General features: G+C 39.1%; 87 protein-coding genes, 6 tRNA genes and 2 pseudogenes (1 of these 95 running past the window's edge). 57 read left to right on the top strand and 38 right to left on the bottom strand.

Annotated elements, in window-relative coordinates; all coding sequences use genetic code 11:
• Positions 1-281: 281 nt before the first annotated feature.
• The gene (locus K333_RS0104170) at positions 282-707 is read right to left on the bottom strand and encodes a hypothetical protein (protein WP_024989404.1); all 426 of its coding nucleotides are present in this window, start codon (positions 705-707) and stop codon (positions 282-284) included.
• A 150-nt stretch (positions 708-857) separates the two neighbouring features.
• Here K333_RS0104170 and K333_RS0104165 point away from each other — a divergent pair, with 150 nt between their 5' ends.
• From K333_RS0104165 to K333_RS0104155, 3 genes are all read left to right on the top strand, one after another.
• Positions 858-2510, top strand: a complete 1653-nt coding sequence (locus K333_RS0104165) for a glycogen/starch synthase (RefSeq protein ID WP_024989403.1) — start codon at positions 858-860, stop codon at positions 2508-2510.
• A 27-nt stretch (positions 2511-2537) separates the two neighbouring features.
• Positions 2538-5099: an alpha-glucan family phosphorylase gene (glgP, locus tag K333_RS0104160; protein ID WP_024989402.1), complete on the top strand. Its 2562-nt coding sequence runs from the start codon at positions 2538-2540 to the stop codon at positions 5097-5099.
• 172 nt (positions 5100-5271) lie between these two features.
• A complete protein-coding gene (locus K333_RS0104155) occupies positions 5272-6465 on the top strand; it encodes a hypothetical protein (RefSeq protein ID WP_024989401.1) in 1194 nt (397 codons plus the stop codon).
• A 186-nt stretch (positions 6466-6651) separates the two neighbouring features.
• Here the strand turns inward: K333_RS0104155 and K333_RS0104150 are convergent, their stop codons facing one another.
• Both K333_RS0104150 and K333_RS0104145 read right to left on the bottom strand, forming a co-directional pair.
• Positions 6652-7590 (bottom strand): ribose-phosphate pyrophosphokinase, encoded by a 939-nt coding sequence (locus K333_RS0104150; RefSeq protein WP_024989400.1) that lies wholly within the window; start codon positions 7588-7590, stop codon positions 6652-6654.
• Positions 7591-7629: 39 nt separating this feature from the next.
• The gene (locus tag K333_RS0104145; RefSeq protein WP_024989399.1) at positions 7630-8238 is read right to left on the bottom strand and encodes a thiamine phosphate synthase; all 609 of its coding nucleotides are present in this window, start codon (positions 8236-8238) and stop codon (positions 7630-7632) included.
• A gap of 107 nt (positions 8239-8345) precedes the next feature.
• Between K333_RS0104145 and nspC the strand changes: the two genes are divergently transcribed.
• The 9 genes from nspC to K333_RS0104100 all read left to right on the top strand — a co-directional run bounded on the left by nspC (position 8346) and on the right by K333_RS0104100 (position 13208).
• The gene (gene nspC / locus K333_RS0104140; RefSeq protein WP_027452368.1) at positions 8346-9533 is read left to right on the top strand and encodes a carboxynorspermidine decarboxylase; all 1188 of its coding nucleotides are present in this window, start codon (positions 8346-8348) and stop codon (positions 9531-9533) included.
• Positions 9534-9842: 309 nt separating this feature from the next.
• A tRNA-Gly gene (locus K333_RS0104135) sits at positions 9843-9915 on the top strand.
• A 37-nt stretch (positions 9916-9952) separates the two neighbouring features.
• Positions 9953-10034 (top strand) — tRNA-Leu (locus tag K333_RS0104130).
• Between the two features lie 26 nt (positions 10035-10060).
• A tRNA-Leu gene (locus K333_RS0104125) sits at positions 10061-10144 on the top strand.
• Between the two features lie 32 nt (positions 10145-10176).
• Positions 10177-10249, top strand: a tRNA-Gly gene (locus tag K333_RS0104120).
• Positions 10250-10280: 31 nt separating this feature from the next.
• Positions 10281-10820, top strand: a complete 540-nt coding sequence (locus K333_RS0104115) for a hypothetical protein (RefSeq protein ID WP_024989398.1) — start codon at positions 10281-10283, stop codon at positions 10818-10820.
• Positions 10821-10839: 19 nt separating this feature from the next.
• Complete coding sequence (locus tag K333_RS0104110; RefSeq protein ID WP_024989397.1) at positions 10840-11259, top strand: single-stranded DNA-binding protein; 420 nt, start codon at positions 10840-10842, stop codon at positions 11257-11259.
• A gap of 13 nt (positions 11260-11272) precedes the next feature.
• The gene (gene gldE / locus K333_RS0104105; RefSeq protein ID WP_024989396.1) at positions 11273-12607 is read left to right on the top strand and encodes a gliding motility-associated protein GldE; all 1335 of its coding nucleotides are present in this window, start codon (positions 11273-11275) and stop codon (positions 12605-12607) included.
• 4 nt (positions 12608-12611) lie between these two features.
• The gene (locus K333_RS0104100; RefSeq protein WP_024989395.1) at positions 12612-13208 is read left to right on the top strand and encodes a 4'-phosphopantetheinyl transferase family protein; all 597 of its coding nucleotides are present in this window, start codon (positions 12612-12614) and stop codon (positions 13206-13208) included.
• On the opposite strand, the gene hisB is transcribed toward K333_RS0104100, so the two are convergent.
• Genes hisB through K333_RS0104085 form a run of 3 tightly spaced genes read right to left on the bottom strand, consistent with a single transcriptional unit; the run spans position 13205 to position 15672 of the window.
• Complete coding sequence (gene hisB / locus K333_RS0104095) at positions 13205-14281, bottom strand: bifunctional histidinol-phosphatase/imidazoleglycerol-phosphate dehydratase HisB (protein WP_027452366.1); 1077 nt, start codon at positions 14279-14281, stop codon at positions 13205-13207. The genes K333_RS0104100 and hisB overlap by 4 nt on opposite strands.
• Positions 14268-14927 (bottom strand): hypothetical protein, encoded by a 660-nt coding sequence (locus K333_RS0104090; RefSeq protein ID WP_024989394.1) that lies wholly within the window; start codon positions 14925-14927, stop codon positions 14268-14270. The genes hisB and K333_RS0104090 overlap by 14 nt, the downstream gene beginning before the upstream one ends.
• Positions 14917-15672, bottom strand: coding sequence for an RNA methyltransferase (locus K333_RS0104085; RefSeq protein ID WP_024989393.1), 756 nt, complete (start codon positions 15670-15672; stop codon positions 14917-14919). The genes K333_RS0104090 and K333_RS0104085 overlap by 11 nt, the downstream gene beginning before the upstream one ends.
• Positions 15673-15703: 31 nt before the next feature.
• On the opposite strand from K333_RS0104085, the gene tamL reads away from it, so the two are divergent.
• Positions 15704-17953 (top strand): translocation and assembly module lipoprotein TamL, encoded by a 2250-nt coding sequence (gene tamL, locus K333_RS0104080; protein ID WP_024989392.1) that lies wholly within the window; start codon positions 15704-15706, stop codon positions 17951-17953.
• Here tamL and K333_RS0104075 read toward each other — a convergent pair.
• Complete coding sequence (locus tag K333_RS0104075) at positions 17919-18362, bottom strand: hypothetical protein (RefSeq protein WP_024989391.1); 444 nt, start codon at positions 18360-18362, stop codon at positions 17919-17921. The two genes, tamL and K333_RS0104075, sit on opposite strands and share 35 nt — an antisense overlap.
• A gap of 89 nt (positions 18363-18451) precedes the next feature.
• Between K333_RS0104075 and K333_RS0104070 the strand changes: the two genes are divergently transcribed.
• From K333_RS0104070 to K333_RS0104040, 6 genes are all read left to right on the top strand, one after another.
• Positions 18452-19255 carry an MBL fold metallo-hydrolase gene (locus tag K333_RS0104070; protein ID WP_024989390.1) on the top strand — a complete coding sequence of 268 codons (804 nt, stop codon included), beginning with the start codon at positions 18452-18454 and terminating at the stop codon, positions 19253-19255.
• Positions 19256-19272: 17 nt separating this feature from the next.
• A complete protein-coding gene (locus tag K333_RS0104065) occupies positions 19273-19926 on the top strand; it encodes a lipocalin-like domain-containing protein (protein WP_024989389.1) in 654 nt (217 codons plus the stop codon).
• Positions 19927-20038: 112 nt separating this feature from the next.
• Positions 20039-20590 carry a 30S ribosomal protein S16 gene (locus K333_RS0104060; protein ID WP_024989388.1) on the top strand — a complete coding sequence of 184 codons (552 nt, stop codon included), beginning with the start codon at positions 20039-20041 and terminating at the stop codon, positions 20588-20590.
• A gap of 235 nt (positions 20591-20825) precedes the next feature.
• The gene (mtaB, locus tag K333_RS0104050) at positions 20826-22184 is read left to right on the top strand and encodes a tRNA (N(6)-L-threonylcarbamoyladenosine(37)-C(2))-methylthiotransferase MtaB (protein WP_024989387.1); all 1359 of its coding nucleotides are present in this window, start codon (positions 20826-20828) and stop codon (positions 22182-22184) included.
• A gap of 2 nt (positions 22185-22186) precedes the next feature.
• Entirely contained in the window at positions 22187-23209 is a 1023-nt protein-coding gene (locus K333_RS0104045) for a glycosyltransferase family 2 protein (RefSeq protein WP_024989386.1), read from the top strand.
• Positions 23210-23248: 39 nt separating this feature from the next.
• Complete coding sequence (locus tag K333_RS0104040; protein ID WP_024989385.1) at positions 23249-24148, top strand: TIGR01212 family radical SAM protein; 900 nt, start codon at positions 23249-23251, stop codon at positions 24146-24148.
• A gap of 33 nt (positions 24149-24181) precedes the next feature.
• Here the strand turns inward: K333_RS0104040 and nudC are convergent, their stop codons facing one another.
• The gene (nudC, locus tag K333_RS11895) at positions 24182-25039 is read right to left on the bottom strand and encodes an NAD(+) diphosphatase (protein ID WP_051230865.1); all 858 of its coding nucleotides are present in this window, start codon (positions 25037-25039) and stop codon (positions 24182-24184) included.
• 2 nt (positions 25040-25041) lie between these two features.
• On the bottom strand, positions 25042-26760 hold the full coding sequence (locus K333_RS0104030; RefSeq protein WP_024989383.1) for a bifunctional metallophosphatase/5'-nucleotidase: 1719 nt from the start codon (positions 26758-26760) through the stop codon (positions 25042-25044).
• Positions 26761-26892: 132 nt separating this feature from the next.
• Between K333_RS0104030 and K333_RS0104025 the strand changes: the two genes are divergently transcribed.
• A complete protein-coding gene (locus tag K333_RS0104025; protein ID WP_024989382.1) occupies positions 26893-27573 on the top strand; it encodes a DnaJ domain-containing protein in 681 nt (226 codons plus the stop codon).
• A gap of 58 nt (positions 27574-27631) precedes the next feature.
• On the opposite strand, the gene K333_RS0104020 is transcribed toward K333_RS0104025, so the two are convergent.
• Genes K333_RS0104020 through K333_RS0104000 form a run of 5 tightly spaced genes read right to left on the bottom strand, consistent with a single transcriptional unit; the run spans position 27632 to position 32505 of the window.
• Complete coding sequence (locus tag K333_RS0104020; protein WP_024989381.1) at positions 27632-28696, bottom strand: zinc ribbon domain-containing protein; 1065 nt, start codon at positions 28694-28696, stop codon at positions 27632-27634.
• Between the two features lie 35 nt (positions 28697-28731).
• Positions 28732-29418, bottom strand: coding sequence for a glycoside hydrolase family 25 protein (locus K333_RS0104015; RefSeq protein ID WP_024989380.1), 687 nt, complete (start codon positions 29416-29418; stop codon positions 28732-28734).
• A 17-nt stretch (positions 29419-29435) separates the two neighbouring features.
• Positions 29436-30134 carry a hypothetical protein gene (locus K333_RS0104010; RefSeq protein WP_024989379.1) on the bottom strand — a complete coding sequence of 233 codons (699 nt, stop codon included), beginning with the start codon at positions 30132-30134 and terminating at the stop codon, positions 29436-29438.
• A 9-nt stretch (positions 30135-30143) separates the two neighbouring features.
• The gene (locus K333_RS0104005; protein ID WP_024989378.1) at positions 30144-31436 is read right to left on the bottom strand and encodes a Na+/H+ antiporter NhaC family protein; all 1293 of its coding nucleotides are present in this window, start codon (positions 31434-31436) and stop codon (positions 30144-30146) included.
• A gap of 4 nt (positions 31437-31440) precedes the next feature.
• On the bottom strand, positions 31441-32505 hold the full coding sequence (locus K333_RS0104000) for a LacI family DNA-binding transcriptional regulator (protein ID WP_027452363.1): 1065 nt from the start codon (positions 32503-32505) through the stop codon (positions 31441-31443).
• Positions 32506-32790: 285 nt separating this feature from the next.
• On the opposite strand from K333_RS0104000, the gene K333_RS0103995 reads away from it, so the two are divergent.
• The 7 genes from K333_RS0103995 to K333_RS0103965 all read left to right on the top strand — a co-directional run bounded on the left by K333_RS0103995 (position 32791) and on the right by K333_RS0103965 (position 42330).
• Positions 32791-33813, top strand: coding sequence for a sugar kinase (locus tag K333_RS0103995; RefSeq protein ID WP_024989377.1), 1023 nt, complete (start codon positions 32791-32793; stop codon positions 33811-33813).
• A 21-nt stretch (positions 33814-33834) separates the two neighbouring features.
• Positions 33835-34506 carry a bifunctional 4-hydroxy-2-oxoglutarate aldolase/2-dehydro-3-deoxy-phosphogluconate aldolase gene (locus K333_RS0103990; RefSeq protein ID WP_024989376.1) on the top strand — a complete coding sequence of 224 codons (672 nt, stop codon included), beginning with the start codon at positions 33835-33837 and terminating at the stop codon, positions 34504-34506.
• Positions 34507-34543: 37 nt separating this feature from the next.
• The gene (locus tag K333_RS0103985; RefSeq protein ID WP_238314290.1) at positions 34544-37972 is read left to right on the top strand and encodes a sensor histidine kinase; all 3429 of its coding nucleotides are present in this window, start codon (positions 34544-34546) and stop codon (positions 37970-37972) included.
• On the top strand, positions 37954-38679 hold the full coding sequence (locus K333_RS0103980; RefSeq protein ID WP_024989374.1) for a DUF5932 domain-containing protein: 726 nt from the start codon (positions 37954-37956) through the stop codon (positions 38677-38679). Before K333_RS0103985 ends, K333_RS0103980 begins: the two co-directional genes overlap by 19 nt.
• Entirely contained in the window at positions 38676-39284 is a 609-nt protein-coding gene (locus K333_RS0103975) for an AbgT family transporter (protein ID WP_024989373.1), read from the top strand. Before K333_RS0103980 ends, K333_RS0103975 begins: the two co-directional genes overlap by 4 nt.
• A 120-nt stretch (positions 39285-39404) precedes the next feature.
• Positions 39405-40784, top strand: coding sequence for a DUF6057 family protein (locus K333_RS0103970; protein ID WP_024989372.1), 1380 nt, complete (start codon positions 39405-39407; stop codon positions 40782-40784).
• A 58-nt stretch (positions 40785-40842) separates the two neighbouring features.
• Positions 40843-42330, top strand: a complete 1488-nt coding sequence (locus K333_RS0103965; protein ID WP_024989371.1) for a TolB family protein — start codon at positions 40843-40845, stop codon at positions 42328-42330.
• 33 nt (positions 42331-42363) lie between these two features.
• On the opposite strand, the gene K333_RS0103960 is transcribed toward K333_RS0103965, so the two are convergent.
• The 7 genes from K333_RS0103960 to K333_RS0103930 form a co-directional block, all read right to left on the bottom strand.
• The gene (locus tag K333_RS0103960) at positions 42364-43104 is read right to left on the bottom strand and encodes a precorrin-2 C(20)-methyltransferase (protein WP_024989370.1); all 741 of its coding nucleotides are present in this window, start codon (positions 43102-43104) and stop codon (positions 42364-42366) included.
• A gap of 46 nt (positions 43105-43150) precedes the next feature.
• Positions 43151-43594: a hypothetical protein gene (locus tag K333_RS0103955; RefSeq protein WP_024989369.1), complete on the bottom strand. Its 444-nt coding sequence runs from the start codon at positions 43592-43594 to the stop codon at positions 43151-43153.
• Positions 43595-43677: 83 nt separating this feature from the next.
• Positions 43678-44043, bottom strand: a complete 366-nt coding sequence (locus K333_RS0103950) for a MarR family transcriptional regulator (RefSeq protein ID WP_024989368.1) — start codon at positions 44041-44043, stop codon at positions 43678-43680.
• Positions 44040-44522 (bottom strand): thioredoxin, encoded by a 483-nt coding sequence (gene trxA / locus K333_RS0103945; protein ID WP_024989367.1) that lies wholly within the window; start codon positions 44520-44522, stop codon positions 44040-44042. Before trxA ends, K333_RS0103950 begins: the two co-directional genes overlap by 4 nt.
• 7 nt (positions 44523-44529) lie before the next feature.
• The gene (locus K333_RS0103940; protein WP_024989366.1) at positions 44530-44922 is read right to left on the bottom strand and encodes a C-GCAxxG-C-C family protein; all 393 of its coding nucleotides are present in this window, start codon (positions 44920-44922) and stop codon (positions 44530-44532) included.
• A gap of 4 nt (positions 44923-44926) precedes the next feature.
• Positions 44927-45496: a 4Fe-4S binding protein gene (locus tag K333_RS0103935; RefSeq protein WP_024989365.1), complete on the bottom strand. Its 570-nt coding sequence runs from the start codon at positions 45494-45496 to the stop codon at positions 44927-44929.
• Positions 45493-45696 carry a DUF362 domain-containing protein gene (locus tag K333_RS0103930; RefSeq protein ID WP_024989364.1) on the bottom strand — a complete coding sequence of 68 codons (204 nt, stop codon included), beginning with the start codon at positions 45694-45696 and terminating at the stop codon, positions 45493-45495. Before K333_RS0103930 ends, K333_RS0103935 begins: the two co-directional genes overlap by 4 nt.
• Before the next feature lie 200 nt (positions 45697-45896).
• On the opposite strand from K333_RS0103930, the gene K333_RS11890 reads away from it, so the two are divergent.
• Entirely contained in the window at positions 45897-46580 is a 684-nt protein-coding gene (locus K333_RS11890) for a DUF134 domain-containing protein (RefSeq protein WP_081657198.1), read from the top strand.
• A gap of 823 nt (positions 46581-47403) precedes the next feature.
• Here K333_RS11890 and rpsA read toward each other — a convergent pair.
• Entirely contained in the window at positions 47404-49176 is a 1773-nt protein-coding gene (rpsA, locus tag K333_RS0103920) for a 30S ribosomal protein S1 (RefSeq protein ID WP_024989363.1), read from the bottom strand.
• A gap of 219 nt (positions 49177-49395) precedes the next feature.
• Between rpsA and K333_RS0103915 the strand changes: the two genes are divergently transcribed.
• From K333_RS0103915 to K333_RS0103885, 7 genes are all read left to right on the top strand, one after another.
• Positions 49396-50826, top strand: a complete 1431-nt coding sequence (locus K333_RS0103915; RefSeq protein WP_024989362.1) for a right-handed parallel beta-helix repeat-containing protein — start codon at positions 49396-49398, stop codon at positions 50824-50826.
• Positions 50827-50829: 3 nt separating this feature from the next.
• Positions 50830-51309, top strand: coding sequence for a cytidine deaminase (gene cdd, locus K333_RS0103910; protein ID WP_024989361.1), 480 nt, complete (start codon positions 50830-50832; stop codon positions 51307-51309).
• Positions 51310-51480: 171 nt separating this feature from the next.
• On the top strand, positions 51481-51789 hold the full coding sequence (locus tag K333_RS0103905; protein ID WP_024989360.1) for a T9SS type A sorting domain-containing protein: 309 nt from the start codon (positions 51481-51483) through the stop codon (positions 51787-51789).
• 92 nt (positions 51790-51881) lie between these two features.
• A complete protein-coding gene (locus tag K333_RS0103900) occupies positions 51882-53336 on the top strand; it encodes a L,D-transpeptidase scaffold domain-containing protein (RefSeq protein WP_024989359.1) in 1455 nt (484 codons plus the stop codon).
• Positions 53333-53869 carry an RNA polymerase sigma factor gene (locus K333_RS0103895; protein WP_024989358.1) on the top strand — a complete coding sequence of 179 codons (537 nt, stop codon included), beginning with the start codon at positions 53333-53335 and terminating at the stop codon, positions 53867-53869. The genes K333_RS0103900 and K333_RS0103895 overlap by 4 nt, the downstream gene beginning before the upstream one ends.
• 43 nt (positions 53870-53912) lie before the next feature.
• Positions 53913-54290 (top strand): hypothetical protein, encoded by a 378-nt coding sequence (locus tag K333_RS0103890; RefSeq protein ID WP_154652981.1) that lies wholly within the window; start codon positions 53913-53915, stop codon positions 54288-54290.
• 1 nt (position 54291) lies between these two features.
• The gene (locus tag K333_RS0103885; protein WP_036885958.1) at positions 54292-54726 is read left to right on the top strand and encodes a hypothetical protein; all 435 of its coding nucleotides are present in this window, start codon (positions 54292-54294) and stop codon (positions 54724-54726) included.
• Positions 54727-54899: 173 nt separating this feature from the next.
• Here the strand turns inward: K333_RS0103885 and K333_RS0103880 are convergent, their stop codons facing one another.
• Positions 54900-59045, bottom strand: coding sequence for a translocation/assembly module TamB domain-containing protein (locus K333_RS0103880; protein WP_238314287.1), 4146 nt, complete (start codon positions 59043-59045; stop codon positions 54900-54902).
• 348 nt (positions 59046-59393) lie between these two features.
• On the opposite strand from K333_RS0103880, the gene K333_RS0103875 reads away from it, so the two are divergent.
• The 6 genes from K333_RS0103875 to nqrF are packed head-to-tail and all read left to right on the top strand — an operon-like array spanning position 59394 to position 65108.
• The gene (locus K333_RS0103875) at positions 59394-60749 is read left to right on the top strand and encodes a Na(+)-translocating NADH-quinone reductase subunit A (protein WP_024989354.1); all 1356 of its coding nucleotides are present in this window, start codon (positions 59394-59396) and stop codon (positions 60747-60749) included.
• A gap of 30 nt (positions 60750-60779) precedes the next feature.
• Complete coding sequence (locus K333_RS0103870; RefSeq protein ID WP_024989353.1) at positions 60780-61937, top strand: NADH:ubiquinone reductase (Na(+)-transporting) subunit B; 1158 nt, start codon at positions 60780-60782, stop codon at positions 61935-61937.
• Positions 61938-61950: 13 nt separating this feature from the next.
• The gene (locus K333_RS0103865) at positions 61951-62559 is read left to right on the top strand and encodes an FMN-binding protein (RefSeq protein ID WP_024989352.1); all 609 of its coding nucleotides are present in this window, start codon (positions 61951-61953) and stop codon (positions 62557-62559) included.
• 6 nt (positions 62560-62565) lie between these two features.
• The gene (locus tag K333_RS0103860; protein WP_027452355.1) at positions 62566-63192 is read left to right on the top strand and encodes an NADH:ubiquinone reductase (Na(+)-transporting) subunit D; all 627 of its coding nucleotides are present in this window, start codon (positions 62566-62568) and stop codon (positions 63190-63192) included.
• Between the two features lie 2 nt (positions 63193-63194).
• Positions 63195-63821, top strand: a complete 627-nt coding sequence (nqrE, locus tag K333_RS0103855; RefSeq protein WP_024989351.1) for an NADH:ubiquinone reductase (Na(+)-transporting) subunit E — start codon at positions 63195-63197, stop codon at positions 63819-63821.
• 15 nt (positions 63822-63836) lie between these two features.
• A complete protein-coding gene (gene nqrF, locus K333_RS0103850) occupies positions 63837-65108 on the top strand; it encodes an NADH:ubiquinone reductase (Na(+)-transporting) subunit F (protein WP_024989350.1) in 1272 nt (423 codons plus the stop codon).
• Between the two features lie 105 nt (positions 65109-65213).
• Here nqrF and cas2 read toward each other — a convergent pair whose 3' ends face one another.
• Positions 65214-65510, bottom strand: a complete 297-nt coding sequence (cas2, locus tag K333_RS0103845) for a CRISPR-associated endonuclease Cas2 (RefSeq protein ID WP_024989349.1) — start codon at positions 65508-65510, stop codon at positions 65214-65216.
• Between the two features lie 253 nt (positions 65511-65763).
• Between cas2 and K333_RS12880 the strand changes: the two are divergent.
• A pseudogene (locus tag K333_RS12880) lies at positions 65764-66669 on the top strand (IS982 family transposase).
• An 11-nt stretch (positions 66670-66680) separates the two neighbouring features.
• Here K333_RS12880 and K333_RS11880 read toward each other — a convergent pair.
• The 10 genes and pseudogenes from K333_RS11880 to K333_RS13085 all read right to left on the bottom strand — a co-directional run bounded on the left by K333_RS11880 (position 66681) and on the right by K333_RS13085 (position 74966).
• Positions 66681-67220 (bottom strand): restriction endonuclease, encoded by a 540-nt coding sequence (locus tag K333_RS11880; RefSeq protein ID WP_244870407.1) that lies wholly within the window; start codon positions 67218-67220, stop codon positions 66681-66683.
• A 51-nt stretch (positions 67221-67271) separates the two neighbouring features.
• Positions 67272-67493, bottom strand: a pseudogene (locus K333_RS13660) (winged helix-turn-helix domain-containing protein); the annotation flags it as partial.
• 135 nt (positions 67494-67628) lie between these two features.
• Complete coding sequence (locus K333_RS12655) at positions 67629-67841, bottom strand: SLOG family protein (protein ID WP_051230861.1); 213 nt, start codon at positions 67839-67841, stop codon at positions 67629-67631.
• Positions 67819-68445, bottom strand: a complete 627-nt coding sequence (locus K333_RS0103820; protein ID WP_024989347.1) for a DUF6088 family protein — start codon at positions 68443-68445, stop codon at positions 67819-67821. The genes K333_RS12655 and K333_RS0103820 overlap by 23 nt, the downstream gene beginning before the upstream one ends.
• 3 nt (positions 68446-68448) lie before the next feature.
• The gene (locus tag K333_RS0103815; protein ID WP_036889055.1) at positions 68449-70359 is read right to left on the bottom strand and encodes a Z1 domain-containing protein; all 1911 of its coding nucleotides are present in this window, start codon (positions 70357-70359) and stop codon (positions 68449-68451) included.
• A gap of 3 nt (positions 70360-70362) precedes the next feature.
• Positions 70363-71400 carry a restriction endonuclease PLD domain-containing protein gene (locus K333_RS0103810; RefSeq protein WP_024989346.1) on the bottom strand — a complete coding sequence of 346 codons (1038 nt, stop codon included), beginning with the start codon at positions 71398-71400 and terminating at the stop codon, positions 70363-70365.
• 7 nt (positions 71401-71407) lie between these two features.
• Positions 71408-72499, bottom strand: a complete 1092-nt coding sequence (locus K333_RS0103805; RefSeq protein ID WP_024989345.1) for a DNA cytosine methyltransferase — start codon at positions 72497-72499, stop codon at positions 71408-71410.
• A 236-nt stretch (positions 72500-72735) separates the two neighbouring features.
• Positions 72736-72999 (bottom strand): hypothetical protein, encoded by a 264-nt coding sequence (locus tag K333_RS0103800; protein ID WP_027452351.1) that lies wholly within the window; start codon positions 72997-72999, stop codon positions 72736-72738.
• A gap of 67 nt (positions 73000-73066) precedes the next feature.
• The gene (locus K333_RS0103795) at positions 73067-74806 is read right to left on the bottom strand and encodes a recombinase family protein (protein ID WP_081657196.1); all 1740 of its coding nucleotides are present in this window, start codon (positions 74804-74806) and stop codon (positions 73067-73069) included.
• Between the two features lies 1 nt (position 74807).
• Positions 74808-74966, bottom strand: a complete 159-nt coding sequence (locus K333_RS13085) for a CRISPR-associated endonuclease Cas1 (protein ID WP_154652980.1) — start codon at positions 74964-74966, stop codon at positions 74808-74810.
• 555 nt (positions 74967-75521) lie between these two features.
• Here K333_RS13085 and K333_RS0103785 point away from each other — a divergent pair.
• Entirely contained in the window at positions 75522-76001 is a 480-nt protein-coding gene (locus K333_RS0103785) for a hypothetical protein (protein ID WP_081657195.1), read from the top strand.
• Positions 76002-76164: 163 nt separating this feature from the next.
• On the opposite strand, the gene K333_RS0103780 is transcribed toward K333_RS0103785, so the two are convergent.
• From K333_RS0103780 to K333_RS0103770, 3 genes are all read right to left on the bottom strand, one after another.
• Positions 76165-76235 (bottom strand) — tRNA-Gly (locus K333_RS0103780).
• A 5-nt stretch (positions 76236-76240) separates the two neighbouring features.
• A tRNA-Thr gene (locus tag K333_RS0103775) sits at positions 76241-76313 on the bottom strand.
• An 88-nt stretch (positions 76314-76401) separates the two neighbouring features.
• Positions 76402-78936, bottom strand: coding sequence for an ATP-dependent Clp protease ATP-binding subunit (locus K333_RS0103770; RefSeq protein ID WP_024989343.1), 2535 nt, complete (start codon positions 78934-78936; stop codon positions 76402-76404).
• A gap of 272 nt (positions 78937-79208) precedes the next feature.
• On the opposite strand from K333_RS0103770, the gene gyrA reads away from it, so the two are divergent.
• From gyrA to K333_RS0103755, 3 genes are all read left to right on the top strand, one after another.
• On the top strand, positions 79209-81848 hold the full coding sequence (gene gyrA / locus K333_RS0103765; RefSeq protein WP_024989342.1) for a DNA gyrase subunit A: 2640 nt from the start codon (positions 79209-79211) through the stop codon (positions 81846-81848).
• Between the two features lie 102 nt (positions 81849-81950).
• Positions 81951-83168 (top strand): hypothetical protein, encoded by a 1218-nt coding sequence (locus K333_RS0103760; RefSeq protein ID WP_051230859.1) that lies wholly within the window; start codon positions 81951-81953, stop codon positions 83166-83168.
• Between the two features lie 88 nt (positions 83169-83256).
• Positions 83257-83574 carry a YbjQ family protein gene (locus K333_RS0103755; protein WP_024989340.1) on the top strand — a complete coding sequence of 106 codons (318 nt, stop codon included), beginning with the start codon at positions 83257-83259 and terminating at the stop codon, positions 83572-83574.
• A gap of 283 nt (positions 83575-83857) precedes the next feature.
• Here K333_RS0103755 and K333_RS0103750 read toward each other — a convergent pair whose 3' ends face one another.
• Positions 83858-84817 carry a glycosyltransferase gene (locus K333_RS0103750; RefSeq protein ID WP_024989339.1) on the bottom strand — a complete coding sequence of 320 codons (960 nt, stop codon included), beginning with the start codon at positions 84815-84817 and terminating at the stop codon, positions 83858-83860.
• A gap of 62 nt (positions 84818-84879) precedes the next feature.
• Between K333_RS0103750 and K333_RS0103745 the strand changes: the two genes are divergently transcribed.
• The 11 genes from K333_RS0103745 to atpA all read left to right on the top strand — a co-directional run.
• The gene (locus tag K333_RS0103745; RefSeq protein ID WP_024989338.1) at positions 84880-86361 is read left to right on the top strand and encodes an oligosaccharide flippase family protein; all 1482 of its coding nucleotides are present in this window, start codon (positions 84880-84882) and stop codon (positions 86359-86361) included.
• A gap of 87 nt (positions 86362-86448) precedes the next feature.
• Positions 86449-87828, top strand: coding sequence for an SLC13 family permease (locus tag K333_RS0103740; protein WP_024989337.1), 1380 nt, complete (start codon positions 86449-86451; stop codon positions 87826-87828).
• Positions 87829-87870: 42 nt separating this feature from the next.
• The gene (gene pfkA, locus K333_RS0103735) at positions 87871-88848 is read left to right on the top strand and encodes a 6-phosphofructokinase (RefSeq protein WP_024989336.1); all 978 of its coding nucleotides are present in this window, start codon (positions 87871-87873) and stop codon (positions 88846-88848) included.
• Between the two features lie 133 nt (positions 88849-88981).
• Positions 88982-90508 carry a F0F1 ATP synthase subunit beta gene (atpD, locus tag K333_RS0103730; protein ID WP_024989335.1) on the top strand — a complete coding sequence of 509 codons (1527 nt, stop codon included), beginning with the start codon at positions 88982-88984 and terminating at the stop codon, positions 90506-90508.
• Between the two features lie 5 nt (positions 90509-90513).
• Positions 90514-90753, top strand: a complete 240-nt coding sequence (atpC, locus tag K333_RS0103725; RefSeq protein WP_024989334.1) for an ATP synthase F1 subunit epsilon — start codon at positions 90514-90516, stop codon at positions 90751-90753.
• Between the two features lie 17 nt (positions 90754-90770).
• Entirely contained in the window at positions 90771-91181 is a 411-nt protein-coding gene (locus tag K333_RS0103720) for a hypothetical protein (protein ID WP_024989333.1), read from the top strand.
• A gap of 13 nt (positions 91182-91194) precedes the next feature.
• The gene (atpB, locus tag K333_RS0103715; protein ID WP_027452347.1) at positions 91195-92241 is read left to right on the top strand and encodes a F0F1 ATP synthase subunit A; all 1047 of its coding nucleotides are present in this window, start codon (positions 91195-91197) and stop codon (positions 92239-92241) included.
• Between the two features lie 45 nt (positions 92242-92286).
• Positions 92287-92526, top strand: coding sequence for an ATP synthase F0 subunit C (gene atpE, locus K333_RS0103710; RefSeq protein ID WP_024989332.1), 240 nt, complete (start codon positions 92287-92289; stop codon positions 92524-92526).
• A 12-nt stretch (positions 92527-92538) separates the two neighbouring features.
• On the top strand, positions 92539-93057 hold the full coding sequence (gene atpF, locus K333_RS0103705) for a F0F1 ATP synthase subunit B (protein ID WP_024989331.1): 519 nt from the start codon (positions 92539-92541) through the stop codon (positions 93055-93057).
• A gap of 6 nt (positions 93058-93063) precedes the next feature.
• Positions 93064-93600, top strand: a complete 537-nt coding sequence (locus K333_RS0103700) for a F0F1 ATP synthase subunit delta (protein WP_024989330.1) — start codon at positions 93064-93066, stop codon at positions 93598-93600.
• 7 nt (positions 93601-93607) lie between these two features.
• Positions 93608-93910, top strand: the 5' end (the start) of a protein-coding gene (gene atpA, locus K333_RS0103695) for a F0F1 ATP synthase subunit alpha (protein ID WP_027452346.1). It continues 1284 nt past the right edge of the window; only the first 303 of its 1587 coding nucleotides appear in the window; the start codon lies at positions 93608-93610; its stop codon lies beyond the right edge, outside the window.

Here is a 93910-nt window from a genome sequence, read left to right as displayed (position 1 = left end):
CGGGAGAGTAGGTAACCGCCTCCTTTTAAATCAAGCCTCGATTACGAAAGTATTCGGGGCTTTTTTCGTTTCATATAACTCGGGATATTGCTGGGCTATAGAGGAGAAAAGTCATGCTCAGGCTTCTTCATGATAAAAGCCTGCCAGTTTTTCTTTCTGACAGGCCTATATATGTAGCTCATATTTTGAGAATTTCCGTGCACCGGGTCGGATGCTTCCAAATTCGCGAATTATGGAACTCTATTCGCTGGGATTGGGAATGCTTATATTCTATTAAAGAATTATCTTGTCTTTTTGAATACCAAAGTCTTAGGCATTTTTATCCATTTACGATTTCTTGCAATTTTTATGGTACTTCCTTTTTCTTGAGTTAAAGTGTATGTACCATCTGGATTACATGTCAAAGTTGCCTCTAGATCTTCACTTCCATAATCGTTGATGATTTCTATTTGAGCATTCCTTTTATTAACTATTTTTGCTGATGTAAATAACCATTTCCTACCATCGTGTATATCACCAAAGAAGCCTGCTATCTTGCCGAATATTTCTTGATGTGGTACTAGAATGTCATTTTTATAGAAGTTCATATCTATATAAACTTCATATTCATTGTTGTACAAATGTCCTTTGAAAGTTGTACTATCTGCTTGTGCAAAGCCTTTTAGAGCCATAAATAACAGGCCCATTATAATTATGTTTTTTCTCATATTTCTTTGTATTATGTTTTTTGTGCAAATATAAACTATTTGCATCAAGAAATATTCTGTTTTTTGAAAAATGTTGTCTTCAAAGTTGCATTTTTAGTAATTTTATGTTACCTTTGCGCTGGTTACATGTTTGATTAGGGAGGGAGAACTATGTATTTTCCAGACTATATATTTGAAACAAGTTGGGAGGTTTGCAATAAAGTAGGAGGTATTTATACAGTACTTTCTACCAAAGCAAAAACTCTACACGATAAATTGAAAGATCATATTATCTTTCTAGGGCCTAATTGTTGGGAGAATGAGACTTGTCCATATTTTATAGAAGATAGTAGTCTCTTTTCTGATTGGGTTACGAAGACACGTGAACAAGGATTAGAGTTAAAGGTAGGAAGATGGGATATTCCAGGAAGACCTTTAGCTTTTATTGTTGGTTACAAGTCCTTTTTTAATAAAAAGAATGAAATATACGGTCGTCTATGGGAGGATTTCCAAGTAGATAGTTTACATGCTTATGGTGATTATGATGATAGTGCAATGTTTGCTTATGCTACAGCCAAGGTTGTAGAGAGTTTTTATGATTTCTATCATCTTAATGGTAAAAAAGTAATATTTCATGCCAATGAGTGGCAAACAGGTTTTGCTGCTCTATTCTTACAAAAAATGGTTCCATCTATTGCGTCCATATTTACAACTCATGCAACTTGTATTGGACGAAGTATTGCTGGAAACAATAAGCCTTTATATGATTATCTATTCGCCTATAATGGAGATCAAATGGCGCGGGAGTTGAATATGGAGAGTAAGCATTCTATTGAAAAACAAACAGCATTTCATGTAGATTGCTTTACCACGGTTAGTGATATTACAGCCAACGAATGTAAGGAATTATTGGATAAATCTGTAGACTATGTCTTACCAAATGGTTTTGAAAATAATTTTGTTCCTAAGGGCGATTCTTTTACAAAGCATAGAGAAAGTGCTCGTAAACGTTGTTTTGCGATTGCGAATGCTTTGATAGGACAAGAGTTTTCTGATGAGAACACCTTGATTATATCAACAAGTGGACGTTATGAATTTCGTAATAAAGGAGTTGATGTTTTTATCGAATCTATGAATCGTTTGAAACGTTCTAAAGATTTGGGTAAGAAGATACTTGCTTTTATAGAAGTTCCAGGTTGGGTAGGTTCACCTCGTCAGGATTTAATAGATAGATTAAATTCAAATAAAAAAATCACAACTCCACTTGAGGTTCCTGAAATTACTCATTGGTTGAATAATATGAGTCAAGACAATGTTCTTGGCATGTTGAAATATCTAGATTTCCATAATGCCACAGATGATGTTGTAAAACTCATATTTTTACCATGCTATCTTACAGGTGATGATGGTATTGTGAATATGACATATTATGACGTGGTGTTGGGTAATGACTTATGTATTTATCCTTCATACTATGAGCCTTGGGGATATACACCCTTAGAAGCGATAGCCTTTAAGGTACCTTGTATTACTACAGATTTAGCAGGTTTTGGCTTATGGGCTAATTCTGTGAAAGGAGGTTATAGTGAGATAGAGGATGGAGTGAAAGTTATCCATCGTACAGATTATAATTATTCAGAGGTAGCAGATGTTATCAAAGATACAGTTATAAAATATTCCAATATGAATGCTGATGAAATTAATCAGTGTCGTAGTAATGCTGAAACTTTATCAGAGAAAGCATTATGGGAGAATTTTATCAAGCACTATGAGAAAGCCTATGACTATGCTTTGCGTGCTTCAGAGAAGAGAAACGAAAATTGATTAGAATATATATAAACTATTTGAATTATGAAAATTAAAGCTGATTATGCCAATGCTCCTCTTTGGAAGGAGTTGACCGTTAAATCACGTCTTCCAGAGCAGTTGAAGTGCCTTGACGAACTAGCTCATAATATGTGGTGGGCTTGGAATTACGAAGCTCGTAACATGTTTAAAAGTCTTGACGAGAAACTTTATGAAGAAGTGGGACACAATCCAGTTCTGCTTCTAGAGCGTCTCAGTTACGATCGTAAGGAGGAAATTGTGAAGGATAAGGCAATGATGAAGACTGTTAATGAAGTCTATAAGTTGTTTCGTCAATATATGGATGAAAAACCTAATGCAGAGCGTCCTTCTGTTGCATATTTCTCTATGGAATATGGATTAAACCAAGTATTGAAGATATATTCAGGAGGTTTAGGAATGTTAGCAGGAGACTATTTGAAGGAGGCTTCAGATAGTAATGTAGACATGTGTGCAGTAGGTTTCTTGTATCGTTATGGCTATTTCACTCAATCTTTGAGTATGGATGGTCAGCAGATAGCAAATTACGAAGCACAGAATTTTAATTCATTGCCTATAGAACGAGTTGTAGATGAGAAAGGAAATCCTGTTGTCGTAGATGTACCATATATAAATTATCAAGTTCACGCCTATGTATGGCAGGTAAATGTCGGTCGAATTAAGTTGTATTTGTTGGATACAGACAACGAGATGAACTCAGAATTCGATAAGCCTATTACTCATGCTCTCTATGGTGGTGATTGGGAAAACCGCTTAAAGCAAGAAATCCTGTTAGGTATTGGTGGTATACTTGCCTTAAAGAAACTTGGAATCAAAAAAGACATTTATCATTGTAATGAGGGACATGCAGCATTGTGTAATTTGCAGCGTCTTTGTGACTATGTAGATGGTGGACTTACATTTAATCAAGCATTAGAATTGGTTCGTGCTTCTTCTCTTTACACTGTCCACACCCCAGTTCCTGCTGGTCATGATTATTTTGATGAAGCACTCTTTGGAAAATATATGGGTGGTTATCCAGCCAAACTAGGCATCTCATGGGACGAGTTTATTGGTATGGGTCGTCAGAATCCTGATGATCATGGAGAAAGGTTCTGTATGTCAACCTTTGCATGTAACACTTGCCAAGAAGTAAATGGTGTAAGTAAATTGCATGGTTGGGTTTCTCAGAAAATGTTTGCTCCTATATGGAATGGATATTTCCCAGAGGAGAATCATGTAGGTTATGTTACCAATGGAGTACATTTCCCAACATGGACAGCAACAGAGTGGCGTAAGCTTTATGATAAGTATTTCGACAAGAACTTTATGCACGATCAAAGTAATGAAAAGATCTGGCATGCGATATACAACGTTTCTGACGATGAGATTTGGAATACCCGCTTGACACTTAAGAAGAAATTGGTAGACTATATTCGTGAGAAGTTTACACAGACATGGTTGCGTAATCAAGGAGATCCAGCTCGCGTAATGACTTTGTTAGAGCGTATCAATCCTAATGCATTGATGATAGGATTCTGTCGCCGTTTTGCCACTTATAAGCGTGCCCATCTTCTATTTACAGATCTAGACCGTCTCAATAAGATCGTTAATAATCCAGAGCGTCCAGTTCTGTTCTTCTTCTCTGGTAAAGCTCATCCTGCAGATGGTGCCGGACAAGGACTGATAAAGAGAATTTATGAGATCAGTCAGCGTCCAGAGTTCCTTGGAAAGATTATCTTCCTGGAAGATTATGATATGCAGTTGGCACGTCGTCTAGTATCAGGTGTAGATATTTGGATGAACACCCCAACCCGTCCTCTTGAGGCATCTGGTACATCAGGTGAGAAAGCCGAGATGAACGGAGTTGTTAACCTGTCAGTTCTTGATGGATGGTGGGTAGAAGGTTATCGTGAAGGTGCTGGATGGGCATTACCACAGAAGCGTACCTACGAGAATCAAGGTTACCAAGATGCACTTGATGCCGCTACTATCTATAATTTATTGGAGAATGACATCATTCCAATGTATTATAACAAGGGTGATAAATCATATAGCCCTGATTGGATAAAGGTAGTGAAGAATTCTATTGCAACTATTGCTCCACATTATACGATGAAGCGTCTGTTGGATGATTATTACGATAAGTTCTATATCAAGGAAGCTAAGCGTTTCAAAGAACTTTCTGCAAATGACAATCGTTTGGCTAAGGATATCGCTCTTTGGAAAGAGACCGTTGCAGAGCGATGGGATTCTATCCACGTAGTAGATAAGGATACACAAGTACTAGAAACAGGTGGAGAGACTGGAGTAAAATACACAGTCAAGTATGTTATTGATGAGCAAGGTCTTGATGATGCAGTCGGCTTGGAATTGGTAACGTTGAAACCTGCAAGCGATCCTTCTGATCATGAAATCTATAGTGTCCATCAGTTTAAGGTTATAGGTCATGAAGGTAACAATTATACCTTTGAAACAGAAGTAGAACCAGATAAGGCAGGATCATTCCGTACATGTGTCCGTATGTATCCTAAGAACAAGAATCTTCCACATCGTCAGGATTTCTGCTACGTGAAGTGGTTAGACTAAAAATAGTATGAGACATATTTGGTAAAACAAATATGTCTCATATAAGTCAGCATATATGTAAATGCTCTTATATCAACGAATTGCGCATTAACCGGTAGAAAAGTGATGTTGCTGATGTATAATTTCAACGCTACCCGAAGCGAGTACAAGTACAAGGGCACGGGCGCTGTTAATGCAGAAAAGAACAGACTATAAAACCACTATCAAGATGAATAGGAAAACTATCATCATCACACTGCTCGCTCTCGTCGCTATTATGGGCTGGGCACAGACAATAAATTCATATCTGTCCTTTATCCAAAAGCAGTCGGTGAGACCATTCGATTATATTACTCAGAAGATAAAGGATTATAATGTGGTAGCATTGGGCGAGGACCATTGGATAAAAGATCACATGCTATTCTTGGCTGATTACCTCAACCATGCTGCAAACGATACAACGTTTCACATTGACGCGCTGGCTTGGGAAAGCGGTAATAGCATTGACCAGAAAGAGGCCGACACGCTAATGATGTCGAAAACCTTTCGTGAGGACTTGGCACTGCAGATTCTCCGTGATGCACCTGACACATACGGCTGGCCGTACAAGGAAGCAATGGAGGACATCAAGGCCTTGTGGCATTACAACAGAGCGCAAGGCAAGTTCTCCCGTCTGCTCTTACTTGACCCACCTTATATGTTGCAATTTTTGGATGGTGACAAATACGAATACACGCTGAGCCGCGACCAGTCAACAGCCAACAAAATTGCGGGATACGTTGGCCAGAACAAGAAGGTACTTTACTATGCAGGATCTTCACATACACAGCGTCAGTTCCATTGTGCCTATAATGCGAAGTCTGGAATGTATCATGTACAGGCAACGGCTGGGAAGATTCTTTCTGTTCTCTATCCTAACAGGTTTTTCTCTATTAAACTCTGGGGTGGGCTGATGGGCAGTAATGGCTATATTCCTGTAACTGATGAATTCCGTTGGGAACGTTGTAGCGATGGGTTGGCAGATGATGCATTCCGTTTGAATGGCGACCATCCTGTTGCTTTCGACATCGTTGGCAGTCCATTTGCAAGCATTAAAGTCTCGGACTTCTTCCATTTCATCTATACAGAGCAGATGTTGAGTAAGACGAACGGGAGTCCTTATTATGAAGCAGAAACAATGGGCGACCGCATCGACGGCATTGTATTCTTTCGTCCTGTCAGTGAGTTCTCCACTCCTCACATGGAGCCAAAACTTTTCGATGATAGTTTTGTTAAGCGTATCAGCAAACGTACTAAAGGCGAGGTGAAAACACGCAACGATGTCTATCAATATATCAAGAAAGGACATCCGACATTGGCAGAAGAGGTCGAAAAGTATATTAAATAGGAACAAAGAATAATGAACAAGAAAACTATCATTACCGTAGAGTTCGCCTTATTCACTAAGGAAATGCAGGGATGCTAATGATGACGAGAAAAGGAGCTATTCATGATAGATTAGGAATATTAAATTCAGATAAAAAAAAGACCGACATTAATGATGCCGGTCTTTTTTTTGTTATATATGAATTTATTATACGATATATTGAGAAGAGATACTCTCATTGTTGACAACGCGTTTGATAGTTTCAGCGAACATATCAGCAACGCTCAATTGTTTAACCTTAGAACAACGTTGTGTATAAGGAATAGAATCTGTGAAAACAATCTCCTCAAGGTCAGACTCCTGAACACGTTCAGAAGCAGGACCACTCATAACGCAGTGAGAAGCACATGCACGGACGCTTAAAGCACCAGCTTCTTTCATGATATTGGCAGCTTTTGTGATAGTACCAGCTGTGTCAACCATATCATCGATGATAACGACATTCTTACCTTTTACATCACCAATAATCTGCATACTAGCTACAACATTTGCACGAGCACGAGTCTTATTGCATAATACCAATGGGCAACCCAGATATTTTGCATAAGTGTTAGCACGCTTACTACCGCCGACATCAGGAGATGCAATTACTAGATCTTTGAGGTGAAGAGACTGAAGATAAGGTAAGATTACACCAGATGCATAAAGATGATCTACAGGAACATTGAAGAATCCCTGAATCTGATCAGCATGTAAATCCATAGTAATCACGCGGTCGATACCAGCTACACTTAGAAGATCGGCAACAAGTTTTGCACCAATACTAACTCTTGGCTTATCCTTACGATCCTGTCGTGCCCAACCGAAGTAAGGGATTACAGCGATGATGTTTCGTGCAGAAGCACGTTTTGCAGCATCAATCATAAGTAAGAGCTCCATGAGGTTGTCTGAATTAGGGAATGTACTCTGTACCAAGAAGACATCGCGTCCGCGAATAGATTCTTCATATGATACAGCGAATTCGCCATCAGAGAATTTAGTTACTACCAAATTACCTAATGGGCATCCTAAACTTGCGCAGATTTTTTCTGCAAGGTATCTCGTGTTAGTTCCTGAGAATACCAAAAAAGAGTTGTTATCACTCATTTTACTTAGCGTTTATATTTAATATAATAGTATATCCTTTTATCCTACTGCTTTTCTCAATTTTTCGAAGTGAGCTATCAACTCTTTGAAATCTGATTCATGATGAATGTCAAATCTGTTCCATAGGTCACCACAGATTACAACACCTCCGAACCCTAAATCTTTAGCTAATTTGATGTTATCAATGCTCATACCACCAAGCGCATAAACCTTCTTGTCGATAAGTCCGTTTTTAGCGGCTTCTTCAAGTTGGTTCATATTAAAGTTCGACTTCTCATCCTTGAATTCTATACAATCGAAAATGTTTTTAAGAAATATATAGTTGGATTTTTTCTTTAAATCCTTTATTTGTTCTATCTGAGTACAGGTTCGGCTGATTTTCCCCTTATAAGAATCCGGTATGGAATCAGAAGGGTTATCAATATGTATACCGGCTAAATTATATTCCTGTCTTAAATAAAAATGATCGTGAACTGTAATTTTTCGATAGTAGTCTTCAGGTAATAAAGATAACAAGCGCTCACAATACATCGGTGTCGATCCCGGTTTGTATAAGTGCAAGTTATCCATACCCTCATCAAAGAGAGATGTCAGTATTTTGTCTTCTTCCACAAAGAATGTGGATTTAGTCATTATTACTAATTTCATCTGTCTATTTGTCTTTCCTTTTGCAAAAGTATGAAATTTATCTGGAATTTACAATGTTATCCGAAATAAAAAGCTAACTTTGTGGCAAAAATTAGTTTTAATCAAGTATGAGCGTAAATTTGGATACTTTTGATGGCATCAAGCAGCCAATATATATATTAGAGGAATCAAAACTTAGAGATAATCTACAATTAATAAGAAGTGTAGCTCTTCGTTCAGACGTTGAGATTATTCTGGCTTTCAAGGCTTATGCGTTGTGGAAGACCTTTCCGATTTTCAGAGAATATATCAATGCCACCACCGCAAGTTCCCTGTGTGAGGCTAAGTTGGCTCTTGAAGAGTTTGGCAGTAAGGCACATACATTCTCACCTGCATATAACGATTTCGAGATAGATGAGATAGCCAAGTGTTCCAGTCATCTAACTTTTAATTCCCTTACACAATATGAGCGTTATCATGAAAGGGCTCGTCGACAGAATTCGCAAATAAGTTTTGGAATCCGAGTGAATCCCGAGTATTCCGAGGTGGGTACGGATCTGTATAATCCTTGTGCTCCTGGCACAAGATTTGGCGTGCTAGCCGAAGATCTTCCGTCAGTGTTACCTTCTGATATAGAAGGCTTTCATTGCCATTGTCATTGTGAGAGTGGCTCTGACGTGTTTGCCCGAACCTTGAAACATATAGAGGATAAATTCTCGGGATGGTTCGATCAAATAAAGTGGATAAATTTCGGAGGCGGTCATCTGATGACAAGAAAAGACTATGATATAGAACTTCTGGTAAAAACCCTTCATGATTTCCATGCCAGATATCCACATCTCCATGTCATACTTGAACCCGGAAGTGCCTTTGGATGGCAAACAGGACCTCTTGTCTCTCATGTCGTTGATATCGTAGAAAATCATGGTATCCGAACGGCCATACTTGACGTGAGTTTCACTTGTCATATGCCAGACTGTTTGGAGATGCCATATCATCCAGTAGTCAGAGGGGCGAAGACCTTGGAAGACTATGAGGAGGACTTGAAACAAGGTCGTACTCAGAGACTTCCGAATGTTTATCGATTAGGTGGTAATTCTTGTCTTAGCGGAGATTTCATGAGCAGTTGGCAATTTGACCATGAACTGGAGATCGGGGAAAATATCATCTTTGAAGATATGCTACATTACACTACGGTGAAGACAACAACTTTTAATGGCATCAGTCATCCTGCGATTGGAATTGCGCATATGGATGGAGAATTGGAGATTTTACGAACTTATCATTATGAAGATTACAAGGGTCGAATGGATTAAGCCAATTAGAGTGCAGTAAAAGGGTAATTTACGAAGTTAACTGCATCAGCCAGTGTAGTTAACTTCGTAAGCCTGCGCAGTTAACTTCGTAGGCTCACATAGTTAACTATGTAACGTTACGCAGTTAACTTCGCAAATTAACGTAGATGATACCGAAGGATTTGTTGCCCCTTTTATTTATAATAAGGTGTAGAAATGAAAATACATATTTTTTTGAAAAAAAACCTTCGAAAAATTTGCAGGCTCAGAAAAAAGTGTTACCTTTGCACTCGCATTTAGGGAAATGCTCCTAATTATTTAGGAAATTATGCGGCAATAGCTCAGTTGGTAGAGCACGACCTTGCCAAGGTCGGGGTCGCGAGTTCGAGTCTCGTTTGCCGCTCAACATTCTGAATAAAGCCAAGAGAATCTTCTCAACTGCCCAGGTGGCGGAATTGGTAGACGCGCACGTTTCAGGTGCGTGTGTTTCACGACGTGCAGGTTCGAGTCCTGTTCTGGGCACATTTATTCAGAATGACGTACATGTTGGAGAGGTGGCGGAATTGGTAGACGCGCTACTTTGAGGGGGTAGTGATAATTGCATCGTGGGAGTTCGAGTCTCCTCCTCTTCACACATTTATTTTTTTAGAAAACACATCATTATGCGGCAATAGCTCAGTTGGTAGAGCACGACCTTGCCAAGGTCGGGGTCGCGAGTTCGAGTCTCGTTTGCCGCTCTCTATTATTTTTAGGAAAACATTTTTTTTCATGAATTTATATATTAGATATTTTGATAAAGAGGCATTGGTTTCTGATGCTGATGGTGCAATAGATTTCCTAAGTGATATTCCTGAAATTGGTTTGGATGAAGATTTAGCAGAAGATATTCGTGAATATGCTGCTAGTGATGTATTCTATCCAAAGCGATACAAGGTACGTCCTCGTGTTTATTTTATCATTATCAAAACTACGGCAAAGAGTATGCTTGAATTTAAAGAGAAAAAGGCAGTTCGTCCTGTTGATGAAGAACGTCGTGATTCAAGCATTTCTGTTGTTACCAAGTTGAATGAAGAAGTCCCAGGATGGTATGAAGGCGAATTGGATTTCAAGCGCGTTGTGATGATACCAGCCACGGGAAAACATGAATATCGTGACACTCATTTTGCAGTTCAGTGCAAGGCTATGTCTGGGCAGGATTGTTATGATCGTATTGTAGATTACTTGCGCAGTCATGTAGATAGTCGCAGTCAGTTCCCATCAGCCAAAGGAAAGAATTTCCATTTCAAGTATTTGGGAATGTGGAAATAAACTTTAATGCTATTTTACTATGAATAAAGTAATGCTTATTGGTAATGTCGGTAAAGAACCCGATGTGAGATATTATGAAGCTAATCAAGCTGTGGCTCAATTGTCTCTTGCTACAACAGAGCGTGGCTATACGCTCCAGAATGGAACACAAGTGCCAGATCACACCGATTGGCATAATCTAGTGTTCTATCATAAGATGGCACAGATCGTAGAACGCTATGTCCATAAAGGCGATAAACTCTATATAGAGGGTAGAATAAGGTATCGTTCTTATGATGATAAGCAAGGGCGTCGTCATTATGTTACTGAGATCGTAGTAGAAAATATGGAAATGTTATCTCCTAAGAGCCAGAACTCGGCGCCGACAGATACTGGTAATAAATCATCAGAACAACCTTCGTCCGAGCAATCTTCTGACGATACGGCATTACCGTTTTAATTGTCTTTAAATCTTGAATATATATATATTACAACAGATATCTTCACTTATAGAATTCCGACCGATTTCTATAGGTGTATTTGTAGCAGCTATTTTGGCTGCTATTCTGCTTTTATTGTCGGGTTTTGCAAGTGGGGCAGAAATTGCTTATTTCAGTTTGTCACCTCAAGACATAGAGGATCTTTCTCCTGAGAAGAGTCAGAACGATCGGCTTATCAAAATTTTGCGCGAAGATTCAGAACGTACATTAGCCACTATCTTGATCACGAATAATTTTGTCAATGTGACCATTATTATGTTGTGCAATTTTGTTCTTGATTCATTGACGGTATTCCATTCCGAGTGGTTCAAGTTTTTCTGTTTCACGGTACTACTTACCTTCCTTCTTCTACTTTTTGGTGAGATCATGCCTAAAGTCTATAGTCGTCAGAATCCGTTGACTTTTTGTAGAAGATCCGTTAATGGAATATTCTTTTTCCGTAAGTTGTTTTGGCCTTTGAGCAGCATTCTTTTGAAGAGTGGGGTGATAGCAGAGAAGGCAGCTCCTAAGGAAAAACGCCTGTTGAGTGTTGATGATCTGGAACAAGCTTTGGAACTTACCGACAAGGAAGAAATCAAGGATGAGCAGAGTATGCTTCAAGGCATCATACGATTTGGTGATGAAACAGCGAAAGAAGTGATGACCAGTCGACAGGATATTGTAGATTTAGATATTAAGAGTACTTATCAAGAAGTATTGACATGTATTGCAGAAAACAATTATAGCCGTATTCCGGTTTATCAAAATAATACAGACAATATTCGTGGCATCCTCTATATTAAGGATTTACTGCCACATCTTAGCAAAGGTTCTAACTTCAGATGGCAGAGCTTGATACGTCCTCCTTATTTTGTTCCTGAGACAAAGAAAATAGACGATTTGCTTCGCGAATTCCAGAATAACAAAGTGCATATAGCAATTGTTGTGGACGAGTTTGGCGGTACAAGTGGCATTGTTACTCTTGAAGACATCCTTGAGGAGATTGTTGGTGAAATCAATGATGAGTTTGACGAAGAAGAAAAGTTCTATTCCAAACTCAACTATAATACGTTTGTTTTTGAAGGTAAGACACTTCTTTGTGATTTCTGTAAGATATTAAATGTAGATGATGATGAGTTTGCTGATGTAGAAGGCGAAGCTGACACCCTTGCAGGATTACTTCTTGAAATCAAAGGTGATTTCCCAAGTTTACATGAGAAAATAGACTATAAGCATTATACCTTTGAAGTAATGGAGATAGAAGAACGTAGAATCAGTAAAGTGAAAGTTACCGTTCATCCTCTTCCTAAATCAGATACTAAAGTATAGCATCATGGCTTTGATATCTATTCAGAAAATCTCTGATGACGTCCTGTTAGGACTTTGGCGAATAGAGGAAACTATCGAAGAATTCTATTCCCGTTATCCATTCTTGCAAGTATATAGAAAAGAACTTGATGAGAAATACAAATTCGAAGGTCGTCAGAAGGAATATCTTTCTATTCGCGCACTTCTCTTTGAGATGACCCATGATGAAAAACTGCGTATTGATCATCTGCCATCAGGTAAGCCCACACTTAAAGGATGGCAACTTAGTATCAGTCATACTAAAGGTTTTGCGGTGTTGATACTTTCCCAGACCCGTCCTGTTGCCGTCGATATAGAATATCTTAGCGACCGCGTTAACAAGATAGCGCATAAGTTTATTCGTCCTGATGAAACTGCTGTTGATACTATGTCCCGACTTATTCATTGGAGCGTTAAAGAGACGGTCTATAAATATTTTTCTGACGAAGACTTACAATATTTTGAAATGCGCCTTCAAGATGTTACTTCTGATAAATGTAAAGTTGAGAATCTGAAGACAAAAAAAACTGTTGAAGCCAAATTTGTCATCAACAGTTCTTATGTATTGAGTTATCTTTATTAGAGTATACCTTTTGAAGAAGGTAACTCATAGTGATAAATGTCTCTTCTTACAGCCATTTTCAGACTTCGTGCCAGAGCTTTGAAGATACCCTCGATTTTGTGATGCTCGTTCACGCCTTCAGCCTTAATGTTCAGATTCATCTTAGCAGCGTCACTTAGACTCTTAAAGAAATGCATGAACATTTCAGTAGGCATCTCGCCAATTTTCTCACGCTTGAATTCTGCATCCCATATAAGCCAAGGTCTTCCGCCAAAGTCTAAAGCAACTTGGCAAAGACAATCATCCATAGGTAAACAATAGCCGTAGCGCTCAATGCCACGTTTGTCACCCAATGCCTTCAGAATGCATTCACCCAATGCTATTCCGGTATCTTCGATTGTATGATGCTCATCAACTTCTAGATCGCCCTTGGTGTGAATCTTAAGATCCATCATACCATGTTTGCCAATTTGTTCTAACATATGGTCGAAGAATCCCAAACCTGTAGAGATATCACATTTTCCAGAGCCGTCCAAGTTCAGACGGATGTCAATATCAGTTTCTTTTGTGGTGCGTTTCACCTCAGCGATTCTTTCGCCAGCAAACAAAATCTCAGCGATTTTATCCCATGTCATACCGTCTTGTCCTAGGATGAGGGCTTTACATCCGAGATTCTTTGCCAACTCAGCATCACTTTCTCGATCACCAATTACATAACTGTTTTCTAAGTCATATTCTGGGTTGTCGATAAATTTTTTGAGCATGCCTGTTCCAGGCTTACGCATAGGTGAGTTGTCTTCTGGGAAGTGACGGTCGATAAACTGTTCATCAAAAGTTATTCCTTCACCTTCTAATGTCTGTATCACGAATTTGTGTACAGGCCAAAAAGTGTCTTCTGGGAAGGAGTCGGTTCCTAATCCGTCCTGATTGCTTACCATCACGAACTTGAAGTCAAGGTGTGAACGAATAAACCCCAGATTACGGAATACACCGTTTGTAAATTTTAGTTTTTCGAATGAGTCAATTTGTTCATCTTCAGGTTCCTCAATGAGCGTTCCATCTCGGTCGATGAATAATACTTTAGTTGGTTTCATGATTTAATTTTATCTTCTCTTGTTCTTGTTTCTCGGCCGAACCGTAATATAGATAAAGCGCTACGATTTCCCATGTCGCGAATATTACGAAAACGAACCAAGTAATAGTGAATACCACAAACATCAAACCGACAAAGTAGTTCGGGAGTCCTACAGGGTCACCAAGATATGCTCCTATTTGAGCATAGATCTGCGATAAACTCAGAACGATGGCAGGTAAAGCTACGATTGCCATAAGGCACGCGATAATTAGCGAACTTAGCAGTAGAATCGTTAACAAGCCACCAAAGTGCCTAACTCCTAAAACAATATAATGTCCGATGTGTTTGATTTTTCTGATGATGTTTCGAGTCTTGCATTGATGTACCCATCTAAGAATGGAAAGTACCAGAAATAGTGCAGATACAAAACATCCTAGGTAAACGATGGTTTGTATAATCCACGAACTCAAAGGATACTCAATGCCCCAATCACGCAAAGCTAGAAAGGGTAGATGGAAGATCGTAGTGATACTGGCGAAAATTGAGAATACTAATGCTGCAATCCAATTTTGGCGCAAGGCACTCCTCCAGTGATGAGTGAGGATCTCCAAAGCATCACTCATGCATGCCTTAAAACTTCTGTGTTTATATATATCAATTTCCATTTCTTCTGAATTCTGAACAAGTTATTGCTGTTGCTATAGCCACATTTAAACTGTCGGCAGTAGCTTTACCTTCTGGATAATTTGGAATCAGTAACCGATGATTTACCTTTTCTGCAATGGCAGGCGAGATACCTTTGCCCTCATTACCCATGATAATGATACCATTTGCAGTAAGATCCTTTTGATATATATTATCACCATCCAAGAAGGTTCCGTATATAGGGATTTCTGTTGATAAAGTATTAAGGTATTCCTTTAGATTTAGGTAAGTAACCTTTACTCTGGCAATACTTCCCATAGTGGCCTGTACAACCTTAGGATTATAGATGTCTGCCGTATCTTCAGAGCATAGAATGGTATCAATGCCAAACCAGTCGGCAATTCGGATGATTGTACCCAAATTGCCAGGATCTTGCACTCCATCGAGCGCCAGAATCAATGATTTTGCAGGATCTGTGATATGATTGCCACCATTCTGTCGGAATATCGCCAATACTTGTTGTGGATGCTGTAAGAAACTTACCTTTCTGAGTTCATTCTCATCTACCTCAATAACTTCAGTATTAATCAAGTACTGTTGGTTGTTTGCCAACCATTCGTGAGTAGCGATGACCATTTCGGCAGATGCCAATTCTAGCAAATCGCCCACCACTTTAGGGCCTTCTGCTACGAAGACACCGTCCTTTTTACGATTCTTCTTCAACTCTAGTGAGTGAATGTATTTTATCTTAGCTTTACTAATCATTATGTCTGCAAAGTTAATAAAAAGATGATAGATGCGTAAAAATCTCCAATCTTTTTATTACCTTTGCCCCATAAATTTAAGGATTTTGAAGATATTTAAACTTATCATATTCGTATTTTTACTATTGCTTAGTGCTTGTACGGTTACAAAATTTGTACCCCAGAAGCAATATTTGTTAGACCGAGTAGATATTAAATCTGATCAACGAGGATTTGATGCCGCTAGTCTTGCACCCTATATTCATCAAAAGGCAAACTCTAAATGGTTCTCGATGTTTAGAATACCATTGGCAGTTTATTCCGCTTCCGGTCGTGACACCTCTCGATGGATTAATCGTAGGTTACAGAAAATAGGGGAGAAACCGGTTATTTTTGATACCTTACAAGCTCGTCTCTCGTGCCAGGACCTGCGCACCGCTCTACAGAATCTCGGATACATGCATGCGTCTGTTTCTTTTAATGCCAAAGTGCGTGGTAAGAAACTTCGTGCTATATATACTTTGCATCCCAATGAACCTTTTTATATTGGAGCTGTCAACTACGATATTCAGGATGATAGCATTGCCCGGTTGATGAACAATTCCTATAAGATGGGATTGCGTGCTGGTATGCAGTTTACTGTAAATACGCTCAACGAAGAGCGTAAGCGTCTCACTGAGTTCTTGCAGAATCATGGATATTTCAAGTTTCATAAAGATTTTATCCAGTATACTGCCGATTCTATAAAGGGTAGCAATAAAGTGCAGATAGGATTACACCTATATAAATATAGATTGGGTACAGATTCTGCAGAGACCCTTCATCCTCGGTACAAGATTGGTCAAGTCAATTTCCTTAGCGGTGATTCAGATCGTATTCATTTGCGTCATCATGTACTTGAAGTGAATACAGATATCAAACCTTCATACGAATATAGAGCCCGTGACCTCCAGACTACTTATAATAATTTCAGTCGCCTTCAGGCCGTAAGGTACACTAATATTCGCTTTATAGAGCACCCCGATACAAACCTTCTTGACTGTAATATCCAAATCAGTACCAATAAACCTTCTACAATTTCTTTTCAGCCAGAAGGTACCAATACGGCAGGTGATCTTGGTGCAGCAGCTTCGCTCACCTATACCAATCGTAATCTTTTTCGAGGTAGTGAACAGTTTAGTGTCGCTTTGCGTGGCGCATTCGAGGCTATTACCAGACTTGAAGGGTATTCCGATCGAAACTATCAAGAATATTCTATAGAAACTAAACTCGCTTTCCCTCAATTTGTTGCACCTTTCCTGTCGACAACATTCCGTCATCGGCAGATGGCAACTTCTGAGCTTGCTGTGAGTTGGAACTTTCAGAATCGTCCGGAGTTTTATCGTCGAGTATTTTCTACAGCTTGGCGTTATCGTTGGGCAGAACCTCGACATCATCTTAACTATCGCTTCGATTTGCTCGATTTGAATTATGTTTATATGCCATGGATATCGGAAACTTTCAAACACGATTACCTTGACAGCGTAAGTAATAGAAATGCGATCTTGCGTTACAATTATGAAGACCTCTTTATAATGAAGATTGGTTTTGGATTGACTTATTCTGATGGCGTGAATGCTTTCCGTGCTAATGTCGAGACTGCAGGCAATCTACTCAATGCAGTGGCTAAATCATTTCATTTCAGACAGAATGCGATAGGGCAGAATACCTTTCTTAATATAGCCTATGCGCAGTATGCTAAATTTGATTTCTATTATACGCGTCTTCTTCAGTTTGACCTTCGTAATGCTCTCGCGATGCATATGGGATTTGGCTTGGCTTATCCTTATGGCAACAGTACTGTGCTACCTTTTGAGAAACGTTATTTCTCTGGCGGTGCTAACTCGGTAAGAGGATGGGGTGTGCGAGAATTAGGTCCTGGTAGCTATCGAGGCACCGATGGACGTATTGATTTTATCAATCATACGGGTGATTTGAAACTTGATATGAATATCGAATATCGTACCTATCTGTTCTGGAAACTTCATGGCGCTGCCTTCGTTGATGCCGGTAATATCTGGACTTTGAGAGATTATGCTAACCAACCGGGGGGAAAGTTCTATTTCAGAGAATTTTATAAGCAGATAGCTGTGGCTTATGGACTGGGATTACGACTCAATTTCGATTATTTTATTCTACGATTAGATATGGGAATGAAGGCTATTAACCCAGCTTATACGGATAAAGATTCACATTACCCATTCCTTCATCCAAGTTTGAAGCGAGACCTTAATCTTCACTTCGCAGTAGGCTTGCCATTCTAACCTTCCAATGTCCACTTCTCCGGCGCATATCTAAAAGAAATTTCGCCTCATTTATTTTTCTGCAAGCATTGCCGATGGTGTCCATTCTCAAATAGTTGTGTACGGTAATACCAACTTGGGCAATACTGTCATTGTCGGCAAAGTTTATGTTGTCGATATCTGCGCTGGCCCCTTCAGTCTGTGCCCTAAGACTATCAATGTCAGCTTGATGAACCTGTGAAGCGGCATATCTGAGCCATATTTCCGATTCTGGTGTACAATATGGTAAAGCTTCCTCAAAATGCCAGTTGAAATATTTCGTGGCAAAAGCATTTACTGTTGCCTCGATGTTCCTTTCATCACTTGTGTGGAAATAGTTACATGATGTAAAGAATAGCGCGATAATACCGATATATACTAATTTCTTCATCTTAAAAAGATTAAATTTCTGACAAAGGTAACAAAAACTTTGGTAATGCTAATCTTTTTTTTTACTTTTGCATAAAATAGAAACTTAAAATGCTAAGATTTATATCCTTCGGCAGCGGAAGTAGCGGAAACTGCTATTATTTATATACCGAAACAGACTCATTGCTAATCGATGTCGGAGTAGGAATCAGAACTTTGAAGAAACACTTCCATAACTATGGACTGCGCTTCGATAATATTCATCGTATTCTCATCACTCATGATCATGCCGACCATGTGAAATCGGTAGGAAGTATTAGCAGTGAATATCAATTGCCTGTTTATACTACCCGTAAAGTTCATGACGGTATTGAGCGTAATTATTGTGTGCGCAAGAAAATTCAAGCTAATGAGGTACATGTCATTGAGGCTGGAAAATCTTTCCACGCGGGGGAATTTCGTATCACTCCTTTTCATGTACCCCATGATAGTTCCGACAATGTGGGCTACAAGATAGAATATGGTGGTATCGTATTCTGTATGATGACTGATGTGGGACATCTCACAGAAGAGATGCTCCAATATATCAGTGAAGCCAACTATCTAGTAATAGAGGCTAATCATGACAGAGAGATGCTCCTTCGTGGTCCGTATCCTGAATATCTCAAACAGCGTATTACTGGTCCTAACGGTCATCTGAGTAACGATGAGTGTGCGAAGGCTCTTGCCGAACATGCTACTCCGGAATTGCATCATGTGTGGCTTTGCCATCTTAGCGAAGAGAATAATCATCCAGAACTGGCGCGTAAGACCATTGAACAAGTGCTGAAAAGTTATGGAATTGTGCCTGGTAAGGACTTTGAGCTTGATGTACTTAAACGTAAAACACCAAGTGAGATTTATAAATTAGAGTAATCTAGTAATAAAAGAAAATGAGAAAGAATATTCTTCGTGTAGCCTTCGTGGCTTTCGCATTGATGTGTGGAGCTCAAGCTCATGCACAGGTAAGTTTGGGCGATGTGCTCAGTAGTGCCGCTCAAGCTATGTCTGGCGACAATGCATCATCTACTAAGAGTGCTATTACAAGTATCTTTAATAGCAAGAAGGTAGCCACTGCTGATAAGTTAGTGGGAACTTGGAGTTATCAAGAGCCAGCTATTGTCTTGTCTGACGCTAATGTGTTTAAAAATCTAGGTGGCAAGATTGCTTCGGCTGCCATTGAGAAAAAGTTGCAGAATCAGTTCAATAAAATAGGACTCTCTAAAGGACGTATGCAGATGACCTTCTACAAGAATGGTAATTTTGCACAGCAAGTGGGTACAAAGAAAGCAACAGGTACTTACAAGGTAGAAGGGCAGCATTTGATACTCACCTATATGGGAGGAGCTGGTCAGTTCTCGTGTATTTCTCAGATTGATGGCAAAGACTTGTTGATCGTGATGGATGCCAGTAAACTGCTTAAGTATGCCAAAACAGTAGGTGCCCTTACCGGAAATAGCACAGCAAATACACTTGGTTCTATTTTGAGCGGTTATGATGGATTACAATGCGGATTAAAACTGGTTAGAATAGTTAATAAAAATTAATCTGTTGATTTTTAAGGAATTAAAGAAAAGATTTCAAATAAAAACATGTAAATTTGCACCCGCATTCACGAGTTGGATGCATAAAATTCAAACCTAATTAAATTATATTAAAATGGCAACAAAAATCAGATTGCAGCGTGGCGGTCGTAAGAGCTATGCTTTCTATCGTATCGTAATCGCTGACGTTAACTCACCACGTGATGGTAAATTTACTGAGAAGATTGGTACTTACAATCCTAACACCAATCCTGCTACTGTAGATTTGAATTTCGATCGCGCACTTTACTGGGTAGAGTGTGGTGCACAGCCTACAGACACTGTTCGTAACATTCTTAAGGGCGAAGGTGTTTATATGATGAAGCATCTTCGTGGTGGTGTCAAGAAGGGTTCATTCGATGAGGCTGAGGCTCAGAAGCGTTTCGACGCTTGGAAAGCTTCTAAGGATCAGAAGAATGTAGCTGTTCGCGATGCAGAGACACAGGCTAAGAAGGATGCTGCTGCAAAGGAACTCGAGGCTGAAAAGAAGATTAATGAAGCAATTGCAAAGAAGGTAGCTGAGAAGAAGGCTGCTGAGGCTGCTGCTAAGGCAGAGGCTGAAGCTGCTAAGGCTGCTGAAGAGGCTGCACCTGCAGAGGGTGAGGCTGAGGCACCAGCTGAGGCTTAATCTTCAGATTAGTTTGCTTAAGGCAGACTATAAAAGGTATGGTCACGATAATTCATTGCTTGGGTTATCGTGACTTTTCTGTTTGTATACATCTGCGGAAAAGATAAATGTTTGATTTTCTAGAAGTTATAATCAGATGGATTCCAAATGATATCTGGGTTATGCTTTTATTCTGGCAACTGCAAAATATAAATAGAAAATTTGCCATTTCGATTTTTTGATGTATCTTTGCAATATGATAGATACAAGCGCATTTCAAGGTAAAAAGGCCGCATATTACACATTAGGCTGTAAGCTAAATTTCTCAGAGACTTCTACTTTCGCAAAGGCACTTCAGGAAATGGGAGTGGTGACGGCAGAGAAGGGTGAGAAAGCAGATATTTGTCTGATCAATACTTGTTCGGTAACAGATGTTGCTGATCAGAAATGCAGACACGTGATACATCATATGGTACGAGAAAATCCAGGAGCTTTTGTTGTTGTTACAGGATGTTATGCTCAATTGAAACCAGAAACAATTTCTAAGATTGATGGTGTGGATTTGGTATTGGGTAGTAATGAAAAAGCTAATCTAGTACAATATTTGAATGATGCATGGACATCATCTCTGCAAAAGGGTACTGAGGAGAAAGACCATTTACATGAGTTCCATCGTGTGAAAACTAAGGATATCAAGACCTTCCAGCCTTCATGCTCTCGTGGTAATCGTACGAGGTATTTCTTAAAAGTACAGGATGGATGTAATTACTTCTGTACATATTGTACCATACCATATGCTCGTGGCTTTTCAAGAAATCCAAGTATAGCATCATTGGTGGAACAGGCTGAACAGGCAGCTTCAGAGGGCGGTAAGGAAATCGTTCTCACGGGTGTCAATATTGGAGACTTTGGCGAAACTACTCATGAGAAATTCATCGACCTTGTAAAGGCTCTTGATCAAGTTAAAGGAATCGAAAGATTCCGAATTTCTAGTTTGGAACCTGATCTTTGTAGCGATGAACTTATCGAATATTGCGCACAGAGTCGTGCTTTTATGCCACATTTCCATATACCATTACAGAGTGGTAGTGATGAAGTGTTGAAGTTAATGCATCGTCGTTATGATACTGCACTCTTTGCCCATAAGATAAATCTCATCAAAGAGAAAATGCCGGATGCCTTTATCGGAGTAGATGTCATGGTAGGCTGTAGAGGAGAGAAACCGGAATATTTTGAGAATTGCTATGATTTCCTTAATTCTCTTCCTGTTACCCAGTTACACGTATTCCCTTATAGTGAACGTCCAGGTACGAGTGCTTTGTCTATTCCGTATGTTGTGACAGATCAGGAGCGTAAAAAACGTAGTCATAGACTCTTGGAATTGAGTGAACATAAGACACAAGATTTCTATGCTCAGTATATTGGTCAGGAGGCCGAAGTACTCTTCGAGAAAGCAAGTAAAGGAAAGGCTATGCATGGCTTTACCAAAAACTACATACGAGTAGAACTTTCTCCAAAAGAGGCACGTGAGGAATATGACAACGAAATCATTCGTGTGAAACTAGTTGGATTCAATCATGATAAATCGGCTTTGAAATGTGAAATCATCCGATAGAGATGGATAAAGTTGCTATTGTTATATTAAATTGGAATGGAAAGAAGATGCTTGAGAAGTATCTTCCTAGTGTGATAGAGTACTCTCTTTCTGATGCTTCTGTTTGGGTAGCTGATAATGCCTCGACAGATGGTAGTATGCATATGTTGGAGACCTGTTATCCACAGATTAAGACCTTAGTATTTGAGCAGAACTATGGTTTCGCAGAGGGATATAATAAAGCCTTCGAACATATAGAAGCTGAATATTATATCTTGTTGAATAGCGATGTTGAAGTAACTCCTCATTGGTTGAATCCTTTAATTAAATATATGGATTCGCATCCAGAAGTTGCAGCATGCCAACCTAAACTCCTTTCGGAGTATGATAAGGACAGTTTTGAGTATGCTGGTGCATCAGGAGGATTTATAGATAAATATGGTTACCCATTCTGTAGAGGGCGTATCTTCGATGTAGTAGAAAAGGATTCAGGACAGTATGATGATATTGTTGACATAACATGGGCGACAGGAGCTTGCCTGATGATTAGGTCAAAAGATTATCATGAGGTTGGGGGCTTGGACGGAAGATTCTTTGCTCATAATGAAGAGATTGATTTATGTTGGCGGTTGAATTTGATGGGACGCAGAATAGTGTGTATTCCAGAAAGTAAAGCGTATCATGTTGGAGGTGGAACTTTGCCTAAGGCAAATCCAATGAAGACCTACTTGAACTTCCGTAATAATCTGACGATGTTATATAAGAATCTCCCAGATAGAGAACTGAAGCATGTTATGAGAGTAAGATATTTTCTTGATTATATCGCTGCATTCGAAACCTTAATATTGAATGGAAACCTGGGGAATTTTAAAGCTATCTTTAAGGCTCGTAAGGCTTTTAGAAAATGGAAAGAAGAGTTCAGGAAAGATCGCTTGAGAATACAAAGTCATCGTATGGATAAGGGGATTGATTGTAGAAAAAGATATTCAATCTTATGGCAGTATTATGCCAAGGGGCATAAAAAATATAATCAGTTACCTCTTTAATAGTGCGACAGTGATGTTGTCAAATAGCAATAAAGGAATTTGGATAATAAATATTATAAAGATTTCGGAAGTTGGATAAGGGAACAGTTTCCTTATCGAGTGCAGAAAATTTCTATTGATGCAGGTTTTTCTTGTCCTAATCGGGATGGTAGGATTTCGTCGGGTGGTTGTATATATTGCGATAATCGGACATTCAATCCTAGTTATTGTCATCGCCATGAGTCAATTTCTATGCAGTTGGAGAAAGGAAAGGAATTCTTCGGGCGTAAGTACCCGGATATGAAATATCTTGCTTATTTCCAGGCCTATACCAATACTTATGCTCCTCTTTCAGACTTAAAAAGGATGTATGAAGAAGCTTTAGGAGTAGAAGATGTCGTTGGTATTGTGATAGGGACGCGTCCTGATTGTGTTAGTGATGAGTTGTTGGATTATCTTGCAGAGTTAAATAAGAGAACCTTTGTACTGATAGAATATGGTATAGAAAGTGCTAATGATGAGACTCTACTTAGAATCAATCGTGGACATAATTTTGAATGTTGCAGGTTAGCTGTTGAGAAAGCTCATAATCGTGGCTTGCTTACAGGAGGACATATCATATTAGGTTTACCAGGGGAAGATGCTGAAGAAAGTCTTCGACAGGCTCCGATTATTTCTTCTTTGCCACTTGATATCCTTAAGATTCATCAGATGCAGATTATTCGGGGTACCAAACTTGCTCAGGAATACGAAGCGCATCCTTTTCATGTTTATACCGTAGAAGAATATATAGATTTGATAGTTGCCTATATTGGGAAATTACGTAAAGACTTAGTATTAGAGCGATTTGTCAGTCAGTCACCACCAGAATTGCTGATTGCCCCAAAGTGGGGACTGAAGAATTATGAATTTACCAATATTTTGAATAATAAACTAAAAGAGGTATATGGGGATAAATAAATACACCTGTTGGTTAACCCCAACAAGGTGTATTTATTTGTTCTTTAATATATATTCTTTGTTTTGATCTTTTAAGCTTACTCCTTGTGCAGTGTCTTTTCCGAGCCAATCATCGATGAGCATCCTTGCAATGCTTAGTGGCTCTGGTATTGTGGGCAAATTTTCACGGGTAAACCATGCACCTTGGGTCAGTTCTTCTTTCTGTATGTGAATATCGCCAGAAACATAATCAGCATGATAGCCTATCATGATTCCACTTGGATATGGCCATGGTTGACTGCCAAAGTATCTTAGGTTTGTAATATTGATGCCTGTTTCTTCCATAACTTCACGATGTACAGCTTGTTCTAAGGTTTCGCCAGTTTCAACAAATCCGGCCACCAATCCATAGAATTTAGACCTGTAGTTTTTCCCTCTTACGAGTAAAACTTCATCTCCTTTGTGTATCAAAGTTATAACAGCAGTTGCTAATTGCGGCCAAACTTCTTTTCCACAATTCGTGCATCGCTTGGAAATTTCTGTATGCATTTTCATAGGGGCTCCACAGACACCACAGAATTGAGTGTTGGTATCCCAATAGATAAGTTCCTGACATTTGCCGGCCTTATCATATAAATCTGTAGGTAACTTATAATACGATTGTCGAAGAGGGCATTGTTCTAATTGCTCTTTTTTAATATTGCAATTATCAGCAATCTGTAATCCTTCTGAAGGGTTATCAATACGGAGAGTTCTTACTTCTGTACCATCCTCCATAGGGGAGGTACTCATGATGTGAGTCCATGGATGAATTTTAATAGGGCATTCCTCGCTAAGAGGAATAGTATAATTCTGCTCATCTTGTTTGATGAGCAGAATGTCCGTTTTGCAAAAAATAAACCAATATGTCATTGTTATTTAGCTTTAGGGAAAAGTATTTTATAGTCTCTTTCTGCAGCAGGCTTTGTCCAAGCTTCTGGGATAAATTTCCAGTTGTGGTTAGGTTGGGGATTAACGGTTCCCATCTTTTCGATTTCCATCATCAAGTAATATCGTTGGTCACGTTCTGATCTCCAGATGATACGACTCTCTAAGCTGTCTCTTGGTATTCCTGCGCCACGGGTTAGTAACTCTCCGCCACCATTACCGCGGTAACTGTTTATAGCAACTTTGTACCATGCTTTTTCATCGAAAGGTTTACCATTACTCATTCTTAGGATCTTTACTTTCTCGCCATTAGGTTTGGTGACATCTACGACATAGTCGATTCCGGCAGCAGAGTCGAAATTAAAGGTAAAGTTCTTAAAACCAGTATGTTGGTTGTCTCCCTTGTTCAAATCAAGTAGCAAAAGATGATCCTCTGGAGATTTCATAGTGTTCACCCATAAATCATAACTCATTTCCAGATGTTTTCTGATTTCTTCACCAGTGAGTTTCATGACATATAATTGATTCTCGAATTTGTAGAGATTGAACATATCGCTAACTCTTACATCTCCAGCATCGATCTTAGAATCAAAGTTTAATGGGGCATTAAAGGAAATGTCAGCCCCTGTAATCTGAAGTTGAAGGTTGAGAATGAAATCGGTGAAGGCACAGTTGCCAAAGAAACTCTCACGAGTATAAATAGGAGTCTCAAAACTACCAATCTTCTTGTTTACGAAATCATTAACCTTTTTGATTTGGGGCTTGAAGTAATCCATAAACTTCTGATCAATAGGTTGCGAGGTGATGTCAACGAGTTTACCATTTACATCAACATTTCCATCCTTTATTGTAATTTCTGCATCAGCGACAGAGATAGCATTGTTTGCTGGGTCTAAGCATACGACCTTTTGTCCTGCATTATTCGTTATTGTTTCACAGTGGCGTGTATGATCATGCCCAAAAAGAATCAAGTTGAATCCAGGAACCTCCTTAGCTACTTTTATAGAAGCATCTTCAACATAGTCTGGTGTTTCTATACCACCTTTCTCTCCACTGTGGAAAAGACCAATAATGACATTAGGCTTCTCGTTTTTTCTGAGGTAGTCTATCCAGTACTTTGCACAACTTACCATATCTTGGAATCTTAGTCCTTTCCAGATGTTTTCCTGTAGCCAGTTAGGGATAGCTGGTGTGATCATACCCAATATTGCAACCTTCACTCCATTACGTTCTATGATTTTATATGGTGGAAGATAAGGCTTATTTGTCTTATTGTCGATAATATTAGCACCAAGCATTGGACATTTCACTTCCTTGATCCATTTATCGTATACAGCATGACCTGTTTCTACATCATGGTTTCCCATTGTTTCAGCATCATACTTCATATAGTTGATGATATCTGCTGCTATATTCGTACTTGTTGTATCCACATAATTATAATAATAGCATGTAGGTTGTCCTTGTAGAATATCACCATTGTCTAATAGGATCAGATTCCTTCCGTATTTTTTACGCAAGCTCTTTACATAGCTATTCACTCTGGCCAAGGAACCAGGTTTGTCAGTACGATTGATAAAATCATAGGGAAAGAAACTACCGTGAACGTCACTAGTTTCGATGATACGCAGTTTGACAGTCTTTTGTGCCATGATAGGTACATTTAAAATAAGTGCCATAAATAGCACAGAAATGAACTTTTTCATATTAATATGTCTATTTTATTGCAAAGATACAAAAGATGGTTGATATAACCTAATTTTGAACTAAGTTTCCATATCTTTGTGTTTTTGGTATGATTTTTGCTAGATGATTTATAGAAATATAAGGAAAGTATTATGGCATTTATAGATTATTATAAGATTCTAGGTGTTGATAAAAATATCCCTCAAAAGGATGTTCGATCAGCATATCGTAAACGAGCAAAACAGTTTCATCCGGATCTTCATCCGAATGATCCTAAGGCAAAAGCTAAGTTCCAAGCTCTGAATGAGGCCTATGATGTGATTTCAAACCCGGAGAAACGAGCAAAATATGATAAATATGGTGAGCAGTGGCGTAATGCTGATGCTTATGAAAATGCCTCTGGATTTGGTGGGGGAGGAGGAAATCCTTTTGAGGGATTTGATTTCTCTTCTTTCGGTCATGGTGGCGGTGGCTTTTCTAGTTTCTTCCAGGATCTATTTGGTGGTGCTGGTCCTCGCTTTCATGCATCAAGTGGATTTGGCTCTCAGTATTCGACACCTCAAGATGATGGCGATGTAGAATCGAAGGTAACGATAGATTTATATACAGCTCTTCTTGGTGGTGATGTTATTGTTAAATTACCGAATGGTAAGAAAGTAAAATTAAAGATTAAACCAGAAACTCAAGAGGGCACTAAGGTTCGATTGAGAGGTAAAGGTAGAGTTGGTAGTAATGGTGTGCAGGGTGATTTGATTATTTGTTATCATGTGCAATTACCGACAGGACTTACTGAGCATCAAAAGAGTTTGTTAAGAGAAATGCAGCAAGGATAAAAAAAGGTCGATAGAAAATTTTTCTATCGACCTTTTTTATGTTATCTTAATTGGTTTTCTATTCAAGAATTTTAATCATGTTGAAAGAACTAATCTTTCCTTCTGGAGATACTGTTGCATTGATTTTAAAGTGTGCTTCTGTCTCTTTTGAAGGATCTGTTCTGGTGAGGTCCTCACGTGCAGAGAAATTCACTTGATACTCATATTCCTCATCTCCGACTTCTCGCTTCTTGATTTGATAATCATTATTAATATGCCAATTCATATTAGTAATATCATCCTTATATATTTTATTCATAAAGCTTACAACATCACTCTTTGTTGCACTACTTTTCCCTAGAAAACTAGACATTACGTCTTCTACTTGATCTGTCAGTCTATCCTGGTTACGAGAATTGATACTTTGGAAGAATCTGCGGAATAGAGAACTGATCATCTGCTTCTCTTGAGGCTGTAAGTCTTTAGATTTAGCCTTTTTGATGTTATCGCGAGCCTCATCTATATGTCCGCCTGCAGGATGTTCCTGAAGATAAGTTTCAAAAGCCTCAATACTATTTTCTCTTTCTGCAACGTTCCAGTCTATAGAATCAATTCTGTTCAGGGCTTCTTGGCGATGTTGAGAATTAGGGTGACTGTTGAGATATGCTTCAAGGGAAGATTTAGAATTACTCATAAGAGCATTAGTCCAATCTTGATCGTTTTGTTGAAGAAGAGCAAGATGAGCCTGTATAGAATCAAGATGTGCAGTAGGAGCATCCTTATAGGTGTCCAGATAACTTTGTAAGACAGCAGGATCTGTACTAGTCATTGCATATTCATAGGCTTCATTTTCTTTGTTATCTTGTGCAGAAGAATACATATAATATCCTATTCCAACCACGACTAAAGCTATGAAGAATGAAACAACATAAATCGCACTTTTATTTTTTTTAGGTGCTGAATTGTTATTAGTTTGATGAGGTGTGTTAGGAATAGTTGGCGGTACGATTGGTTTGATAGGTTCCTTCATATCTTGTGTTTCCAAAATATTAGGATTGCCTGCAATCTTTACACCGCAATTTGGACAAAATGGTGCTTTGTCACTTACTACGTGACCGCACTCAGGACATTTAATAATTGCCATATTTATTTGTATTAAATTTACTGTAAACTTTCTCTTTATCGATGTCGAAACCTGATTTCTTTCAGTCGATGTTGTCCCATGAACCTACTTTTGTCGACATATCCGTTTATGCCATTTAGATGACCTTTTCCTGTGTATTGCCACATTTCAAAGTCTCTTCCATCGATAAGTCTAGGCTCTTTTCTTGAATATTGAGCAATCATGAGGCGATAACTATCGATTTTACCAGCCAAAGTATGGTCGTAGAAATTGGCTCCTGTATATATTAATGGCTTTTGCCGATAAGATTTTTCGACTAAATGAAGAAATTTAAACAGACTGTCACAGAATTCTTCGACACCAAGCCCACTTTTAGTTTCTACATCAATCATAGGAATTAGATCTTGATCGCTAGGTCTACATTGGGCCATAAAATTTTTTAATTGATCTTCTTGTGGAATTCTTGCACGATAAAAATGATAAGAACCAACCTTTAAGCCATATCGATGAGCTAGATCAATGTTTGATTTATATTTATCGTCAACGCGAGAACCTCCTTCTGTGGCCTTCAAATACACATAATGTATATGTCCATTATCGCCAATAGTTTCCCAAAATACATTTCCTTGATAATGGCTTAAATCTATGCCGTGGACATGTCCACAAGTATCTTCACATTCTACTTGGGCCCGAACGCCAATGAATGTAAAAAGGCTTATAAGAATTATGATGATTCTATTCATGTTGGCAAAGATACGCATTATTCCTCAATCTCGGAAAGAGACGATGTAAAATTATGTAAAAAATTACTAGTCGATTCTATTGGTGCATATTTGAAATAGCGTATACAATGGTTAATATTCTTTCTAAAGGTTCCATTTGTTGTATGTACTAATCCTGCTTCACTTTGCTGGAATTTCCATTCTCTGGTGGCTTCTTCTACAGTTTGGTGAAGTGCTTTCAGTGTCATCTTGTATGCATCTTTCTCTATGTGATGTACAAAAGGAATTTCGTCCATCTCAAAACCGAAAAATAGGATAAGAATGCTTCCTTGTAATTGAGCGATTCTGCTGATATGAAGCTTCTTCAGCCAATCTTCTAGTTTCACAAAATCTACTTTATCTCCTCTTGTTCGTAAGTATTGACCAATCTGTATGATGCCTTTTAGGTTTATATCTAAATTGAGCATGGTTTGCACATTAGTCACGATGATTCGTAAGAGATAAATTGTTTCTACAGAAGTATCTATCGAATGATGTTCATCGGTTTGTATTTTTATAAATTTCTTGTGCAAGAAAGGATTCGTCATCTCCGCCTCTGTTGTCGATGATCCTTTTACATTATTCAATAATCGATTTAGTTTCTGTAGCTTATAATTTGTCATAGGCTCCAAAGACTCCTCCGAATTGAAATATTGGATTCTGAGTTTTTTGAATACGTTTCTCTGTATGAAATTCATAAATTTTCTTTAACTAAATTTTCTTGGATATCTGAATATGATTGATAAAAGTGCAGCCACGCCTATTGCCATCGGATAATATAAATAGGGTAGGATATCTATTGGGTTTATTTTGGCAAGACCAGCCGCCAATAACATTTGGACACCATACGGTATTAAACCTTGTATAGTACAAGAGAATGTGTCGAGGATGCTGGCTGCCTTACGATTGTCTACACCAAACTTGTCTCCAATTCGTTTTGAGATACTGCCCACAGTTAAAATAGCCACCGTATTATTAGCAGTACAGATATTTACAAATGAGACCAATGCCGCAATAGAGAGTTCTGCACCTTTCTTGCTATTTACATGTGCGGTAAGTTTTTCTATGATGAAGTCTATACCTCCATTGTTTCGTATGATTTCCAACATACCACCAGCCATCATAGCAATAATTACGAGTTCTCCCATATTAAGGACACCGTCTCCCATAGCACCAAACCATCCGTAGATAGAAAAATCTTTGTTCGCAATCCCTATGATGCCACATAACAATAAGCCCAAAGAAAGGACTGCCATCACATTCTTCCCCAAAATGGCCGTAATTAATACGATAAAATATGGTATCACTTTTATCCATTCTACTTTGGCAATCTCTGGAGGTTGCTGTGTCCCGGAGCCTATGATAGAATAAATAATTAGAACGATAATTGCTGCTGGAATTACAATCTGAGCATTTACTCTAAACTTATCGCTCATCCTGCATCCTTGGGTCTGTGTTGCCACAACGGTAGTATCGGAGATGAAAGATAAATTATCGCCAAAGTATGCTCCTCCAACAATGGTTGCCGTCATCAGAGGTATACTGTTACCTGTGGACATTGCGATGCCTGCTGCTATTGGCACTAAAGCCACAACAGTGCCAACGCTTGTTCCTATCGAAATAGAAATGAAACAAGCAGCCAAAAATAGTCCAGGCATAATCATTTCTGTAGGTAGATAGTTGAGAGCTAGATTTACGGTGGCGTCAATAGCACCTATACTCTTGGCAGAAGCTGCAAAAGCGCCAGCCAGAACATATATCCATAACATTAGCATGAGGTTGCTAGAACCAGCTCCCTTGCTATAAGTGTCAATACGTTTTCTTACAGGAATACCACCAGTGATCATGATAGCATAGATACTTGATATCATAAATGCTACCGATAGACTCAAATTAGGTTCATTATCCGTTTTGTCTACAGAATATATTGTAAACATGGCGATAAAGAACATTAAAACTATCAATGGCGATAAAGCTAAGAATCCTTTTTTGTTACTCATTCTATTATAACTGTGTGCGTCTGTAGAAGTCGACATTTTCTTTACTCAACAGTTCTATAGGCATATAATTTACCGGGTTGACTTTCTTCTTTAAGACAATAGCTTTGAAGAGAGTGTCTATGCATGAGTATCCTTGCTGATAAGCATGCTGAGCGATAAGGAAAGATATGCTACCTTCTTTTAGGCAATTTGCGTTTTTGTTCACCATATCGTATCCCATCATCTGTACATCTCTTTTGTTAGATTTCAAAAGATACTCTCCGACGATGTGCGCTTTTGATCCCATCGTTATGCCGTGATGAACAGCTGGATGTTCCTTAAAGAATTGTTCCAAAGCTTTAGTGTATTCGCTGCGGTTACCGTCTACAGGAAGTTGCAGATCTATAATTTTGATTTCCGGGAAATGGTCATGCATATAATGTCTGAAGCCCACCTCACGATTATCTTGCTGTTTACTGGTTACTAATCCATTTTTGGTTTGTTTCATGAGCATGATTTCAGTTTCTTTAGATGCAATCAGCATAAGCATTTTAGCAGCGAAGTAACCACTAGAGAAGGAATCTTGTCCGAAGAAAGATAAAGGTTTCAAGTCGGGCATATATGAGTCGAGCAAGATGAAAGGAATGTTCTGCTCATGTAGTTTATCTGTGAATTTGCGAGTCTCCTCTAGAGTTGAAGGTACAATGACCACACCGTCTGGTTCCTCGTTTAGTATACTATAGAATTGTTTTTCAAAAGAAGAATCATCAAATCGTTGATAATATTTAATGTCTACCTCGATATGGAAATCACGACGAGTGTCTTCGCATTTCTTTGCGCCTTCTTCTATTTCCTCCCAATAGGCTTCGTGTTCGTGCTTGGGCACCAACAGATAGAAATGGTACTCCTTATTATATGCAAGAGCACTTGCATACATATTAGGCTGATAATTCATTTCCTTTAATGCCTTCTCAACCTTTTCTCTTGCAGGTTTTGAGACGTTAGGGCGATCGTGTAAAACTCGATCCACTGTGCCTACAGAAACACCAGCTCTTTCGGCAATGTCTTTGATTCTAATTTTTGAAGCCATATTTCTAAGCGTTTGTTGTGCTCCTTGCGTGCCTCAATGGTTTTAGGTCGCTTGTGTCCGCACACATTATATGTTTACGACCACAAATATATAAAATAAAGTCGAATTGTGCGAATACACAGCCCCAAAAGTGTTGCAAAATGTGTGTTTTTTGTCTTTCCAGCTCTTTTTCTCCAATTTTTTTGCAATTTGTTTCGTGATTAGCAAATAAATCGTTACTTTTGCGAATGGAAGCAAACGATGAAAATAATCTATGATAAACGAAATATAAAACGAATTAGAAAAATGGCAAAAATTGTAACATTAGGCGAAATAATGCTTCGTCTGTCTCCAGAAGGCAACGATCGCTTTATTCAGAGTGATCATTTCCGGATTATTCCGGGAGGAGGTGAAGCTAATGTAGCTGTGAGTTTAGCAAATTATGGGCATGAGGCATACTTTGTAAGTAAACTACCTTCTCATGAAATTGGGCAGATAGCAGTAAATGCATTGCGTCGTTATGGCGTGAATACCCAATATATATCCCGTGGTGGAGAACGTGTGGGATTGTATTATGCAGAGACAGGAGCCTCGATGCGTCCGTCTAAGGTGATTTATGATCGTGCACATAGTTCTATAGCAGAGGCAGAGCCTTCTGATTTCGATTTTGATGCTATCATGGAAGATGCGCAGTGGTTTCATTGGAGCGGAATTACTCCAGCAATCAGTGATAAGGCTGCAGAATTAACGAGGTTAGCATGTGAGGCAGCAAAGCATCATGGCGTGACAATTTCAGTGGATTTGAATTTCCGCAAGAAGTTGTGGACTTCAGAGAAGGCAATTTCTGTGATGCGCCCTTTAATGAAATATGTTGATGTTTGTATTGGTAACGAGGAGGATGCTCAACTATGTTTAGGTTTTAAACCAGATGCCGATGTTGAAGGTGGTAAGACCGATGCCTCTGGCTATTATAATATCTTTAAAGGTATGATGCAAGAGTTTGGTTTCCAGTATGTTGTAAGTACACTCCGTGAATCTATCTCTGCTTCAAATAATGGTTGGAAAGCCCTTATATATAATGGTAAGGAATTCTACGAAAGTAAGCATTACGATATCAATCCTATTATTGATCGTGTAGGTGGAGGTGACAGTTTCTCCGGTGGTCTTATCCATGGCTTGCTCACTAAAGAGACACAAGGTGAAGCCCTTGAGTTTGCTGTAGCAGCATCAGCCTTGAAGCATACCATTCCAGGTGATTTCAATTTGGTAAGTGTATCCGAAGTGGAAAGTCTTGCAGGTGGTAATGCTAATGGTCGAGTACAGCGTTAAACCGATAAAAGAATATAAGTCATGGCAAAATTCAATAAAGTACAGGTCATTACAGCAATGAAAGATACGGGAATGGTTCCTGTATTCTTCAATAGCGATTTAGATATTTGTAAAAACGTTATAAAGGCATGTTATGATGGTGGAGTTCGTGTATTCGAATTTACGAATCGTGGTGACTTCGCTCATGAAGTCTTTGGTGAGTTAGTAAAATGGGCAGTTCGTGAATGCCCAGATTTAATACTCGGTGCAGGAACTATTGTAGATGCTCCTACAGCAGCTCTTTATTTACAACTTGGAGCCAACTTCATTGTTGGACCAAATTTCAATCCAGAGATAGCATCAGTATGCAATCGCCGTTTAGTACCATATTCTCCTGGTTGTGGTTCTGTAAGTGAGATGAGCAATGCCCAGGCTGCGGGTTGTGATATCACCAAAGTATTCCCAGCAGGTAATGTTGGTGGTCCTTCGTTTGTAAAAAACGTATTAGGTCCATTACGTTGGAGTAATATTATGGTAACAGGAGCCGTTTCTCCTGAGCGTGCGAACCTCACAGAGTGGATTAAGGCTGGTGTGCTTTGTGTAGGTATGGGTAGTAAACTATTTCCAAAGGAAGTGATTGTTGCCAAGAATTGGAAAGCAATCACCGATAAATGTGTGGAAGCACTTGGATATATTAAAGAAGCAAGAGCTTAAAACTCCTCATATTGTGAGTATCATTATCATGTTGATAATGGCACTCACATTTTTTTCGGCTTGTTCACCATCGCATCGCGATGAAGTGGATGAGCTGAATCTTAAATCTTATGCGTATCATTATCAGGATTTAGATTCAGTACGTTTCTATGCACTAAAAGCATTACAGTTGTCCAACGATTACGATGCAGGTCAGGCTGAGGCCTTTAATAACTTAGCTTTTGTGAGCATTATCAGAATGGACTACATAGGTGCTCGCAAGATATTGATACAAGCCGAGTCTATCACAGATAATCAAATAGAGCAGTTCATAGCTGATGTACAGATGATGCGTCTTTGTCAGCGAGAATCTCGAAACAAGGAATTTTATGTATATCATGAGCGTGCACAGAGCCGATTGAAACGAATTAACGAAGAGAAGAATACACTTTCTGAGCATTTGCGTAAACGATTACTTTATGCTCAGTCTGAATTTAATATTGTTACAGCCACCTACTATTATTATGTAGGTTTGTATAAGCCTTTTAGAGAATCTTTAAAGGCTATCGATCCTAATGAAGTAGAGCAAGATACGGCCCAGTATCTTAACTATTTGTATAATATTGGTTCTGGTGGTGCTATTATTAGAGAATCAGCCGATGAAGTATGTCTTTCAGAATTTGATTACCTACTGAAATGTTATTTGCTGGCCGGTGATAGATATCCTTTTTGGGCTGCGAACTCCCTTCAAGCAATGAGTGAGCACCTGAATAGTCCTCATCAACTGGATCTTTTGCTTAAGAATAATCTTCCTGCAATAAAATATATAAACACCGATCAGATGCCCGATCAACTTCTTGCAGGGAATTTAGCTGAGCGTGCTTTATATTTATTCAGTCAGTATGGTGATGTTTATCAGACAGCAGGTGCGAATCGTACTTTGGCAGAATGTTATTGGAGTATTCACGACTATCGGTCTGCGATTTCGTGTCTTGGAGATGCCCTAAACAGAAATAAAGCCATTTCTCAGGCACCCGACCTTGTGGCATCCATTCGTGAACAATTAAGTTTGAGCTATTCTGCTCTTAACGATAAGGCCTCGAGTGATTATAATCGTAACATCTATCTTGATATGCAAGAGCAGACTCGTCAGGATCGACAGTTGGAAGCTCGTGCCGAACTTCTTAATCAAAGTACTTCCCAACTTAACTGGATGCTTCTTGCAGTCGCTGTAGCAATTATTCTGTTGTGTGTACTACTTTTTTGGTTTAGTAGATTACGTAAGAATGATGATTTACAGTTTACGTTAAATAAATTGTTGGAGCCTTTGCATACATGGATGAAGCAGAATCTACAAGAGTCTCGCGAAGTGAATGACAAGTTTGAGGAGATTGATGAGCAAATCCAAGTTGCACAGATTCATATGTTGGCTAATAAAAAGCGAAATCTAGAGCAGCGTGCTAAAATACAATTAGTGAATGAAGTTACCCCGTTTATAGACCGTATGCTTAACGAGGTGGCTCGTCTAGGTAACAGTCAGGAATCAGAAGAAACTAAGAAACAACGCTACGATTATATTGTAGAACTTACAGATAAGATTAATGATTATAATAATGTGTTGACTCAGTGGATTCAACTCCGACAAGGAGAATTGAACCTGAATATCGAAAGTTTCAAGTTACAAGATTTGTTCGATATTGTAAAGAAGGGCAGAATGAGCTTCCAACTTAAGAATTTGGAACTTGATGTCCATGATACCCCAGTTGTGGTCAAGGCAGATAAGACGTTGACCCTTTTTATGCTCAACACCCTTGCTGACAATGCCAAAAAGTTTACCCCTGCGGGTGGTAAGATAACTATAGACGCCGTATCAACCGAAAAATATGTGGAGATCAGCGTTTCCGATACAGGAGAGGGAATGACAGAAGAACAAGTAAGTCATATATTCGACCGCAAGCCTATTATTGATGAACAAATCAATAATGTTCCGAAAGAACAGAAGTCGCATGGCTTTGGATTACTGAACTGTAAAGGAATCATAGAGAAATATAAAAAAGTGAGTTCCCTGTTTTCGGTGTGTGAAATCTTTGCTGAAAGCCACTATGGTCAAGGCTCCATATTCAGGTTTCGGTTGCCAAAAGGTTTTGTTCGGTTCATATTGTTACTGTGTATGGTCATGACAAGCATGTACAGTATGGCGAAAGGTATATCCGATTACGGTAAGAAGGCAGCACTGTTTGCCGACAGCGCATATTTCAGTAATATCGAGGGTACTTATGAACGTACTCTTGTGATGGCAGACTCAGCCCGTAAATATCTTAACCTTATTTATTTGAGTCAGCATCCTAAGGGACGTCATCTAATGGTCAAGGAATCATCTTCGGGAGTACCTTCCGAGATTATCTGGTTTCACGATAGTGTCAAGGTAAACTATAATATTATTCTTGATATTAGGAACGAGAGTGCGGTAGCTGCCTTAGCACTACATAAATGGGATTTGTACCATTACAATAATTCCGTTTACACCTTACTGTTCCGCGAACATTCTGCCGATAACACCCTCGCTTCATACGTGCGTACCATGCAACAGGCAGAGAATTCTCGTATTGTGGCCATTGTGTTGTTGATATTGGTTCTGCTTTTGATTCCTGTTGCATTTTACTTTCTTTTTTATCGCCATAAAATCTTTTTCAAATATTGTGTGGAGAAGGTCAATGGTGTGAACGATATCTTACTGAAGTCAGAAACGAGTGAGAACAAACTGAAACAGATTGATCAGATATGGTCACCTCATACACGTTCCTCAGTAACTGGTGATGTCAATACAGCATCGTTGAATCCTTTGATTGATAAAATACGGGATGCGCTCAAAAACAATATTGCCGTCACTAATCATCAAAAGAATCAGATGACCCTGGCCCGTGATGAATTGCGGCGTGTAGATTATGAGAATGCTCGACTGCATATCAGCAATAGCGTGCTGGAAAATTGTCTATCCACATTGAAGCATGAGACGATGTACTATCCTTCGAGGATTAGACAACTTATTACCTTAGATGCTAAAGATATCTCTGTCATTAAAGATGTAGCAGAATATTACAAAGAACTGTACACTCTTCTCAGTGCTCAGGCCATGCGTCAGATAGAGGGCAATATAAAATATGACAAAGACCTTATACTTTATCTTTTCGAAATACTTAATAAAGTGTGTGGTTGTCTTCTCTGTGAGGCAAAGATAGAGGATAAGGATGATAGATACGTTATCATTTCTCAGAGATCAAATCGGCTTTTGCTTACTGACGATCAGTGCCGTTTATTGTTTACGCCGATGACGTGTGATATTAGATTCTTGCTATGTAAGCAAATTATCAGAGAGGTGGGCGAGATAACCAATCTCAGAGCCTGTGGTATACAAGCTGTGCGCCGTGCCTCTACCGTTGAAATAGAAATAATAATGCCAAAAAGAATATGGAAAAATTTAAAGTAATTATTGTAGAAGATGTTCCTTTAGAGTTGAAAGGTACAGAAGGTATTTTTCGTAATGATATACCTGAAGCCGAAATTGTGGGAACAGCGGATAGTGAAGTGGCATATTGGAAACTTATCAATCAACAACTTCCAGATTTGGTGCTGCTCGATTTAGGCTTGGGAGGTAGTACAACGGTAGGTGTAGAAATCTGCCGTAATACTAAGGAGAAATATCCTAATGTCAAGGTATTGATATTCACAGGTGAGATATTAAACGAGAAATTGTGGGTAGATGTACTTGATGCCGGTTGTGATGGTATCATATTGAAAAGTGGAGAACTCCTTACGCGTGGTGATGTGGCCAGTTGTATGGGCGGTAAGAAACTCGTTTTCAATCAACCGATTCTACAGAAAATTGTTGAGCGTTTCGAAAAGAGCGTTAACAATCAGATACTCCGTCAGGAGGCTCTTGTCAATTATGAGATTGATGAATATGATGAACGATTCCTGCGTCATCTTGCTTTAGGCTATACTAAGGAACAGATTACGAATCTGCGTGGTATGCCTTTTGGTGTAAAAAGTCTGGAAAAACGTCAGAATGAATTAGTTCAGAAACTCTTCTCTGATGGTAATGGAGGTGTTGGCGTGAATGCTACACGTTTGGTGGTTAAGGCTTTGGAACTTCGTATTTTAGATATCGACAATCTACAACCTGACGAAGAGTGAAACAACGATATTATCACATCACTTCATGGATTTTCATCTGGCTGGCAATCATTCAGCTTGTGGTAATCTTTGGTTCGTGGCTTATTACCTCACTGGTGCCGAATGTTCACATGCTGTCCTTATTAAGTAGTGAAGGTATCAGATGGTATTTTGGAGGTGTCGTCGACGATTTAGCTTCCCCGGTATTGGTATGGATTATTCTATGCTGTATCACGTATGGTGCCGTTGTCAGGAGCAGAATATTGCACTTCGACCGTCATGAATACCGTCAGCGTATAGGCATACAACTAGTCCTGTTAGAGTTATTTATTTCTATTATTATTATGACTCTGCTTACAGCTGTTCCTCATGCCATTCTGTTGAGTGTGAGCGGTGACTTGTTTCCAAGTGGTTTCTCGCGCAGTATTGTGCCGGTTGTTACTTTTACCGTTAGTGCAATGAGCGTGAGTTTCGGAGCTGTGAGTGGTAATCTCAAGCGAGTAGAGGATGTAGTAGAAGCTATGACCATAGGTTTGGGTTGGGGAAGCCCGCTTATTATCATTTATATTGTGTTGTGTCAGTTATTATACTCCTTGGGTTTCGTGTTCTCTGTGAACTTTCCATAAATAATGTATATAACAGCGTAGTCTTGCGCTGTTGATACATTTGACAAAGAGAATGATACAAAGAAATGAAACGCAATTGTCTTTTTTTTCGTACCTTTGCTGCGAAATAATCGAAAGACAATGAAAAATATCATGAGTAAATATCCGAAACAATGTTTCGCTATTCTTTTTGCGATTTGCGTCTTTGCTTTTTGGATGTTTCGTTTTCCTTTTGTATTAGCCTATCAGGAACAGATGCAACTGTTTCTCTGGAATGATTCCTTTCTGATGGAATATCTAACATTCCCAGGTGGTATGGCTAGTTATTTGGGACAGTTTTTGGTACAGTTCTTTAACAACATCCCATTGGGAGCCTTGATTATGACGTTGGCTATTACTGGTGTGCAACAGTTATGCTGGAGAATAATCATAAGGCAACAGGTGAGCGATGCGCTTTATCCACTCAGTTTTCTTCCTGCTCTGGGTTTGTGGTTGGTGATGAGTGATGAGGATGTACTGATGACTTATGTTGTGGCTATCTTAGTGTCGCTTCTAATGATGTGTTTTGTTCCACGCCGTCCTCTTGTCAGATTGTTGTATCTACTCTTGATATCGACTGCTGTTTTTTGGCTTTTCGGTATTGCAGTCTTGATGCCAGTAGTATATATAGGTTTGGTATTTGCGAATCGTCATAAGGCCATTGATATAATAATAGGTGTGATAGGCATAGGCGTAGTGCTCGTGAGTGCATATGTCAGTGCATGGATAGCACCATATCCTTTAGCCCGGATAATGAAAGGCATCGACTATTTCAGATTTCCTATAGGTTTTGATATATGGCTCTATCTTTGGATGGCTCTTGTGTTGTTGGTGTTAGCTTTGTCGCCTGTCGTTCAAAAACTATCGGTTCCTATATCGATTACAACTCGTCTCATTTTAGGAACATTACTTGTGGCTATTGTTGTAGGTATTAGCCTTCCTTTGGCTTACGATCGCGATATTTATGATGATATCGAGTATGATTTCATGGTGCGAACACAGCGTTGGCAAGATATCATCAACAAATCAGCAGAAATGGCACCTGTGTCAAGTACTGCGGAATGTGCCGTAGCACTGGCACAATGGAAAGAACAGCAGATGACAAATCAGCAGTTGCTGATGTTCATGAAACGTGCCAACCGTATGCCTAAAACGGAACTTACCGTGATGATGCTGAATGAAATCTATTTCCGGGTGAACATGGTGAATGCTTCACAGCGTTTTGCTTTTGAAGGTGTCGAGTTTATTCCTAACTATAAAAAGAGTGGGCGACTGATCAAACGACTTGCCGAGACGAATTTGGTGAATGGTGAATATGATGTGGCTCGTAAATATCTGCAGATGCTGCAAGAAACAATCTATTATCGCGAGTGGGCTGACGAGACGATGAATCTCGTGGATCATCCTCAACTTATTCTTCAGCATCCACTCTATGGACCGATGCGTAAGTATCTATCGCATAAGGATACGATGTTTATCTGATGTGTCTATGTAAAGGGTAAAATGCTATGATAACAGAATTTTGAATCTATGTTTTGATATGGAAAAGATTTCTTCGATATACACAATAGTTAGTGTGAGCGTATTGTCACTTCTTATATGTGGCCTGTCGGCTTGTAGCTCCCGACCTAATGATGCAATTTTGCAAAGTCGTCTGCCTCATATCTATCCCGACTATGCCGGTGTGACCATTCCCGTAGGTATTGCACCTATGAACTTCAATATTGTTGAGGCTGATGAAGAAGATGCTTATGTTGAGGTTGAAGGCTCCAAAAGTGGAAACTTGAAGAGTACCGGTTGTCTGGCTCATTTTGATGTGAATGAATGGCATGACTTCGTTGCTCAGAACCGGGGTGGTCAACTCTTATTCAAAGTATATGTGAAGCGGTCTGGAGAATGGTATAGTTATCGACCATTCTCAATGTATGTAAGTAAGTATACGTTGGGAGAGTGGGGGATGACCTATCGCCTAGTAGCCCCAAGTTATGAGATTTTCAGCAAGATGGGTATCTATCAGCGCAACCTGAGCAATTTTGACGAAGAAGCAATTCTGGAAAATACACAGGTACCAGGAATGTGTATCAATTGTCATACCAGTAATCGTACTAATCCTGATGCTTTTACTTTCCATGTGCGTGGTGAACATGGTGCTACTTTTGTAAGATATAACGGCAGAGATGAATGGTTGAAGGCAAAGAATGAAAAACTCGGAGGTTCAATGGTGTATCCATATTGGCATCCAAGTGGTCGTTACTGTGCGTTCTCTACCAACGATACCCATCAGATGTTTCATTCTACGCCTCATGAGCGCATCGAGGTGTACGATAAAAAGTCGGATGTGCTGGTATATGATGTCGCTCATCGTCGTATCCTTACAGATTCTCTCATCTCGACTAAAGATTGGAGTGAGAATATTCCAGTCTTTTCACCAGATGGAAAAAGTCTATATTTTGTATCAGCCCGTCAACAGATATATCCAGAAGATTATAAGAAACAACGTTATAACCTCTGTCGCATATCCTTTGATGCCGCTACGGGGAAATTTGGTAACAAGGTAGATACTTTGATAGATGCAGCATCTATGGGCAAGAGCATCACATGGCCACGCCCATCATATGATGGGCGGTATATCATGTATACATTAATGGATTATGGCTATTTCTCCGTGTGGCACAATGAGAGCGATTTATGGTTACTAGATTTGAAGACTGGTGAGAATCGTCCGTTGAGGGATGTAAATAGTAAGCGGTCGGAGAGCCTGCATAATTGGAATATAAACAGTCATTGGTTCTTCTTTACAAGTCGTAGAGATGACGGGCTATATACACGAATTTATTTCTCGAGTATCGATGACCATGGTAAGGTGACCAAACCGTTTCTGTTGCCTCAGCAGAATCCTTTGGTGTATTATCGCCGGTTAATGTATTCGTATAACACACCAGATTTCACTCTAAAACCGGTGAAGTTGAATGCTCGTAAGGCTGGTGAGGTTATAGAGAGCGATGAACGTATAGAAACGAGGTTCTAAGACGATCCCGCTCTCTTAGTATAGAGATCTAAATTATCGAATGATGATAAGGGAGAAATAGGGCAGCTCACGCTGCTCTATTTCTTTTGGTTGTTGTAGGTGGATTCGTTCAGAGGTTCCGATATTTTCAAAATAGTCATATTTATACTGTGGATTTTTCTGTATAAATGCTATGATTTTATCACGACATGCAGATAACTTCATTATAACTACGGTATGGTTGTCGTAGAGTAAGTTGTTGAGCAGATCTTCATCGAAAGTACCTGGAAGAACAACAAGTTTTTCTTGTTGGCTGACTAACGAAAGATTAGCCATAGAAGCCGCAGCAGAGATGGAACTGATGCCAGCAATCTGTTCTATATCAATATCTTTCGATTTTAGAGTGTCAAGCATATAGTGAATTGAACCATAGATCGTAATATCACCTTCTACACCGAAAACTACCTTCTTTCCAGTTCTCTGTAAGTCTATTGCCTTTTGTGCAAGTGTATTGTAAACAACGAGCGTATTCTCTCGATTTCGAGACATGGGAAGATAATAAAGCATTACATCAGAAGTTATCTGGTGTGCTTTTATGATATCAAAAGTTCTTGAAACTATCCTATAAGTATCTTTGCTCTCTTTTAAATGTTTGATGGATATATTGTCTATAGATTTCTCTGTAGTGGGAAGAAAAATCATATCGGCATTTTTCAATCTTTCCAGTGCTTGAAGTGTAATCATTTCAGGATCTCCAGGACCTAAAGAAACAAAAGATATAGGGTATATTTTCATTTATATTGTTAATATTTTGATATTTATCTTTTTATTTTCCACCTTCTCATCTCTTTTCTGTTATCTCAGAACCAATATATTTTCGGTTTACGAGAAGAAGGACTGTAGGGCGTATGTTATAATCTTGAGATGTCATTCCATGAGTTTTGGTTTTATATCCCAATATGATTCTGTTGTTATCGTGAGTCAATTTGATGTTATTGATTTCAGTAGCATGATTTGTTTCCGGCAACACTTTAGCAATAACAAAATATTTGTCGAAATTGATGCTTGTTGGAGCGCCATCCTTGCCCATAACAGTTGCACTTCCGAAGTAATTGTCCAGTTCTTTCTGACTTTGTAGTCTTAGAAGTTGCTCACCTTGAGGTGCATCATTGCGATAGAAATAGTGATAAGCCTCTTTAAATTTAATACTGTCCTTACTTCCTGTGCATGAAATCATCGTAAGGAGTACAAAGATGAATATTGTTAAGAATTTGATACTTTTCATATACTAATTATTTTTGTCTATTTTTTAGTATAATGCAGAAAAAACAGAAATCTTGCCTAAAGAAGTGCACTTTCTAATATTTCTCATTTTCCTGCTGATATTAACTCTTTGAGGCATTCGGGCAATTCTACATGGTCACAGTTGATGCCGGCCAATAAGGTCTCGCCATTTTGGGTGATACTGAACTTCATACATCGCAGATCCTCCTTGCAGGCATGACGGCAAATCAGTTTCTTTTTCTCGAGAGAAGCTAAAACCTTAGAAGTGTTGGAGTGGGTGAGTTCCATCTCTTTAGCGATCTCACCAGAAGAGATATTTCTATTGTCAGATATGATACAAAGCAGCATGATCTCATTGATATTGAGACCAAACTGCTTCTGTAGTGTCTGTTCAAAAGTACTTATCATTCGATAGATACTTCTGATGTGGCATAGACATTCCTTGTTCATTTCTGTAAAATACTTTTAATGGCGTTCTCTAACTGTGTGTGATCCATCGCTCCAACCTGCATTTGAGGTTTCCCTTCCTTAGGAATGAAGAGAAGTGTAGGGATGGAACGTATGTCGAACATTGTAGAAAGTTCTTGTTGTTTGTCAATATCCACCTTATAGAAATCTACTTGCCCGTCATATTCCTTTGCCAATGATTCTAGAATCGGCGCTGTCGCTTTGCATGGTCCACACCATACAGCATAGAAATCGATGACAGCAGGACGTTCACCCTTAAATTTCCACTCGTTAGGATTAGCTTCGTAATCCATGATGCTATTTTTAAAAGATTCTAAAGTCAATTCTTTTACGTTCATTTTCTTTTCCTCCTTATTTGTTTGTTCCTTTACTATAGTCGTTTTCTTCTCGTTTTTTGTTCTACAACTCATGGGTAAAATAGTTAGGCCGAGTATCGCAGCGATGATGATTTTTGTCTTCATTGTTTCTTTATTTTGTTTTTATATTTAGTTGTTCCTCAAGAAATTCTGCCGCATCAGCCACGCAATCATTGCATGGACGAAGTACTTGATGAGTTGCGACACCCTTTAGTTCCTTGCAAATAGTACTACCGTTGCGAGCTTTGAACTTCTCCATAATGGTTCGCATATCCTTCATTGACTGCACCTTATCCTTACGGTTCAAACCTAGTACGACGCCTGCGCCTACCAAACTGCCACAGGTGCCTTCCATACATCCCATTCCTACACCAAAAGCATTGGTGACATTCTTGATCGTTTCCTCATCCATACCGGCATAGTCGCAATATGTACAAGCTATGGCCTGTGCGCAGTTGTATCCTTTTACCTTTCGTTCTACCGCTTTTTCTATTCTTGATTCCATATTGTTATTTGTTTTTTGCTTTACATATCATTTGTGTCATATTTCCCATAGGACAGAATGTACACCATGTGCGTGGACGATATATTATGGTGAGAATGACTCCCACGATAAGCGAGGTGAGCATGATACCATATAGTCCGAAGGCAAACTGAGCCACCCAAGGCTCTACCGCTACAGGGTATGCCCAATGCCAAGGTACATCAAATGTCCATAGCAGATGAATAGTCTCATGTAGTTCTCTTGTTCCCTTTGCTACCATGATGGTAAAAACCAGCATTTGTATAAAGAAGAACATGAAGAATATCAGAAAGGTATTTCTGAACCAGTGAGAGGATAGCCAGCGAGGAGCGAGTTTCCGTCGTGTCATACCTAATGTGTTACCTAGATGCATAAACAGTTGCCCACGACCGCAATAGTTGTTACACCAAGTTTTACTGCCTCTAGTGGCTGCGATGATCAGAGGAATGATCATACAAATCATACCTAACCACGCAAATACAATGTTGAAAAATCCTATTGTGAAGTATGCTGCCGATACAATCCACATATAGTCATACCATTTATTCTGTTTCATACTGCTCTTAATACTTTATGGATAGCTCCGGCAGGACAAGCCTTTTCGCATTTGCCGCAGCCTATACATTTGTCTTCATCTACTAAGGAGTAGCATCCTTTATAAATTGTTATAGCCTCTTGGGGACAAACTTTCATGCATACACCACAGGCTACACAGTGATCTGTTTCTACTTCTGCTTTATATTTACTTATTCTCATATATTATTTTCCGTTGGAAATATTTGCAAATATATGCTATATATTATTATTAAACAATTTTCTTGTGGAAAATAATTGTATTCTTAACATAATTTACGAATGTGATGCGGAAAATAAATACTTATTATGAACATATGTTCGTAATTATTTCTTAACTTTGCTCTGTATTTACGAACGTACGTTCATAATGAGTTTATTATATGGCAAGACCAAAACATAACAGAATAGTATCAGAATCTCCCGTAATATCGGGCTTTCGACCTTACGGACGTTGTTGCTCAAAGGGTGAATGCGTACAGATGAAATATGATGAGTATGAAGTGATACGTCTCATAGATCATGACGGAAAGATGCAGGCTGAAGCAGCAGAGCAGATGAATATATCCCGTCCTACGCTTACAAGAATCTATGCATGTGCGCGTAAAAAATTGGCTATTGCACTAGTTGAAGGAAAACGTATTGTAATTACTAACGATAATATTGATTTCAAGATTTATCAACAACAAAAAACAAATATACAAGTTATGAATCAGAAAATCGCAATCCCTACATGTGAGGGTAAACTATGGCAGCATTTCGGAAAAGCACCGGAAGTGACCTTTGTGACAGTTGAAAATGGCGAAGTGAAGGAATCTGTTGTTATGCAGGCTCCTGAGCATGAGCATGGTGCAATGCCTAGATTTATAGCTGCTCAAGGTGCTACTGATGTACTTTGTGGCGGTTTGGGACAAGGTGCTGTAAATATGCTTAATCAGTTGGGAATCCAAGTGCATGGCGGTGCTCCAACTATTGCTGTTGATGAAGTGCTGAGCCAATATCTTGGTGGAACAATCGTCTATGGTGACAGTAGTTGTCATCATCATTGCGACCATCATCATGAATAAGGGCAGACGGCGATAGATTTTGTTCTATCGCTTTTTTTTATTATAGCATTATGACCTGCTCACCAAAGTTTAACGAACCTTTCATTGCTTAATTTCCCACTGATAAAAGGTGCTCATAATTCGCGAAATTAGAATTAATGATAAGTTGATTATGAATTTACGAATTGTAGATAAAATACAACTGGTTGATAATCAGATTGTTATGTTTTTGCTTTCTGATTTGATCATCAAAATATACAGGAATATTGGCTTTCTCAGTTAACTGCGCAAGGCTACATACCTATTTGCGTCAACTTACGAAGTTAACTTCGTAAGTCGATGAAGTTAACTTCATTCAGAAAATCAACTTTTTGAGGAGGATTTTCCATATTTATGAGAGATTAAAAGTCCCTAAAAAGTTCTAGATGAGATAGAAAACAGGACATATTTTCTTTTAACAGTTTCAAGATAAAGGTTTAAATATTACAAAATAGAATGTTAAATATTCCATTAATAGTTCTTTTTCTGTTTATATTCTTTCATATGTAGATAAAGGAGATTAATTTTGTGTAGTTATCTCGATTGACATTGCCTTGCTTGAAGTTCCGGATTAGGTTCAGCCTCAGAATTCTTGTTGCCTGTGATGCCTATCAGAAACAGGCCACATACGCATTGCTACTTGGTTTTATGACCTTGATATTAATGGATAAACTAGTGTAAAGCTATACGAATGACAATTTTTATCTGTCTTGCTGTGGGGCAGTTCTCGTAGGGTAGGCGAGATGATAAAAAAATAGGGCGTATCAAAAAAGATACGCCCTATTCATATAAGTTAAGGTATCAATTACTTGTTACCTTTTTCCATTTCTTCCTTCAACTTAGCAAGCGCGTCGAGGTCACCAAGAGTTGTACCTGCAGCAACATTGTTGATAACAGGAGCCTCTGCCTTGTGAGCTGTGTGCTTGCGAGCTGGCTTGAAGTCGTCCTTAACCTCCTCAAATGTACGAGAGTGAGAAAGGATGATACGCTTAGTATCCTTAACGAACTCGATTACCATGAAGTCAAGTTCCTCGCCCTGCTGAGCCTGAGTGCCATCCTGCTTTACAAGATGCTTAGGAGTAGCGAAGCCTTCACCACCCTCATCGAGAGTGATAACAGCACCCTTATCCATCATCTCAGTGATCTTACCATGGTGTACAGAACCTGGAGTGTAAAGAGTCTCGTAAGTATCCCAAGGGTTATCCTCGAGCTGCTTGTGACCAAGGCTCAAACGACGATTCTCCTTATCGATATCGAGAACTACAACGTCGATTTCAGCACCTACTGAAGTGAACTCTGAAGGGTGCTTAACCTTCTTAGTCCAAGAAAGGTCACTGATATGGATCAAACCATCAACACCTTCCTCAAGTTCTACGAAGATACCGAAGTTAGTGAAGTTGCGAACCTTAGCGGTGTGCTTGCTACCTACAGGGTACTTAACCTCGATAGTCTCCCAAGGATCTTCCTTAAGCTGCTTGATACCAAGGCTCATCTTACGCTCATCACGGTCGAGAGTCAAGATAACAGCCTCTACTTCGTCACCAACCTTCATGAATTCCTGAGCAGAACGTAAGTGCTGGCTCCAAGACATCTCTGATACGTGGATAAGACCCTCTACGCCAGGCTGAATCTCTACGAATGCACCGTAGTCTGCCATAACGACAACCTTACCCTTAACGTGATCACCAACCTTCAAGTTTGCATCAAGAGCATCCCATGGGTGTGGAGTAAGCTGCTTCAAACCAAGAGCGATACGCTTCTTCTCCTCATCGAAGTCGAGGATTACAACGTTGATCTTCTGGTCGAGAGTTACAACCTCGTGAGGATCGCTTACGCGGCCCCAAGAAAGGTCTGTGATATGGATAAGTCCGTCAACACCACCGAGGTCAACGAATACACCATAAGATGTGATATTTTTAACGGTACCCTCAAGGATCTGACCCTTCTCGAGCTTACCGATAATTTCTTTGCGCTGTGCTTCCAACTCAGCCTCGATAAGAGCCTTGTGAGAAACAACAACATTGCGGAACTCCTGGTTGATCTTTACAACCTTGAATTCCATAGTCTTGCCTACGAATACATCGTAGTCGCGTATAGGGTGAACGTCAATCTGACTTCCTGGAAGGAAGGCCTCGATTCCAAATACGTCAACGATCATACCGCCCTTGGTACGACACTTGATGTAACCCTGGATAACCTCTTCATTCTCAAGAGCAGCGTTAACCTTATCCCAGCTCTTAGCCAAACGAGCCTTCTTGTGAGACAATACTAACTGGCCACGCTTGTCTTCCTGATCCTCTACATAAACCTCTACCTTGTCACCAACTTTGAGGTCTGGGTTGTAGCGGAACTCTGAAGCAGGGATGATACCATCGCTCTTGTAGCCGATGTTTACGATAACCTCTTTCTTATCAGCAGAGATTACAGTTCCTTCTACTACTTCGTGCTCCTGAATTTTGTTAAGGGTTTCGTCATAAGCCTTCTCAAGGTCGGCTTTCTTGACGCTTGAACTTGCGCCATTTTCGAATTCTTCCCAATCGAAGTTGTCCAATGGCTGAACGTTCTTAAAATCTGACATAAATTAAATAAATTAAAAATTAATAAAGTTTGACTTTATATTGATTATATATGTATCTGGGCACACTTCACCCAAATCGGGTGCAAAATTACATAAATATCATGATATAACATGCTGAAAATGAAAGAGTTTTGTTGTGATTATATATTTTTAACATTTAAAGGCGATATTTTTTGCTGTCTATGCAATAAATCTGCAATGCTATCGTTATTAACGCGCATGAGAAAAATTGGTCGGCTTATATATATATTAGGTATATTGTTTGCGACATCACTTGTGTCGTGTGTGGATGATGAGTCTTTTTCATCATCTGAGGTTTGTTTGTTGACTTTCTCTAAAGATACAATCGAGATGGATACGCTTTTTTCTCATGTTCCTTCCGTGACTCGTTCTTTTTGGATTTATAACCATTCGGATGCCAACCTTAAGTTCTCGGTAAAGCTGAAAGATGGCAACCAGTCGGGGTTTCGTGTCAATGTTGATGGCATAGACTTGGTGAGAAATGGTTTCCAGTTTGATGGTATCGAGGTGAGAAAGAATGATAGCGTTCGTGCCTATGTTGAGCTGACCGCTTTTCAGGGAGGCAAGAAAACGCCGAGAAAAGTTTCTGATGCGTTAGAGTTTACTCTAAATGGAGGGAAGAAACAGAAGGTGATACTGAATGCGTGGAGCTGGGACGCGATACTTCTGCACTCGTTGAATGTGAATCGTGACACAATATTATCGTCAGAATCCCCGGTTGTGGTCTATGGAGGAATTCATGTGGCTCCGGGGGCAACCTTGACGATTGGTGCCGGCGAACGATTGTTTTTTCATGAAAATGCTGCTTTGACGGTAGAAGGGACTCTTAGAATAGAAGGAAATAAGGAACATAGAGTGACGCTTCGTGGCGACCGTTTGGATTGTTTGTTTATCGATTTGTCATACGATGATACACCGGGAAGATGGCGCGGTATCAGGTTCTCCAAGGATTCTTATGGCAATAACATCAACTATGCAGATATTCATGGGGCCTATGATGGAATCGTTTGCGATACCTCGGCTCAAAGAGTTGATAAGTTGGTACTTGATCATTCTATTATTCATAACTGTCAAGGGTATGGATTGAAGTTGTACGATTCTCAGATCAATGTACAGAATTGTCAGATTACCAATGCGCAGAACGATTGCGTGATGGTGGATGGGGGCTATGTAACATTCAATAATTGTACGCTGGCACAATTCTATCCGTTTAGTGCGCGAAGGGGAGCAGCCTTGCATCTTATAGCGAGAAAGTCTGACTGGCGATTGAGTGTAAAAAACAGTATTATTACCGGATATGGAGATGATGAACTGAAGGGAGAAGTTGGCGAAGATTCGACCAAGTGGAACTATTATTTCGAAGACTGCATGATTCGCACACCTCAGGTAGAAACATCAGACAGTTCACATTTCGTCCACGTATATTACGAAGATGTGAAAGACACAATACAGTATGGAGAAAAACATTTTGTAAATATAGACACAAAACATTTCAAGTATGATTTTCATTTAGCGAAAACTTCTGCTGCGATAGGTAAAGGTAATCGGGAAACCTCTTTGCCGACAGATTGTACGGGAAGAGTTCGGGATGAAGAGCCAGATTTAGGATGTTTTGAATATAAAGAGTAAGAAATGAAAGATTTAAAAATTGAGATTAATTATAAGTTTGCTCAGTTGACAGAGTTAAACGAGAAAGACCAGGAATTGATTAAGGCAGCATGCAAAGCTACCGATCATTCTTATTGTAATTATAGTCATTTCCATGTAGGAGCAGCCATCCGACTTTCTGACGGTTCTATCATGATAGGCGCTAATCAGGAGAATGCCGCATTCCCATCAGGTCTTTGCGCTGAGCGTACAGCAATCTTCGCAGCCCAAGCCCAGCATCCAGAATTTTCTATAGAGACCTTGGCGATAGCAGCACGTAACGATAACGGATTCATGAAAGATCCGATAACCCCTTGTGGCAGTTGTCGACAGGTAATCTTGGAAATAGAAGACCGATACAAGCAACCAGTACGCATTCTCTTGTATGGAACAGATGGTGTTTACGTGTTGAATAGCGTAAAAGATCTGTTGCCATTCTCGTTTGTAGACTCGAATATGCGATAATGAGAAGCAGTTTGTGCCTAGAAAGTAAAATGGGCACGAACTGCCCTGTTAAGGCGGAATAGCGTATTGTTAAATTATTGCTAATAAATGATAAAATTCCATTTGTTCGTCATTTATTGATTCTGAATTTATCTATATTTGCAGATAGTTTAATCTGAAGGAACAATACAGATGAAGAATAAATGGCTTGCTATCATGTTTTCGATATCCCTTCTCGGGGAGATCCCAATAGGTGTGAAGGCTATGGAAGTTGCTGATATAGTCAGTTCTGGCTTTCAAGAGATTGGTATTAGCTATACGGCAGGTCGTCTTCATGTATCGGGTGGAAATGGTCTCCTGTTATCTATATACAATGTGGCAGGCGAGTGCGTTTCCAGTTTCCGAGTAGAGGGGAATGATAAAACTTATGATTTGCATCTTCTAAAGGGATGTTATATAATTAAGGTAGGAAATACAGTAAGGAAGATTTCTGTATGTTAATAGAAGGAGTGGATTGATTAGTGAAGTTACAAAATCTAATATCTATTATATTTGCTATTTTGTTGTGCAGTTGTCATGACAAAGTAGAAAACATGAATCATCAACTTACGTTAGGAAGTTATGCTGCCTTTTCTTATGATTCATTGACATTAAACTCTCATCGTATTCGGGAACAACTAGATAGAATGATCCGCAATGATGTGGATTCTACGACAGCAGATTATCGTACTCGTAGCTATTATATGAATGATGGTGCATTCTTATGGATAGATCGCCATGGGGTAGACTGTCGGGCTGACAGTCTGTTGAAGTATTTGCACACTCTAAGCGGTGAAGGCTTTTCTCCTGAGAAATTTCGTGTACATCAGATAGAGAAAGATTTGTCTTGTATCAGGAATTTAGACATCCCACAAGGTGTTTCTATCAATCGGATTATGGGCCGGCTGGAATATAATCTGACGAAAGCATATCTGCGTTATTCTTCTGGGCAAAGGTTTGGATATATGAACCCAACCTATGTTTTTAATCGTTTAGATCCAATGGATCCAAATGCCGTAAAAGATTCTTCGCCAGTACGTTATCGTACTTTGTATGATGTTCATATGGAACATGCAGGGAAGGATTTTTGGCCAATGGCAATCCGTAAGATTTATAATGATAGTGTGTCCATATTCCTTCATGAGATACAACCTACAAGTCCGATGTATAAGCAACTCGGTCGTCTGTTACAGTCGACAGCAGACCCGGAGAAGCGCATTCGCATCTTGTGTAATATGGAACGTTTGCGTTGGCGGTTGAAAGACTATCCCCAGCGATATAAGAAATATGTATTGTTGAATATCCCTTCGTATCGTCTACGAGCTATTGACGGCGACAAGGAACTAACCATGCGTGTCGGTTGTGGTACACAAAACACGAAAACACCTTTACTCTCCAGTTGGATCAAGCGTATGGATGTGAATCCTCAATGGATCATGCCACGTAGTATCATAGAGAAAAGTGTTGTTCACCATGTAGGAAATCGACGTTGGTTTGAAAGTCAGAACTATTATGTTCGTTATCGCAAGACGGGGAAAACTATTCCGATAGAGCAAGTTACTTATAATATGCTGAAGGATAAGGATTTCTTGGTTATCCAAAAAGGAGGAAAAGGTAACTCTCTCGGACGAATAATCTTTCGTTTTGATAATGGATTCTCAATATTCCTCCACGATACATCCAACCGCGATTTTTTTGCCAAGGATAGTCGTGATGTGAGCCATGGGTGTGTGCGTGTGCAGAAGCCCTTCGATCTTGCCCTATTCCTATTGAAGAATAAGGATGAGGATACGATTCATAAACTAAGATATTCTATGGAAGTGGATTCTATAAACTCAGACACCGTCAAAAAGAAATGGTTGCTGTCGAGTTTACCGGTAGAGCCACAAATCCCACTTTTTATTACCTATTTCACAATTTATCCAGATATAAATGGAAACTTAGTTTTCTATCCTGATGTATATGGATATGATGATGTTATTTATAGGTATTTGAAAAATTATAGATGAAAGATGACGAACTAGTCCGGTTAATAAGTAATCCCGATACTGCGACAAAAGGTTTCGAGATACTTGTAATCCAGTATAGAGAGCAGCTATATTGGAAGATTCGTCATCTAGTTCTTGATCATGATGATGCAAGTGATGTGCTGCAGAATACTTTTATCAAGGTATGGAAGAATATAAGAAATTTCGAAGGAAAGTCAGCTCTTTCCACTTGGTTATACCGTATCGCAATCAATGAAAGTCTAGACTTTATTCGTCGACAGAAAAAGAAGATCTCAACAGATGAAATCGAAGGCTCCGTAGCTAATCGATTGTTGGCCGATGAATATTTTGATGGTGATGAAACCCAAGCAATGTTGCAAGATGCTATTGCAAGTCTGCCAGAAGTACAGCGTACAGTTTTCACATTAAAGTATTATAATGGTATGAAGTATTCTGATATCAGTAAGATTCTCGGTACTTCAGAAGGAGCATTAAAAGCATCATATCATTTGGCCGTGAAGAAAATTACAGAATATTTTAAGACGCATGATTAAACCTTGTAAGGTTAGTCACGTCAAACCCATAAAGGATACAAATATGAACGAAGAAGAAAAGCTAATATTAGAGAAATTTGGTAAGGACACACCTTTCAAAGTGCCTGACGGCTTCTTTGATGATTTTACCAAAGATCTGATGGCTAAGTTGCCTGAACAGCAGGAAAATGCACCGAAGAAGCGCCCTGCCGCAATCATTCGTCGTATGTCTGTGATTATAACTTCAGCAGCTGTATTCATCGGGGTTTGTATTTTGGCAGTGTCGTATCTTTTGCAAAAACCTGAACAACCTGTAGTTGCTAAGCAAGCAAAAGATAATCATATAGAGAATATCAACAATACTTATAATAGTATTGATGAAGCTGCAGAATATACAATGCTTGATAATGAAGATATTTATGCCTATGTATCAGAAAGATAATATGTCGACATTTCTAAGATCTTTAGTGATTGCCTTAGGGCTGTTACTGAATACTACCTCCATGATGGCTATAGAACTGCCAAAGTTTGATCCACAGAAATGGCAGGCTGATATGGAACAGTATATTGTGATGCGTGCTGCTCTGACTCCGCAGGAAGCAGTAAAGTTTTTCCCTATTTATAGAGAGTGGAAAACGAAGGAAAGGGCTATCTTTATGCAGCGTCGTCGATTCCGTCATGTCGATACCAGTGATAATAGGGCAAGTGCTGAATTTATTCGAACACAAGATGAATTTGATATTCAGATGAAGAAGTTGCAACAGACTTATCACAATAAGTTTATGAAGATTCTTCCGGCTGGTAAGGTGATGGAAATCATTAAAGCAGAAGATCAGTTTCATAGAAATGCTTTCAGAAGAATTATGGAGAAAAGATGATGTAATCGATTTATATCATGTTCTTGTAAAGAGTTGAATGCTCTTTTCTTAGATTTTATTCCTTAGAATGACTTTTAGCATAAATGGGGGAGATGTTTTACCCCCAATGCTAGAAGATTGATTTGAATAGGGAATATATGGTTGAAATAACAGCTCCTATTGATGGGAGAAGGTTATTTCTTTTTCTTTCTCCTCTTTCCAGTAGACTTGAATAGTTCTTTCCATCCGTTGAAATCTCTCTTGATGATGAATCCCAATCCCTGTGTATTCAAACTGTTACGTGTAAAATATCGGTCATTGGTTTGATTATACACACGTACAGCGAAGTTACCATTCGGATTGATGAGATATCGTAGGTCAAAGTCTCCGATGAAACTGGTCGTTGCGTTGGCATTATCACGGTAACCGAATTGTCCGTTGAAAAGAAGGCGATTGTTAAGTAGACTTCCATTCAGTAATCCTTCATATTCAGCATTGTTGAATCCTTCTGTACCTGTTGAAATGTTGGCTCCTAAGTTCCAGTTAGAATTGTTCACCACATTTTTAAGTACAGTATTTAGTTGTTGACTGATAGCACCACTTAATAGTCCTTGCATGGCCAATGACGTTTGGCTTTGCTGTTCTGCACTCTCGGCAGAAGCATTATTGTTACCAGGTGTCATGAATCTACCTACAGCAAGCAAATATAAAACTTGTTGGTTGAGTTCTTCCTCACTGTTGAGTAGCGATGTGATCATCTGTTTTGCATCAGCGTTTACGGTAGGCATATCTAGTCCGAATGTGATTTTCGGAGATCCAGGTGTTCCGGTGATATTCATCAAACAATCTACGCGGATGTTGTTGGATGCAAAGGAATTGCCTAGATGTAAATCAGCAAGACTAACTCCATTTACCGTGTACATGGCAGGCAAACGAAGTAGGGCATTGTATGGGTCACCACCAAAGACAATCGTTCCACCTTGTTGAAATTTAAATTCCTTCTTGATTACATTTTGAATGGTCAGCGTATAGAGACCTCTATCTACGAGGTATGTTCCATACATATCGAAAGCCCCTTTATTGAAATAGTTGGCTCTGATAACACCACTACCATTCAGGGTAATATTATCGCCCGTCTCATTATCCATCATTACTCGAAGAGTAAGATTAGGATTTGCATGAATGAGGAAGTTCATTCTAAGGTCGGTAGGGATGTCGATCGTTTTCGAATCCTTTACGATGGTGTCGTTCTCCTCTTTTTCTATTTTTGCAATATCACGCCAATGTATGAAGTCCTGTGTGCCGATAGCGTCCGGACTTGCAGCATTATATGTAAAGATTGTACCCTTCTCAGGAGTAGCATTAATGTCGAGTGTAACCTCATCGCTGTTTCCATGAATGTCGCATTTTCCCGTTCCAAAGACAATACCATAGAATGTGTTTGTTCCGAATTCATGTGTTTCATAACTCAGAAGATGGTCTGCTTTGATTGCTATGTCATAGCTTAATTTCGTGAGGTTCTTATGATGAATGCCTCCATTGATGATGCCAAGATTACCATATCTATCTGTTATTGTATCATTTTGAAGATAGATTTCGTCAGGAACAGCATGTACTTTGACATTCTTTAATGTATAATCTACATTTGTAGGCTTGAGATGTATCTTACCATTTACTGTTAGATCACCTTTTAGGTTCACCTTACTGAGTGGCCCTATGAGATATGCATGTCCAACGGCATTGGCGTCAACGTCACTCATGAATGAACCGCAGAAACTCTCCAGAAATTGTACTTTTGTTCCCAGAGCATGAATGTCCAAATAAATATCGTCTTGTGCAGGAGCTACATAACCATTAATAAGCGTTTGAACACCTGGTCCATCGTTAGCGATGGCATCAATATTTATCTGTTTCTGTTGATTATCGTAAGTAGCATTGGCAAAGAGAGTACCCATCTCACCATTCTGGAACTTGAAATCCCTTACCTTCAGTTTTGCCGATGCCGATGGCTTATGGAAAGCATTCGCGATATAAGCCTGTCCCGAAGCCTGTCCGGAGAAACTAACAGAATGGAAGTTTACCAAATCCAAGATATATTTCACGTTAACATCCTGCAGGCTCACCATCAACGTGTCCTGACTATTTGGCGTCGCCAGTCCTGAAACGATGATATGTTGCTGGTTATGAGCGATTTCGAAATGGTCTACGAGAACCCTATTTTTCTCGTATACGATATCGCTAGGTTCGATGTTCCAAATCGTATCACCTATTATAATATGAGAAGGATGAATGTTGATATGAGCAGCATCTTTTCTCTTTAAGGTCTTGAAGAAATCAGTTTCCGTATCCAGACTACCTCTTATCGGCAATTTCTTTTCTCCATTGTCGTAATTTAAACTTGCGCGCAACTTATTGCTTGCAGCATTAGCATATACGTCATATACAGGCCCATTGTCATTCTCAGTGATGGTTTTGATATGAAGATGCGCCGTAAGCGTATCGCGTGGGGTAGAGATGTTGATACGCCCTTGCCGGTATATGGTTCCATCGTATGTGAAATCAGGCATCAATAACTCGATGTTAGATTGGCTGTTATGGTCGTTGATGAATCCGTTGAGCGTAATCGGTTGCGTGATGCTCAGAGGCAGATGCAAGATCTCCCTTACCCATTCACAGTCATGGATGTTAGCCTGTATCTTAAAGTTATTTTCAGATGTCTTCTTGTATGCAGGAAGTCCCGGCAAAGATGGAATTTTGCTGGCTAAAAGATTAATGATACTTTGCGGTAGGGTAGAATAGTTGTATTGTCCGTCTACATTGATTTCTGCAAAAGGAGAACTAAAATACAGATAAGATTCTTTACCCTGATTTTTGGCTCTGATTTTGATATGATTCAAAGCATAATCACGATGTAAAGTCTTGATGCCCAGTATGACACTTGGTGAAAGATGGTTTATTTCAGCCAAAAGATTATATTGTCGTCCGACGATACCATATTTACCTTTTACGGAAATATCTACGTTAGGGTCTTTGATAGAAGCCAAACCGTTCGCAATCTGGTTGAGATACGAACCATCGATATGGATATTCCGATAAGTATATTTGTTGTAATCGAATCTGTTGATCTCACCTTTGGCGATGAGTGATGATAACTTAATATCACGAGGTTGCAGATTACCGTTGATTTTAAGATTAGCGATCATCAACCCGAACATTGGATTGTCGAGGATACGATGTAGATTCAACCCGTTAGTAGAGATGGAAGTAGAAATGTGATTCCCGAGTTTTACTAAATTTATATTCGCATTTCCCGCATCTGTGGAGAATACACCATCTGTCGTAATATTCCTCTTTTCACCCGCTATGTTTCCCTTAAAGTTGATGGTTCCCAGTCTTTCGATTTCCTTAGGAATGTTGAATCTACTTCCGAAATTACTTGTGATAAATTTTATACCATTTGCCGATAAGTTCAAGTTGCCGATATGCGCTGAGAACCGAGGGCTACGGGCAAGGTTTGAAATCCGTCCTTTACCTTGCAGATTCACCGTTCCGTTACCAGAGCGCAAGTTGAGTTTCTGCACGTGGACGGCATCACCGGTACCACTAAATGTAGACTCTAAATATATCGGGTTCTTGAAATTCTTGAATACAGTAGCCAAACACGATATGTCATAGAGAGTTATCTTGCTTTGGCTGATCCTTCCATTAAAGCAGATGCTACGCTTGTCAATGCTACCGTTTTTCCTATCGTAGGTGGCATAGATTCCGTCTATGTCCAGTTCAGTTCCCGGCAGCTCCAGATAGAAATCTCTGAGCTGTGCCCCATGCTCATCAACATTGAGTTTGAATTGCAATTTCTTGACCTTCAATCCTTTACCCTCATTTGCTGAAAATTTCTTAACGTTTAGAGCGATACTATTATCCGTAAGATGCTCCAGTACGATATGCGAAGACAGATCAGAAATTACCAAATGATGCGTATCGAACACATGAGTTGGTGCGACATCACGCTGGTCATATTTTATCCTACCATGCCTGATGATCAGACTACCGATTCGTAAGTCCAACGGCGTATGCTCGGTAGTATCTTTCGAAGCTAAAGAGTCGAGAACAAATTGAAAGTTCGGTTTACTGTCAGCCGTTTGCTTATACAGATGCGCGTTAAGACCGAACAACTGAGCCGAAGAAATAGAAATCCTCCCCTCGAATAAAGGAATGAAATCAATGCTAGCCGATACACGAGTCGCATAGAACATAGAGTCGTTCTTTTGGTCAAGCATCGATACATCATCAATAATAACACGGTTGAAGAATCCCAGGTCAACTCTGCCTACAGCCACCTTCGTGCCGAATTTCTGTTCGAGTGCAGATGCAACTTCCCTTCCGAGATAATTCTGTACGGGTGGCAGATTTATCGCGATAAAAATAGCCGTAATAAGGCCAAGAATCGACCATATTATGGCATTAGAAATATGCTTTAACTTCTTCAGATTCGAATAATTCTAGAATTTTGCTACAAAATTAGAAAAAAATGGTTGCAAAAGGAAATAAATAATCATTTTTTGTTTTGTTAACGGCAATTTTTTGCTAATTTTGCAGCAACTAATAAAAATATCAGCAGTAATTGAATATTGACAGTACGCATTTATTTAAGATAAAAGTTTAAACCTTATATTTTTAAAGTAGTTATGACAAATGTAATTAAGTTACGTAAAGGCTTAGACATTAACTTGAAGGGCAGAGCAGAAGGTAAGAAAGTCCAGATTGCAAAGTCGGAAGAGTACGCGATGGTACCGGAAGACTTCCCAGGACTTACTCCGAAAGTTCTTGTCCGTGAGGGTGATCATGTCAATGTCGGTGATGCTTTGTTTGCCAACAAGGCTTATCCTGATGTTAAGTTTGCCTCTCCTGTAAGCGGTCAAGTAACGGCTGTGATACGTGGAAACAGACGTAAGGTTCTTTGCGTAAAGGTAAAGACTGATGCAGAGCAGCAGTTTGTTGATTTTGGTAAAAAGGATGTTAGTAATCTCGATGGAGATGCTGTAAAGAAGGCTTTGTGCGAAGCAGGATTGTTCGGATTTATTAATCAGTTGCCTTATGCAGTATCTACCAACTCAGAAACTACACCTAAGGCAATTTTTGTATCAGCCCTTAGAGATATGCCTTTGGCAGCTGACTTTGAGGTTGAGTTAGAGGGTAACGAAGAGGCTTTCCAGACAGGTCTTACCGCTTTGAGTAAGATCGCCAAGGTATATCTTGGTGTTGGAGCTCAGCAGAATTCATCAGCCCTTACCAATGCCAAGGACGTAGAAGTTAACATTTTCGATGGTCCTTGTCCAGCAGGTAACGTAGGCGTTCAGGTAAATCACATTTCTCCGGTGAACAAAGGTGAGATCGTATGGACAGTAGATCCATCAGCAGTCATCTTCTTCGGTCGCCTGTTTGCAGAAGGCAAAGTCGACATGACCAGAACCATTGCCATCGCAGGTAGTGAAGTTACAGCTCCTGCTTATGCAGACGTTCTTGTCGGAACACCGATCCGAACGATTCTCGAAGGAAACCTGAAGCACGATGAGCATATTCGCGTGATCAACGGCAATCCTCTTACCGGTAAGAAAGCAGATTTAGCGAATGATTATTTAGGTGCACACACAAGTGAGGTGACCGTGATTCCAGAGGGCGACAATGCCGACGAGATGTTAGGTTGGATACTTCCACGTGCCAAAGAATTCTCTACCAGTCGTAGCTATTTCAGTTGGTTGTTCGGTAAGAAGAAAACCTACGAATTGGATGCCCGTGTGAAGGGTGGAGAGCGCCACATGATTATGAGTGGAGAATACGACAAGGTATTACCGATGGATATCTATGGCGAATTCCTGATCAAAGCCATCATTGCAGGCGATATCGACAAACAGGAACAGTTAGGTATCTATGAAGTAAGTCCAGAAGATTTCGCTTTGGCCGAATTCGTTGATTCTTCAAAGTTGGAATTGCAGAAGATTGTTCGTGAAGGTTTGAACATCCTCCGTAAAGAGAATGCATAAGAAAGTCTCAAACTTCAAATATAATAAGAAATGAGTTTAAGAAATTATCTAAATAAAATAAAGCCAAACTTCGAAGAAGGTGGCAAGCTACATGCTTTCCAGAGCGTCTTCGAAGGTTTCGAGAGCTTTCTCTATGTGCCAAACACAACGGCACAGAGTGGCGCTAACATCCATGACGCTATCGATTCAAAGCGTATTATGAGTATGGTCGTCATCGCTCTCATTCCAGCCATGCTGTTTGGTATGTATAATGTGGGCTATCAGAATTACGCAGCAGCAAACATGCTTGCCGGTGCTAGTTTCTGGGCTATGTTTGGTTTCGGTTTCCTTGCCGTATTACCAAAGATCTTGGTTAGTTACATTGTTGGTTTGGGTATTGAGTTTGCCTGGGCACAGTGGAAGCACGAAGAGATACAGGAAGGTTACCTCGTATCAGGAATCATTATTCCATTGATCATTCCGGTGAGCACACCATTATGGATGCTTGCCATAGCAATAGCTTTTGCAGTCATTATTGCGAAAGAGATTTTTGGTGGAACAGGTATGAATGTGTTCAACGTTGCCGTTGTAGCACGTATGTTCCTCTTCTTCTCTTATCCATCTGTCATGACTGGCGATAAGGTTTGGATTGCAAAAGACACTATTTTCGGTTTGGGTAATGCCCTTCCTGATGGTTTCACAATGGCTACACCTCTTGGACAGATCGCCCAAGGTATTACACCAACATCTAATCTTAGCGATATGATTCTTGGTTTTATTCCAGGTAGTATTGGTGAGACAAGTGTTATCGCCATTGCTATTGGTGCCATCATTCTACTTTGGTCAGGAATTGCAAGTTGGAAGACCATGGGTAGTGTCTTTGTTGGCGGTATCGTGATGGCTTTGCTTTTCCAAGCACTCGGTATGACCCCTATTCAGTGGTATGAGCATATCGTACTTGGCGGTTTCTGCTTCGGTGCTGTGTTTATGGCAACAGACCCTGTAACCTCAGCACGTACAGAGACAGGAAAGTATATATATGGTTTCTTGATTGGTGCGATGGCAGTTATTGTACGTGTGATGAACCCTGGTTATCCAGAGGGTATGATGCTCGCTATCTTGTTTGGTAATATGGTAGCTCCGCTTATCGACTATTGCGTAGTACAGCGTAATATCAACAAGCGTGCTCAACGTGCTATTAATAAATAAGGAGGAATGCAAAATGAAAACAAATTCTAATAGCTATACAATAATATATTCAGCTGTAATAGTTGTTATCGTAGCATTCCTGCTCGCATTTGTATATCAGGTATTGAAACCTGCTCAGGATGCCAACGTAGCACTTGATCAACAGAAGCAGATTTTGAATTCTCTGAATCTTCGCGATCTCGATAATGAGACAGCCGTAGCAAAATACAAAGAAGTTGTTAAGGCAGAGAAAGAAGTGGATGGTATGAAATACTATGAGTGCGAGATAGACGGTCAGAAGAAGACAGTTTTCTCACTCAAGGGTATGGGGCTCTGGGGAGGTATCTCAGGTTATATCTCTGTGGATGCTGACAACAATACTGTATATGGTGCATACTTCAATCATGAAGGAGAAACTGCCGGACTTGGTGCAGAAATCAAGGACAACGTAAACTGGCAGAAGAAGTTCAATGGTAAGAAGATCTTCAAAGATGGTTCTACAGATATCGCCCTTGGCGTTAAGAAAGAAGTGAAGAACCCTGAGAATGAGGTAGATGCCGTAACAGGTGCAACTCTAACTTCAAATGGTGTAAACGACATGTTGAAGACCTGTCTTGCTAAATATAAACTTGTTAAGAAATAAGGAAATATGTCACTTTTTAGTAAACAAAATAAGGCAGCATTCGTAGAGCCATTAAACCTGAATAACCCTATCATGGTTCAGGTACTTGGTATCTGTAGTGCTCTTGCCGTTACCTCACAGTTGAAGCCTGCTATCGTGATGGGTTTAGCTGTGACAGTTATTACGGCTTTTTCTAATGTAATTATTTCAATCATACGTAACACAATCCCTCAGCGCATTCGTATCATCGTTCAGCTAGTGGTAGTAGCAGCTTTGGTAACTATTGTGAGCCAAGTATTGAAAGCATTTGCGTATGATGTCAGTGTTCAACTTTCGGTATATGTCGGTCTGATCATTACCAACTGCATCCTGATGGGTCGTCTTGAGGCTTTCGCAATGATGAACAAGCCTTGGCCATCATTCCTTGATGGTATCGGCAACGGCCTAGGCTATGCGATGATTCTGTTCGTTGTAGGTGCAGCTCGTGAATTCTTTGGTCGAGGAAGTCTTTTAGGTTTCAAGATCATTCCAGACGCAGTATACAACGCAGGTTATATGAATAATGGTATGATGACAATGTCGGCAATGGCCCTTATCCTTTTAGGATGTGTAATATGGGTACACCGTTCATTCTTTTATAAGGAGGAGAAATAAAAATGGAACACGCAATTAATTTATTCTTCCGTTCGATTTTCGTCGACAATATGATTTTTGCATATTTCTTGGGTATGTGCTCTTTCTTGGCTGTATCTAAGAATGTAAAAACATCATTCGGACTTGGTATGGCAGTGACATTCGTGCTGTTCATCACCGTTCCTGTAGATTACCTCCTTCAGACTAAGGTTCTCGGTCCTGACTGTCTATTCCAAGGAGTTGATTTGAGTTATCTGAGTTTCATTCTCTTTATTGCCGTAATCGCAGGTATGACACAGTTGGTAGAGATGGCAGTAGAAAAGTACTCACCATCATTATACAGTGCTCTTGGAATTTTCCTTCCACTTATCGCTGTTAACTGTGCCATCATGGGTGCTTCTCTTTTCATGCAGCAGCGTATCCAACTTGAAGCAAGTAATACTCAGGCCATTACCAGTGTAGGAGATAGTATCGTATATGCATTAGGTTCAGGTATTGGTTGGACTCTAGCAATCTGTTTGATGGGTGCAATTCGTGAGAAACTTCAGTATAGTGATGTTCCAAAGCCACTTCAGGGTCTTGGTATCACCTTTATCACAGTAGGTTTGATGGCAATGGCTATGCTATGCTTCTCAGGTCTTAAATTCTAATAGGAGGGGAATGAAATGAATACAACTTTTATTATAGCAAGTATAGGAGTCTTTCTGATCACGATTCTCCTGTTGGTTATCATTCTACTTGTTGCAAAGCGTTACCTTTCACCAAGTGGCAATGTAAACATTGAGATCAATGGCGATAAGACTATTAACGTACCTCAGGGTAATAGCTTGATGTCCACTCTTAACGAGAATGGTATCTATTTACCTTCAGCATGTGGTGGTAAAGCCAGTTGTGGTCAGTGTAAGGTACAAGTTCTTGAAGGTGGTGGCGAAATCTTGGATTCAGAGCGTCCACACTTCACTCGTAAGCAAATCAAGGAACATTGGCGTCTTGGATGTCAGTGTAAGGTAAAGGGCGACCTTAAAATTAAGGTTCCAGAAAGCGTTCTTGGTGTTAAGGAGTGGGAGTGTACCGTTATCAGCAACAAGAATGTTTCTAGCTTTATCAAGGAGTTCAAGGTTGCTCTTCCTCCAGGTGAGCATATGGACTTTATTCCAGGTAGTTACGCACAGATTAAGATTCCAGCATACGATTGTATCGATTACGATAAAGATTTTGATAAGGATCTTATTGGTGAGGAATATATCGGAGCATGGAAGAAGTTCAATATCTTCTCGCTCAAGGCTCATAACCCAGAGCCAACAGTGCGAGCTTACTCTATGGCCAATTATCCTGATGAGGGCGATATCATCACTCTTACAGTACGTATCGCATCAACTCCATTTTTGCCACGTCCACAGGTTGGCTTCCAGAATGTACCTACAGGTATAGCCTCTTCTTATATCTTCTCATTGAAGCCAGGTGATAAGGTAATGATGAGTGGTCCTTATGGTGATTTCCATCCTAACTTTACTTCTGGTAAGGAAATGATTTGGATTGGTGGTGGTGCTGGTATGGCTCCTCTTCGTGCACAGATCATGCACATGACAAAGACCTTGCATACTACAGATCGTGAACTTCACTTCTTCTATGGTGCCCGCAGTCTGAACGAAGCATTCTTCATGGAAGACTTCTGGGAATTGGAGAAAGAGTTCCCTAACTTCCACTTGCATCTGAGTCTTGACCGTCCAGATCCTGTAGCAGACGCAGCCGGTGTTAAGTATTACGCAGGTTTCGCAGTAAACTGTGTTCGTGATACCTATCTGAAAGACCATGAGGCTCCGGAGGATTGTGAGTACTATCTCTGTGGACCTCCAATGTTGATTAAGACAGTTACAGAATATCTTGATTCTCTTGGTGTTGATCCAGAGAGTATCATGTATGATAACTTTGGATAAAAGTAGAAATCACTTATTCAATTCTATACATTAATGAGCTCGGTATTGCACCGAGCTCATCTCTTTTCCCCGAACTAATCCCGAAGGCATTCGTATCTGTTTCCATTAGAAAAAGATAGTCTTTTCGGTCTTTAGGATTCTAGAGAGAGGAATCTTTTTCCCAATGGTTTTTATTGTTTGAGCATTTGCCATAGGAATCTGTACGATGATAATACTATCATTCTTTTCACAATATTCTTCTAAACATGTGACGGAAGAATATATTTCATTAAAAATCTCACTATCAGAATTTATCAAGAAAGTTGATTTTTGGATTCTGAAACCACCTTTCCCTTCAATATATTTGGATAGCAAGCCACGCATTTTATCATTGCCGATATCATATAATAGTAAGAATATCATATCTGCTTTTTCATGTTTTGTGCAAACTGTTGAATCTCAAGAAACATTTCAAATCTTCTACTGTTCCCTCTTTCGGATTGTCTAGAGCAAGAAGAAAGATATTCATTAGTCTCTTTTAATAAAATTTGTCTTCCTGGTGCATCTAATATAACGTGAGTTCGACGAATTATAACTATCTGAAAATTTGGTGATTAGCGATTTTATTTGTAACTTTATAGTGTTCAAAATCAAGGATTTACAAACAAAAATCGCTATGATCACTGAGGACAAAGTTACAGAAATTTTCTTTATGGCAGATGAATTCTGCAAGTTTTTTGATGCAATGATGTTAAAATACACCATTAAGGACACAAAAAAGCGTAGTTATCATAGAAAATCCACTCTATCTAAGGCTGAAGTAATGCTGATAATGATACTTTTTCATTCCTCTGGTTATCGTTGTCTGAAGCATTTCTACCTTGAGAAGGTGTGCAAACATTTGCGTCACCTATTCCCTGAAGTAGTATCGTATAACCGTTTTGTAGAACTTGAAAAAGAAGTAGACATTCCTCTGGCTTTGTTTATAAAGAAGGTTCTTTTAGGTAAATGTACCGGCATTAGTTTTGTAGATAGCACTCCACTACGAGTTTGCCGGAATCAGCGCATACACATGCACAAAGTGTTTAAGGGCATTGCTCAAAGAGGTAAATGTTCTATGTGATGGTTCTTTGGTTTTAAACTACATTTGATTTGTAATGAGAAAGGGGAACTTCTGAATTTTATGATAACTCCAGGTGATGTAGACGACCGTGAACCATTGAAATATAAAGCTTTCGTGGAATTCATATATGGAAAGTTAGTTGGAGATAAGGGGTACATCTGCAAAAACCTTTTCCAGAGGTTATTTGTTGATGGTATACAACTTATCACAAAATTGAAAAACAACATGAAAGGAGCTTTGGTAAGTATGTCGGACAAACTATTGCTTAGAAAGAGAGCTATTATTGAAACTGTTAATGACGAACTTAAGAATATAGCACAAGTTGAACACTCCAGACATAGATGTTTTGATAATTTTGTGGTAAATTTACTCGGAGCATTGGCTGCATACTGTCTTTTTCCAAAAAAGCCGTGTATCAATGTACAAAGAACTATTGATACACAGCTAACTTTATTTTGAATTCGTCGAACTCACGTTATGTTATATTCGAGCATATAATCTGCCAGTTGTTTCCCATCTATTAGTACAATCTTTCTAGTGGATTCTTCAGTACACTTTTGGGCAGTCTTAGCATAAGTAGAAGTGGTAATGAAAACACCTTTAGAAGCCTTCTTACCATCCGGTACACCTATAAACTGTTGGATTTCTCGGCTACCTACTGGTACAGTCCATCTTTTAGCTTGTATATAGATGTTATCTAATCCTAGTTTATCTTCCTTTATTATTCCATCTATACCACCATCCTTAGAATACTGGGTAACTAATCCGTAATCATCATTACCACCACCATAGCCCATACCTTTAAGCAGATCTACAACTAGCTTTTCAAAGAATTGTGGTGTTTGCTTCAATACTAAGGCCAACAATTCTTCAGATATATCATCGTTAATCAGTTTGTAAGCACTTTTAAGGTTTTCTATAGGGGTTAATTCTTCTGTAGTGGTAGAAGTTGCGGTATTCTTCTTATTTACTTCTCCTTTAGCATAAGAAGCAAATTCTGGATAAGCCATCAAATCTTCTATACATAATGAAGTATGATTTGCCAGATAATTCTTACCCCTTTGGGGAATATCTATAAATAAAGCCCTACGGAAATACTGTCTAGCCCAGCCTAATCTATCTTCAAACTGATTAGTATTACCAGATTTGGTTTTAGTAGTACAATCATCTTCAGATAGATTAAAATGCTTCTTTACTTTATCCTTTATTTCGGATTTTGTAAGTTTCCCATCTTTTAGGAATAGAAGGAATGGGTATAAGAAATCTTCAAACTTAGGTAGCATAATATCTGGTTTTAAGTTGTTATATCTGGATTATTTTAACTGGTTTATTCTGTTCTTTAGCATAGTCTATGGTAAACTTCGTACCCCTACTAGTGCCATCCCAGAAAGCTAGTACACAATCACATTCATCTACTATCAGCTTATTCCTTCTAGTGGAGCACCCTTACCATACTTATCATAGTTAGGGAAGTATTCTATTAGTTTAAGCCCTTTCTTCTTTGCAAACTCTCTAGCATAGGTATCAGCCCCTTTAGCACCCCCAGAAACTATAGTATCTGGGATGTATTTTAGATATGCTTCTATATCTACTGGGGGACAGGTTCTACTACCTATTATAGCTAGTTTCATTTCGTTCCAAAAAAGACACTATTTTAGATGGAATCTTAGTATCGTTTGGCTTACCTAAATTAACGTAATATTCAACTAGTTTTTCTTTGTTTTTTTTACTAATATTACTAATACCAATAGCATTTATATAATTGATAAGCATCCGAAGATTCGCATCCTTTATTAATGGTGAAAAAAACCTTTTGGATGGTAATATCTTAGCAGAAATACCATTTTCAAAATTAATAGTTTTTATTTTGTCATTATTATAGCATAGAATATTATTGGGGATGGTTTCTCTTATACCCAATAGGTATTCTGCATATTCCCCAACAGGACATATTTCATAATTATCCTTCTCGGCTATTTTTGTCAATACTAAATAAATCGATGGAAAAACAGGCTTTCCATCTTCAATAATTGGATAGCAATATACCCCACGACAAACTCTGATTAAAACATCTTTCGCACAAAGGGTTACTAAAATAGTCCTTATATGGGTATATGATAAGTTTTTTATTTCCCTAAAGTCATCAATAGTTAGAACTGTTCCTCTTTTAATTGTCTTTAAAAGATTAATGACTTTGTACATTCCAGAATCATCAATGATAAAATTAGTAATCATATTCTAATCACGGGCTATTTCTTCAATATCATAAAAACAACAATCATCTGGGAATTTTATATTTGGAATCCATAAAGGATACCCATCCCAACCTTTATCTTTGCTCCCTATTATACGATACATAGTTAAAACTACTTCCTTTTTGTAGCTATCACCCAATGTTCTGTCATTGGGAGATAGTAATGTACCAGTACCTTTAGTAATATCGCGGTCTAATCTTACTATCAATTTACACTTTAATTGAGGCCTTTTGGCCTTCAATCCTTGAATACAGGCAACAAACTTGTTTGTATTGAAATCCTCTATAGTTTCACTCTTAACAAGATTAAGAAGTCTTATAATTAACTCAGGTTCAGCATCTACACTCTTTTCTGATGCGTATTGTGAAATAATCTGATTTATTGTTTCTACATTAATTCTAAGGGGTAATTCGGCAAATAAATTCACGCCACCGTGTATAAAGTTTAGATATTCATTGTCTATGACATTCTTTCGTGTGGGTCGTATATAACTTGGGAAAATAAGTTGGATATTATCAAGATTATCTTCGACTTGCTTAATAAGCATCTCGTTAGAAGCATTAAGGTCGGAAAATAGCTTATATAGTCCTTTCGGAATAAACATACGAACCATCTGCTTTTCCCTATCATATCCAAATATGCGTGAATGTTGCCAAAAAGTATCGGCTTGTGGTGTTTTAGAATTTCTACAATAATATACAGTTTGCAAATTGGGAAAGGTAATACCTCTGCCCAAAGTGTTGCCACCAACTACAATATTAAAACCTTTTGACAAGTCTAATGCATCTGGATTATCAGGATCTCTACATACAAAACTTTTAGAATTTAAAGGAATAACCAATAATTCAGTGTTATCTAGGATTTCAATTACCGATTCTTTAATATCCTCATAATCTTCTAAATCTGGTTTTGTTTGTTGTAAATTTCTCCATTCTGCACGAAGATTTGTATCAAAGGCCTTTTCTTCTGTAGATCTCTGCAAAAGATTAAGATGGTCTTGTATCGTTGTAACAAATTTATTATGTACATTTATCCTCATACTTGGGTGTATCATAAAATTACAATTATACTGACCATTTAGTTTTCTATGGGCGCAGTTAACTAAAAATGAAAAAACACTCCTACTTAGCCCTATTGGGCAAATAACGTCACCCCCTTCTATTATAGAATCAAGTTCATAATCTGGTGTAAATATGGTATTTAGAGATTGTGTCTTGGGATAAAAGTAATTACCACCTAGATAATTATCTCCAGGCTTAAAATAGTAAACAAACTTTGGCCTCCACCCAGACATTGAAGTTTGTAAGATAACTGCTTGTGGAGTTGCGGTTACTTCTATATAGATTGTGTTAGCAGCAGATGCTTTAATTTCCGACAATCTTTTATTAATAGTACTAACTCTGTCTTTATTTACTAATGTGTTAAGACTGGATGCATCAGCTTCATCGTCAAAGATAACGAGGAATAAGCCTTTACATATATTAGTATTTAATAAATGGTTCTTCCATCTTGATAATACACGAGAGTTCTTTTTTAGGACTACTACTGTTGGTTTTATTAGGGATGCTTGTGTTAATAAAGATTCCTCTTTTTCATTTAACACATTAAAACCAGATAGCGAGTTTTTAACTCTATTATATGTCTGCCTATGGAGATCAACATTGTCAGTAGTTAATAGCAAAAATATCTTATATCCTTCATCTGCCATAGCAGAAATAATACCAAGCATTTGGGCAGTTTTCCCACTTTGGACATTGCCAAGGAGTAAAGCATTTAATTGCCTATTAATATCAAAATTCTCATTTATCCTTTGAATAAATGAAGCAGATGTTACGTTAATAGTTTGTACTAACTCTGCATTATCAATCTTGGAAATATACTGATTATGATACATATGCTATACTAAAGATAGAATAAACTTACCCGTTGTCGTTTTTTGTAATCTAAGATGGCTTTTCCCAAATTTTCTCAAAGTATCTTCTGTTACAGGTGTGCCAATTTCCAAAGCGCCATAATTCTCCATTTGTCCTTTTATCCATCGGCCTAATATTTTTAAATCATTTTCTGATCTAAAGTTCTTCGAGTAATCACCTTGCCTTGAACATTCAAATTCATAACCATCGGTGGTTACTACTGTAAATGCACCTTGTTCTTTATCAGGTATTAAATCAATATCAGGCAAATTCTTACCTACAATTATTTCTACTTCATACCATCCTCTTGGACTATACTTCCCTTTAATTTTACCCTTTCCAAAATAGGTGTTTAGGTTGCTCTTTGCTTCAGTCTTTAATGGAATGTCAACATATGCTCCAGTAATAGTGCTTAACTCTTTTTGCAATTGGCTTTTAGTTAGCTTTTTTACATATGAGTAATCTTTTAGCAATTCAAAATCAACCTCTTTGAATTTCTCAATTACAGGCAAATCCTTAAAATCTGTTCCAAGAGCGTTGGTTATCTGCTTAATATATGAATTAATTTGTTTGCCTTCATCGTTCTGAAATAATACATCTGCTTCTATAAGGTTTTGGGATGTACCTACAAAACTACCAAGATTTGACGAACCCACAAATGATGCAAGGCAAGAACTTCCTTGCATAAAAGAATACATTTTACCGTGGTATAATGCTTTGGGTGATAAAAAAACTTTGCCACTATTATACCTTGTTAAGAAACCATCCAATTCTTTAATGGCATTATATTGAGGCTTAGTAAAACCATCTAAATAATTCATACCAATAAACAATGATAGGTTTAATCCTCCCTCACGAAACTCAACAATTTGTTTTAGAGCCGCAATGGAGTCATTAGTAATAAAACCAGTTGCGACATTAAAATCAGTAGCATTATCAACCAATCTATTATATAGACTTGAAATACTTCTTGTATGTACTTGTTGTTGTATAATAGGGTTTGCGGGTAGTAATAATTCCATATGACGACTATTTTGTGATTAGTTTATATCTATCTTCAAATGAAAGATTCATAAGTTGCTTTCTTTGTTCATCAAGATTAACTTTTTCATATTCCCCAAAGAATAATGGTTTTAATGCATTAGCAATAGCGTGTACACCAACAGGGGGTACAGCATTTCCTATTTGTCTTCTAACTTCAGTTGTATTTCCATAGAAGATGAAATCATCAGGGAATGCTTGAATCCTAGCTCTTTCTCTGTTAGTTAAAGGCCTATTTTCTGGATAATGATAGCCCCAAGTTCCGCCACCACCAGCAGCAATTATTGTTTTTGAAGGTTCTCCCCTATGTATTCTTCTATAAACGTGACTAATCATCCCTTTCACATAATACTCGCTATCCTTAGGTATGCAAGTAAAGTTCCCACCTTCAGGAATCAAGCTAATAATTTTTTTTGTCCTTTCTTGAACTTTCAAAAGTTCATTATTATAAGGAACTTTTTCAACACCTTCAAATGCCTCTCCAACAGTTACATAGGGCAATAAACCCTTATCTGTTCCGTGAGTTGGTTTGGGATGTTCGAAATGGAAACCAGTGTCAACTCTAATACCAACTATTAAAACTCGTTCTCTATATTCTGGTACCCCATAATCAGCGAAATTGTAAAGATGTGGAATCACCACATAGCCAGGTTCTATGTTCTGGAAATCCTCAATAATTTGTTTAATTGCTTTTTTCTTATTAGCAGTCAAGATTCCTTTTACATTTTCAGCCACGAATGCTTTGGGTTTCTTAGCGTCAACAAACCTAAGAAAACTTTTATATAAATTTCCACGTTCTCCATTGAGTCCAGGTTGTTTCCAAATAATAGAGAAATCTTGGCAGGGAAAGCCTCCTAGAATTAAATCACAATCAGGTATATTGGGGTCAGTGTAAGGATCTATTTTTTCAATATCACCTTCAACAATTACATTACCAAAATGATTTCTAAAGGTTTCACAAGCCTCGTGTTTGAAATCATTTGCCCATAAAGTTTTGTAGTTCCCGACTTGTTCAAAACCAAGATCGAGTCCACCACATCCAGAAAAAAGTGAAATAATTCTTATTTCTTTTTGTTTCATATCTGATTTGTTTATATTTCCTTTATTGATTGATTTTGCCGCATTTTGCCGCAAAATTACAACTTTAATTTTAATTATAATAAGGTAATACATTTTTTTAACTGCAAAAGTTTGGATATTTCGTGTATTTTACTTTCTAAAGTCCCCAATGGTATTATTTTGCTATCCATCAAAACTATAATACAAAAATCCAGCCCTTTAGGACTGGATTACTATACATATTATATATATAGGTATTATCTAACAAAGAAGTGGTGGCTAGCTACTTCATCTATAGCATCACCATCCGCTTCCAGTGTACCATTGTCACCATCCCTTACTAGTGTCTGGATGGGATAGTAGTTAGCTTTATCTACTGCTTCTGATTCAGGGATGATGGATACTTCCTTATCATCATCTACATATAAGCCTACACCGTCTGTAGGTTCGCTAAGGTATTCTTCTACTGCATCAAATACCTTCTGGCTAAAAGCCCTTAATTCTTGAATGGAATCGTACATAGTCTTATTCTTTATCTGGTTACAAAATTACTACTTTTTCTTCACCTAGTCAGGGAATACACCTACTTTAACTTTCGGTAGGTGTATTCTGGGCTTCAGCCTTTTTCCTTTCACGGTACTTCCTTTTTCTTTCGGCATTACTGGCCTTAGCCTTGTCGGTATCCTTGTGGGCTTCCCTATACTGCTTCTGATAGGCCAGATATGCTTCCCTTCTGTCTGTGGTTTGGTAGGTGGCTACAAACCTTTGGATATATGCACCTTCGGCTTCTACTAATCCCACACCATTAGGGGTGAAATCTGTGTAGATTTTGTGGTTTCTTGAATCCAGAAGGTACTTATGCTTGTTATCCATATAGTCATAGATAGTAATAACGGTAAGCATCTTATTATCTTCCATTCTGTCAATAGTAGCCCACTTAATCATCTGGTGTATGATTTCAAATCTTACCTTATCATCTGTGATTTCGGCTACATTATCAGAAGTACCATTTTCATATTCATCCTTGTACTGGAATAGTAGGTTTTTAAAATCCATAATCTGGCTAGTGAAAGATGCTATCTGGGTATTCTGGGCTTCTATCTTCTTATTCAAGTCGGCTATGAATCTATCTGCCTTAGCAGTATCTATAGTGCCTTCCACATAGGCTTTGTATTCCACCTTTTCAGCTCGTTTCTGGATGGATGCTATTTCTGTCTTTGCCACTTCTATCTTCTGGTTAAGAAGTACTATCTGGGCTTCATAGTATTCCTTTTGGCCTTCTGCCTTCTTATCCATCTTAGCCACATACAAGGGGCTAGCGCAAAGCCACAAAGCGGAATCCACCATATTTATATTAATAGTAGTCTTACATCCACACTTAACACAGTGGTAGAAGTTGTGGCTTTTCACTGCCATCATCACCTTACCACAGTCTGGGCATCTAAGGATACCTTTGCCAAAGTAATAGGTGCTATACTTCTTTTTGGGGGCTATGATATTCTTCTGGGCAATTTCCTTGCACTTTTCAACTATTTCCACTGTGACCAGGGCAGGGTACACATTGCCTTCAGTTTTCAGATTCATCCTACTTCCTTCACTGGATGGTACACCAGCATAGGCAGTATTAGTAAGGATGTGGTTTACGGCTACTTCGGCAGCGTATGCAGATTTATCAGTGAAGATACCCATTTCACGGATTTCTTTGGCTAGGCTTCTGAAGCTATATTTGCCAGTAAGGTACATAGTGTATAGCATCTTCACTACTTCTGCTTCATCATCCTTCGGCACTAAACGCTTTTCTTCATCTACAGTGTAGCCATAAAGGATGAAGCCACCAGTATAGTAAGATTGCTTTCTTCTGGCATCCTTGCTCCTCTTAAAGCGTTCCTTCTTAGTCCTCATTTCGGATTTTGCCATCTGTGAGAAAAGCGTAAATACCACTTCAGCACCTTCATTGATACTGCCATCATCATTAAACAGTCTAATAGATGGATTTTTGATGATTAGTTGCACCTTGTGGGAAGTCAAGTATTCTAGTACGGAAAAGTTAATCTTCTTCCTTCTGGCTATACGGCTTACTTCCCAACAGTACACACAATCCACACCAATACCAGATTCTATGTACTGCTTCATCTGGTTAAGGCCAGCCCTTTCTTCTTCTTCTTCCAGTTTGATACCAGATTCCTTTTCACAGATGGGGATAATGTCTTCAGGCTTGTAGCCATCACTAATAGCCATCTGGTAAATCTCTCGCTCTTGTTCGGTGAATTTGTTATTATTAATTCTGGGTACAAAGGTACATAGAAAATAACACCCCCCAAAAAACATACTAAAGAATTACATTACTTGTAAGAGATGCATTTTTACAAACGATAATCGTATCAACATCACGAATAGGAATTCGATGTTTACCCTCTTCATTGGTAACAATAAAAGCATTATTGCTAATACTGAGTTTTATACCGTAATTGTTTAAAACAAGTTCCATAGGCTTAATTTTATGTTATGTAGCAAAAATAGATTTTATACTTTTTTAATTTAAAGAACCTTTCATTGTTTAATTTTCCATCGATAAAGGTGACTCATAATTTGCGAATTTAGAATTGAAGATAGGGGTAATTATGAATATTAAAAATATGAATAAAATACAACTTGTTGGTAATCAGATGTTTATATGCTTACTGTTTTAATTAAATCATCAAAATATATAGGAATGGCCTTTTCTTCAGTTAACTGCATAGGGCTACATACCTATTCGCGTGAGCTTACGAAGTTAACTTCGTAAGCCGATGAAGTTAACTGCATTCAAGAAATCAGTATTTTCTGGAGTATTTTTTATGTTTTGTGAGGCATAAAACCTCAGTGTACGTTCTAGATGGGCAGAAATAGTTGTCTCTTTTTCTTTTAATACTTGTGAGATAAAGTTTAAATAAAGTGAATAATTACAGTATAGTTAAAGTGCATACTAAAAGTATGTGTAGCAGAGTTTGAATCGTTTTAATCCTTGATAGAATGCGCCTTCTAACATTTCAAATAATTAGCAATGAAGAACTATATTTGTCTTAATCCTTGTTGTAATGGAATATGCTTTCATTTTCGTGATTCTCCTCTTATAAAGGAATTCGAAGGATTTCAAGATACGGAAGATTATAAACCTATTGAACGTATTCTTATAAATCTCACAAATCATCCTTATGAGGATTGGTCTACAGAGCAAAAACAAGCAGCCGTTAGCTTCGGAAATGTGATAGACTTACCATTCCCAATGATATCTCCTGAAGCTAGTTCTGATGAGATCAAGTCTTTGACTAATGAATATGTTCATAAGATAGAAGAAATCTCAGAGAATAAGATAGCAACAGTACATGTTATGGGAGAGATGAATTTTGTATTCTCTATAGTTACAATACTCAAAGCAAATGGGTATAGATGTATTGCTTCGACGACAGATAGAGATGTCCAAATAAATGAGGATGGTATCAAAACTGCAATCTTTAAGTTTCATCAATTCCGTGATTATTAAAAACTTATTAGTTTCTAACTTATATGGGTCATCTGCAGGTGGCCCTTATTCTAGTTTTACATATTAATGACTTTAAACCAACCTTATTAAGCATGTAATTGGATGATTACACAAAACTTTAATGTTTAAAAGTGAATTGTTGTTTTTCAAGATTTAGATGATGAGCGGAATACGGGAATCGAACCCGCCTCCCAGGCTTGGGAAGCCCGTACACTACCGATGTGCTAATTCCGCGAGTGAGCCGATACCGGGACTCGAACCCGGGACCTACGCATTACGAATGCGTTGCTCTACCAACTGAGCCATATCGGCGAAACCGATTGCAAATATACTACTTTTATTTTAAATAACAAAAGATGTCGCGAAAAAATCGCGACATCTTTATATTTTATGAGAAAAATTATTTGAATGTTAATTCTTCTTTATTAGGATTTTTCCCTATCGAGATGGTATCACCAGGCTGAATTTCTCCACTCAAGATCTTTTCGCACACACCGTCTTCGATATATTGTTGGATAGCTCTCTTTAAAGGACGTGCACCAAACTGTACATCATATCCCTTGGTGGCAACAAATTCCTTGGCTTTATCTGTGAGTGCAATATGATATCCTAATCCTTCGATTCTTCCAATAAGTCCTCTTAGTTCTATATCTATAATCTTCTTGATAGCCTCAAGGTCTAATTGGTCGAAGGTGATGATTTCATCAAGTCGATTCAAGAATTCTGGTGAGAATTGCTTACTTAAACTCTTCTGGATGATAGAACGAGCATAAGCTTTATCGTTGTCATCCATTGCTATGCCTGAAGTACCACCAGCGGTGAATCCTACACCATGAGAGAATTCCTTGAGCTGACGTGTGCCGGCATTTGATGTCATGATGATCACGGTATTTCGGAAGTCAACCAATCGACCATTGCCATCGGTAAGTCTACCTTCGTCAAGTACTTGTAATAATAGGTTGAAGACATTACCATGTGCCTTTTCGATCTCATCGAGCAATACGATAGAGTAAGGATGACGGCGTACACGTTCTGTCAATTGACCGCCTTCTTCGTAACCTACATATCCTGGAGGTGCACCAATAAGTCTACTTGTGTTGAAACTTTCGGTGTATTCGCTCATGTCTATACGGATCAAAGCATCAGTAGAGCCAAACATCTGCTCTGCCAATTTCTTAGCGAGGTAGGTTTTACCTACACCTGTCGGACCCAAGAACATGAAGACACCAATAGGGTGGTTAGGGTCTTTTAATCCTACGCGATTTCTTTGAATGGCTTTCACCATCTTGTCGATAGCACTATCTTGGGCGATGACATCATTCTTCAGTATGTTAGCCATATTACGAAGTTTAACGCCTTCGTTTTCTGCCATTCTCTGTACAGGTACTCCTGTTATCATGCTTACTACATCGGCAACCTGTTCGCCGTCTACCTCAACCTTGTCACCAGTTTCTCCCTTTGCCCAACTTGCTTCCAGTTCTTGCAGTTGTTTTTCCATACTCAACTGCTTATCGCGAAATCCAGCAGCTAACTCAAAGTTTTGATTTTGAACAGCACTTTGCTTTTTGTGTTTCAAATCTTCGATTTCTTTCTGTAAATCTGTTATCTCTGGTGGAATAATCGCATTCTTAAGATGTACACGTGAACCTACCTCGTCAAGAACATCAATAGCCTTATCTGGGAAAAATCTGTCAGTGACATATCTATCTGTCAATTTGACACATGCCATTAAAGCCTCGTCAGTATATTTCACATGATGATGAGCTTCATATCTGTCTTTGATATTCTCCAAGATCTGTAAAGTTTCGGTCTTTGTAGTAGGTTCCACCACAACTTTCTGGAAACGACGCTCCAAAGCACCATCCTTTTCGATAGAATTACGATATTCGTCGAGTGTGGTCGCACCAATACATTGTATGGCTCCGCGAGCCAATGCTGGTTTCAAAATGTTGGCAGCGTCCATAGAACCTGGAGCAGAACCAGCTCCTATGATTGTATGAATCTCATCGATGAAGATGATAATGTCTGGGTTGCGCTCCAGTTCCTTGATAAGAGCTTTTATGCGCTCCTCAAACTGACCTCTATACTTTGTGCCTGCTACAATAGAAGTCATATCAAGACTTACTACGCGTTTACCAAATAATACTGGTGAAGTGTTGCGTTTTACAATCAACTGAGCTAATCCCTCTACGATAGCGCTCTTTCCGACACCGGGTTCACCTATTAAGATAGGATTGTTCTTTTTGCGTCGACCTAAGATTTCGGTAACACGTTGTATTTCCTTTTCTCTTCCTACGACAGGATCAAGTTTGTCTTCTTGAGCAGCAGCTGTCAAATCAATAGAGAAATTGTCAAGTACAGGAGTGTTTGATTTTCCTCTTTTTTCTGTTGTCGTTGTGTTCTTGCTATTCTGTGACGACATATTGTTTGCCATCATAGAATCATCCTCTTCATCTTCCTCATCAGGTATTTGTAATCCATCCTCTGTCGGGGTGGAAGTAATCTTCTTGAGGTAGGACAGAGTGTCTTCGTAATTCATATTGTTTTCTTCTAATACTTGTTTTGCTCCATTGTTGGTTTGATCATGAAGCAAAGCAAGCAATAAATGTTGGATGTCGACAATCTGTGTATGCTGCACACGAGCCTCTAACACAGATAGTTTTAATATATTGCTTGCTTGTTGGTTTAATACAAGTTCCGATGTTATTATCGGTTCTTGAATCTCGTCTTCTTTAGCTTTATATTCTAGTTCTTTCTTGATATCTTGTATGTTGATTTCAAAACTAGAAAATAGGTCGGGAATGATGCCATCTCGTTCTCTTAATATTCCGAGAAGAAGATGCTCCGGACCTACTGAACGACTGGCCAGACGAGAAGCCTCCTCGCGTGAGAATGCGAGGATTTCAGAAACTCTAGGCGAAAACTGACTGGTCATTTTGTTATATCCTTTCTTTTTATAGTTCTACATTATCTATACTATCTTGCAAAGATAGCATTTTCTATTATATAGAGCAAAGGGTGTGCCAAAAAAATAAGAAAGAAGATGTAAAAAAGTAAAATCGTGAAAAAGGCGTTTTTTTTGCTTTAAAGACTTTTATATATAGAATAAATGTTGTATCTTTGCCATGTTTTTTGGACCTTAAAATCGCTTAGAACGAAAATAAATGGCCTTAAACGAGAAATATAAATTAAATACATCATAAGAAAATGGATGAAAATCAGACGATCGATAAAGATCGAATTATGAAAATCAACATCGAAGAAGAGATGAAGAGCTCTTATATCGACTATTCTATGTCGGTAATTGTAGCTCGTGCCCTTCCAGATGTTCGTGATGGTTTCAAACCTGTGCATCGTCGTATCCTTTACGGTATGCTTGGTATCGGAAATACTAGTGACAAACCTTACAAGAAGTGTGCTCGTGTTGTAGGTGAAGTTCTTGGTAAATACCATCCTCATGGTGACTCTTCTGTTTATGGCGCTTTGGTTCGTATGGGCCAAGAATGGAATATGCGTTATAAACTTATTGATGGTCAGGGTAACTTCGGTTCTGTGGATGGTGACTCTCCTGCTGCTATGCGTTATACGGAGTGCCGACTCAGTAAGATGGGTGAACATATCATGGACGACCTTGATAAGGAAACCGTTGATATGGTCAACAACTTCGATGATACTTTGCAGGAGCCGTCTGTAATGCCTACTAAGATTCCTAACCTCCTTGTTAATGGTGGTAATGGTATTGCTGTAGGTATGGCTACGAATATCCCTACACACAATCTGCGTGAGGTTATCGATGGTTGTTGCGCATATATTGATAATCCTGATATCGAACTCGATGAATTGATGAAGTATATCCCTGCTCCAGATTTCCCTACAGGTGCTACTATTTATGGCATCCAAGGTGTGAAGGATGCATATGAAACAGGTCGAGGACGTATCGTGATTCGTGCTACTGCCGAAATCGAAAGTGATGAGAATCATGATAAGATCGTTGTCACGGAAATTCCTTATGGAGTAAATAAGCAGATGCTTATTGAATATATCGCCGAATTAGTAAAAGAAGGCAAGCTCGATGGAATCTCTAATGCTAACGATGAATCTGGTCGTCAAGGTATGCGTATCGTGATTGACGTGAAGCGTGATGCTAATGCAAATGTGGTACTTAACAAGTTGTTTAAGATGACAGCTTTACAGAGCTCATTCTCTGTTAACTGCATTGCGTTGGTTAAAGGTCGTCCACGTCTGCTTGGACTGAAAGATTGTATCAAGTATTTCGTAGAGCATCGTCATGATGTAACGATCCGCCGTACACAGTACGAGTTGCGTAAGGCACAGGAACGTGCTCATATCCTCGAAGGATTGATCATCGCATGTGATAATATCGATGAAGTTGTACATATTATTCGTGCAAGTAAAACACCTTCTGATGCTCAGCGTAATTTGGAGCAACGCTTCGAACTCGATGAACTTCAAAGTAAGGCCATTGTAGATATGCGTCTCAGTCAGCTTACAGGTCTTCGTATGGATCAGTTGCATGCTGAGTACGATGAGTTGATGAAGCAGATCGAATATCTTAATCAGATTTTGAGCGATCCTGAACTTTGCAAGAAGGTGATGAAGGATGAGCTCAATGAGGTAAAAGAGAAATATGGCGATGAGCGTCGTACACAGATTAAGCCGGACGATCACGAGTTTAATCCAGAGGATTTCTATCCTAACGATCCTGTGGTTATCACCGTGAGTCATCTTGGCTATATCAAGCGTACACCACTTGCAGATTTCCGTGAGCAGGCTCGTGGTGGTGTAGGTTCTAAGGGTGCTCGTACTCGTGAGAAGGATTTCACCGAATATATATATCCTGCTACAATGCATCAGACGATGCTCTTCTTCACCAAGAAGGGTCGTTGCTATTGGCTTAAGTGTTACGAAATCCCAGAAGGTGACCGTAATTCTAAGGGGCGCGCTATTCAGAACCTGTTGAACATTGATTCTGATGATAGCGTAAATGCATTCCTTCGCTTACGTGGAAAAGGTTTGAGTGATGAAGAATTCATCAATTCACATTATATAGTATTCGCAACTAAGAATGGTACTGTGAAGAAGACATTGCTCGAACAGTATTCTCGTCCACGTGCTAATGGTGTGATCGCTATCAATATCGCCGAGAACGATGAAGTCGTAGATGTTCGCCTTACTAATGGTAATAATGAATTGATTATGGCTAACCGTAATGGTCGTGCTGTTCGTTTCCATGAGAATACCATTCGTACCATGGGTCGTACGGCTACTGGTGTTCGTGGTATGCGACTTGATGATGAAAATGATGCAGTAATCGGCATGGTCGTAGTTAATGATCCAGAGCATGAGACTGTTATGGTTGTGAGCGAACAAGGTTATGGTAAGCGTTCACAGGTAGAAGATTATCGTGTTACTAACCGTGGTGGTAAGGGTGTTAAGACTCTTGCTATTACAGAGAAGACTGGTTTGCTTGTAGCTATCAAGAATGTTACCGACGAAAACGACTTGATGATCATCAATAAGAGTGGTATCGTAATTCGTCTGGCTGTAGCCGATGTACGAGTTATGGGTCGTGCTACTCAGGGTGTTCGTCTTATCAATTTAGCTAAGAAGAACGATGTCATTGCTAGTGTATGTAAGGTAATGAGTAGTGAACTCGAAGCAACAGTAGAAGAGGAAAGTCGCGCAGCTTGGGCCAAGAAGAGTGAAGAGATAAGTGGTGATAATACTGTACAGAAATCTGCAGAGGAGACAGCAGAACCAACTGTTAACGAAGCTGATGATACCGAGGAAGAAAGCCCAATCTCTCCAAACGTAGATTTTGAATGATAAAAAAATCTTAAATAATCGAGGCAAATGACCGTTATATCAAAAATATTTCGGTTATTTGCTTTCGAAATTAATTTTGCCAAACCTTTAAAATTAAACAATATGAAAAAATTAATGATTGCAGCCTTGATGATGGTAGGTACATCGGCTGCCTTTGCTGGTGACAGCGATGCATTGAAAGCTATCCTTAAAACTAATAGCTATGCAGATGCTGAACAGTTGATTAAGCAAAACCTTAACACGCTTGCTAATAGTGCTGAAAAAGCTAAAGCTTACAATCACTTGGTAGATCTCGCTATGAAAGTATATAGTGATCAGCAGGCTATTGAGCAGACTAATATGACCAATAAGCAGTTAGGTCTTAAGAAGGATCCTCAGCCTTATGATACTACTGCAATGTATAACTCTGCTGTTCAGGCTATCAAGGCTGGATTAGAGTGCTATAAGTATGACCAGCAGCCTAACGAGAAGGGTAAGGTAAAGCCAAAGTTTGATGGTAATATTGCTCGCCTTTGGGGTGCTCGCACCAATCTTGTAAATGGTGGTCAGATTGCTGCACAGAAGGGTAATGCTAAGAAGGTACTTGAATATTGGGGTACATTCCTTGATACAGAAAGTGAACCAATGTTCGCTTCAATGGATCGTAAGTCAGAGAGTGAATATATAGGTCAGGTAGCACTTTTCGGTGCTCGCTATGCATATCAGGAGAAGCAGATGGATCTTTGCGAAAAGTATTGTGACATCGCTATGAAGAGTCCTGCTGAGGCTAAGGATGCTCTAAATTTGAAACTATATAGCATGAAGAGTAATTTGGCAACTAAGGCTGATTCCTTGGCTTATGTTGATAAGTTGAAAGCTCTCTATGCACAGGATCAGACCAATGAGGTTATCCTTGACAATCTTAATGGTATGTATCAGGGTTTGAAGATGGATAAGGAGCAACTCGAACTTCTTGATGCAGCTATCGCAGCTAATCCTAAGGGCTTTGTTGCTTATGCAGATAAGGGTATGTACTATATCGCAAAGAATGATGCAGATAAAGCTGTAAAGTGCTTGATGGAAGCTGAGAAGATTCAGCCAGAGAATGTTGTCGTTCTTACCTATCTGGGCGCTTGTCTTAATGTGAAGGCTTCTAATCTCCAAGATCCTAATGGTCGTAAGGTAGTATATACCGAGGCTTTGAAGTATCTCGACAAAGCAAAGGAATTAGATCCTAACAAGGCACAGGCTAACTGGGGTTATAACCGCTATCAGGCTTGCTATGGTCTTTATGGTGCTAAAGATCCTAAGACTATAGCTGCAGAGCAGGAGAGTCACTAATATTTAAATCTATATTTTATATAGCCCTTGTTTGTATTTCCCTATGCAAATAAGGGCTTTTTTATATTAAACACTAAAAATTAGGATTATGATTTTAAGTACAACACCCTCTATTGAGGGACATCCTGTATTGGAATACAAAGGTGTAGTAACAGGTGAAACTATTATTGGTGCTAACTTCGTTAAAGATATTTTTGCCAGTGTACGTGATTTTGTGGGAGGTCGCAGCAACAGTTATGAGCAGGTGTTGCGTGAGGCTAAAGATACTTCTATGCACGAGATGGTACAGCGCGCTCAGGCATTAGGCGCCAATGCAGTTGTTGGAATCGATTTCGATTACGAGACAATAGGTTCCAGTGGATCTATGCTTATGGTAGCTTGTAGTGGTACAGCTGTAGTTATATAAGAATATTCAGTTTTTTTGTGATTTATGATATGTCTATTCATTCTTTGATAACAAGAGATGCGAATTTCTTTTGGTCAAGGGTGAATAGACTTTTTTTATAAATATATGTAATTCCATTTCATGACTATCTCGAACGGATCCCGAAGGATTATGTAGCAGTTGCACAGTTGAATTCGCGAATTCTGAATTCATGGAATGAGGCTTAAATATTATAAAAATAAAGTTTATCCAATAAGGACGATACACATACCAGATGAGTCATCTTGTGAAGAATAGAATGAAATTAATGAATCGAGAGTAGAAGCATGCGGCGTCCCAATCGACTATTGATAGCCTTACGGAATAGCATATATTTCTTCGTATAATCCTTATCAGGAAGTGGAAATAACCCTTTGCTGCGTAAATTTTGAATAGCGATATCAAGGTGCTTACTACTATGCGTCAACAAGATCGTATTATAGAGATAATCCATCGAAAGTTGTGCGATACGGCGGTTTAATGCTACGCGGTCGGCTTCTGGTAAAGTACTTGCCAGATATTGTAAGCGGAAGATAATGTCACGAGTATCGTGAAGGCGCTTAAGTTGATGACGCCGATTATTGTTATGCATGATAGATTGTGAACGCTGGCGATAGTAATAAGCCTTGGCCTTTGTAGAGAATACACGTTCTGCACGTAAAAGAAGTTGAGGAGTGAACTCTTCGTCCTCGTGAAGAATACCAGGAGTAAAGCGCAAAGTGTGGAGTATAGAGCGGCGGAAAATATATCCACAAGCAGTAGCATGTAGATTATAACTATGCATATATTCGCTGCCCGAGATTGGACCGTTGTATTCAAAAGCCACCTCGGAAGTTGGACGATGGCTCGTATCGAAAATCACCATATCAGGATTATGGTAGCGCGCAATGTCGAGACAATGCTCGTAAGGCGCTTGAATGAGCATATCATCACCATCCACAAATTGTATATATTCACCATTGGCTATCTGTAGTCCACGGTTACGAGCTGCCGAAAGCCCTTGGTTACGCTGTCGAATATAGATAATCTCGTCGATAATATCACTAAGAGAAGTGAGTGGGGGAAGATCAGAACCATCATCGACGAGGATGATTTCCCGATCATCTCGACTGAGGGACAGACGGAGAATGCTATCGATGCAACTTCGGAGCATTTCATCATCGATGTTGTATGTGGTGATGATGAAACTGATTTGAGGCTTTGAATTTTGGGTGGAAATCTGCATGATAATGGTTCTTTTTTCAAAAGCAAAGGTAATAAAAAGAATTGAATAACGTTATTTATGTAATGAAAAAAGTAAAACACGATGATGAATATTCGCATATCCTAAAGTATACCGGGATGTTCGGAGGTGTACAAGGAGGAAATGTTCTGCTTTCGCTTGTAAAGAACAAATTGGTAGCTTTGATTCTCGGTCCAGAGGGATTGGGATTAATCTCGTTGTTTAATTCGGTCATTAAATTTGTGTCAGATTCTACCACTATGGGGCTCTCAATGAGTAGTGTGCGAGAACTATCTGTAGCTTTCCGGCAAAACGAAAAGATTGGCGATAAAGTTGAGATGGTAAGAATGTGGAGCTTGATGGTAGCTCTGTGGGGTACAGTAATATGCATTGTGTTGAGTCCATGGTTAGATACTTTCGTATTTTCCAAAGAAGGACATATGATTCATTTCGTACTTCTTTCGCCAGTAGTCTTCTTGATGGCAATCGTTTGTGGAGAGATAGCAGTATTAAAAGCTACCCAACAACTCAAATATCTTGCTTTGCAGTCGATAGAATATTCTGGAGCGGCTTTGTTGATTGCTACACCTCTTTATTATATATGGGGACAGAAGGCTATCGTTCCTTCTCTGTTATTATTAGCTGTTGCGCAATGGCTACTTGTTGTAGTAAGGTCTTATCGCTTATTTCCATTGAAAATATCTTTTCGGAAACAATTCATCGCAGAAGGGTGCGGAATGATGCGGTTAGGTTTGGTATTCGTTGTGGCGACAGCTATCGGTAGTGGTACAGAATTGATAGTGAGGTCGTATCTGGAACATCACGGAGGATTGAACGTCGTAGGACTCTATAATGCAGGATATATGCTTACGATGACCTGTGCAGGAGTGGTCTTATCAGCTTTGGAAACTGATTACTTCCCACGACTGTCTGGAGTGCAGAGTCAATTGGAGTTTTGTGAGTTGGTGAATAGACAGATCGAAATGTGTATACTTCTCTTAGCACCACTGTTGGCATTGCTCTTGCTGTTTCTTCCCATACTAATTCCATTACTTTATAGTCGTGGATTCCTACTTGCTACCGATATGACCCGACTATTAATAGTTGCAGTCTTTGTGAGAGGTTTTTATTTACCTTTAGAGTATATCCCTTTGGCAAAAGGTGATAGTGTTTCGTATCTTATCATTGAACTAAGTTATAGTGTGGTACTTATTCCCTCGATGATATTTTTCCAGAATCAGTTTGATATTACGGGCATGGGAATTGCCTTATTGTTTTCGTCTATCATAATTCTATTATTCGATTTGCTGTATTGTTATTGGAAATATGATTATCTGCCAGATGAAAATGTAATTAAGAAATTTATGGTTTATTTGTTTCTCTTATCTATAATGTGTGGAATTATATTCTTATATGAAGACTTTATAGAAATCGCCTTGTCATCAGTTGTAGTGATAGTTATCTCGGTATTATCAATTAAAACTTTAAGTAGGAAAGTTCCTATGATAAATGAAATTTTAAAGAAATGCAGATTGAAATGCAAATAGGTTTTTGCGTTAAACCGATATAAAAAAAAGGTTTGATTCTTGTCTATTTGATTCTTTTTGTTAACTTTGTGCTGAAATTAGTATATTATGACTTTATTGATCGTTACCATACTTGTTTTAGCATATCTTCTCATAGCCACTGAGAACCTTACTAATATAAACAAAGCAGCTGTTGCTATCTTTGCTGCAGCTTTGGGCTGGGTGCTGTATATCTGTTATGGTACTGATTTCGTGATGAGCCAACATAATAGTGAATATCTGGTCTTTTTAGGGAAAGCATCGTCTACAAGTGCCAGTGTAAAACATTATATAGCACAGAATATTTTTCTTCCTTATGTTGGTAGAGCATCAGAAGTAGTGTTGTTCTTATTAGCTACGATGACAATCGTAGAGATTCTGAACAATAACGGTTGTTTCGATTTCGTCAGACAGTTGTTGCGTACACGGAACAGCCGAAAAATGTTATGGACGTTATCTGTGGTGACTTTTATTATTTCGGCCAATCTCGATAACCTCTCTACTACGGTGATGATGCTTACGATCATGCATTCTATTATCCCTAATCGACGTCAACGTATGATTTACGGATCTGCTATTGTCGTATCGGCTAATTGTGGTGGTGCTCTTACGGTAATAGGTAATCCTGAAGGACTTGTGCTATGGAATTTGGGAGCTGTGACGGCAACGAATTTCTCTGCTGCTTTAGCTATTCCTTGTGTGGTGGCTTGGAGTGTACCTACTTATTTAATGGGGAGAATGTTACCAGAACACGTAGATACAGAGTGGATTACAATGCCATATCGTGGTGATGATACCCGTCTGAATATCTGGCAACGATTACTCATGCTGTTTGTAGGTATTGGAGGCTTGTGGTTTATTCCTACCTTTAGAGATATTACAAAACTCAGTCCATTCTTGGGCGCTATGTGTGTGCTTGCCATCTTGTGGATTGTAAACGAGATCTTTAATCGTAAATTGATGAATTCCGACATGATGGCTCAACGTCGCATCCCTCAGGCTTTGCAATATGGCGTAATTCAAATGATGCTTTATGTAATGGGAATGATGCTTGCTATTGGCGTCGTGGTAGAAACAGGCGCTATAGAGTGGGTGTGGACCTATCTAGAAGCATATTTGCATAATATTTGGATCTATGGATTAATAGCAGGTGCAATCAGTTCGGTAGTGGAGAATTTCGCTACGGCGATGAGTTTCTTCTCACTTTCACCTTTTACCGTGCAGTCACTTGCTGATACTTCTTCGATGATCGGCATCAATGGCGCTTACTGGAAAATTATAGCTTTCTCTGTGATGGCAGGAGGAAATATTCTGGCTATAGGTTCTATCAGTGGTGTAGCGCTGCTCAAGATGGAAAAGATGCATCTTGGTTGGTATTTCCGAAATGTGGGGTGGAAGTGCCTCTTTGGAATGATAGCCGGACTCGTTGAATTATGGATTGTAATGTGAAAAAGATAACTAATCAAAAAATAAGAAAAGGTATTAAGTATTATGGCTAAAATTAAGACAATCGGAATCCTGACCTCTGGAGGTGACGCTCCTGGTATGAATGCTGCTATTCGCGCAGTCACACGTGCTGGTATTTATAATGGATTCGAAATCAAGGCTATCTATCGAGGTTATGACGGACTAATTCAGAATGATATCAAGCCTTTTACTACAGAAAACGTAAGTGGTATCATCGGTACCGGTGGTACTATCCTAAAAACCGCAAGAAGTAAAGAGTTTATGACTGAGGAAGGTCGACAGAAGGCCTATGAAAACTTGCAAGCACAAGGTATTGATGCTTTGGTCGTAATAGGTGGTAACGGATCGTTGACGGGTGCTATGAATTTTGCTCGTGACTATGATGTCTGCTGTATCGGTCTTCCTGGTACTATTGATAACGACTTGTACGGTACAGATAATACTATAGGTTATGATACTACCATGAATACAATTGTAGAGTGTGTCGATCGTATTCGAGACACGGCGCAAAGTCATGAGCGTATTTTCTTTATCGAAGTAATGGGACGTGACGCAGGATTCTTAGCTCAGAATTCAGCAATCGCTAGTGGCGCTGAAGCAGCTATTATTCCAGAGGATTCTACAGATGTTGACCAGTTAGCTCAATTTATGGAGCGTGGTATCCGTAAATCAAAGAAGAGTTGTATTGTGGTTGTTTCTGAAAGTCCGAAATGTGGCGCTTTGTATTATGCAGATCGTGTGCGTAAGGAGTTCCCTGAATATGATGTGCGCGTGTCTATCTTAGGTCATTTACAGCGAGGTGGACGTCCAACAGCACGAGATAGAATTCTTGCAAGTAGAACGGGTTGCGGAGCCGTAGAAGCCATTATGCAAGGACAGCGCAATGTAATGGTCGGTGTGAGAAACAATGAAGTGGTTTATGTACCATTGAGTGAAGCAATTCGATCAGATAAACCTTTCGATAGAAAACTGATAAAGGTACTCGATGAGTTGAGTATCTAATATTAAAAAGGTATAAAAAAAGTACCGTAATTGTGAAATAAAAATACATAAATTTGGTAGAACAAAACAATTTCGGTACTTTTGATGCTTGGAAAACGACAATATTATATTTAACTAAAATAATTAATAGCTTATGGCAACAATTAATGGACACATTTCTCAGATCATTGGTCCTGTCATCGATGTCTATTTCGACACGAAGGGCGAGGATCCCGAGAAAGTGCTTCCAAAAATTAATGAGGCCTTGAAGGTAAAACGTCCTGATGGTCGCGACTTGATCATCGAGGTGAAACAGCATATCGGTGAAGATACCGTACGTTGTGTCGCTATGGACAACACCGATGGTTTGCAGCGTGGGCTCGAAGCCGTTTCGACGGGAAGTCCAATCGTGATGCCTGTAGGTGAGCAAATTAAAGGCCGAATGCTGAATGTCATTGGTGAACCAATCGACGGTATGAAAAAACTAGATATGCAGGGTGCATATCCTATTCACCGTGAAGCACCGAAGTTTGACGAACTCTCTACCCATAAGGAAATGCTTGCCACTGGTATAAAGGTTATCGACTTGCTCGAACCTTATATGAAAGGTGGTAAAATTGGATTGTTTGGTGGAGCTGGCGTAGGTAAGACTGTGCTCATCATGGAGTTGATAAATAATATCGCCAAGGGACATAATGGCTATTCTGTTTTTGCAGGAGTAGGAGAGCGTACACGTGAAGGTAATGACTTGATTCGTGATATGCTTGAATCCGGTGTTATTAAATATGGCGAAAAGTTCAGAAAGGCCATGGAAGAAGGTAAATGGGATCTTTCTTTGGTAGACCCTGAAGAACTGAAGAAGTCACAAGCCACCCTTGTTTATGGTCAGATGAACGAACCACCTGGGGCACGTTCCTCAGTAGCTCTTTCAGGACTTACTGTGGCAGAGGAATTCCGTGATCATGGTGGCGCTAATGGTGAAGCAGCTGATATCATGTTCTTCATTGATAATATCTTCCGTTTCACACAGGCAGGCTCTGAGGTTTCTGCGTTGCTTGGTCGAATGCCTTCAGCTGTAGGTTATCAGCCTACATTGGCTTCGGAGATGGGACAAATGCAGGAACGAATCACTTCTACCAAGAATGGTTCTATTACTTCTGTTCAGGCTGTGTATGTACCTGCCGATGACCTTACTGACCCTGCGCCTGCTACAACTTTTACCCATTTGGATGCTACTACGGTGTTGAATCGTAAAATCACAGAGTTGGGTATCTATCCAGCTGTAGATCCTTTGGCTAGTACTTCGCGTATTCTTGATCCACTTATCGTTGGTAAGGAGCATTATGAATGTGCACAACGCGTGAAGGAATTGTTGCAGCATTATAATGAGCTACAAGATATTATTGCTATCTTGGGTATGGATGAACTCTCTGATGAGGATAAACTCACAGTGGCTCGTGCACGTCGTGTACAGCGATTCTTGTCTCAACCGTTTGCTGTTGCTGAACAGTTTACTGGTACTCCAGGTGTAATGGTAAGTATCGAGGATACTATCAAGGGCTTTAATGCTATTATGGATGGTGAAGTAGATGACTTACCAGAGCAGGCGTTCTTAAATGTTGGTACCATTGAGGATGCTAAGGAGAAGGGTAAGAAACTTCTCGAACAAGCTAAAGGATAATGCCTATGTTGAGTCTTAAGATTGTATCTCCGGAGAAAATCATCTTCGATGGAAATGTGGAGAGTATCAGAGTTCCTGGAACACTTGGCTCGTTCGAGATTCTTGAAAATCATGCTCCTATCATTTCTTCTCTTGAGACTGGTGTCGTAGAATATTCAACCAAAGATGGCATGAATTCGCTGAACATAAAAGGTGGGTTCGTTGAAGTGAAGAAGAATGAAGTGAACGTGTGTGTGGAAGTTTAATCAAATGTGATAAATTGATGATAGATAAGAATATAGATCATTTGAGTTGGAATTATCGTAAACAGGGAATAGGACTGGTTGGAGCTTTATTCTTGATGGGCTTGCTTCTCATCAATTTGCTTCATCTGGAGAATATCTTGACTGCGTTTATCACTTCCACTGTGTATGGTCTGATCATTGAATTTGCGGATGGATTGGTTTGGGGAAAGGTTGCTCGGAAAGCTGCCGATAATCTCACCAATTTCTTTATGGGAGTATCCATTGTGAGAATTTTATCTGCATTATTGATGATACTTATTTATTATATGATAGCAGGTCGGGCTGCAATGTTCAATTTTCTGGTCGTGTTTGCATGCTTTTATCTCGCTATCATTCTTCATCATACACTTTTCTTCCGCAAACATGCTGACGTAGGGTCAGTGAATTAAAGTATAGACGTAAATGAAAAATATTAAAACATTGCTTCTTCTACTGATGATAGTTTTACTACCATTTCAGCTTTATGCAAACAATGAGAAGAAGGGGGAGAAATTGGATATACCGGAAATTGTTCTCGGGCATCTTTCTGATGCATACGAATGGCATATCACCTCGTATGAAGGCAAGAACTTGTCGATACCTCTTCCTATCATTGTTCAGAGTAAAGCCAGTGGGAAGTGGGTTTGCTGTACTGCAGAGAGTTTGCCAAAACCTTTTTATTTCGACGAAAAGCATCATGGAAAGATATATGAAAAATTGGCTGATGGCTCAACGGTCCGTCCTTTAGATTTGAGTATCACTAAGACGGTGGCTCAAATATGGATTGTTGTTATCATCATGCTTATTGTCTTTCTTTCTTGTGCCCGCTGGTACAAACATCATGATGACAGAAAGGAAGCTCCAGGAGGATTTGTAGGAATGATGGAGGCTACGGTAATGTATATCTATGATGACGTTGTCAAAGCTTCTATCGGAGAAAACCATAGTCGTTCTTATGCTCCTTATCTGCTTACGGTATTCTTCTTTATTCTAACGTGTAATCTAATAGGTTTGATTCCTATATTCCCGGGTGGTGCCAATGTGACGGGTAATATCAATATTACTTTGTTTTTGGCTGTATGCACAATGATTGCAATCAACCTGTTTGGTAATAAGGAGTATTGGAAGGATATCTTTTGGCCAAAAGTTCCGGTCTTCTTGAAATGTCCGGTACCTTTGATGCCTGTCATTGAACTCTTTGGCGTTTTTACAAAACCATTTGCACTCATGATTCGTCTTTTTGCTAATATGATGGCGGGTCATGCAGTAATTCTAAGTTTCACCTGTGTCATCTTTTTGGGATGGTCTATGGGTGTAGGCTTTGGCCTTGGCCTGAATACATTCAGCATCATCATGTTGCTGTTTATGAATCTACTCGAACTTCTTGTAGCTTTTGTTCAGGCTTATGTGTTCACTCTGCTTAGTGCCGTATTCATTGGCTTAGCGCATAAAGAAGAGGAAGCAGAGTAATAATAAAAGAAAAAGAATAACTAATAACAATAAAAATTTAAAGCTATGTTAATTTCAACATTATTGGCTGCAGAAGGCCTGGCTAAGCTAGGTTGCGGTCTTGGAGCAGGTATTGCAGTAATCGGTGCAGGTTTAGGTATTGGTAAAATTGGTGGCCAGGCAATGGACGCTATAGCTCGCCAGCCAGAAGCTTCTAGCAAGATTCAGACTAACATGATTTTGACTTCTGCTTTCGTTGAGGGTTGTGCCCTCTTTGCAATTGCAGCGTGCGCATTCTTGATTTAAGTGTAAGAATTAATGGATAATTTACCATCAATACTAACGCCGGATCCTGGATTACTATTGTGGATGTTCCTGGCGTTCGTGGTGGTCTTAGGTGTTCTTGCCAAATTTGGTTTTCCTGTCATCATTCGTATGGTAGAAGAACGAAAAAATTATATCGACGATAGTTTGCGCAAGGCACATGAAGCCTCAGAACGACTTGAAAACATCAAGCAGGAAGGGGAATCCATTTTGCAGGAAGCTCGCGAGAAACAAGCTGATATCCTTAAGGAGGCTGCTGGAACTCGTGATGCTATTGTAGAAAAGGCTCAGGAAAAAGCACGAGAGGAGAGTGCTCGCATCATTAGTGAGGCGAGAATTCAAATCGAAAGCGAGAAACAAAACGCTGTTCGCGAGATTCGTTCTCAGGTAGCTGAACTTAGTGTTCAAATTGCAGAGAAGATTCTTAAAGAGAAACTTTCTACTGATGATAAGCAAATGGAATTGGTAAACCGATTGCTGGATGAAGTTTCTTCTGAAAATAAAAAAGGATAATAGCTTATGGATTTAGGTGTAATATCGGTAAGATATGCTCGGGCACTCCTAAAGAGTGCTACAGAGCAAAAGATCGAAGAACAGGTGTATAAGGATATGGCTTCTTTGGCAGAATGCTATATGGAGGTGCCTGAATTGCGATCTTCGATAGATAACCCTATGCTTTCTGGTGAGAAGAAAATGCATCTGCTTACAACAGCACTGGGAAATAACCCACAGGAACTGAGTAAGCGTTTTGTAGTTCTTGTAATGAAAGAGGATAGGGAAAACGCCCTGCAATTCATGGCTAATTCATATATCACTCTTTATAGACAACAGAAGAATATCACCCGCGGTAAACTGACGACTGCCTCTGCTGTGTCGGCTGCTACAGAACAGAAGATGAAGCAGATGGTGGAAGCTAAAACTCAGGGTACTGTAGAATTTACTACTGAGGTAGATCCTACTATCATTGGAGGATTTATTCTTGAGTATGATACCTACAGAATGGATGCAAGTGTTAAGTCGAAACTTAACAATATACTTGTTGAATTAAAAAAGTAAATTTCAAATGTCAGAAAAAATAAAACCAAGTGAAGTATCTGAAGTTCTTGTAAAGGAGTTGCAAGGCATCAATGATGCAAATCAGTTTGATGAGGTAGGTACTGTACTTACCGTAGCTGATGGCGTGGCCCATATATATGGACTACGTAATGTTGAGGCTTCTGAACTTCTTGAGTTCGAGAATGGTACTATGGCTATTGTCATGAACCTGGAGGAAGACAATGTGGGTTGTGTGCTTCTAGGGGATACTGCTGGCATCAAGGAAGGACAGAAAGTTAAGCGTACACATCGTATTGCTTCTATCCGTGTT

Source organism: Segatella albensis DSM 11370 = JCM 12258, assembly GCF_000426565.1.
In the GTDB taxonomy this organism is placed as follows: Bacteria; Bacteroidota; Bacteroidia; order Bacteroidales; family Bacteroidaceae; genus Prevotella; species Prevotella albensis.
Note: the sequence above shows the minus strand (reverse complement) of the source record. Positions and strands in the feature narration are given on the sequence as shown.

Coding starts and splice junctions, on each gene's coding strand:
- K333_RS0104170 (WP_024989404.1), bottom strand. CDS start 707: ATGAGAAAAAACATAATTATAATGGGCCTGTTATTTATGGCTCTAAAA.
- K333_RS0104165 (WP_024989403.1), top strand. CDS start 858: ATGTATTTTCCAGACTATATATTTGAAACAAGTTGGGAGGTTTGCAAT.
- glgP (WP_024989402.1), top strand. CDS start 2,538: ATGAAAATTAAAGCTGATTATGCCAATGCTCCTCTTTGGAAGGAGTTG.
- K333_RS0104155 (WP_024989401.1), top strand. CDS start 5,272: ATGCAGAAAAGAACAGACTATAAAACCACTATCAAGATGAATAGGAAA.
- K333_RS0104150 (WP_024989400.1), bottom strand. CDS start 7,590: ATGAGTGATAACAACTCTTTTTTGGTATTCTCAGGAACTAACACGAGA.
- K333_RS0104145 (WP_024989399.1), bottom strand. CDS start 8,238: ATGAAATTAGTAATAATGACTAAATCCACATTCTTTGTGGAAGAAGAC.
- nspC (WP_027452368.1), top strand. CDS start 8,346: ATGAGCGTAAATTTGGATACTTTTGATGGCATCAAGCAGCCAATATAT.
- K333_RS0104115 (WP_024989398.1), top strand. CDS start 10,281: ATGAATTTATATATTAGATATTTTGATAAAGAGGCATTGGTTTCTGAT.
- K333_RS0104110 (WP_024989397.1), top strand. CDS start 10,840: ATGAATAAAGTAATGCTTATTGGTAATGTCGGTAAAGAACCCGATGTG.
- K333_RS0104100 (WP_024989395.1), top strand. CDS start 12,612: ATGGCTTTGATATCTATTCAGAAAATCTCTGATGACGTCCTGTTAGGA.
- hisB (WP_027452366.1), bottom strand. CDS start 14,281: ATGAAACCAACTAAAGTATTATTCATCGACCGAGATGGAACGCTCATT.
- K333_RS0104090 (WP_024989394.1), bottom strand. CDS start 14,927: ATGGAAATTGATATATATAAACACAGAAGTTTTAAGGCATGCATGAGT.
- K333_RS0104085 (WP_024989393.1), bottom strand. CDS start 15,672: ATGATTAGTAAAGCTAAGATAAAATACATTCACTCACTAGAGTTGAAG.
- tamL (WP_024989392.1), top strand. CDS start 15,704: ATGCGTAAAAATCTCCAATCTTTTTATTACCTTTGCCCCATAAATTTA.
- K333_RS0104075 (WP_024989391.1), bottom strand. CDS start 18,362: ATGAAGAAATTAGTATATATCGGTATTATCGCGCTATTCTTTACATCA.
- K333_RS0104070 (WP_024989390.1), top strand. CDS start 18,452: ATGCTAAGATTTATATCCTTCGGCAGCGGAAGTAGCGGAAACTGCTAT.
- K333_RS0104065 (WP_024989389.1), top strand. CDS start 19,273: ATGAGAAAGAATATTCTTCGTGTAGCCTTCGTGGCTTTCGCATTGATG.
- K333_RS0104060 (WP_024989388.1), top strand. CDS start 20,039: ATGGCAACAAAAATCAGATTGCAGCGTGGCGGTCGTAAGAGCTATGCT.
- mtaB (WP_024989387.1), top strand. CDS start 20,826: ATGATAGATACAAGCGCATTTCAAGGTAAAAAGGCCGCATATTACACA.
- K333_RS0104045 (WP_024989386.1), top strand. CDS start 22,187: ATGGATAAAGTTGCTATTGTTATATTAAATTGGAATGGAAAGAAGATG.
- nudC (WP_051230865.1), bottom strand. CDS start 25,039: ATGACATATTGGTTTATTTTTTGCAAAACGGACATTCTGCTCATCAAA.
- K333_RS0104030 (WP_024989383.1), bottom strand. CDS start 26,760: ATGAAAAAGTTCATTTCTGTGCTATTTATGGCACTTATTTTAAATGTA.
- K333_RS0104025 (WP_024989382.1), top strand. CDS start 26,893: ATGGCATTTATAGATTATTATAAGATTCTAGGTGTTGATAAAAATATC.
- K333_RS0104020 (WP_024989381.1), bottom strand. CDS start 28,696: ATGGCAATTATTAAATGTCCTGAGTGCGGTCACGTAGTAAGTGACAAA.
- K333_RS0104015 (WP_024989380.1), bottom strand. CDS start 29,418: ATGAATAGAATCATCATAATTCTTATAAGCCTTTTTACATTCATTGGC.
- K333_RS0104010 (WP_024989379.1), bottom strand. CDS start 30,134: ATGAATTTCATACAGAGAAACGTATTCAAAAAACTCAGAATCCAATAT.
- K333_RS0104005 (WP_024989378.1), bottom strand. CDS start 31,436: ATGAGTAACAAAAAAGGATTCTTAGCTTTATCGCCATTGATAGTTTTA.
- K333_RS0104000 (WP_027452363.1), bottom strand. CDS start 32,505: ATGGCTTCAAAAATTAGAATCAAAGACATTGCCGAAAGAGCTGGTGTT.
- K333_RS0103995 (WP_024989377.1), top strand. CDS start 32,791: ATGGCAAAAATTGTAACATTAGGCGAAATAATGCTTCGTCTGTCTCCA.
- K333_RS0103990 (WP_024989376.1), top strand. CDS start 33,835: ATGGCAAAATTCAATAAAGTACAGGTCATTACAGCAATGAAAGATACG.
- K333_RS0103985 (WP_238314290.1), top strand. CDS start 34,544: ATGGCACTCACATTTTTTTCGGCTTGTTCACCATCGCATCGCGATGAA.
- K333_RS0103980 (WP_024989374.1), top strand. CDS start 37,954: ATGGAAAAATTTAAAGTAATTATTGTAGAAGATGTTCCTTTAGAGTTG.
- K333_RS0103970 (WP_024989372.1), top strand. CDS start 39,405: ATGAAAAATATCATGAGTAAATATCCGAAACAATGTTTCGCTATTCTT.
- K333_RS0103965 (WP_024989371.1), top strand. CDS start 40,843: ATGGAAAAGATTTCTTCGATATACACAATAGTTAGTGTGAGCGTATTG.
- K333_RS0103960 (WP_024989370.1), bottom strand. CDS start 43,104: ATGAAAATATACCCTATATCTTTTGTTTCTTTAGGTCCTGGAGATCCT.
- K333_RS0103955 (WP_024989369.1), bottom strand. CDS start 43,594: ATGAAAAGTATCAAATTCTTAACAATATTCATCTTTGTACTCCTTACG.
- K333_RS0103950 (WP_024989368.1), bottom strand. CDS start 44,043: ATGAACAAGGAATGTCTATGCCACATCAGAAGTATCTATCGAATGATA.
- trxA (WP_024989367.1), bottom strand. CDS start 44,522: ATGAAGACAAAAATCATCATCGCTGCGATACTCGGCCTAACTATTTTA.
- K333_RS0103940 (WP_024989366.1), bottom strand. CDS start 44,922: ATGGAATCAAGAATAGAAAAAGCGGTAGAACGAAAGGTAAAAGGATAC.
- K333_RS0103935 (WP_024989365.1), bottom strand. CDS start 45,496: ATGAAACAGAATAAATGGTATGACTATATGTGGATTGTATCGGCAGCA.
- K333_RS0103930 (WP_024989364.1), bottom strand. CDS start 45,696: ATGAGAATAAGTAAATATAAAGCAGAAGTAGAAACAGATCACTGTGTA.
- K333_RS11890 (WP_081657198.1), top strand. CDS start 45,897: ATGGCAAGACCAAAACATAACAGAATAGTATCAGAATCTCCCGTAATA.
- rpsA (WP_024989363.1), bottom strand. CDS start 49,176: ATGTCAGATTTTAAGAACGTTCAGCCATTGGACAACTTCGATTGGGAA.
- K333_RS0103915 (WP_024989362.1), top strand. CDS start 49,396: ATGAGAAAAATTGGTCGGCTTATATATATATTAGGTATATTGTTTGCG.
- cdd (WP_024989361.1), top strand. CDS start 50,830: ATGAAAGATTTAAAAATTGAGATTAATTATAAGTTTGCTCAGTTGACA.
- K333_RS0103905 (WP_024989360.1), top strand. CDS start 51,481: ATGAAGAATAAATGGCTTGCTATCATGTTTTCGATATCCCTTCTCGGG.
- K333_RS0103900 (WP_024989359.1), top strand. CDS start 51,882: ATGAATCATCAACTTACGTTAGGAAGTTATGCTGCCTTTTCTTATGAT.
- K333_RS0103895 (WP_024989358.1), top strand. CDS start 53,333: ATGAAAGATGACGAACTAGTCCGGTTAATAAGTAATCCCGATACTGCG.
- K333_RS0103890 (WP_154652981.1), top strand. CDS start 53,913: ATGAACGAAGAAGAAAAGCTAATATTAGAGAAATTTGGTAAGGACACA.
- K333_RS0103885 (WP_036885958.1), top strand. CDS start 54,292: ATGTCGACATTTCTAAGATCTTTAGTGATTGCCTTAGGGCTGTTACTG.
- K333_RS0103875 (WP_024989354.1), top strand. CDS start 59,394: ATGACAAATGTAATTAAGTTACGTAAAGGCTTAGACATTAACTTGAAG.
- K333_RS0103870 (WP_024989353.1), top strand. CDS start 60,780: ATGAGTTTAAGAAATTATCTAAATAAAATAAAGCCAAACTTCGAAGAA.
- K333_RS0103865 (WP_024989352.1), top strand. CDS start 61,951: ATGAAAACAAATTCTAATAGCTATACAATAATATATTCAGCTGTAATA.
- K333_RS0103860 (WP_027452355.1), top strand. CDS start 62,566: ATGTCACTTTTTAGTAAACAAAATAAGGCAGCATTCGTAGAGCCATTA.
- nqrE (WP_024989351.1), top strand. CDS start 63,195: ATGGAACACGCAATTAATTTATTCTTCCGTTCGATTTTCGTCGACAAT.
- nqrF (WP_024989350.1), top strand. CDS start 63,837: ATGAATACAACTTTTATTATAGCAAGTATAGGAGTCTTTCTGATCACG.
- cas2 (WP_024989349.1), bottom strand. CDS start 65,510: ATGATATTCTTACTATTATATGATATCGGCAATGATAAAATGCGTGGC.
- K333_RS11880 (WP_244870407.1), bottom strand. CDS start 67,220: ATGGCTTATCCAGAATTTGCTTCTTATGCTAAAGGAGAAGTAAATAAG.
- K333_RS12655 (WP_051230861.1), bottom strand. CDS start 67,841: ATGAAACTAGCTATAATAGGTAGTAGAACCTGTCCCCCAGTAGATATA.
- K333_RS0103820 (WP_024989347.1), bottom strand. CDS start 68,445: ATGATTACTAATTTTATCATTGATGATTCTGGAATGTACAAAGTCATT.
- K333_RS0103815 (WP_036889055.1), bottom strand. CDS start 70,359: ATGTATCATAATCAGTATATTTCCAAGATTGATAATGCAGAGTTAGTA.
- K333_RS0103810 (WP_024989346.1), bottom strand. CDS start 71,400: ATGGAATTATTACTACCCGCAAACCCTATTATACAACAACAAGTACAT.
- K333_RS0103805 (WP_024989345.1), bottom strand. CDS start 72,499: ATGAAACAAAAAGAAATAAGAATTATTTCACTTTTTTCTGGATGTGGT.
- K333_RS0103800 (WP_027452351.1), bottom strand. CDS start 72,999: ATGTACGATTCCATTCAAGAATTAAGGGCTTTTAGCCAGAAGGTATTT.
- K333_RS0103795 (WP_081657196.1), bottom strand. CDS start 74,806: ATGTTTTTTGGGGGGTGTTATTTTCTATGTACCTTTGTACCCAGAATT.
- K333_RS13085 (WP_154652980.1), bottom strand. CDS start 74,966: ATGGAACTTGTTTTAAACAATTACGGTATAAAACTCAGTATTAGCAAT.
- K333_RS0103785 (WP_081657195.1), top strand. CDS start 75,522: ATGAAGAACTATATTTGTCTTAATCCTTGTTGTAATGGAATATGCTTT.
- K333_RS0103770 (WP_024989343.1), bottom strand. CDS start 78,936: ATGACCAGTCAGTTTTCGCCTAGAGTTTCTGAAATCCTCGCATTCTCA.
- gyrA (WP_024989342.1), top strand. CDS start 79,209: ATGGATGAAAATCAGACGATCGATAAAGATCGAATTATGAAAATCAAC.
- K333_RS0103760 (WP_051230859.1), top strand. CDS start 81,951: ATGAAAAAATTAATGATTGCAGCCTTGATGATGGTAGGTACATCGGCT.
- K333_RS0103755 (WP_024989340.1), top strand. CDS start 83,257: ATGATTTTAAGTACAACACCCTCTATTGAGGGACATCCTGTATTGGAA.
- K333_RS0103750 (WP_024989339.1), bottom strand. CDS start 84,817: ATGCAGATTTCCACCCAAAATTCAAAGCCTCAAATCAGTTTCATCATC.
- K333_RS0103745 (WP_024989338.1), top strand. CDS start 84,880: ATGAAAAAAGTAAAACACGATGATGAATATTCGCATATCCTAAAGTAT.
- K333_RS0103740 (WP_024989337.1), top strand. CDS start 86,449: ATGACTTTATTGATCGTTACCATACTTGTTTTAGCATATCTTCTCATA.
- pfkA (WP_024989336.1), top strand. CDS start 87,871: ATGGCTAAAATTAAGACAATCGGAATCCTGACCTCTGGAGGTGACGCT.
- atpD (WP_024989335.1), top strand. CDS start 88,982: ATGGCAACAATTAATGGACACATTTCTCAGATCATTGGTCCTGTCATC.
- atpC (WP_024989334.1), top strand. CDS start 90,514: ATGTTGAGTCTTAAGATTGTATCTCCGGAGAAAATCATCTTCGATGGA.
- K333_RS0103720 (WP_024989333.1), top strand. CDS start 90,771: ATGATAGATAAGAATATAGATCATTTGAGTTGGAATTATCGTAAACAG.
- atpB (WP_027452347.1), top strand. CDS start 91,195: ATGAAAAATATTAAAACATTGCTTCTTCTACTGATGATAGTTTTACTA.
- atpE (WP_024989332.1), top strand. CDS start 92,287: ATGTTAATTTCAACATTATTGGCTGCAGAAGGCCTGGCTAAGCTAGGT.
- atpF (WP_024989331.1), top strand. CDS start 92,539: ATGGATAATTTACCATCAATACTAACGCCGGATCCTGGATTACTATTG.
- K333_RS0103700 (WP_024989330.1), top strand. CDS start 93,064: ATGGATTTAGGTGTAATATCGGTAAGATATGCTCGGGCACTCCTAAAG.